Below are 86,592 nucleotides of genomic sequence, written 5' to 3' on the forward strand. Positions count from 1 at the left end.
TCGGTTCATATTCAACTCCTGGAACATCACCAGCTTTTTCACTAATGGTATAATGATAGGTTCCTGCTTTAGTATATTCAAGCTCTTTGAATTGAACCTTACCATCAGCCGCATTTTTTACAGTTTGGAGAACTTGGCCATTTTCTTTTAAGTCAAACTCAAATTCATTTTTTTGAAGTTTGCGACCAATTAATTTCTTAGTTACAGAAAGTTTTGTGCTTGTCTTCTCTGGAAGGTAATAGTTTGTGAACTTATTCTTTTCTTCTCTACCACCTTGGCCATCAATACCTTCATACTTGACAGTTGACACTAACTTACCAGACGCATCTCTTGAAATAACCACTGTCACATAGATATCGTTCGGATCATAATTAATCCCTTTTTCAGGGTTTACTTTGCGTTTTTCAGAAATAATGTACTTATGCGTACCTTCTTCAGTATAGTTAATTGGATCAAATGTTACTTTACCGTTGACATCATTTGTTTTTGTTTGAATTGGATTTTGGTCTCCCTCTTTCTTCAATTCAAATTCAAATTCTCTATCTTTAAGTTTCCGACCAATTAATTCTTTCTCAATTTGTAATTGTGTAGATACTTTTTCAATTTTTTTATTGACGATATCTTTTGTTATGGATTTAGTTGTTCCAAAGTCTTCTGGTTTAACCTTAATTTCTTTGCCTATTAACTGATAACCATCCGGCGCTTTAATTTCTTTAATAGTATAATTGTCTTTCAACAAATTAGGAATCGTGACTTTTCCTGTACTATCCGTAGTGAAGTCTCCTACAACAGCACCATTCCGATCACGTGTTACTCTAAAGACTGCTCCTGCCAAAGGTGATCCAGAGGTCTCATCTTTTTTATGCAAGGTTATAGAATAAACATAGCCTTCTGCACTTCCGCCCGCCTCTAGATACATGTTTGGGCGAATCGTTTCTACAATTTTAGTTTGACTTGACCAAAGAGTCGCAGTATTTTTAATAATTTCACCATTTTGTAATTTATAGTTTGGCTTCGCCTTATAGATAACATGATAGCCTTCACCAGCTTTTATATCACCTAACCTGATAGAAAATGATGAATCAGATAGAAACTCTACTGTAAATTGACTTGTAACCTCAGTTCTGTTTTTCAAAACCCAACGATTGTTTTCAATAACCCATTTCCCTTTGTAAATTTTAAAACTATTTCTAATATAGGAAATTTTCGGTGTTGTTAAAATATCTGTTACTTTTGCATCACGGATTGCTTTCCCTGACGAATTCACGACAAGATCATAGGTGATGGTACTGTCCGATTGAAAATTACCCGATTTTATCAAATTATCTTGTGATGGCGGATTTGGACCTCCAAATTCTGGTTCTCCCACCTTAATCACTTTTCGATTAACTGCAATTTCGATTGGAACTTTTTTCTTTTCCTTTACGATATGATGATTAATATAAGTATAAAAATAAAAGCTACCCTTGATATCTGATTTGTCTTCAACATATTTTGTATAGGTCAACTTTAACGTTCGATTCTCTGCATCAACAGCTGCACGAGCCACAACATTACCGTTTTTATCTACAATATCAAAATCAGAAGATTTTTCAAGAACAAGTTCCTTTGGAAGAGTTATTGTTGTATAGTCACCCTCTTGAACTTCATTATTAGGTAAGGTAAATGTTCCATTTATTTTAAACCGCTCCCATTGTTGCAACGGTTTGTTTAAGGGTTTCCCATCTTTATCTGTAATACTAAATTTCGTAATCGCGTCTATTTCTTTTGCTGCCCTTTTTGTTTTAGGAGCTGCTTGGGTATCTTTAGTATCTTTAGCAGCAGGTGGAGCTCCTGGCTGAGTCTCACTCTTTTCCTCTACCTTACTAGCTTTTTGTGAAGATGTATCTTCTTTTACTTGGCTAGCATCAGAGCTTTCTTCTTTTGAGGTGCTTGGCTTATTTTCCTGCTCATTTGAATTAGCTTCCGCTTTATTCTCAGTAGCAGGCTGCTGCCCCTGACTAGAACTAGTATCTGCTGCCTTTTGCGTTGACTCAGTAGGAGACGTTGGCTGTTCAGTCGTTCCTGTTTTCGGAGATGACTGAGTTGTCACTGTAGAAGATTGATTCGACAATGTCTGAGCAACAGCACTAGCTGGTGATAAGATTGTTGAAGCCAGCAATAATGCAACCCCAACAAGATTCATCGCTTTTTTAATCATGACGATTTCCTTTCTATGGTTTTTCAGGACTTTGTACAAAAGTACAAAACTCCACTAATACCATTATATCAACTACCTTATAGTCCTTTCAATCAAAATGCTCTATATTTTAGTTCTATTTCTTGACAAACTGTAAAGTTTTAAACACCCCATTGATATACAACAGGATAGTGCAGGTGGTTTACAAAACGTAAACTTTTTTCGATGGTTTTGCTAGACTACATATATTTTTTAAATTAGAATATTTATAAGGAGGGAGCAAGATGGTACTTAATACGAGAGAAAAAATTCTAGAGGCTTTTTTTGAGCTTGCTATGGAACATCCAAATAAAATGCATTTTTCTTTAGCAGAAATTGCCAAAAAGGCTGGAATTTCAAGACAAGCCATTTACAAACGTCATTTCAATGGAAATCATGAAATTCTAGACTATATTCATAAAGAACTTGATGCTGAATTTCGAATGATTTTTCAAACTTATGATAAGAAAGTTTATCCTGATCCTTTTGTCTTTTTTGCAGAGGTAGTGATTCCTATCTTATACACCCACCGAAAACAAATCAGCTGTCTTTTTACAACAGCAGCAGATCCATATTGGAGGGAATTTTTACGAAATACCTATGGACAATGGATTGAACAACATATTACGATTGACTATCAAAAATTAAACATTCCAAAAGAAAAGGCTGCTCAAGTTCTTGTTAGAGGAATTTTGATCTTTATTGAAATTTGGATTACCCAACCTGAACCTACCCCTCCTGAACAATTTGCAGAAACCTTTTTAAAGTTGATTCATTTCCCTCTCACAGACTATGTTTGTTTCAAGCAAACTTCCTCTAATGACAAACTAATCGTTACAAACAGTTTGGAAGATAAAGAAAGGGAGTGAAACCGAACTAATCTTGAAAATTCTTAGTTCATAGTCTCATCTCCCGTAGCTCTTCTGAGCTTGAAAAACGGATGAAGAAGTAAGTTGTCACGCTCACTTTTTATGTTATTTTTTTGTGGAGCGGATGATAAGATAGAATAACCACACTAATACCAAGCCTGCTGAGGTTAACAGAAATTTTGCTAAAAACAGCATATCTGGATTGAGGGTTAAAATCCCTCCTGTCAGTAGCAAAGCTAGAAAAACTAGGCTTAGTACAAGACGATTGGTCAAAGATTCGATACGGTGAAAGCGTTGATTGTAGTCAATTAAGTCATGATTGACAACCAAGCGACCATTCACCACCTGCTCCACTAGCTGGTGGAGCCGTCTTGGAATGCTTTTCCCATGCCGCAGCAAATAGAGGAGTTCGATTAAGAAAGAATCATAACTCAAGGTCTGGTGTAAAATATCTGATTTCATATTTTCAAGGAAATATTGCTTGGCTAAGGTCATCAGATTGATATTAGGAGCTAGCTCGCGAAAAAGGCCTTCAATTTGCAAAGCGGCTTTTTCTAAAATTGCCATCTGAGAAGGTACTTGTAAATGATGACGCCTACAAATCGCCACCACATCCTCAAACATATCTGTAATCGACAAGGAGCCCAACTCTAAATTACCGTATTTGGTTAACATGCGCTCAATATCTTGCTCTAATTGCAATTTATTGATTGGTTCACTAGTAGTCGTAATTGTTAGAATAGCCTGTGTCATCGAATCAATGTCTTGTGTCGTAAAACTGGACAGCATGTCGTTTAGAGACACACGAAAACCCGTTTCCAATTCCCCTGTAATTCCAAAATCAATAAAATAAATCTTTCCTTCATAGATTAAAAGATTACCTGGATGTGGATCACCGTGAAAAAAGCCATCTTTAAATACCTGCTTGATAAAGCTCAACATAAGTTTCTGACCAATATCTGCCAAATCGTAGCCAGCTTCTTGTAAAACAGCATATTGATTGATGCGGACACCAGGAATGTATTCTTCCACAATTAAGTGGGGAGTGGTAAAGTCTGGATAGACTTTTGGCACACCAACACAAGGAATCTCTTGATTGTAGCGAGCAAATTCGTCCATGTACTTAGCTTCATTGCGAAAGTCAATTTCGTTCAAGAGAGTGGTCTGTAACTGTTGCAGAATCTTTGGCAAATCCACCATAGGCAGTAAATGCTTAGGAAAATGACGAGCTAGTCGAATCAAGAGCGCAATGTCTTCTGTAATTTGCTCTTGAATATGCGGACGCTGAATTTTCAGCACAACTTCATCGCCATTTAACAAAACAGCACGGTGAGTTTGTGCGACGGAAGCACTTGCTAAATGTTCCTGCGAGACGTCTAAAAAAAGTTGCTCAATTGGGCGTTTTAACTCGTCTTCAATGGCAGCCATGACGGTCTCTTTGTCCAAAGGTTTGACGTCATCTTGTAACTTGCTTAACTCTTTGATATAGATTTCTGGCAATAAGTCACTGCGAGTGGACAAAATTTGACCAATTTTTACAAAACTGGGTCCTAGTTGCTCAAAAGCTTCTCGCAATTGCTTAGGAGCTTTTTTCTCGTCCAGTGGCTTCCTTCGTTCTCTCAGATTGGACCAACCAACAGCACTAAAGGCTGTTAGAATCTCTCGTAAGCGTTTGTTTGCCATAAAGTTATCCTCCTTCTATTTAGAATTGTCAATTTTTCTTTCAAATCCTGCTTTTAGTTTAGCAAAAAACGCAGTCTTTATAAAGTTGTGACTGCGTTATCATGGAAGACTATTCTTCTGTTTTCGAAAGCCCTTTAAGTAATTGGTCTAGTTTGTCTTCTAATCGTTCAATATCTTGCTTGGTTGCATATACATTATCTATGTGTTCAACTTGACTTTCAGCGGTTTGTTCTTTTGCTTTGCGCTTTAATTCTGACTGAAGTTGCTTGCCTTCATCCACCGTTAAGCGACCTTTGGCAATCAATTCTTTGACAAATTCACTAGCTTTATCATAGGTCATGGAAGTCAATCCAATCCCTGCCAGCAAAACTTTTTTCAATTCGTCCATCTTGACACCTCCATATATGAGAATCTTTCCACCTTCATTATAGCGCTTTTGAGCTATTTATTCTAGAGAAAAATGAAGTAATAAATCATTTAGAGCACAAAACGTTAATAGTGATTCACTTAAACTTTTATAAAGGTTAATGCTAGCCTTATTTAAACAATAAAATACTTAAAATAGCTAAAATAGCGGGACCTCCTTGGGTCAGGATGATTTTCTTATTAGCTGTTACTGCGCCGTATCCTGCGATACCAATGACAAACTAAACACAAAGAGTCACAATTTCTAGACGAGGACTGTCTTCATTTTGGACACCTACATGGGGACTCGGTGGATTCTGTAAAAGTTGCTTTTTTACAAGATTCATTACATCTAATCTCTCGTTTATTTTTGGGATTGCGACTTCGTTGAACATAACCACGTTCTTCTAAAAGTTTGAAATGCTGGGTCAATACTGCGCGGGATGATTTTCAAGACTTCTTGCACCGCTGCCTGATTACACGGAATATGATTCATCAAAAATGCCACGTTAAGCTCATTACGCAAAGAATTGCGCGATAGCCTGCTCCGTTGAATGTAGTTGATATAGTAGGTGATGAATGGAACCCTAGTTCTCCTTTTTAGTTTTGGTGATTCGTCAACTATTGACAAGTCAATTGTGGACTATAAAAAAGAAAAGCAACCATTTTGCTTCCCTTTAACGGATTATCTTTTGTATATCTACTAACTGATTGATTTTTTGATTGATCGTTGGTCGGTAATCACAGAAATTGATGGATTGAATACCGCTGTTAAAGGCAACATCTACATCTAGCATTCGGTCACCGATATAGTAAGTCATTTCTTTATTCAACTGATATTTTTCCACCAGATAATCCACCCCTTCTGGATCAGGTTTTCTTGCAAATCCATTAGCCGTCGTCACAATTTCTGTGAAATAATCCAAAATATCTAAATCAGCTAAAACTTGGTAGGCATTTTCCCCCTTGTGGGTATAAACAAACTGCTGAATACCTGCTTCCTGCGCCCAAGCAAGAATTGTCTTAGCACCATCCATAAGCTTAATTTGAGCATTCTTCTCTTGCAAGCTTTGCCCTCTAAATCGATTCATCTCTTCTGCATTCAAGCCTTTTTCTACTGCAACTGTTTCCAGCAATTTTTGAACAGAATGCCGCAAAATATAAGCATGGATACCCTCTCGGTCAAAGTCCAATCCATAGTGAGTATAAGTTTCTTCAATCCCCGCCAAAATAGCGTCATAGGAATCTAGTAATGTTCCATCCAAATCCCAAATAAAAGCTCTTGTCATGTTCGCTCCCTCATTTTCCGTTGGTAGAGTATTTGTAAAAATAGCCAGCGAAAGCTATTGTCCAAAAGAGTAGCCGTCCAAACTCCAGGCAAGGCCAAGCCCAGCGTTACTCCCAGAAAATAGCCTGCTACAATGCGAATGAGCCACATACCAACCGTCGTGGCATAAAAAGGCAACTTAGCATTGCCCAACCCTTGCCAAACAGCTGTATAGATGACTGTTCCTGCTGTCATAGGCACTCCCAAAAGTGAAAACAGAACAACAGACAAACTAGCCTGAACAGCACCACCGTCAGTTGTATAAAATTGTGTTAACGGCTGCCCAAACCCAAAAAGAAACAGAGCTATCGGTAACATGAGGCTTAGAGATAACCAGTACGTCTGCTTTGTCAGCCTCCTAACTGCTTGAAAGTCTGCTTGTCCCACTGCATGAGCTACCAACATGACTGTTGCAGTAGCGACACCAAAGCTCGGCATGTAGTTAAACTGGGTCAGAACCTCTCCAATAGCATTTCCTGCGACGGCATCTGTCCCGAACTTAACAATAATAGCAATCATCACAACATCCCCAGCTCGCATCATCAATCGTTCCCCAGCAGCTGGCAGAGATAAGCGCAACAGTTCCCAATCCAGCTTCCAACTCCAATGCGCCAAAGGTAGCGACAATTCTTTCCATAAAATGAAGACGCCCACCAGACGAGCTAAAATAGTTCCCAATGCCACTCCAACAATTCCCATGTGGAAAATAAAAATTGCAATGCTGGAAAAAAGAACATTAAGTAGATTGCTAAAAAAGCTGACATACATAGGCAGGCGGGGATTACTGGTCGCTCGAACCAAAGCCCCTAGACTTGTCATCATTCCCAAAAGAACAATTGTTCCTCCGATTAAAGCGAGATAGAGACCACCTGCATTAGCGACTGCAGGCTCCGTTCCCAACCAAGCCAATATTTGGCGTCCAAAAGCAAGCGAGAAAAGTCCCAGAAACCCACTCAGCATCAGGGTCAATTTAATGGCCTCACTAGTATGATAAGCTAGATTATCTCGGTCTCCTTCTCCTAAACTCTTAGAAATTAGACTGGATACCGCTGATCCTAGTGCAATAAAAATGGCCTGATAAATGCTAATCATATTGCCAGCAACCGAAACTCCTGAAATAGCCACCAGACCTAGACTAGCTACTAAATACGAATCTACCATTCCCATTAGCATCTGCAAAAAGTTTTCTACCATGGCTGGCAAAGCTATGTTTAAAATCTTTTTATAAGTGGTCATGCATTATGAAACTCCTGCTTTGATTATACTCTTTGCTGTACGAGACTTGCAATAGACTGTTTATATACTTTTACAAGCCGAAAACTCTCAGGTGAGTCCCCTCTGAGTGTTGAAAATGGTTAAAGTCCTAAATCCTTTTCTACTGCCGCCTGCATTTGGTCAGCAGCAACAATCATTTTATGGCGGACTTCAGCCGTTTCGATGCCATCCACTGCTGCTGGAATTGACACACCAGTAAGATCATGTAACTGAGCCAAAGCTTCAAAATCACTCAGTCCGGTTTGTCCAGTCACAGCTTCGACTGCAACAACTGGGAATTTGTAAGGACTGGCAGTTGAAACAACGACTGTCTTCGTGTCGTCACCTGTTTTGGTCCGATATTTTTGATAAACGGCTGATGCTACTGCTGTATGCGGATCTTCAATATAGTTAGATATTTCATAAACCCGTTTGATTTCAGCCGCGGTCTCCACTTCTGTGGCATATTCAGCCGCAAAGAGTGCTAGCATTTCTGAGTCAAAGTTGGTCAACTCATACTGACCATGTTTTTTGAGATTGGTCATCAACTCTGCTGTCTTTTCGGCATTATTTCCTAACAGGTGGAAAATCAAGCGCTCTAGATTTGAAGAAACTAAAATGTCCATAGACGGGCTAGATGTCACCTTGAAACAGCGCTTCTTATCATAGATATGTGTTTTAAAGAAATCTGTCAAGACATTATTTTCGTTGGAAGCACAGATTAACTTGCCAACTGGAAGACCTATTTGTTTAGCATAGTAGGCTGCCAAGATATTACCGAAGTTTCCAGTTGGTACAGAAAAATTGACTGCTTCACCAGCTCGAATCTGATCGGTTTTGACCAATTGTGCATAGGCATAGACATAATAAACAATCTGTGGCACCAAGCGCCCGATATTCATGGAGTTGGCGGAAGAAAATTGCGACTTGTGTTCTGCTAGTTTTTTGCGAAGCACAGCGTTATTAAACATCTGCTTGACATTGGTCTGAGCATCATCAAAATTCCCTTCAATAGCCACTACATGAGTATTGTCCCCTGTCTGAGTCGTCATTTGCAGCTCCTGAACCTTGCTGACACCGTCTTTCGGATAAAAGACGATAATCTCGGTCCCAGGAACGTCTGCAAAGCCTGCCATAGCTGCCTTACCCGTGTCGCCAGAAGTCGCCGTCAGAATGACAATTTTATTTTCTAAGCCATGCTTTTTCGCTGCAGTCGTCAGTAAATGCGGAAGGATGGACAAGGCCATGTCCTTAAAAGCAATGGTCGAACCATGAAAAAGCTCTAAATTGTACTGACCATCTAGCTTGATTAAGGGAGCAATGTTCGGCGTATCAAACTTGTTATCGTAAGCATGGGCAATACAATCATCTAGCTCTTGATCTGTGAAATCATCTAAGAAAGCAGATAAAATTAATTTTGCTACTTCTTGATAGGAAGCGTCTTTTAGTTTTGCAAAATCCAACTCTACCTGAGGATAAGAAATTGGAGTAAAGAGACCGCCATCTGTTGCCAATCCCTGCAAAATAGCTCGGCTAGCTGTCGTTGTATTGTTTGCGTCACGCGTTGATTGATAAACTAAAGTCATAAATTTTTATCCCTTTCGTGTAGTCTGTTCTATTATAACATGACTTATCAGAAAATTCTCGCATTTCTATGGAAAATACTAATGTGCGTAAACTTTTGGTTTATTCTTGCTTGCACGTCTAATCATCGAAAAGAAAAAACAGACGTCAACTCATCAAAGCATCGTCCGTTTTGTTTTTTGATTATCGTTGTCAGCCATAGAACTGAATGTCAGTGACAGTGATTTTAAATATCGAGTATCCCACTACCGACTTATTACACAACATTATTTGGCTACCTCAGTTTTTTGAATACTTTCCCATCATTATTTCACTTTCATAACTCTCACTAGACTAGCTCGTTCAGCTTCTTCTAGCTTCATTTCGATATATTGAATGGTTTCTATGAGATCTGGAATAGTTGCATACTCTAAGCCATTGACCCGGCGGCGAGTTTTTTCAATTTCATCCGCCATCAACTGACAGCTCTTTTCAATCTCTGCTAAGCGCAAAAGATCTGGCAATAGGTTACTCATATCTTCAATCGTCTCATCCATCTGGCTGTTGGATGCCACGTAGCTATAAACTACATCTCCATCATCATCACCGTAAGGATTGGCAATATGGGCATGCATCTTAGGAACTCGCACGCTCATGATATTTTCCTGTTCGATATGGAGATTGATTTCTCGCATAGGGACAGCAAAAATTTCTTCCACCATAAGGTCGCTTTCCAAAGCTTTTGCCAACACAAAGTCCTGCATATGACCAACGAGAGCTTCTTCAACTTTTTGGCGAAGGCGATTATTTTCGCGAACAGCTTCAATAAAACGACGCATCAATTCATCTCGCTTATCCTTGAGAAGTTTATGACCGCGAGTAGCTGTTTTCAGGCGCTCTTTTAGATTGTTGAGTTCCATTCGAGTGGGTTTGATATTCAAACGAGTCATCGGCTCACCTCCTTAAGCTTGCCGCCTACTTTCTGGTAAATATTGGTCGATCATATCATCCTTAATCCGCTTAAGCTCCGTCCGTGGCAAGATAGACAACAATTCCCAACCTAAATCTAGGCTTTCTTCAATCGTTCGATTGGTATAAAATCCTTGATTGATATATTCTTTTTCGAATCGCTCAGTAAATTGTACATAGAGTTTATCCGTATCAGATAATGCAGACTCTCCTAGTACAACTGCTAATTCTTTGGCCTGTTTCCCTTGTGCATAAGCCGCAAAAAGCTGATTCATCGTTGCCGCGTGGTCTCCCCGAGTCTTTCCTTCGCCAGATCCTTTGTCCTTGAGACGTGAAAGGGACGGTAACACATTAATCGGCGGACGATAACCACTATTGTAAAGGTCACGCGACAGGATAATCTGACCCTCAGTAATGTAACCAGTCAAATCAGGAATGGGATGAGTGATATCATCCTCAGGCATGGTAAGAATTGGAATTTGTGTGACCGAGCCTTTCTTCCCTACCAAACGTCCTGCACGCTCATACAGGGTGGATAGGTTGGTATAAAGATAACCCGGATAGCCTCGGCGTCCTGGCACCTCTCGACGAGCAGCGGATACTTCTCGCAAGGCCTCACAGTAGTTCGTCATGTCTGTCATGATGACGAGAACGTGCATGTCCTTTTCATAAGCCAAGTATTCGGCAGCCGTCAAGGCAATTCGTGGTGTTGCAATCCGCTCAATAGCAGGATCATTTGCTAGATTGATAAAGAGGATAGAGCGGTCAATGGCCCCCGTCTCCCGCAAGTCATTCATAAAAAATTCAGCTTCTTCAAAGGTCGTCCCCATAGCTGCAAAAACGACTGCAAAATTTTCTTCTGAATTGAGCACAGTAGCTTGTCGAGCAATCTGAGCGGCCAATTCCTTATGAGGCAGGCCCGATCCAGAAAAGACTGGCAGTTTTTGACCACGTACCAAAGTATTGAGGTGATCAATAGCTGAAATCCCAGTCTGAATGAACTCATCAGGATAATCTCTTGCTACTGGATTGATCGCTTGACCGTCAATGTCCAGGTATTTCTCAGGCAAAATATCTGGACCACCATCAATAGGCTTACCCATCCCATTGAAAATCCTTCCGACCATATCTTCTGATACTGGCAACTCAAGAGGATGACCGGTAAAACGCACCTTAGTTTTCCCTAGATTGATTCCGCTAGAGCCTTCAAACAGCTGCACCATCGCCTTATCTTCTTGCACTTCTAAGACCTGCCCTTGACGCTTCGTTCCATCATGGAGTTGGATTTCCACTAATTCATTGAAATGCACCCCTTCTACTCGATCCACAATCATCAAAGGGCCGACAACTTCACTGACGGTACGGTATTCTTTAATCACGTTCATTGGTTGCTCCTCCTTGGGCAAGAATATCATGCAGTTTTTCCCGAATAGCGGTATCCAAACTGCGAATTGCTTCCAACTGATCCTCTGGGATAAATTTAGAGCGGGCAATCTGATCTCTCAACTCCACAGTACCGTTCATAATCTCAGTAAAATAGGCACCTAAATTCAAAGAACGATTAGCTTCTTCATCAAACGTTAGGATATTAGTAAGAAGAGCCACTTGTTTTTTAAAGGAAGTGTAGGTATCCACTTCGTCAAAAGCATTCTGCTGCAGGTAGTCCTCACGGATCATTTTTGCTGTATTCATGGTAAGACGATCCTTTTCAGACAGCGAATCCAGGCCAACCAACCGTACGATTTCTTGTAGTTCACTCTCTTTTTGAAGAATGTTCATTGCCTTGGTTACCTTTTCTGACCAAGTCAACTGTTCATGTTGATTGATATAGTGCCCTACCTCATCTAGATAAAGTGAGTAAGAACTAAGCCAGTTGATAGCCGGAAAGTGACGACGTTGTGCCAACTGAGCGTCCAATCCCCAGAAGACCTTGACAATCCGTAGAGTATTTTGCGTAACGGGCTCCGAAATATCTCCACCTGGAGGGGAAACGGCACCAATTGCAGTAATACTTCCCTCGCGCTCGTCACTACCTAAGGTTTTCACCCGACCAGCTCGTTCGTAATATTCAGCAATCCGACTGCCGAGATAGGCAGGATAGCCTTCATCGCCCGGCATTTCTTCCAAACGCCCGGACATTTCCCGCAGAGCTTCTGCCCAACGTGAGGTCGAATCTGCCATAATGGCCACAGAGTAGCCCATGTCTCGGAAGTACTCAGCAATTGTAATTCCTGTATAAATAGAAGCCTCACGCGCCGCAACTGGCATGTTGGACGTGTTCGCAATCAGAACGGTTCGTTGCATAATTGACTGACCAGTTACTGGATCGATTAGCTCTGGAAATTCATTTAAGACATCCGTCATTTCATTGCCCCGCTCGCCACAGCCAACATAAATCACGATGTCCACATTAGCAAATTTGGCAACCTGATGCTGAACAACAGTCTTGCCAGCACCAAATGGGCCAGGAACAGCAGCTGCCCCGCCCTTGGTCACAGGGAAAAAGGTGTCAATCACGCGTTGACCCGTCACCAAAGGTTCCTCTGGGATCAGCTTTTGAGCAAATGGACGGCCTCTCCGGACTGGCCACCTCTGCATGAGATTGCCGACAAAGACAGAACCATCCGCACGCTCAATTTCATAGACTGCTTCTTCGACCGTGAAGCTACCAGCTTCAATAGCCGTCAGCCGACCACTAACACCAACTGGTACCAGAATACGATGCACTACCAGCTCGGTTTCTTGAACGGTGCCTAGAATATCTCCAGCTTGGACTTCATCGCCGACAGCTAGACAAGGTACAAAGTCCCACTTAGTCTCACGATTCAGATTAGGTAGCTGAACTCCACGTACCAGAAAATCACTCTGTGTCACCGTTTGAAAGCGTGCCAAAGGACGTTGAATGCCATCAAACATTTGCGAAATCAGACCCGGCCCCAACTCAACCGATAACGGACTCCCTGTTGTTTCTACTGGTTCTCCTGGCCCAAGACCAGAGGTTTCTTCGTATACCTGAATAGAAGCCTCATCTTGACGCATCTCGATGATCTCCCCAATCAAGCCCAAATTGCCTACATGACAAATATCCTGAATGTTCGCTTCTTGCATTCCAGAAGCAACCACCAAAGGACCTGAAACTTTTATAATCTTTCCTTGACTCAAGTCTTGCTCCTTCTAATTTAAAATATTTTGTCCGACTGCTTTTTCTACATTCTCACGAATGCGTCCCCGTCCTAATCCCATTATTCCTTTATGAGTCGGGATTAAAATAATCGCTGGCAATACTTGCTTATCATAGTAAGCCAATGTTTCAGGGATTTCTGCAGCCACATCCTCTGTCAAATAAATAATGGCAAAATCTTCTCGGCTCAGTCGGCGTAAAGCATTCACAGCATCAGCTGCTCCTGTGACTGGAAAAGTCTGAAAACCAATTAGACGAAAAGGTAGAATGGCATCACGATTTCCTACCACACCAATTTTATAAGTTTTACTGGCCATAAATCGGTCTCATCCTTTCTTTAATGATTTCTACTGGAAGCTGATTTGTCAAACCGGTCAAAATAAGTCGAAGATTTTTCACTTCTAGCTCTTTTCCCAATAAATAGCGAGCTAATGGAAGTGGACCACTTGTTTCAAATCGTCCTTGCTCTAAGAGTTTAAACGGAACCAAGTCTGCTAAATATTCCAGTTCAAGATTTGTCAGCTTACCCAAATGCATTTTTTCTTCATAAGAGCGCAATTTTGCATCAAATTCTAATGGGTTTACTTGAGAAAACCAGTCCGTTAGTTGCCCTTTTTCTGCTAACTCAATCCACTCTGCACTTGTTAAAGATCCATCATCAGATAAGAGCTGTGTCATAAAACTATGCGGTTTTTGGTGACGAATGGCACGCTGCACCGTTGTTGCATTGTAAAAATCAATCGTCAACCGTACCAACTGCTTAAGCCGCTCATCTTCAAATTCAGATTCCAACCTTTTTAAGTGCGCAAAATAAGCTAGATCCATTCCGATTTCCAAAACACGCACATCTTGGTAATCCTGATATTCTGCCCAAGTTGCTGCTATTTCATCCACCATCAATTTGGGACAGTATTCCGCAGAAAAAGTTGTAATCAGCTGCTCCAGCATGTCTAACGAATATGACCCGACAGGAATCAACAGATGCCTTAAATTTAAGCCGGTTGCCTTGTGCTTAAGCAACACTTTAAGATTGTGATAGGTATATTTAAGCGTGAAAAACTCCACCAAAGCAGATGTTGGACTGACTTCAAAAGCCCATGTATACTCTGCAAACAAATGCTTCATGAGAAATCTCTCAATCGTATTTAAGTCAGTTAGTTGTTCATGATTCGGATTATATGCTGTCCCTTCCAAAGCTGCTGATCGACTTTCAGAACTTGAAGCTCGCAACAACTGCTCATACTGCGCAGGACTTAAGAAACTACTCTCATGAATACTAATTTCCGTATTAACTTGTGCGAAAGTATTGTCATTCATGAACAGTCTCCTTACTCTTCTTTATCTTGGAAAATAGCCTGAGCGAGCCGATAGCTTTCCTCCTGCCATAAAGAATCCACCAAATAACGGTAGAGATAGTTATCGTCAACATTCCCTCGCGAAAGGAGAAAACCCGCTTCTCCACTCACAGCTGAAGAAGCTAATTTCACTTGTGGATAACGCTCTAACAATTGTTCTAATTGAACGGCTGAATATTTACCAAATGTTCGTGAACCAAATGTCAAAACCAGCTCTTCTTGAGGATACTTTTTTAAGATCTGCTCCAAAAAAGCCTGTTCCTGTTTGAGCGACCAAGCCGCCATCTGCTCATAAGCTCCTGCAAATAATTCTTTCAAAATCCGTTGCTTGGTCGCCAAAGTAGATTGACGTTTTTCATTTTCAAGTTGCTGCACTTCACGCTGTACTTGACGTTTTAGCACTTTTACTTCTTGCTCACGTTGTTGCATTTTTTCTTGTTTCAGCCGTACTTTTTGTTCTTTAGTTTCGCGATCAAGGGTTTCTTGGGCATTAGCTACTAACTGTCGCCCATTTTCATGCGCCTGCTCTAAAACCGAATCCCTCAATTGAGATTCAAATCCCATATCTGCCTCCTTCTATGAAATCAGATGGTTCAAGACCCTAAAAACTGTCTCATTTTCATTTCACATTCAAAACCATTAAAAGAGACACAACAAAGGCAAGGATAGCATAGGTTTCGACCATGGCAGCAAGGATTACTCCTTTCATTACGTCTTCAGGACGTTTTGCCAAAATCTGCATGCCTGCTGTCGCTACATTTCCTTGATATTTAGCAGAATAATAACCAACAATTCCGATTGGAAGTGCGGCAAAAAAGAGTGCCAAGCCTGTTTGGAGAGCCATTTCAGGTTGAACTTTAAAGAAAATTAAAATTCCAATAACAAAACCATACAAACCTTGCGTACCTGGCAATAGCTGCAAAATCAAAGCGCTAACAAATTTCTCGGGCTGTTCTTTTAACAACGCTGCTGCAGCCTGACCGGTCGAGCCGACATTCCGTGCAGAACCAATACCACTAAGAAAAATCGCCAGAACCACACCTAGTGCTGCGAAAAAGGCACCGCCATAAGTTGAAAAATAAGATGAAAAAGCTTGCATAAATAAACTCCATTTCTAATAGTAAATACTATTTGTTTGATTGTTCTAATTGTCAATGGTATAAAATTCTGTCTGAGCAATTAAAACAATTTCGCTGAACTACTTTTTGTAGCGAACATATTTCCCTGCTGGTTTCAAAGGTTTAAAGGCTTTTCCACCACCATCGTAGAATTTTCCAAAAAATTCAACAAAAATTAAACGTGCTCCATGTACATAGCCTGATAAAAAGGAGAGGAACATATTGATACTGTGAAGGGCGATAAATAGCACAATACCAATACTGAAGCGAGCAAAAGGAGGAAAGAGACTAACAATTAAGTTAAAGGCTGAACCAATGCTCGCACCTGCAAGACCCAAAGCCATAAGTCTCGTGAAACTCACCAAATCGCCCACATAACTGCTGATATTGTATAAATTAAACAATGCAGGCCCCAATCCTTTCAAACTCTTAGCGCTGATAATAGAAACGAGTACAATACCCACAGCATTTATAATAGCAAGCCATTGTCCGATCAAACCAGCAATAGCAAGCGATGGGAATAATCGGCCCGCTGCTAATAAAGCCAGCCCGACGAGAATCAGCATCCAAGCAAAGCCTGAATTATAGGCTTCCGCATAGTCTTTCATGCGAATATTCTTTGCACCACTGAGATAAAGCCCTGTCATGACTGTAATAAACCCAATCACGACCGACATAATCAGAATGGTGATCACATCCGTACTGGTATCAACAATCGCAAAAGGCAATTTGAAACCAAAGAATGAACCATAGATGACTCCCCAGAGTGCAACGCCGACTCCTAAAATTCTAAAAAAGCGTAAATTCTTAGCCAGATTTGGCTTGATATGTAGAGCCTTCAAAGCCCAACTTGTTCCACCAAAGAGCAACAAACCATAGCCAATATCAGCTGCCATCATACCAAAAAAGATAAAATAAAACAGCGACACAACGGGTGTTGGATCTTTGTCTTCGTACTTCGGCAGCGAATACATTTCCGTTACCAACTCAAACGGCTCAATCAGCGCATTGTTTTTGAGTTTTGTCGGCACGCGCTGTCGATCAGCTGCCGTCATTTCATGGATTTGAAGCAAGACAGCACCACCAAATTGCTGCGTGAGTCCCATTCTTAAATCTTCTATCTGCTCCTGCTCAATCCAGCCCTCTAAGGCAACCAAATTCTGTGTACTAGCAAGAGCTTCCTTGATTTCTTGACGAGAAGTTAAATTCAATACATAATCCAACTGACACTTGAGTTGTTTTAATTCTTCATTTGAAGACGCCAGTTGTATTTTTGTTGAAGTTATGAGTGCTTCTTGCTCTTTTATCGTCGCTTGTAATGCTACCAAACGCTCCTTTGGCAATTCCTCAAAAGCATATTCAAACAGCTTGAAACCAAGTTCTGTCAAAACTGCTTGGGTTTCTTTAGCAACTTCTGCTTTACATAACACAAGGATTCCTTTTTCTGTACTGCTAGTAAAAACCTCTCGAACTTCCAGATTAGGATAATCCTGCAATCGAATATTGAACTGATTGTTTCCACTGGTTGGAATGGTTCCCACAAACGCACGAAGATGTTTAAATTGCTTAAGTACTACTGGAGTAACGTCTAAACTTGCCCATTTTTCCAACTCCGCCACTTCCGACTGAGCCGTTTCTTTGACTTCTTGTGCTCTTGCCAACACTTGAAATTGTTGCTGAATCGCCGCAAGAAACGCTTCTTCGTCACGCGCTTGTCCCATCTGTTCTAAACTGACAAAGCTTGTTTCCAACGGAGCTTCCTTCAATGATTCCAGCATTTTTTTCTTAGGAACAAATGCTTGCAGGTTTTCAATCATACGTGCGAGTTTTTCCTGCCGCCGAGTCAAAGCTTGAAGATGTTCCGAAAAAGATGTATCAGGATTCCACACTAACTCTTTCTCAAAAGCACCTTTCCAGGTCTCTTTTGCTTGTAAATCCTGAATTTCAACCGATTGGAGATTTTGCAGATAGGAAAGGATTTCATCCAACAATTCTCTTGGCAACAGCAGCGACAATTCCTGCATCTGACTAATTGCCATATTTTTCTACCACCCTGTCTACAATCATTTGCAGTAACGCCTCTTTTTTATTTGACAAAGCTGCTTGGACTTTTTCTTCGTTCTCTTGTTTCGTTTTTTCCAAGTCTTGTGTCAAGCTAGCAATCTCTTTTTCAGATTGTTCCTTTAACTCAATAAGCAACTGTTGTTTTTCTTTATCATAGGCTCGCCCTAGTTGCTTCAAATCGATGGCAGCTTGGTTTTGCAACTCCCGAATCTGATGTTGATAACCAGCTAGCACTTCGTCTGCTGCTCGCTCAATTTCTTGCATTTGCTCAAGAGTAGCGTTCGTCATATCTTGCACCTCCTTTGTATCATACAATGGCTGTAACGTTTACTTGTGTAAATTATAACACATTTTCAAATCATTCGTCATAGAGTTTTATTCCTTTTCTGCGCTTAATTGAAATCATTTCACCCTGTGCTATTTATCAAGCTACTCAGCGTCTTATTTTGTAAAACTATGTTATAATACAAATAGGTTTTTCAAAACATTTGTTCTATATCACTACAAGTAAAGAGAGTACATCTATGAAAAATACGCGACATATTATGGCGAGAATCGAAAGCCATTTTGACAGCATGACCGACTTAGAAAAGCGGATTGCAAACTACTTTTTAAATCCTTCTAGTATCTACGACGACCTTTCTTCGCAAAAAGTTGCGCAAACTCTTTACATCTCCCAGGCGGCACTTACTCGCTTTGCAAAAAAATGTGGATTTAAAGGTTACAGAGAGTTTAATTTTCAATATATTCATCAATTGCAAAGTAATGTAGAAGAAACCAATCACTTACAACACGATGTGTCCCGTAGAGTTTTGCGAAATTATACTCAAATTCGACAACAGACAGAGGAATTGATTGATGAAGAAAAACTGTTGCGTGTGGTGCAGTTTATCGAAGAAGCGGATCGAGTGTATTTTTTTGGTATTGGTAGTTCAGGGTTGGTAGCTCGTGATATGAAACTGCGCTTCATGCGGCTTGGGGTCATCTGCGAAGCTTTGACAGATCAAGACGGCTTTGCTTGGACGACCAGTATTTTAGACAAAAATTGCTTGGTGATTGGTTTCTCTTTATCAGGACAAACCCAATCTATCATCAATAGTCTGATGGATGCCAAAGCAATGGGAGCTAAAACTGTATTGGTAACAGGCCAATCAGACAAAGTTGACCAACAATTTACGGAAATCATTCCTGTTGCCATTCAAAGCAAACCAGAGTATATTTTGCGCATCTCAGCTCAATTTTCTATGTTGCTGGTGATTGACTTACTCTATGCCTTTTTCCTTGAAATTGATCGGGAGAAAAAAGAAAAAATCTTCAACAGCTATTGGGAAAATAAAAAATTAAATGGTTACTACCAACGACATAAATAACAAAAGAGCAAGTTGAGTTCAGATTTTCCTGAGAACCTCGCTTGCTCTTTTTATCTATTGTTGTTTATTTTTAAAATGATAATAGGCACCAAACATTCCTGCTGTATTTTGATAGTAAGCGAAAGCGAGCTTGGTTTTTTTAGCGATACTTGGTACCAAGCAGGCTTTCATAGCAGCCTCAATTCGAGGACGAAGAACGGCCTCTTGCTCCATAATGCCGCCACCTAAAATCACCACTTCTGGATTGACTACATAGCAAATATTCGCAATCCCTTGTCCTAGATAGTTAACCATGCGGTCAATGCCTTGGATACAGCGTGCATTTCCTTCTGTTGCTTCCTTGAAAATGCGCCGTCCATTCCACATAGCAGGATCTTCTCCGTGAAGTTCTGCTACATAATTGACCAAGGCCGTCGTTGAAGCCATATCTTGGAATGCACCATCTGACAGATACACATAACCGACTTCACAGGCTGAATTACTAAAGCCGTGAAAAACCTGACCATCCACCAGCAAACAGCCACCGATACCCGTCCCAATCGTCAAACAAATCGCAATGTTCGCTCCCTTTCCGCTCCCGGACATGACTTCTGCTAAGCCAGCACAATTGACATCGTTTTCAATCTCACAAGGAACGGCAAATGTTTCTTCTACCACTTTCTTGAACTGAGTACCTGCATAGTTCGGAATCTGAGGACCAGCATAAAAGATTTCTCCTTTATCTGGATCGACCATTCCGGCTGAGGAGATACAAACCCCAGCAACTGGAATTTGTTCTAAATAACGTGCTACAATTCCCTTTACCTTGCGCAAAATTTCTGGACCGCCCTTATAAGCCTCTGTTGGGATTTCATGTGCTTCCAGCAAGGTGTCAGTATCATCAATCAGACCATATTTGATATTTGTTCCACCAATATCAATGGCAATATATTTCCCCATAATCCACCTCTTTTTTATTACAAGAACGTTTCCTTAGCTGCACGAATCAAACGAGCTGCTTCTTCTACAATCGGACGATCTGTGCCTGTCACTGGTGTTAACGGAGCACGAACAGAACCAATGTTTAGATTTTCATTGATTTTCAAGACTTCCTTGATGACAGAATACATATTTCCATGAGCAGCAGTTAATTTTCCGATAATAGTGTTGATGGTAAATTGTAATTCTTTTGCTCTCTCCAATTCTTTGTCGGCAATCAATTGATTGAGCTTCAAGAAAAGCTCTGGCATCGCCCCATATGTTCCACCGATACCTGCTCTTGCTCCCATCAGGCGACCACCTAAAAATTGCTCATCTGGCCCATTAAAGACGAGGTGGTCTTCCCCACCAAGTGCTGCAAAGGTTTGAATGTCTTGGACAGGCATGGAAGAATTCTTCACGCCAATCACACGTTCATTTTTGAGCATTTCTGTATATAAACTTGGCGTCAGAGCTACACCTGCCAACTGCGGAATATTGTAGATCACAAAGTCTGTATGTGGGGCAGCTGCGCTAATATCGTTCCAATATTGAGCAATCGAGTATTCTGGCAAACGAAAATAAATCGGTGGTATGGTCGCAATAGCGTCCACTCCCAAGCTTTCTGCATGGCGCGCTAACTCCATACTATCCTTGGTGTTGTTGCAAGCGACGTGCGCAATAATAGTTAATTTCCCTTTTGCCACTGCCATTACTTCTTCCAAAATCAATTTTCTATCAGCAACACTTTGGTAGATACATTCACCAGATGAGCCATTAACATACAAGCCTTGAACTCCTTTTTCAAGAAAATATTCTACCAAAGCTCGCACACGTTGCGGACTAATCTCGCCTTGATCATCATAGCAAGCATAAAAGGCCGGAATGACCCCTTCATATTTTTTTAAATCTCTCATATTTTATTCTCCAAGTTAATTGGTTTTATCGTTTATACTTATTAAAAATAGTTTCCATAATAGGCAATTGTAAAAATCCTAGGGCTGCAAACCCGATTAATACAAAAAGAGTAAAGCCCAGCAGCAATACAAATCCTGAACTAGAGAGGAAAAAGACGATTACAGCTAATAAGGCTATCATCAAAAAGAACCACGGGAAATGCAAACTCACCATGATCAGTCCCGTTTGTAATAGATCTTTTACCGTCATTTCAAATTTAGCTGCCAAAGGATAGATGCATAAAAACAGCAAACTAGTAAAAATGATGACACCGATACAAGTTGCTTTTAGCATTTGAAACAGCATTGTTTCCTGCCTCCAAAAAAGCACGAGGTCAAATAGACTGATTCCTACAAGTAGCAGTTCTAGCAAACCAAGTTTTAAACCGACTTTCCAATTTTTTCTAAATGCTTGTATGTACATCGCTGTGACTTTTACGCGACGCGCACCCTTGATTTCAAACAAAGTTTCATACAAGCTAATTTTGGCAATACCAATCGTAACAAGTGGTAGACAAGACAGCAGAAAAAGAAGATTGACTGTCACTAAATCAAGAATTTTTTCACAAACTCTCATGAATAAATTATCCGTATTAAAAATAGATTTCACTAACTGAGAGCTTCTGTTCTCCATGCTCAATCTCCTTTATTTTTCTAGTTAGTCAAATAGCACTTTTACCACGCATTTCTTGACCGTCAACCCCTTGCCAGCAAAACCATTTGGGTGATGAGCTTCTTCTGGTAAAAACGCCACAAAATTCCGATGATCCAAAACTAGCGGATAGACTTGGTTGCAAGTGTTAAAACCAATATCTTTCTCTGCATCATAAACCTTGCGAAGTTCCGTTTGCTCATAGCCATACTGGATTATTTCTCGCCCTTCCAAGAGAAAATGCAAATCCAAATAACGATGATGAAATTCAAAGCCATCATTCTCTTCTTGATTAAGCTCATTTTCCTGCACAAAGAAGAAAACTTTGTCTCCATTAATCTCATACCGTCCTAACTCATAATTGCTTAAATCGTGAGTTAGGAGATAATCAATAGCACAATCCAAATGCTTATGGATACCTTTGTAATGGGCAAGATTTTCCAATTCATCGAAAATCATTCGTTTTCCCTCCTTATCCTTTCACAGCTCCCATGGTAATACCTTGTGTGAAGGATTTTTGGAAGACAAGAAAGACGGTTACAATCGGAACAGCTGCCATAGCAGCACCAGCCATAATCAAACCATAATTCGTTGCCATTTCAGCTTGCATCGTTGCCACTCCAAGTGAAATCGTTAGATTTTGCCGCGATGTCAGCATGACCAATTGCATAAAGTAATCATTCCATGTGTTGATAAAGGTAAAAATGGCAAGGGCAGCAAAACCTGGTTTTACAATTGGAAAAGCTACATTCCAAAAAGTCCGAATTTCACCACAGCCATCAATCTTAGCAGATTCCAACAATTCCGTTGGGATATTTTCACTAAATTGCTTCATGAGGAAAACCCCAAAAGGCCAACCAACAAGAGGCAAAATAACTGCAGCTAGTGTATCATGAATTCCCATAAAGTTGACAATACGGACCAAAGGAACCAGTACTACTTGTTTAGGCAGAGCCATAGCAGCGATAAAAGTTGCAAAAAGAATCCGCTGCCCATAGAAACGTTTTTTAGCCAGAACATAACCCGCTAAGGCAGAAGTAATGCAGACCAAAAACATGGTCGCTAGCGAGATAAAGACACTATTCCACATCCATTGCAGGGCTGGGTTTTGCACCATCAGCTGTTGGAAATTTTCTAATGTTGGCATCTTAGGCCACCATTGAGGTGGAATGACGATCGTATCTGGCTGCGATTTGAAAGCCCCTGTTAAAATCCAATAGAAAGGAAAAACAAAGAGAACGGTCAACACCAAGAGAATAATCGTTGAAATTACCGTAAAGGCACTCATTTTTTTCTGTTTCATCTTGTCTCTCCTTTCTTTAATATTCGACGTCATTTCCAAGAATCTTGAATTGGGCAAAGCTAATCAAAGCAATCATGACAGCTAAAAATACTCCCATGGTATTAGCATAACCATATTCAGATAACTTGAAGGCTTTTTCATACAGATAATACATCAATGTACTGGTTGAATAGTTTGGCCCTCCGGATGTCAACAGCTGAATCAAGGCAAAACATTGGAAGGAATTGATTGTTGTAATGATCGCAATATACAGAGTTGTTGGCAAAAGACTTGGCCATTTAATCTTCCAGAAAACTTGCAGCTCTGTCGCTCCATCAACACGCGCAGCTTCCACCAATGAATTGTCAATATTTCCCATAGCAGCAATATAGAGAATAATAGGCTGCCCGACAGAAGTTGTCAGCAAAATCACAATAATCGCCATCAACGCCCAATGCTTATCACCCAGCCAAGAAATATTCTGATTGATGACATGACCCGACTTCAGGACGAAATTCAAAATCCCTGACAGTGGGTCGTAAATCCATTTCCATACAACCGTTACAGCTACACTCCCTGTTACCACCGGCAAGAAGAAGACGAACCGATAAAATGACCGTGCAATCGCATTCTGACTATAGGTTTGAGAAGCCACAAACAAAGAGAACAGAACAACAATTGGTACTGAACCAATAACAATAATCACCGTATTAATGAGAGATTTAATAAAGACTGGATCTTTAAACATTCGTGAGTAATTGTCCAATCCAACGAATGAAAAGGATGTCATAGAATAATTAAAGAAACTCGTTACAAATCCCATCACCATCGGTGCCAATACAAAGACAATAAAGAATAATAGAACTGGTGCCAAAAAAGCATAGGAAATCACCGTTTCTCTCATTCTTATTTTATTCACTTTCACATTCAACACCTCATTTAGCTAGAGGAGATACTGACCTCCTCTTTTTGATAAAAAATTCCCTTTTCCTATTTTATGAAACCAACAACAGAAAAAGGGAAATCGTTACATTATTTATTTTTTACTTTTTTTAATGGTTTCATTTGCTTTTTCTGTAAAGGTCTTCAAAGCAGATTCAACTTTTTCATCGCCATTTGAAACAGATTGCAACATTGGGAACCAGAGTGTTCTCATTTCTGCAAATCCATCAATCGTATTGTAATATGGTGAATAATATTTTGTCCAAGTGCTGATTGTTTCCATCCGTTTGTCATTATACAATTTTCCAAATGAGGAACGGACTGGGAAGGCACCTGTACGAACAACATTTTTTGGCCCCCACTTTTTATCATCCGCAATAAATTTGACAAACTTTTTAGCAGCTTCTACTTTCTTTTTATCTTTATTGTTAAAGATACCAAAACCATTTACAAGGTATTCTAAAGCTGGTTTTCCGTTATCTGATGGGAATGGCACTTCCACAACTTCGACGCCACTGGCTTTCAAGAGTTTAGCTTGGATGCCTTTTTGCGCAGGTGCCCAAAGAACAGTATAAGAAGTTTGTCCATTTGCAAAGTTTTGAATATCTGCTCCACCATCGAATTGAGAGCCGTTTGTCATCAAACCATCTTTAATCCAGCTCACTGCTTTGTTCAAACCTTTGACAAAGTTTGGACTGTCCGTTGTATATTTTGTCACTTTATCATCTGTTACAGAACCACCATAAAGATTTGAAATGAAAGCACGTGTACCTTGGTCACCACCTTGACCATTACTGAAGAGTGAGCCAGGAGTATACCCTTTAGCTTTCAATGCTTTTAATACTTTTTCAAAGTCAGCAGTTGTCCAGCCCTCTTTAACAAGGTCTAACACACCAGCTTCTTTCAGCATTTTCTTGTTCAATGCCATGTAAAATGGCGCAGAGCTAATTGGATACATATAGGCTTTGTCACCAGCTTTGCTGGCCTGAATGATTTGATTGTTATTGACATCTTTGACAAAATCATTTGTAAAGAGATCGTTCAATTCTGCCAATTTACCATTTTTACCATATTGAATGATCCGACCCGGTGCGTCAAAGAGGACATCTGGTGCTGTTCCTGCTTCAATCGCCGTTGTGATTTTTTCTGGACCAGATTTGAAATCAATTGTTTCTAGTTTCACTTTAATATCTGGATTGGCTTTTTCAAATGCTTTGATAATTTCTTTTTCATAAGTTCCAACACCATCGTTTGCTTTTTCTTGCGTGAAGACTGGGAAAGCCCACCAAGTAATCTCTGTCTTACCAGAAGAATTACCTGAATCAGCCGACTTGTTTGAACCACCTGAATTTCCACATGCTGCCAAAGATAAAATTGCAGCTCCTGCAACTAACGAACAAAGTATTTTCTTCATCCTCATATTGTTTCTCCTTTTATTGTCATCCTTTTTAGGATAAAATTGTTCCTACTTTTCACTTACTGCTGCAACAAAACGCTCTGTAATTTCTTTTGGACGCGTAATGGCACCACCTACTACAATTCCTCTAACACCTAAGTCATGAATCGTTTTAGCTTCACTTGGATAATGAATTTTTCCTTCCGCGATAACATCCAAACCTGCATCACATAAATTTTTTATCAGATCAAAATCCGGCCCCTCACATTGCAAACTATAAGAAGTGTAGCCCGACAAAGTTGTCCCTACAAAGTCCACACCCGCTTCTACCGCAGCAGCTCCCTCTTCAAAGGTACTCACATCTGCCATGAACAATTGATGAGGATATTTCTCCTTCACTTGCTTGATGAAATCCGCAATCTTTAAACCATCAAAACGCTCCCGCTTTGTACAATCAAAAGCAATCACTTCAATATCCAGAGCTGCTAGTTCATCAATTTCTCGCATCGTTGCGGTAATAAATGGCTCTTGAGGTGGATAATCTCGCTTGATAATACCAATAATGGGTAGCGAAGTGACCTCTTTAATTTCCTTAATATCCCGAACGCTATTCGCTCGAATACCAACAGCGCCTCCTTGTTCAGCCGCTTTCACTAAAAGAGGAATAACCCCACCTGCATCAGTATAAAGCGGTTCATGTGGCAGAGCTTGACAGGAAACAATGATGCCATCTTTTATTTTGGCAATCAGCTCGTCTTTTGTCATTTTTGCCATAGACAGCCTTCTCCTTTACTATTGTAGATCGATTTTTAAAGCGCTTTCAATCTCACAGTGCTATTATAGCTGTTTTTTAAAACGCTTTCAATAACATCCGATATTTAGGTTCTAATTTCTGATAATGCTCACTTTTCTCTTAAATCTTGAAAGTAGTTTCAAGAAAACGATACCCAAAGCATCACAATCATTCACTCTCCTTCAAGGTTTGTAGTATTGAGAAAATCTCAATCATATCTTTTGCGACCATGTCAGCTTGACTCTGGTCAACAGGCATCCTCTTTTCTTCATAAGCAATAATCTTTAACCCTGCACTCTTAGCAGCAGCAATACCACAAAAAGAATTCTCAATAGCTACAGCATTTCCCACATTTATATCCAATTTTTCTAAAATAACTTGATAAATCGCTGGATTAGGCTTGCTTTCCGCAAAATCTTCACCACTGACAATCAAGTCAAAATATTCTTTAATTCCACAAGAAGTCAGAACTTCTATAATATGTTGATATCTAAAAGACGATACAAGTGCTACTTTTATATGATTTTTCCTAGCATATAAGAGAATCTGCACGATAGCTTTCTGAAACAATTCTTGGTAGTTTACCTCTTGATATTTTTCTGCTGCAAACTTGTCTAGTTGATGATCGATTGTTTCCAAAGATAAACTTGTCTAGCTGAGCTGTTTAATACAACGATAAAGAGCCATATAAGATTTTCCAACTAAAATCGAAAAATCTTGCTGAGACAACTCATTTGGACTTGAACTAAACAAGCACACAAATGCTTATTGTAATTGAAAATCTAGATATTCCGTATCCACAATGACACCGTCCATATCAAATACCAATAATTGAAGCATGATTGTCCTCCTTTTTTCACAACTAGATTAAAGGAAAGCGCATATAATAGCAAGCGAAAGCAAAAATACTCCCCAATAGAAAAATCTCCCTGCTTTTACAGAGAGATTGTGACTGATAAACTGATTTATCTTTCAAAACCTGAATATATTGTCTACACAATTGACAAACGATTCAAATCAGAACAAACTTTACCGTCTATTTACGACGTCCTGGACGTTCTGCATAGCCATAGTAAGCGTCAGCCATAATTTCTTCCATGTCAGTAACTATTGGCAAGCGTGGATTTGCTGGTGAACATTGATCTTCATAAGCAAGAACGGCAATATCATGTAAGCTATCTTTCCAAGTTTTTTCATCAATACCTTGATCTTTAAAGTTCATCTTGATACCAACCGCTACACCAAGGTCATAAACAGCTTTAGCATACGCTTCAACCGCTTCTTCTGGTGTTGAGCAAGGAAGACCTAGCATACGAGCAATATCTTGGAATTTTTCATCAGCTTTCCAGTAATTGTACTTAGGCCATGTTGTAGTTTTAGATGGACGAGTTCCATTGTAACGGATAACATAAGGAAGTAAAATAGCATTTGTACGTCCGTGAATGGTGTGATGAACAGCACCAATCTTATGCGCCATTGAGTGACTCATTCCAAGGAAGGCATTTGCAAAGGCCATACCAGCCATTGTAGAGGCATTATGCATCTTTTCACGGGCTTCTGGGTCAGCCGTTTTTACAGATTTTTCCAAGTATTTGAAGACTAACTTGATGGTTTGAAGAGCAATACCATCTGTATAGTCATTGGCAAAGTTTGAAGTATAGGCTTCTGTAACGTGAGTTAGAACATCCATACCTGTATCTGCTGCGATAAATGCTGGAACAGATTCTACCAAAGCTGGGTCAACAATCGCAATGGTTGGCGTCAAAGCATAGTCAGCAAGTGGGTATTTACGATTGTTTGCTTTATCAGAGATAACAGCAAACGGTGTTACTTCTGAACCTGTACCAGATGTTGTTGGGATACCAATGTATTTCGCTTTCTTACCAAGTGATGGGAATTTGAAGGCACGTTTACGAATATCCATGAATTTTTGAACAAGATCGCTGAAGTCAACTTCTGGTTGTTCATAGAACATCCACATTCCTTTAGCCGCATCCATTGGAGAACCACCACCGAGTGCAATGATTGTATCTGGTTCAAATTCACGCATTGCTTCAGTACCGCGGCGGACTGTTGTGATGTCTGGATCTGGTTCAACATCTGAGAAGACTTGAATCGTCACTTTATTTGCACGGAGATTCAATTGATCAATCACACGTTGCACAAAGCCAAGTTTTTCGATAGATTTATCGGTAACAATCATAACACGTTCAATGCCTTCGCAAGTTTGAAGGTATTGGATTGAGTTACGTTCGAAGTAGATTTTTGAAGGAACTTTAAACCATTGCATATTATTTCTACGTTTCCCTACTTTCTTGATGTTGAGAAGGTTGATAGCGGATACGTTATCACCAACTGAGTTACGTCCGTATGAACCACATCCAAGCGTTAATGACGGAATGAAAGCATTATATACATCCCCAATACCACCGAAAGTAGATGGAGAGTTCCAGATGATACGCATTGCTTTTATTTCCGTACCGAAACGTTTTGCAAGAGTTTCGTCTTTTGTATGGATAGCAGCTGAGTGACCAAGACCGTTGAATTCAACCATTTGACGTGCTTTCTTAAGTCCGTCTTCAGTGTCTTCAGATTTCAAGACTGCAATAACTGGTGATAATTTTTCACGAGTCAAAGGTTCTTTTTCACCAACCTCTTTACATTCTGCTGCAAGAATGTTGGTATCTTCTGGAACAGTGAACCCAGCTTGTTCTGCAATCCAAACAGCTGATTTACCAACGATATTTGGATTTAGCTTAGCACCAGCACAGTTTTTGCTGTTCGCTTTAGCACCAAAGCAGAATTCTTCCAGAAGGGCTTTTTCTTTTTTGTTTACAAAATAAGTATGATATGATTTGAATTCTTCTACAAATTCATCATAGATTTCTTTATCAATGATAACTGCTTGTTCAGACGCGCAAACCATTCCGTTATCAAAAGATTTAGACATAACGATGTCATGTGCTGCTTGGCGGATATTAGCTGATTTTTCAACATAAGCTGGCACATTTCCAGCACCAACTCCAAGGGCTGGTTTTCCACATGAATAAGCGGCTTTTACCATAGCATTCCCACCAGTCGCAAGAATGGTTGCAATACCTTCATGATTCATCAAAGCTGTTGTAGCTTCCATAGATGGTTGAGTAATCCATTGCACGCAGTTTTCAGGTGCTCCTGCTGCAATCGCTGCATCACGAACGATTTGTGCTGCATGAGCAGAAGATTCTTGAGCAGATGGGTGGAAAGCAAACACAATTGGATTGCGTGTTTTCAATGAAATCAAAGATTTAAAAATCGCAGTTGAAGTTGGGTTGGTTGTAGGAGTTACACCACAGATAACACCAACCGGTTCAGCAATTTTAGTCAAACCTGTAATTGGATTATCTTCAATAACACCAACAGTTTTAACACCACGCATATTGTTAACAACATGCTCACAGGCAAAGAGGTTCTTCGTTGCTTTGTCTTCAAAGACACCGCGACCTGTTTCTTTAACAGCATGCTCAGCTAAGATACCGTGCGCATCAAGAGCAGCAACTGAAGCTTTTGCAACAATGTAGTCTACTTGTTCTTGATTTAATTTTCTCATTTCTTCTAGAGCAATTAGCCCTTTTTGAACAAGTTCGTCAACATGCTTTTCAGCAGCTAACTTTTTTTCTTCGGGAGTTAATGTTTTTTTATCAGCCATGTGTTCCTCCAATGGTTCTCAGGATTTTTAAAAATCCTTTGTTAATTTTTTCACAAGATTATTATACCTTATTTTCTTTCTCTTGTAAACACTTTCAAGTAAACTTCACAAACTTTTTCTTTTATATTGTGAATTTGTTTCAAAACATGTATTTTCTACTGTGTTCTAAAGCATTGTTTGTGAATTTCAAAACACAAAAAATATATTTCACATACTTGAGCCAAGGTTTTATAGGCGAAAAGATTGTATCAAAGAGCCTTTTTGCTGCCTTATTTACTCCGCTCACATGACACTCACTTCTTACGCTACACAAAAGCCATGAATCGCAATGCAATCCATGACTCCTAATTTATTTACTATTATTTCTTAACGGTTCCTTTTTTCGTTGCCTCTTCAATCGTTTGTTTGACGGTTTGAGCATAAAGTTCTCCACCCTTGGTGATTGTAGTCGACTCTGAACCAAAGTGTACGTAGTCTGTGCCGTACCAAATTTCAGGATGTTCGATAGCTACCTGATACCAATCTGCTACAAAGACATAATCGTATTTTTTAGCCAATTCCAATTCATACTGACGTGTTTTTACAGCGATACTGGTCCCATCATGCGCTGTGCGTCCGTCATAAGGCGTTACCAAGATTAAGCGATGACCTTTCGGTAATTTTGCAATAAATTGATTGAGCAGACTTTCATAGTTGTCAACAGTATTAGCGCCCAACGCTAGCACAACATTTTCCAGAAGCACTTTATTGGAAATATCTGTTTGATAAACCTCCAATCCTGATGCTAAATTACGGCTAACAGCTGCATCTACTTGAGCCTCTGGCATAGCTTGTTTGAGCCATTCACTTGCCCGTAAAGCAACAGAATCTCCGATAACAGTTGTTCCTTTCGTAACATTGTATTGGCTGGCTGTCGCATGATCAACTTGTGTACGAGTGATTTGCATTTTATTATCAGCTTGATTGAGTCCATTGACCAATAAATTTTCTTCAAAGGCACCGATTTTGGGAGCAGTCATCATAATGATCAATGTTATCAAAGTAAAAGGAATCAAACTATAAAATACAGGTATTGTGATCTGCTTAATATTCATTTTCAAGCCAAATATTTTGGGCTCTTTACCTGCTAATGTTGGCTCCAAAAGGTAAAAAGAGCCGGCAGCGAAAGCAAAGGAGAGAATGGTTGTCAAGAGCACAGCTAAACCATTGCTCATCAATTGAGAGAAAATGATATAGAATGGCCAATGGAACAAATAGACACCGTAGCTCGTATCTGCAATGAAAGTGATAATCGGTGGCTCATCAACATGTGGCGTCTTCTCATGGAGCACACGTGTTGCTAAAATCATCACTACTGAAAATACCGTTGCAAGAAGAAAACCAAACAGATAAGTCAATAAATTGTCAAACCTCAGAAGAAAAGTCAACAGTAGCAAAGCTACAAAACTTCCACCAAGTAGATAAAAGGTTTTTTTCAAATCAAGCGCTTGCTCTATTTTACGGAAAGGTGCTCCCAAGTCGCTCACACCTGAAACCGTAGCTAGAACGCTTCCTACAAAAAATGGGAAGATATGAGTAAAACTCGAAAAGTAAATCACAGAAAAGTTTGAAGAGAAAAAACCTCTGACAAACATAGAAAGAAAACTAATGAAGAACAAAGCAGACGAAACAAGAAAGATGACACCACGAAATTGTCCAACATTCTTACTTTTCTTTGCTAAATACCATGTTGCCAACCCCCATAAAATATAGTAGTGCATTTCCAAAGCCAAGCTCCAAGTATGCACAAAAAGGTGCGGGATGAATTGGCTTTCGTAATTTCCACCGGACAAGATTTCATAGAAATTGGTCATAAAGCCGAAGGCAGCAGCGATTTGCGTTCCAATCCCCGCCACAAAATCTCTCCGAATTAAAAGCGTGAAAGGCATAACAACCAAAATCATTAGCACAAGCGGCGGCACAATCCGATAAAATCGCCGTCTCAGAAATTCTTTGATGTCAATTCCCTTGTTTCTGGCAAATTCATCAATCAAGAGAGATGTAATCAAAAAGCCTGAGAAAGTGAAGAAAATATCCACACCAATAAAACCGCCAGGAAAAGCTTTCTGGAAGAAATGGTAGAGCAGGACCAGAAGTAACCCTGTAATCCTCACTAATGAAAACCATTTAACGCGCATTTTGATAAATCCCCTGTTTAAACTTTCCCTTGTAGACAACATTGTCCTCTGTCGTCAATTTTCCTTGACCATCTGCTTGACCATTTACAAAATTTCCTTCATACTTCCAGCCAGCTTTAGCGGTAAAAGTTCCTTGCCCATTAAACGTTCCATTTTTAAAATGCCCTTTATAGACATCGCCATTTTTAAAAGTCAAGGTTCCTTGTCCACTCATTTTCCCACGAACAAGGCTGCCATTGTACTTGATTGCTCCTTTATCCAACGTCAAAGCCCCTTGACTTGGAATCCCTGATGTAAAGGCAACAATCGCTGATATGACAATACCTGTTACTGTTAGCAACTCTAAATTATGCCTTGTAAGATAAATTTTATATTTTTCGTAAAATGCTTTTAGTGTATCCATTTTTTACTTAATCTTCGTTCTTCATCTGCTCCAGCCACTTTTGACAACCTTCCAATACAAGCTGATAGGTTTCATCAAAATCTCCTGTGTACCACGGATCTGGCACACTTTTCTCTTCAAATTGGAAAATTTTACTAGCATATTGCTTTGGCGCCATTTTCTTTAAATCCTGAAGATTGGATTGGTCCATTCCGATAATATAATCAAAACGTTCAAAGTCCTGTATTGATATTTGCTGCGAGGTCTTGCCTTTATCATAAGGAATGGCATATTTCCTGAAAATTGCCTGCGTTCCAGAGTGAATTGGATTCCCATGTTCCCAATCCGAAGTCGCACGACTTTCAACATAAACTTCATCTGTCAAATCTTTCATCACAAATTCTGCCATTGGACTGCGACAGATATTTCCCAAGCAAACAAACACAATTTTTTTCATAGCATAGACCTCTTTACTATTATAACAAAATCTATAAAAATAGGGATTTTAACCCTTGAGATTTTTTCAATTCTTTATAAATCTCAAAAAAGCCGCCGATTGGGCGACTCTTATAGGGAGATTATTATGAAAAAGAAAAGTTTTTAGGAGTTCAAGTTAAGCTTCTCTCAACTTGTAATTATAGTATAACGATGCTGACTTAAATTTTTCTTAAAGATTTTTCTTTTTTCTAAAAAATTTTAAAGAAATTCAATTTGAAGATTGTTCCACTTCTTCTGCCAATCTTTTTTCTGTATTCTCATGTTATAGAGCTGCCTCCTGTCTGCATCTTCTAGGAAATGCGGAGTGGATGCAATTCGGAACTCTAGAATATCGTCTAAACCATAAGGAGCAAACAATTCCAACTGGTCGTTGTCCAATAAGCGAAGCCCAATTGCTGTACAGCGTTCTGGGTACTTGCTCATAGCATCTCTAGAATCTCGATAAGGTTCTGTATTAGGATTGTGAATATGCATATAAACCTGATTTTTCAGTTCCCAGTTATAGTTTGGATAGTTTTCTTTCAGTTTTGTCTCGATTTTAAGGGTTTCTTCATAAGAAATAGCTGGATCAAAGAAAATTACATCAACGTCTGTCTCTTTATCAAATCCCGGTTGATTTGACAAATAATTCCAGATAAAATTTCGTACACTGCCAGCAGCCAACCAACTATCTTTTAGCTGCAAACTGCGAATCATTGTTAAAATCGTCATCAAATCTTTATCTGCAGTAAATTGATTTAAAATATCCTGCTCTGCTATTTTCATAAATCCTACTTTTCAAAATACTCATATCCTAGATGTTCATAAGCCTTGCGGGTCGCCACGCGCCCTGTTCTCGTCCGCATGACAAAGCCTTTTTGGATCAGATAAGGCTCATACATATCTTCAACTGTTTCTCGTTCTTCAGCGATATTAACCGAAAGAGTTCCCAGACCAACCGGGCCACCACCATAAACCTCAATCATGGTTTTAAGAATCTTCTGATCTACATAATCCAGCCCTTCTTGATCCACGTCCAGCATTGATAAAGCCTGATCAGTGATACGAGCATCAATCAAGCCATCTCCCATTATTTGAGCAAAATCTCGTACGCGTTTAAGAAGCCGATTGGCAATCCGAGGCGTACCCCGACTGCGCAGTGCCAATTCCTCAGCTGCTTCATGAGTGATATCCATTTCAAAAATTTCTGCCGTTCGCTCCACAATCTCAGTCAAATCTGCTTCTGCATAATATTCCATGTGACCAGTAATCCCGAAACGTGCGCGTAGAGGATTTGACAGCATACCTGCCCGCGTCGTTGCTCCAATCAGCGTAAAAGGCGGCAACTCCAAGTGAACGCTACGGCTGGTCTCCCCTGCACCGATCATGATGTCAATATAGAAATCCTCCATCGCGCTGTAAAGCACCTCTTCCACAGCCATGGGTAAGCGATGAATTTCATCAATAAAGAGGACATCTCCCGGATCTAGGTCATTTAAAATCGCTACCAAATCACCTGCTTTTTCGATGACTGGACCAGAAGTTTGCTTGAGATTGACTCCTAGTTCATTGGCAATAACAAAGGCCATAGTGGTCTTCCCTAGTCCCGGAGGTCCGAAAAGCAAGGTGTGATCTAGCGCCTCATCTCGCAACTTAGCTGCCTCAATAAAAATCTTTAATTGATTTTTGACCTTATCTTGCCCAATATATTCTTGCAAATACTGGGGACGAAGCGTGCGTTCTACTAACTCTTCGTCTCCCATCAATTCATTATCTAAAATTCTACTCATAACTATTATTATAACAAAAACATTATCAAATCCCAATTATCCGCATAAACACTGGAAACAGTATTCCCTATCAAGAATAAAACCAATCAAATTACTACGAGTTTACTATCTATAAATGAGTTTAAGTATATTGGTGTGGCAAGTATGATTTATGATATGACATAAAAGTTTGTTATTTTAAGATTATATGGTATAATTAGTCATACAAATCATACGAAACATACTTAAGAGGAGACGAGCATGGCGAAAACACCAAAAGGAAAATATGCATGGACAGCTACAGTTGGGGAAAAAGGTCAGATAGTAATACCGAAGCAGGCACGAGAGGTATTTAATATCAAGCCTGGTGATACGCTTCTGCTTCTTGGCGATGAAAAACGAGGTATCGCTATACCGCCTAAAGGAGCATTCGCGCACTTGATGGAAGTGGCTTTTGAAGAGAAAGAAGATGAATAATATGGGATATGTTCTGGAAATAAATAATCTGACAAAAAAATATCCAGCTTTTGAATTAAAACCTGTTAGTTTTCATATTGAAGCCGGTGAAGTTATGGGATTTATAGGTAGAAACGGTGCAGGTAAAACGACAACTCTGAAATCGATTCTAAATCTTATCCATCCTGATGCGGGCAGGGTTCGTATTCTTGGTATGGACTATCTGAATAATGAGGATAAAATTAAACAGCAGATCGGGTATGCAGTAGGTGGAATCAATTATTACAAAAGAGAAAAACTAAAGGATATTGTAGCCATTACTCGTACTTTTTATGAAAATTGGGATAATGAGGCTTACCGTCATTACCTTACCGGATTTAAACTTGATGAAAATAAGAAGATTATGGAACTTTCTGAGGGTATGAAGGTAAAATTTTACCTTACCTTGGCTCTTTCTCATCACGCCAAGCTTTTAATCTTGGATGAGCCGACCAGCGGGCTTGACCCCGTATCCAGAGATGAAATGAATGAAATTTTCCGTAAACTGGCTGAAAAAGGGGTAGCAATCTTATTTTCTACCCATATTACCAGTGATTTGGAGAAATGTGCAGATACGATCACCTACATCAAAAATGGAGAATTGCTTTTATCTGCGAAAAAAGAAGACTTTATCCGCCATTACACGGAGGAAATAGGTGGTGCACCAACACTTGAAGATATTATGGTGCATATCGAAAGAGAAGAGGTGAATCTGTGATGAAAAAACTTCTTTATAAGGAAATGAAACTGTCAGCAAATCCTTTGAGCTATTGGTTTATAGCTTTTTCAACTATGACGATGATTCCAGGATACCCTATTCTTGTCGGTTCCTTTTTTATCTGTCTTGGCATTTTCTATACCTACCAGCAAGTTCGGGAATACGATGATATTACCTACACGGTTATGCTGCCGGTAAGGAAAAAAGATGTGGTTTCAGCTAAGTATCTATTTGTTTTGTTCATCGAATTGATAGCTTTTGTCTTATGCGCATTGCTAACGATTATTAGGATGAAATTTCTAGGTAATGCCGCCCCGTATGTAACAAATCCATTGATGAATGCAAATGCGGCTTATCTTGGCTATTTATTAGCTGTATTCGCGTCCTTTAATGGTATTTTTTTAGCAGGATTTTTTAAGACGGCTTACAAGATTGGGAAGCCTTTCATCTTATTCTGCGTAGTCGGATCTATCATAATATTCATGGGAGAAGTGTTACATCACATTCCCGGCTTGGAAAGCCTAAATGATCCTGCAAATTTAAGCATACTGCAGGTTGCCATATTGGCGATTGGTATCACCGTGTTTATGTTATGTACTTGGTTTTCTTACAAAAAAGCTTTAAAAGATTTTGAAGAAATTAATTTGTAAATTAGAGTATATTAGTTAAACGTTCTTTGCTGATGAAATCAGGGCAAAAAATGATAGACTCATGTAGACTCATATAGATAAAATTGAAATTCTGAGAGGTTGTGAAATGAACATGTGTAAAGAATGTTATGTTGATCAAAATAGAATAACACCACTTTTAAATCCTTTGGATTGTTTAACGAATCATACACAATATATTTGTGGCACTTGTGGTCGGTGTATTTGTATTGAACATGATTCAAGTCGCGGATTGCAACGGTGGAATTTTCCATTTAAATCATTAGAAATTGCAAAGCTGTATTTGAGAACTGCCGATTATACAGAAAAAAAGCCATGTGGTATTTATGAATTGAAAAGTGAAAAGGGCAGATTTTCGTATAAAATTTTTGTAAGCAATAAAGATTTGAAATTATATCTAAAAAAGAATAAAGGAAAAACTTGTGAAAAAATGGCGTCTGTTTTTTCAGTTGAAGAATATCAGGAATTTCCCAATACACAGGTGAGAAAATTGACTGCTGAAGAAGTGGAAACATACATGGCGGAGAGATGCTGATGATACGAGAAGCTGTTAGAGAAGATTTATATGACTTGTTGAACCTATATCTGTTCTTGCATGAAAAAGAGATTCCGAAAGATATTGAAACTTTGAAGGGTACCTGGAATGCAATCATGGAAGATAAAAATCACCATATTATTGTAAAAGAGATAAATGGTCAGATCCTTTCATCCTGCGTTTGTGTCATCATTCCGAATCTAACCAGAAATATACGCCCATATGCCCTTATTGAGAATGTGGTGACGCATGAAGAACATAGAGGAAAAGGATATGCGACAGAATGTCTCTATTATGCTAGGGAAATAGCGATAGAAAACAATTGCTATAAAATAATGCTTTTGACGGGTACAAAGAACAAAAGTACATTAACTTTTTATAAGAATGCCGGCTATAATGCCGAAGATAAAAGAGCATTTATACAATGGATTGAGTAAAATAAATGCCGGACTGTCGGATGAATTTAGGATAAATTTTGCTCACAAGAGGAAAGAATTATGAGAACAGTAGATAAAAATGATATCGTAGCGGACCTGACACAACTGGGCCTGAAACAAGGAGATGTTGTCATTGTCCATACATCGTTAAAAAGTATTGGATATGTATGTGGAGGAGCGCAGACTGTGATAGAAGCTCTAATTGAAGTCGTTACTTCTGAAGGTACCATTGTGATGCCGACACAGTCATGGAAAAATTTAGATCCGGAAACAGGTGTGCACTGGAATGCAGACGAGTCAGACTGGGATAAAATTAGAGAGAATTGGCCAGCATATGATAAACAGATAACGCCAACAAATACAATGGGAGCTGTTGCAGAAATGTTCCGTCAATGGCCGGGGAGCATCAGAACAGATCATCCAGCAAGATCAATTTGTGCATGGGGAAAACAGGCTGAATATATTACAGCGGAACACACCCTTTCAAATATATTTGGGGAGGGATCACCTATCGCAAAACTCTATGAACTTGACGCAAAAGTACTGTTATTAGGGGTTGGATATGATAAAAACACCTCCATACACTTAGCGGATGTCCGTGCAGAGTATCCTGGGAAACATGACTGTATTGAACACAGTGCCATACTTCAAGATGGTGTTCGGATATGGAAAGCGTATAATACCTTATTTGTTGACGGAGAAGATTTTGAGGACATAGGAATCGCGTTTGAGGAAAAGGGTCTTGCAAATATAGGGAAAATCGGCAATGCTGATTCTAGATTGATGCAACAGCGTAATCTAGTAGATTTTTCCGTTTCCTGGATTGAAAAGCATCGTAAATAGGTTGAATTTAATCATTGTGAAGGAAACGATAAACTGGCTAAACTTTAGCAAAAATAAGTCAATAATTCTAAGTTTAACAGATAAACTTAGAATTTATAAAAGGAAATAACTAATGAAATCATATCAGGATATCAATAAAGAAACTATAGATAGATGGGTTGAAGAAAGCTGGGAATGGGGTAAACTAACTTCACATGATGAGTATATTAATGCAAAAAACGGAGAGTGGAATGTTTTTCTTACTCCGACGGTTCCTGTTCCACATGAATGGTTAGGAAATTTAAATGGAAACAAAATCTTAGGTTTAGCATCAGGTGGTGGGCAGCAAATACCTATATTTAACGCATTAGGTGCAGATTGCACTGTGCTTGATAATTCGTCAAAGCAAATAGAAAGTGAATTTTTAATTGCTGAAAGAGAAGGCTATACTATTAAAGCGATTGAAGGCGATATGACAAAAGCTTTGCCTTTTGAGGATGAAGCCTTTGATATAGTATTTCATCCGGTTTCCAACTGTTATGTTGAAGATGTGCAGCCCATTTTTAATGAAGTATATAGAGTTCTGAAAAAGGGTGGAATTTTTCTGGCAGGATTAAACAATGAAATAAATTACATTGTAGATAATGAAGAAAAAGAAATTATTTGGAAAATGCCTTTTAATCCATTAAAAGATAAAACAGCCAAAGATTTTATGATAAAAGAAAATGCTGGCATGCAATTCTCTCACAATATGACAGAGCAAATAGGCGGACAGTTAAAGGCGGGGTTTACTCTGCTTGATATATATGAAGATACAAATGGTTTTGGTAGACTGCATGAACTGAATATTAAAACATATATTGCAACAAAATCAGTTAAATGATAGAAATAGAATTAAAATTTGTAGAGGTGTTAATATGGAAAACTGTGTTTATATTATTTCTGGGCCGCCAGGTGTTGGGAAAAGTAGTGTTAGCAAAGAGTTAGCTTACACATTTGACAAAAGTGCTGTTATAGAAGGAGACAGTATTTATTTAATGATTAAAAGTGGCTTGGTAGCACCATGGGAAGATGATGGCTACTATATGGATTTGTTCTGGGATAATGTCATTAGTATTACCAATAATTTACTTGCTAGAGATATGACAGTAATCATAAACTATGTACTATTTGAAGACCAAATTAAAAAAATGGAAGACTTCTTAAAAACGAAACAAATAAAATTAAAATATTGTGTGTTGCTAGCAGAAGAACAGACTCTTAAAGATAGAGATTCTTCTAGAAAAGAAATAGAAAGAACTGGTGAGTTATCCATTACATCAAGAAATGAATTTCTATCTAGAAATATGAATAAGAATCATTTGCTTTATACGGATCATTTAGATATTAAAGAAACTGTAAATAGAATAAAATCTTCAGATAAGTTTTTTGTTTAAGAGAGATAATATAGATTTTAAAAGGAATAGCATTAAAGGGTGATTACAGTTTTGATGAATTTAAAATAATTTTACACGGCGATTATTTACGGGAGTAACACATCACTATCTATACAAAAGAATCCTCCGTATTCTTATCAAAACCAGCAAAACACATGGACAGAGTGAAATCTGTTTGTGTGTTTTTTTATTTATATGGAATTTTTGGGTTGTTGATGCAACCAATCCCTCTTTCGCATCAATACCAAGAGTGAGAGGAAGCAAAGAGATAAAACTCACTTCCTTTTATTATAAAAAATTAGGTTAGTAAACTGGTTTAACCGTAGATTTTACAAATAGACACTAAAGATTTTTATTTGATGATACTAATATGGAATAAGTATTTTAAACTGGTATTAAATAAAAACGACAGAACAATCAACTGCCGTTTTCAATATTCATTTTCATTTGCTTGTTGCATGATAAATGGTCGTGCTGGTAAAAATCTCACTCGCTTTTAAGATAACATCTGCTTTCAAGTCGCTATGAATGGCATCAGGAAGCGCCTGAGTTTCAAGAGCTAAGCCATTGTGCTGAATCATGGGATGCCCATTTAAAATGACCGTATCATCCACAAAGTTTGCTGAGTAAGTCACCAAACAAGGTGCACTAGTTTTGAAAGTAAGATAACGTCCAGATTCTGGCTCATAAAGAGAGCCAGCATATTCCTGTTTTTTATCCAAAACAAATGGATGATCTAAGCCTGATACAATCTGAATCTGCTCATCTTGATCTGCAAAAATATCCTTCATAGAAACGCCTTGGCAAAGCTGTTTTACAAAGTTATGTTCTGAATCTGGTATTTTAGCAGGTATTCCATCTGGTGCGATAGGATAGACACCAAGAGTATTCAGCTGCAAAATACAATGATCAATTGGCTGACGGAAATCGCCTGTTAAGTTAAAGTAACTGTGATTGGTCGGATTAACTAAAGTGTCCTTGTCCGTTTGAACTTGATACGAAACCTCTAGCTCACCCAATTCTGTTAAAGTATAAGAAACCCAGACCTTCAAATTTCCTGGGAAACCACCTGTTCCGTCTGTGCGTTCAATATAAAAAGTGACACTTTCATTCGTGACCTCTTCCACTTGAAAAATGGCACTATCCCAGCCAGTAGATCCGCTGTGATTACAATTTTCTGCATTATTGACCTCTAACGGATAGATTTCTCCATTCAACTCGAACTCAGCCTTTGCAATCCGTCCTGCAACTGGTCCAACGCTTGCGCCATATTTAGGGCTATTGCCTACATAAGCATCAAAAGAATCAAACCCAACTACGATATTTGTAAATTCATGATTTCTGTCCGGAGTGACATATTCTAAGACAGTCGCTCCATAAGTCATAACTTTCAAACGATAGCCCAAATCATTTTCAAATGTGTAAGAAACAATATCTTGCCCTTGAAATGTTCCGAAAATAGCTTCTTGATAAGATTTCATACAACTTTCCTTGTTTTTATTACCATTTTACATTTTCCTATTTTAAATATCTAACTTCTCCATCCACGAAACAGCTGTTTCACGTAAGACACGATTTAAGCCGTTAATATTTTGACGTCCTGTTTCATCCAACCAAGTTCTAGCTGCATCCGCTCCTTGATCTGCAAAGACCGTAACAGCTTCTTTCCAGGTAGCACGACCACAAAGGACACCATTAAATTGAGAACCTGCCTCATGTGCCACTTTCAGTGTTTCTTGGAAAAGCTCTGCGCTAACTCCAGCACTCAAGAAAATAAATGGCAGATGCGTCGTATCAGATTGTTCCTTAAAGAAAGCCTTGGCTTCTGCGAGACTATAAACTGGTTCTACTCCATCTTTGGCAAAACCTTCTACAAAATGCATATTTACAGGAACTTCGACTTTTAAAACATCTACATTATAACGTGGTTCTGAAAAGAGCTTCATGGCTTCATTGACTTTGTGAGGTTTTACTTTTGCATAATCTGCATCTACTACACTAGTACACTTCGTATCATAAGTCAGAATTTCAAGGAAATAAGGTATATCTTCTGCTAGACATTCACTCCCTACTCGTTCGACCCAAGCTTGTTTGATATCATTGATTTCAGGTTTGTCATCTACATCATAATAAATCAAAACTTTGACTGCATCGGCGCCTAGTTCTTTAATGCGTTTAGCAGACCAATTTGGTAGCAAGTCTGGCAGGCGACCTTCTGTTGTCGCATCATACCCTGTCTTTTCATAAGCAACAATAAGACCGCACTCTGATGCCCGTAATTTAGTAGCAGGGACACCATATTCTGGATCCAAAAGGATAGAAGTTGCATACGGAGTCAACTGACTGGAAATCAATTGTTTAAACTCAATCAGTGCTTCATTGCCCGATACAGTACGTGCACCACTTGCCAGCATTTTTTTCAGCGAACCTCTCTGATCAATCGCCAAAGCTCCAATCATACCATTTTCATCTGACAGCTTCTTTAAATGTGATAACTTTTCGTGACTAATTTTTAATTTTTCCATAGATTCCTTCCTATTCTTTATCAAACGGGTGAATGATGACACCTTGCACAACACGGTTGACCGTTCCTGTCGGAGACGGTGTGTCTGGACGATTTTGAACCTTAAGGGATGTTAATAAGGCAAATAATTGACCACAGACAATATAAGGGAACACGCGATAAACGTCATCTGCTAGTGATTGGCTAGAAAGAATGATCTGTTCAACATTTTCCAAATCTTCCCTCTGATCTGTCAATAAAATCACCTTGCGGGCAATATCATCTCCAGCCACTTCTCGTACTAAATCAAGATCATATAATTTGGTGTATGAGTCTGTCGAACCAAACACCACAATGACCGTTTCTTCATTTACTAATGATTTTGGACCATGGCGGAAACCAACAGGGCTTTCATACATCGTCGCCACTTGTCCGGCAGTCAATTCCAAAATTTTCAGTTGAGCTTCATGTGCCAAGCCAAAGAATGGCCCTGCTCCCAGATAAATGACTCGATTGTAATCCAAGGATACCATCTTTTGAATCATTTCTGCCGAATCTAGCACCTTTTGACTCAAAGCTATTAAAGCAGCAATCTTCCCTTCTTTTACATCTAAATTTGCCTTGTCAAAGACGAGCAAAGCGGTTAACATCATAGACGTAAAGCTTGAGGTCATAGCAAAGCCAGCATCATTTGATAGTGCAGGCTGAAGCAAGAGCAAATTGCGTTCATCACCATGTGCTTGCTGCGCTAACTTCCCTTCTGCTGCACATGTAATTGTAATTTGGTACAGTTCCTCAACCAAGTCCTTTGCCAAATCAACTGTTGCCACACTCTCTGGCGAATTTCCGCTACGGGCAAAAGAAACGAGAACAGTCGGTACTTCCTTGTGTAAATACGCCAAAGGATTGGCTACAATATCCGTTGTTGCAATGGCGTTGAAATTCCACTTGCGTTCATCATACAGCTTTCTAAAATAAGGTAAAAGCGTATCTCCAACATAGGCTGATGTTCCAGCCCCTGTCAAAATAACCTTGATATAGTCATGCTTTTCATCAATACCATTTAGAAACGCTACAATCTCATCAGCTTGTGCTTTATAATTTTCAAAAGCCGTCTGCCAAACCTGTGGCTGTTGATAAATTTCTCTCGTGGTGATTTCCGCACCTAATTCAACTAATTTTTCCTTTGTATAATTGAGCATATTTCTCCTTTCTGCTTTGCAGATGTGATGTTTTCTATTAACCAAAAGAAGGGGGCGGGAAATAAGGATTTCTAAGAAATCCATTTTCTTATCCCCTCCTCCTTATTATACCAAGTATGCGCTTTCTCAGCCACTATTAACTGGATATATTTTTATTCATCTTCCTCATCATTCATTGCTGCCAACATATCATTGACCTTCACAATGTATCTGTTTGCTTTTTCAATATATTTTGCTTCCACACCAGTCAAGGCAGAATTGATAAATTCTATCACCATGGGCATATTCATTCCTGCATAGAGTTCAATTTGAAGCCCTTCCAAAATAAGGCGACTAACGACATTACAAGGTGTTCCTCCAAGCAAATCAGCAAAGACAATGTAATCATCTAGCTCTTTTACAGTCGCTAAAAATTTAGCCGTAAAGTCGTCTATTCCTTCTTCCGGAAGTAAGGGAACTGTATGAACGAATTCCAGAGGCCCCATAATCATTTCGGTACTTTTTTTCAATTCTTCACAAAAGTGACCATGGCTAACTAGTATAAGTTGTTTTATCATTTATAGAAAAGCTCCTTTTAAACACCTAAGATTGGCGTATGAGTAAAGTGTGAAAGTGCAGAAACACCAATTGCAATAATAATGACAATAAAGATTGCTTTGGTTGAATTCATACCTTTCTTACCAAGCAGCCAATAAACAAATCCAGTAAACAATGCCGGAACCAAACGCGGGAAGATTTTATCCAACGTTTCTTGAAGATTGAACTTTACACCACCGAAACTTTGTACATAAGTAAACTTAAAGTTAATCATTGTAGCAATCAAAGCAGCTACCATGAACACACCAAGAACAGTTGCAGCATCTGTGATTGCGGACAATTTATCCTGCATCGTTGTAACTAATTTGACGCCTTCTTTGTGGGCAAATTCTAATTGTTTCCAACGGAAAACGTTAATCGCAATCGTTACTCCTATCCAAAGGAAAATACCAAGAGGATTGCCATCAATGGCAAGACCTGCTGCCAAACCACCCATGATTGCAGGAATAGTTGAACCAAAAATCGCATCACCAATCGCTGCAAATGGACCCATTAACCCAGTTTTAATCCCTGTAACAGTATCTTTAGCCGCAACCCCTTCATTTTCTTCAAGCGCAAGGTCAATCCCTGTCACCAAAGTATGGAAAAAGTTAGACGTGTTGAAAAATTGCGTATGTGTTCGCATCATTTCTTTTAATTCTGGCGTACCATCACCGTATATCTTACGCAACTGCGGCAAAATCATATAGAGATAACCTGATGCTTGCATACGCTCGTAGTTCCAACCCCATTGGAAAGTAAAGAGACTACGACGGTTGATTTGTTTAAAATCTTCTTTTGTTAATTTGTAATTAGAGTTCGTCATCGTCAATTTCCCCACTTTCTGATTGTTCCGCAGCAACAGTCACCACTTGTTTGTTGATAGCATTTTGATAGCTAAGAGCTGCTAAAGCAAAGCCAATAATCGCAATTCCAATCATTGGAAGCCCCTCAAACTTAGCTCCACCGAGAGCCTTTGCAATGGGTTTGACAGCACTTGATGCTGTCGCTAATGTTGAAATATAGTCAAAAACAACTTTCAACATTGCTGTAATGGCAAAGCCTAAACCAAGATAATGAAGGTTTTTCTTTACTGGAAGGTAACGAAGCAAAATTGCAAAACCGACACCAGGAAGCATTTTACCTGCAAGAATCAAACCATCTGCAATCCATTGTGCATTATTGGCAAGCCAATCGGAGAATGCTTTTACAGCATCCCCACCAAGCCACAAAGCTAAAAATACTGGAAGTGCTCGTGAAAGCCCCCATGGAATAGCACCGAGTAAGTAATTGCGTTCAACACCTTTGTAGTCAAATTTTTCAACCGCTGCATCAATACGATGTGCAAAGTAAGTTGTAGAGAAACGTCCAAGAACATCAGTATAAACCAGCAACGCTGCTACCGGAACTGCGATAGCTGAAATCGCCAATTCCGCTTTGATACCTGTAGCTACTGAGAAAGCTGTTGCAAGAACTGCACCAGAGGTTGCATCAATCCGAGAAGCACCGCCGAATGTTCCCACACCGAGTACAACCAGTTGTAAACTACCACCGATAAATAGGCCTGTCTTCAGATCACCCATGACCAGACCCGTAATAAATCCTGCAAAAACAGGAGATCCTGCTGATGAGTTAATCGTCAACTCATCCAAAATTTGATACGCTGAATACAGCGTTAGTAAGAGAATTTGCCACCATTGTATCATAACAATGACCTCCTAAATTTATTTCAATAATTTCATAAAGTCTTCAACTGGATCATTTGGAACCATTTGGGCTGTTAGAACCACACCTTTGTCATGTAATTTGTTAAATACGGCTACATCTTCATCCACCACATTGATCGATCGTGTGACCGAACGCGTTTCAGATGTCTGCGACATATTGCCCACATTGAGCGTTTCGATTGGTACTCCTGCTTCTACTAATCTCAAAAAACGATCTGCCTTTTTCGCAACAATGAGCAGACGCTGGCTATCGTATTTGCCTGCTAGGATATTTTCTGCCGCTTTTGCAACTGGTAACACACTCAATTTTACACCAGCTGGTGTCGCCAACTTCAAGCCACTCTTTTCAATAGTATTTTCTGCTACTTCATCATCTACAACCATAATACGTGAAATATTTAATGTTGTAGTCCAAAGATTGGCTACTTGCCCATGGATCAAACGTCCATCAATCCGATTAGCTATAATTGTCATAGTTTATCCCCCTTTATTGGTTTAAATGTAGGTTTATGAACTAAATCAATGAATTTACTATATTTTCCTTCGGTTTCAAAAATAATAATGCGATTGTTTCCAATCCGTAATAGACCATGTGGAATATAAAGTGATAAGGTTGGTCCAACATCCCAGAAACGGCCAATATTGACACCGTTGACAAAGACAATTCCTTTGCCAAAGTTGGTCAAATCCAGATAAGTATCTTTAAGCATTTTCAATTCCGCATCAAACGCATAGAATGCTGGCTGATCTTCATGCCATTCTTTCGTAAAATCAATCGCTTCTGGATTTTTGAACTCTAATGTATACTGATTCCAATGAAGCATAAAATGGAGATCTTTACAAACTCCTGTGCGAATACCTTTATGCTGCGTATCTGCCAGCAATTTATGTCCGTAGTTGACCCGTCCCATATTTTCCATGAGAATGTCAATTGTGTGATTGGTACCTTTTTCAGCAGCAACAAAGATGTCTTGTCCGATTTCTGTCTGGTATTGGGTCGTAATAAAGTTCCCGTCTACAAAAAGCTGCATCCGATCACGCCCGTCAATGACACGAACCCGTTCCTTATCCGCATCCCATTCTGCTTGTGTACGATAGAGCAGATAACCAACATTTTGGCCCAACTCCTCCATTTTCATAGGATACAGACTCTCGATTGGCTGCGCTATATCTTCTAAAGTCTCAAATAAGCTAACTTTCTCACTGAGCGGAATATTCTTTAACTCAAACGTTTCTTTTACCAAAGGCTCTCTCTGTGGATACTCTGGATAATATTTTTTTAACATTCGCTGAATGGCAAAGTATTTTGGTGTTGGATTTCCTTGTTCATCAAGGAGAGCTTCGTAATCATAAGACGTTACTTGTGGCAGGTCAATGTTTCCTCGCGCTGAACAACCATTCATGAACCCAAAATTTGTTCCTCCATGAAACATATAAAGGTTGATACTGCCTTGTTGTAAGACTTCGTGAACCGCTTCAGCTAATTCTTCTGGATCTCGCGTGACAGTTGGCTCTTTCCAACGATTGAACCAACCGTCCCAAAATTCCATACACATGAGTGGCCACTTTTTGCCATGCTCATCAAAGAATTCCTGCATCTGCGCAAAATTTTCTTTTGCCTTAGAGCCAAAATTCCCCGTTACAAACACATCATCTTCAATCAGCGTTCCTGCTCGCAAAGTAGCTCGCCACGGACCATCTGACGTAAAGAGCGGACAAGTCACACCTCGCTCTAGCATCATGTCTCGAACAGCTCTCAAGTATTCCTTGTCTTCGCCATAAGAGCCATATTCATTTTCTACTTGCATCATGAGAATACTGCCACCATTTTCCAAAAGATGTGGCACTAATCGTGGAAGCAATTCATCATAATAGTTGGCAACTGCAGCAAGATAAGCAGGATCAGAAGACCGAATTCTCATGTTTTCTTCTAAGAGCCAAGCAGGTAAACCGCCAAATTCCCATTCTGCACAGACATAGGGAGAACTCCGAAGAAGAACATACAGTCCCAAATTTTGTGCTGTTTGCAAGAATTTTTCTACATCAAGGATAGCTTCAAAATCAAATTGCCCTTTTATTGGCTCATGCATATTCCAAGGAATATAGGTTTCTACTGTATTAAAGCCCAGAGCTTTTAAATTATAAAGTGAATGGTACCAATCATCTGGCTGGATCCGAAAATAATGAATAGCACCAGATAATATTTTAAAAGGCTGTTGATTCAGATAAAATTCTTCTCTAATCTCAAATCTTGCCAAACCATTTCCCTCTTTCACACAATAATTTTCTTGCAATCGTTTACATAGGTTAATATAATATATTTTGCATGAAATGTCAATAGTTTTTTTAAAATTTAATAAATTTAACCATTTTATTGAAATTTATGGTAAAATTTTTTATGAGAGGGAAGTGAAAGAGAGGTGAACAATATGGCAATCCCTAAGTACCAATACATAAAAGACGAACTCAAAAGTAAGATTATCTCAGGTCAATTTGAAAATGGAGATAAATTTTATACAGAAGCTGAGCTAATCACAATGTACGATGTGAGTTCTATTACCGTTGTCAGAGCTCTAAACGAGTTAGCAAAAGATGGGTACATTATCCGCCAACAAGGAAAAGGAACATTTGTGTCACGCGCCCGCAAGCACAAACTCGTTGAATTTTCTGATGTTGAGATATTCCCTACCCAAACTGATCAAGTGACCGTTTTATCGATCGAACGTGGAAACGACTTAACAATTCTTGACAAGTTAGAGCTAAAGGGACATCAATTTTACTATAAAATTGAGAGGCTCCGTAAAGCGAAAGATATCCCCTACATCTATCATCAAACTTATATTCCAGAGCAATATATCAATGCCAATTATCCAAATCTTGAATATTATAGCTCTATCTATAACCGCTTTAAACAAGATTATCATATCCACATGAATGATGAGCACTTTGAAGAAACAAATGAAATAATCTTCCCGACACCAAAAACTGTTGCAACATTACTGGACATTGACACAAACTTCCCAACGGTCTTCCAAGTAAAAACAACACAGTTAGAAAGCACAGGGCAAATTCTAGAGTATAGCGAAGCCTACAAACGTGGCGACTTCTTTAAAATCAAGTTCGTGTCACGCAGTGGAAATCATTAATTATTTTTACGTAAAGAACATCTGAGCGTCAGTTGTTCTTTTTTATATCTTAAAATTATTATAACCTATCTAGACCAATTTTGAAACAAAAAAGTACTATTTCGAAAAAATATATACTAAACACGAGACAAACTACTGTTCATCTCGCGTTTGTTTTATTTTAGGGAACTATATCGCAGTTTACACCAATCACAATATGTAGTATTTTGAAACAAGATTTTTGTAAATTTAACAATCATACTTTGTGGTTGTGTACAAGTATATAATTCCTTTATTTTAAATATCTTGCCTTTGATATTCTTACATCATGCTTAAAACAAGATTATAAAGCAAAGCCCCTACAACACCACCAACGATTGGACCCAAAACTGGAATCCAAGCATAGGACCAGTCAGAATCTCCTTTATTCGCAATTGGTAAAACAGCATGCATAATACGCGGTCCCAAATCCCTTGCTGGATTGATCGCATAACCTGTCGTTGGACCAAGTGAAAAACCGACTGCAAAAATAACCATTCCTACGATGATAGGTCCTAGACCAGCAGCAACTTTATTAGGTCCAATTGCCATAATCGTAATGACGAGAACAGCCGTTCCCAATGCTTCACCTAAAAAGTTAGAGGCTGTATGGCGAATGGCTGGACCAGTTGAAAAACTAGCTAAAATCAAGCCAGAATCTTTCGTTTCAACCCAGTGAGGATAGTAATGAAGCCATAGAACGAAAGCTGCAACCATTGCACCCAGCATTTGTGCAATAATGAAAGGAAAGACTTGCCCCCAACTAATCGCTCCAATAGAGGCCATTGCGAATGTGACCGCTGGATTCAAGTGAGCTGGACTAAAAAATCCGGATACATAAACCGCTACGGTACAGGCAATCCCCCAGCCTAAAACGATAGCAACCCAGCCGGTTCCTTCTTCTTTCGTCTTGCTCAAAACATTCCCGGCAACAACCCCGTCGCCAAGCAATACTAGGATAAAAGTTCCTAAAAATTCACCGAGATACTGAATCATAATCAAACTCCTTTATTTCTTAATTTCTAACTCTTTCAATTGTTCTTGTATGGTCGCCAAATCTGCACCAGCTTGCAAAAGAGCAGCCGCAGTATAAGCTCCTTCAACAATGGGAACATTGTTAATGATGATGTCTTTATCTGAAAAATCTGCTACTAGCTCCAGATTCATGCGAGCCGATCCAAGATCAAAGAAAGCTAAAATCTTCTCTGCTTCATTGGCTTCTACAATCGTTTGGACTTGCTCAAAACTTGTACCAATACCTCCATCTTCTGTACCACCTACATAGGTCAGTAAGACATCTTTGGCGACTTCTGAAATTAAATCCACAACGCCTTGAGCGATCCATTTTGAATGAGAAACCACGACAATCCCAACTTCTGTCATGTCAGTCTCTCCGCTTCTAGCAAGGCTTCAAAAAGCAAGCCTGATGAATACGAACCTGGATCAATATGCCCAATCGAACGTTCACCCACATAAGAAGCTCGACCTTTCGTTGCTTTCATATCTTTGGTTGATTCAACCAAAGCACGAATGGTTTCTTTGGTCAATTCTTCTCTTCGAATTGCTTCTACCACACCAGCCCAGACATCTACCATCGTTTTTTCACCGACGCTCGCTTTCCCACGCTTTTGAATCATATCAAGTCCTGCTTGAACAGCATCCACCAAGCTAGTGCCTTCCTTCTCAGCCTTCATTATTCCCATAAAGGCTGAGCCGTAAAGGGGGCCAGAGGCCCCGCCAACCTTGCTAAGCAATTGCATGGAGACAACTTGAAAGACTTCTGCTGAATTGGCAAAATCCTTTCCTTCCAAATTTTCAACGACAGCGGCCATACCGCGCGCCATATTTCCTCCGTGATCCCCGTCACCAATAGGGGTGTCTAACTCTGACAGATAGTCTTTATTTGCTTGAATTTTTTCGTTAAAGAGAAGCATCCATTTCTTTGCTAATTCTGCATCCATATCATACCTCCTACCAAGCAATTGTTGTAACAGGACTATTTAATGCGTCTACCCATTCTTTGTGCTCTAGCTTGATAAAAGTCAAAGAAATGCCTGCCATGTCAATAGATGTCATGTAGTTTCCTAATTTCTTATAGATAACTTCCAGACCTGCTGTTGCAAGGATTCCAGCCACATCGTTTGCAAAGACATACTGTTCCATGAGCGGTGTTGCACCCATGCCATTGATAAGGATTCCGATTTTATCGCCTGCTTTGAGTTCAAAAGAGTCTTTCAATTTTTCCACTAATTCTTGTGCCAATTCTTTAGACGGCTGCATTTTTTCTTTGCGATAACCAGGTTCTCCATGAATGCCGATTCCAAATTCAATTTCGTCATCAGCTAAGATAAAGCCGGGTTTCCCAACTTCAGGAACTGTTGCTCCGCTGAGAGCCAACCCAACCGTATGAATCTGAGTAACCAATTCATCAGCCAATGCCTTGATTTCACTCAATGATTTTCCGGCACGCGCCGCATGACCTAAAATCTTATGTACAAAAATCGTACCTGCAACACCGCGTCGACCTTGCGTGTAAAGGCTATTTTCTACAGCAATATCGTCATCGACAACAACACTTGCCACCTCGATTCCTTCCATTTCTGCCATATCTTGTGCCATTTCAAAGTTCATGATGTCACCAGAATAATTCTTGATAACCATGAACACACCTGCGCCCTCGTCTGCTTCTTTGATTGCTTGCAAGACTTGGTCAGGAGTTGGCGAAGTAAAGACCGCTCCGCAAATCGCAGCCGAAAGCATACCGTTGCCCACAAAGCCAGCATGTGCAGGCTCATGACCGCTACCGCCACCTGAGATAATAGCTACTTTGCCAGACTTTTCGCTATTTCGGGCAATGATGTCAAAGCCTTCTACACGATGCACCAAATCACTGTGGATATAAGCCAAACCGTCCAGCATTTCGTCCACAACAGCCGTTGGTTGATTGATAATTTTTTTCATAGGTGTCCTCCATTTCTCGGCGCTTCTCTAAAATGAGCAATTCGCCCTAAAAAGAAAGCGCTATCATTTTGATATTATTTTAACATTTTATCTTACCGAAAGCAAATTCTGCCACATCCTAGAATAGAAGAAAGCATCAAATTAGTTGACAATAAAAAGTAGACAGTGTATACTAAAAATAGATAAGTAGACAGTGTATACTTTAGGAGAAAATGAATGAAACGCAATACTGCCCAGCTGAAAGAACAACTCATTCAAACAGGGATTGACGAAATCGGAAAACACGGAATTGAACAGCTTTCGCTCAGGACTGTTGCCAAGGCCTGCGGTGTAACTCACGGCAGCCCTTACCGCCATTTTGAGAGCAAGGAAGGCTACCTCAAGGTGGTTTTGACTCAGCTTTCGCTGTTTCTCAATCAGGAAATCAATCAGAGTATGGATGCGACAGGTTCTGCGCGTGATCAGCTGACCCAGCTTGGACTTAATTTCATTCTTTTTGCCAAGACCTACCCTCATTTTTTCGAAGCTCTCTTTATCAAATTCCCTTTTAAATATATGAAGGTGACGCAGGATACCATTCTCTTGGAGTCGGACTTGCCTGGATTTGATAAATTTAAGGAGCTTGTTTTAAAGCTTCGCAAGGAGGAAAATTTTAGCAATAGCGAAGCAGAAAGCCTTTTTCACTTTTGGAGCTTTATCACAGGTCTGGCCGTTCTGACCAACAGTCCTATCGGACAAGACCTTGATCCTCAAGCCATCCAAAGCACAATCGAACACATGCTTGACATTTATATCAAAGGAGAACGATCATGAAAACCTTGATTATTTACACCCACCCCAGCCCAACTGGCTTCAATGCTGCTATTCTCAAAGAAGTTCAAAGCAATCTTTCTAAGAAGCACGAAGTGAAAACCTTGGACTTGTATGCTGAAAATTTTGATCCGATTTTGCGCTTTGACCATGAACATAGACGCCGTGACCTGCACAAAGACCCTGAAATGGCAAAATACCGGGATTTGATTACTTGGGCAGACCATCTGATTTTCATTTTCCCTATCTGGTGGAGCGGTATGCCGGCCATTCTCAAAGGCTTTATCGACCGTGTCTTTGCGGCTGACTTTGCCTACTCTTATAAGAAAGTCGGCATGCAAGGTCACCTGCAAGGCAAGTCTGGCTGGATTATCGTCAGCCACAACACACCAGGTTTTGCCCTGCCTTTTGTCCAAGACTACGGCAAGGTACTTAAAAATCAAGTCCTGAAACTTTGTAGTATTTCTCCCGTCAAACTGACAGAGCTCAACGGAGTAGAACGCAAGACAGATCAACAACGCCAAGAAATGCTCAAGAAAATCGGGCAACTGGCTAGTCAAATTTAAGATAAAGAAAATGGGAGCGGGAAAGAACTTCAAACAAGTTAAAAAAGTTCGTCTTCCCGCCCCACACACAGTTGATTAGGTCATCTTTGGAGCTTAAAAAGCGAAGGAAGATGCCAATCAACCACTGGTCATCTATTTTTTCTAATTTAAATTCAAAAGCCTGGACTTTTTGACCAGGCTCGTTTTTATGTCTAATCCAGCCCCACGCGCTTGAAGATTTCATCTACGCGCTTGGTGTAGTAAGTAGGGTTGAAGATTTCATCAATCTCTTCCTGAGTCAAACGAGAAGTGACTTCTGGATCCGCTTCGAGCAGAGGCTTGAAGTCTACTTGATTATCCCAAGACTGGGCAGTCTTTGGCTGCACCAGATCATAAGCTTGCTCTCGCGTCATGCCTTTTTCAATCAGGGTCAACATGGCCCGCTGGCTAAAGATAAGACCAAAGGTCGAGTTCATGTTCCGCTTCATATTTTCAGGGAAGACGGTCAGGTTCTTGACGATATTACCAAAGCGGTTGAGCATGTAGTCGATGAGAATGGTCGTGTCCGGTGCGATAATCCGCTCAGCTGATGAGTGGGAAATGTCGCGCTCATGCCATAGAGAGACATTCTCAAAGGCTGTCACCATGTGACCGCGAATAACACGCGCCAGACCAGTCATATTTTCAGAGCCGATAGGGTTGCGCTTGTGAGGCATGGCAGATGAACCCTTTTGACCCTTGGCAAAGAACTCTTCCACCTCGCGTTGCTCAGACTTTTGCAGACCACGGATTTCCGTCGCCATACGCTCAATAGACGTCGCAATCAAGGCTAAAGCAGAGAAGTATTCAGCGTGAAGGTCACGTGGCAAGACTTGAGTCGAGATCTCCTGCGGACGGATGCCTAATTTCTCACAGACATAGCTCTCCACAAATGGCGGAATGTTGGCGAAGTTCCCAACCGCACCAGATATTTTCCCAGCTTCCACACCCGCAGCCGCAATCTCGAAACGCTCGATGTTGCGCTTCATTTCACTGTACCAAGTCGCTAGCTTGAGACCAAAAGTCGTCGGCTCCGCATGCACCCCATGGGTACGCCCCATCATGATGGTGAACTTGTGCTCCCTAGCCTTGTCAGCGATGATGTTGGTGAAATTTTCAAGGTCACGACGGATAATGTCGTTGGCCTGCTTGTAGAGGTAACCGTAGGCCGTATCCACCACGTCGGTAGAAGTCAAACCATAGTGGACCCACTTGCGCTCCTCACCAAGCGTCTCAGAAACCGCACGTGTGAAAGCCACCACATCGTGGCGAGTCTCCTGCTCAATCTCCAAAATACGGTCGATGTCAAAGTCCGCCTTCTCGCGAATCAAAGTCACATCTTCCTTAGGGATTTCCCCCAACTCAGCCCATGCCTCGTCAGCCAGAATCTCTACCTCCAGCCAAGCCTTGTACTTATTTTCCTCAGTCCAAATGTTCGCCATTTCGGGGCGAGAGTAACGATTTATCATTGTTAGTTTCTCCTATAATTTTATCTGCCTGATAGTAATGATGAAATAACTCCACCTAAAGTTCCTGATATTATATCTTTAATAAATTGTTGATTAAAAAATGATGCATTTTCTTTAACAATTACAGTAAATTCAGACTCGCTATTTTTGTCAGTTGCAGCAAGTAAATCCTTTAAAATTTCGATAGATTGCTCAGATAGAACAGAAGCATTGTTAACAATCTGTTGAAGTTGTTTAGAAAGTTCCGACCACGGAAACTCAACATTCATATTAGATTTTTCTAAAATAGAATCTGTAACAATATTTGAGTTAACATTGTTGTCCCCATTAAATGTGACATTATTACCCGAACCAAAATCATTTCCAACTACATTATCATTACCTGATACAGTTGTTTTATATGAGCCTGTTTCAAAAATATTTTGTTCCCCACCAATTTGTTGATGTTTTATATCAATAAAAGTGATCTGATTTTTATCACCAAAAGATTTTTTAATTACTTCATATACTTTGTCTCGAAATATTTCTTCCTTAAAAAACAAATAAGAATTTTTGCTAGACCCTAAATTGAACTCTATGTAATATTTTGTTTTAAGATATTTCTCATAACGGTTATATACAATATAAATGTACAAAGCCAAAAAAGTAATCGGAATGATATTTGGAATAAAATCTATCGGAAACATTATTAACATAATAGCTACAAAAACTATTTCTTTCAAAGAAATTCTAAACGCCAATGTTGCTTTTGTCATCATAGAAATATTATCTATCTGAATAACATCGTTTTGAGTAGCTATTGCATGCTCCTTTATGCTAAGAGTATCCGTTTCAATAGTATTATTTTCATTATTAAATAAATCTAAAATCATTATCCTTCTCTCTCCTTAAACTCCTCTTTCCCAATCCATACTGATGGGTAGTGATCTAGTGTATTCAAATCAGTATCCAATGGCAAATCATAGATAGCCAAATAGTTATCGGGGTATTGAGCAATTAATTCATCATATTTGGCTTGCACCTTGTCATGGTCAGCGCTAGCAAACAAGACTTCAACAACTGCTCCAGTCTTATCCTTTTCAACAAATGCATTAACGATAATTTGTATCATAGTAATCAACCTAGTTAGTAATCTATATTCAGTTTAGAGAATTTGATACCATCGTTCCTTTCTTTTATATTTATAGACAAATTAAGAAATCTTTACTATGACACATAAGCATATTTATTCTTTCTAGTTTATGCATCACTATCGATTTAATATGCATTATTAAAGATTTTCTCCAACGTTTCATTATTTTCAGCTACTTCGTCTAATTCTCGTTTCGTTGTATATCTTATATTCTGAGGTGGATATGTATTACCCAAATGAATCAAGTGATCATATTTTTGGGGTTCACCATCAAATATTACTTTCCAATATCCAAAAGCATTTTCAGATGGAATTATTTTTTTAACTTTTGCAATATATTGAATACCACTTCTAGGTTTTATTTCATATCCAGCAATATATTTAATTTTACTTCTTCTATTTTTTCCAATACGAATATCATACCATTCATTATCTTTTAAGAAAACTTGTTCAAACCCCTCCTTCTGTGCTGGAACAATGATAGTTAAGTCATCCTCTGACATTTCTTCTTTTGGAATTCCAATGTCAATTGAATTTTTTTGTTCTAAAATTTTCGTTTCATTTATAATTTCCTCATCAGTCTTTTCATTTAAATGAGCATAAAACTCAACATGAGAATCAAAGTCATCGTTGCTAAAATCTATTAAATTTGTAACTTGTCGGTCTTTTTTTAATTGTTGGTATTCTTTAAAGTATGCTCGTTTTATTTCACTATCCTCCGACTGAAGGGAATTACTTATTCTTTCAGCCTCTCCTATAAGTGGTTCCGTATTTCTTCTATCCGTTATACTTTCATTCTCGATCGAAGAGATTACTTCTTCAAGCTTATCATTTAATTCATCAACCTTCAATTTACAATTCTCATATTCTTTTTGTGAGAACTTTTTACAATGAGCAATTGTATTACGAGTCTTACGAATTTCTTCAAGTAGTTCATTTATCTCTGTCCCTTCCTTCTGACTACCTGTTAATAGCGAACTGTCCCAAAAACTTTTAGGGAAAAGAGTAGGACTAGGGACACTTTGTTCTTCAATACAATACTTTATGTGATCTATAAATTCTTCAGTTATAGCCCCTCTATCAAATATTTCTTTAATTAACTTACTAAATGTAAAATCATTTTTTTCCATATTTTTCAGGGTTGTTTGAAATTTGTCAAGTTTACCACTTTCATCAGAAATATAGAATAACTCTTTTAAAAATTCTTGAGTTTTTCTTTCAATATCGTGTAATTTTGAATATATTTTTTTAGAGTAGTAGCTACTTATTCCATCAAAAATACACCTAAACTCATTAAATTTATGTTCGTTCTTAGTTATTTCAGTAATAATAGAGTCAAAATGTTCTAAAGATTCAACATCCTCACTACTAACCGTTATAATACCCGTTGGTTTTTTTGAACTATTCTCATAAATTATATTAATATCCAACGTTTTATCATCTATTTCAGCCTTACCATTTTTTATATCTAATTTTTCTGGATTTTGCGTCAAATTCCGAATTAAAACCTCTTTGTTAGAGATAATATTATTTCCAGTTATTTTAAAAATATATTTCTGATACATTACCAATCAATCCCTTCCCCAAACTCTCTCACTTCATCAGGCTTATCACTAAAGAGGGTCACATGCCCCATCTTTCGGTTGTGCTTCGCTTCTATTTTACCATACATGTGGAGATGGGCGCTAGAGTTTTTGGAGACATATTCTTGAGCTTGTTGAATGTGCTGACCGAGGACGTTGAGCATGACGGCTGGGGCATGGAGTTTGATGGCTGGGAGAGGTTGCCCGAGGACGCCTAGGATATGGGTGTCAAATTGTGAGAAGTCGCAGGCTTCGATCGAGTAGTGTCCTGAGTTGTGGGGGCGTGGGGCGATCTCATTGACGATGATATCATCAGCTGTCGCAAACATCTCCACGCAAAGAGTTCCAGACAGATTAAGCTGTTCTGCGATTCGTACCGCCATGGTTTTAGCTTTCTCAGTTAGACTATCAGAAATACGAGCTGGGACAATAGTCTTAGACAGGATATTGTTGCGATGGATGTTTTCCTGAACGGGGAAGACCGTCACGTCCTTGCCATTACCTGAGACAATGACCGAGATTTCAAGGTCAAAGTCCACAAATTCTTCCAAGACGCACTCAGCAGAATTGGCTAATTGATTCGCGGCAGCTAAATCGTCGGGTGATTTAATGACGACTTGACCGTGTCCATCATAACCGCCTGTGGCCGTTTTCAAGAAGTAAGTCTTGCCCAAATCCAAATCCTCCAAGTCCAAACTAGAGGTCACCACCTTATATGGAGCGATCGTCACGCTAGCCTTGTTGGCGAGGAAGTTCTTTTCAAAAATACGGTTTTGCGAAATGCGTAGTAGATCAGTACCCTGCGGCAGCTGACCGCCTCCTACGATCGCATCAAGACCGTCAGCGTCGACATTTTCAAACTCATAGGTCAGTACGTCGCAACGCTCCGCCAATTGACGCAAAGCATCCACATCATCGTAAGGCGCCACAATCATCTCAGACACGCGCGAGGCAGGACAGTCCGCCGTTGGATCCAGCGTCACCACCTTGTGCCCCATGTAGATAGCAGAAATAGCCATCATCTGACCCAGCTGACCGCCACCGATGATTCCGATTGTTTTAGATGAGCTCATTCGTAGACTCCTCAGCGATTTTTCCTTGTTCTTCAGCAAAATCCGCTAGCGCTGCTGCTAGGTCTTGGTCTTCAATCGCCAAGATCCGAAGGGCAGTCAGGGCAGCGTTGGTTGCTCCCGCGTCACCAATGGCCATAGTTGCCACAGGCACACCGCCTGGCATCTGCACAATAGAGTAAAGCGAGTCCAGACCGCTGAGTGCGCGTGATTTGACAGGTACGCCGATGACAGGCAGAGTGGTTTTGGCCGCTACCATACCTGGCAAATGAGCTGCGCCACCAGCACCAGCGATGATGACCTTGATACCGCGACTGCGGGCTTCTTCTGCATGCTGAAACATGAGGTCAGGCGTGCGGTGGGCAGAAACGACTTTCTTTTCGTAGGCAACACCGAAGCGATCTAAAACTTCAGCAGTTTTTTGCATGGTAGCCCAGTCAGATTTGGAGCCCATGATGATAGAAATAATTGGTTTCATTGTTAATATCCTTTTTCTTTTTGATAATGGTCTTAGGTGGTGGGTCGGAAGCAAACCTTCGGTTTCATTCCTAAAATTTGAGCCTGAAGTCGCAAATTTCCCCTAGACCAGAACATACACTGTTCTGGTCTTTTCACCACTGCGACCATTATCGTATTTGGCGACTGCGTCGCCTAAGCTAGCGCTAGTATTGAAAATGCTCGAATAAATTCTCAGAATGACAGGGCAAAACGATGAAGTTCGAACTAAAGTTCATCAAAGAGCTTTAATACAGTCAATCGTAGATTCTCGAAGTGTTTTATTTAACCGCTTTACTTCCGATATCTTGCCGATAAAAGAGGCCTGTTGTTTCTTGTTCTGCAAGTTTCTTATAGATTTTGTCCTGCGCAGCCTTGACGCTGTCGGCTGTAGTAACCAGCATGTAGACGCGGCCGCCGTTTGACAAGAGCAGCTGGCTATTGCCATCAAACTTAGCCCCTGCATAATAGGTGATTATGTCGCCACCGGTCTTTTCTGGCAGAAGCACCCTTTTTTCGTAGGCGAGCGGATAGCCATTTGAAGCAACCACCACGCCTAGGGTCACGCCCGAATCCAGCCAAGTGATGTCAGGGTTCCTGCCAGCCAAAATGTCCGTGATATTCTGTGCAAAGTCAGAAGTCAGGCGCGGCAAGATAACTTGGGTCTCGGGATCGCCAAAGCGAGAGTTGAACTCAATAACCTTAGGACCGTCCTTAGTCAAGATAAGCCCCGCGTAGAGCACGCCAAGATAAGGGCGACCCTCAGCAATCATACCCTCAAGCACTGGCTTGATAATAGCATCAATCGACTGGTCAATCACGCTTTGCGGCAGGTGAGGAACAGGAGCGTAGGCACCCATACCGCCTGTATTTGGTCCCTTATCACCATCATAGGCCCGCTTGTGATCCTGCGCCGCAGGCATAATGTAAAACTTGTCCCCATTGACAAAGGCAAAGAGAGAGAATTCCTCGCCATCAAGGAACTCCTCAATAACCACGCGCGCACCCGAGTCGCCGAACTTATTGTCCAGCAGCATTTCATGCGCCGCCTCGACCGCCTGCTCCACGGTTTCAGCCACGACTACTCCCTTACCCAATGCCAAGCCATCCGCCTTGACCACGATTGGAGCGCCCTGCTCTTCGATGTAGGCTTTAGCTTTCTCAAAGTCGGAAAATGTGCCATAGGCTGCTGTCAGAACGCCGTATTTGACCATGATTTCCTTAGCAAAATCCTTAGACCACTCCAGCTCCGCTGCTAACTTAGTTGGACCAAAAGCCTCAAGCCCAGCTTGGTTAAAATCATCAACGATACCAGCCGCTAGCGCATCATCAGGACCAATAAAGGTCCAAGCAATAGCATTTGCTTTGGCAAACTCAATCAACTTGGAATGTTCGGAAATTCTGATATTCACCAAATCCAAACCATCCAGAGTCATCCCGTCATTTCCAGGTGCGACAAAAACCTGCTCAACATACCGAGATGCCAACAACTTCTTGGCAATCGCATGCTCACGACCACCAGAACCAACAACCAAAAGTTTCATGATGCAAGATACCTCAATATAAAACAATCACAGGGGCATATGCCCAAAACCAAATATTTTCGCAAAAACTAACAACTTTTCACGAATTATACAGGACTATTATAACATATTTGTTCGGGAGTTTGAATTTCTAATCCCATTTATTCGGAAAAGAAAAGCACCACTGATGTGGTGATGGGGGAATAAAAATAATATCTTTGATAAAATGTTGAAATTACCTATTTCTACAATGTTAAATTACTTTGTCGAGTATAATTATCATTAATAAAATCCAAAATTTCTGTAATACTATTTATCAACTCTAAGTTAATTTTATCTGATTGTCTTAACCTTCTTTTGATAATATTAAGAGATGTTTGCACATAGTCTAACTTATATAGCTCTTTCGATAAACCAAGAATTTTAATATATTGTTGTGATAGAGCCTTTTTACGATCTTCAATATCATTATTCGTTACAATTGCTCCTCTATTATTTCTATAGAATAAATTTTTATAATCTTCACCTAAAGGATCTAAATCAGAAGGAAGAGCTTTTTTATTTTTTGTAGTATTACATATTGGGCAAGATAAAGCTAAATTGCTATATTCATCTATCAAATCTTTATTATCATTTTGACTTTTTATATGTTCAATATGAAAACTAGCTCCACCGTACCTTTTACAATTCCATCCACAATATATGCACATTCCGTCAAAATCCTCTACTAGATACTCTTTTAACAAATCTCTTTGACTTTTGACAGAATATTTTTCACTAACATTTTTTCTTCTGATCGGTGGAGATTCAAAACCTCTATAATCTTGTTTGAATAGTTGCCTAATATAATTCACTACATCTCTCCTGCCTCATCAATAATTTGATACGCTTTCGCAATTAAATCGTCTAATTGATCAGCAATATCATCATTTAAAAGTCGAGGTTGTTTAATAGAAAACTGATATTCTATTTTAGTTTCGTTAATTGCTACTTCTGTAGAAAAAGTATCAAATTTCTTTAAACCTTGATTTACTCTCTCCAGCGTATTGATATTTTCTATTCCTAACTTAACTTGCTCATCAATATATTTTAACATACTATCAATTTCATCTTCCTTAGTAAATATCTGTCCACCCAGTGAGTATTCATTTTTAGAAAATTTCTTCTCTACTGAAGAGTCAATTTGAACATCATTACTGTGAGAAGTATAAATACAAACAGGAAAGAAAGGATTTTGTTTCTTAATAGTTTGCCATAGTTCAATTGCATCCCCATAAATTTCACTCATAGATAAATCATAGTCTAAAATAATTCCGTATTTTTCTTTTGAATATAATTTTGTTAAAAATTCTTCCTTTGATGCTTCATTTTTTATTCCTAGAAACTGGACATCATATCCTTTGCTTAAAAAAATTTCTTTCAGATCTTTTAATGTATAAATAGCATCTTCATCATCATCAATATAATAGATTACTTTTTTTTCAGACATTTTATTCAACTCCACCTTTTAAAGTCATTCTAATTTTAAATCCCGACTCACCAGGATTAGATAACAATTCCTTATCACCTCTTAAATTAGATATAACTGAAGCTAGGATTGTCATCCCTAGACCAGTCCCACCTTTAGTATACGACTTGTAAGCTTCAAAAATTATATCTGAATTTTTTATGTTCTTATTTAGACCATTACCGTTATCTTCATAAGTTATCTTAATCAAGTCACAATCTACAACTTCTAGCTCAATGTTAATTATTCTGTGTTTAATTTTTTTTGGATATTTAAAATTTTTATAAGAATTAGTTATTAAGTTTAGAAAAATGCTATCTAATTGAGTTTCGCTGGCATAAATATAAATATTTTTAATCTGCTCAGGTAAAGATTCTCTAGATGATTTACCATTAACTAAATAATCATATGAATAAAAATTATCTTTAACCGAATTATCCCACCAAGAATAAATTTTAAATAAATATGATGATAAATTAATTTTCTCTTTTTTATCTCTTATTGGATTATTAACGCTACTCTCCAAAAATCCAAGTATATTAGTTGTTTTTCTTCCAACCGCTTTTGCAAAATCATATAAATTGTACGGTTGTTCAATTTCATGAAAATCCGAATTAAAATGCTCCGAATAATAATCCCCAGTATCTATTAGATTTTGGGGTATCTGCTGAAAGAATTTCTTATCATTTTTTATTTGATGAGCAAAAGTTGACATAACTATACCTTGAGTAGCCATTGTTCGTAACGTATCACTTTCAGTAACAAGAGAACTATTTTCTTCCTCTGTTATATCCTGTAATGAATACATTTCAAATAAAGATTGTGGATTAGAAACTAATGCTTGGTACTCTGGATCTTTATAGAGCTCTTGTAAATTCCCTTTGTTCTTATTAATAAGACTATAAATCATTTTCTTTGTTTTCTTGCCCTTTTCGCTAAAATATGGGACATCAGCTGTCTCTTTCAAAAATTCATTATATAAAATAATAATTTCTGAACGTATAAAAGAAAAATCTTTTATAATTCTAAGAATAACACTCTGAAGATATTCAAATTCTACACTATTTTTTAAACCTTCACGATTGGATTGATCTTCAAAAACTCTGTTGTTTTTTTTGGTTATATTCACATAACCGCTCAATTGATTAGCTTGCATCATGTAGCCACTCCGACCAACACCGGCAGGGTTCTTAGATCTTTCTTTTTCAATTCCCAACCAATCAAAACCTATAGTGTCTATTTCACCATAGGGTCTAATTCTAAAGCCGTCTCGGTACAATAAAATCCCAGGATCAATATCAACAGTATTTGTTCCCATTGCTGGTCTCTTTAAAAAAGGATACTTATTAGATCCAGTTTTCTTTGTAAAATAGAGAACTCCATCAAAATCTCCTATCGGATTATTAGGCATTTTATCAGGAATATACTCTGAAATTTTATACTCTAGCTCAAAATGGTATCTACTTCTTTTTTCACCATTATTATCTTGAATATAATCTTTTAGTTTATCAAATTTCGCATTTACAAAATCCGGAGGTAATTGACTAATATCAATTTCATCAAAATAACCGTCTAAGATTAGCATATCACTGTCGTGTGAAAAAGCAAACGAAATTTCTGCATCTGTTGAAACATCAGCCAAAGAAGGCTCTATTTCTTCTTTTTCTTCAAAATAATCTAATATAATTTTAAATTCGCCTGACTTCTCTAATTTAAGAGGATTTTTTAATTTATTTAAAGTAAGCTTCAATAGTGAATAATTTGTTCCTGACTGCCCCTTATCTGATAGCAACCATTCATCTTTCAAATCACTGGCTATTAAAATTGTTCCTGAAGCATTTGGATTTTCTAAACCTCTATTGGTATACTCTGAAGTGAACTCACTCAATGATAATTGTTCAATATTTACTTTTACAGTATCTAAAGCTCCTCCTGTTGTAAAGCTATTCCAATCTATACTAAATCTATATGCTTCTCTACCATCTGAAGTAATAACACGACTGATATTCCCTAGTCTCCCCAGTGATAATCTACCGATTCCCATAGAACCATTCATTACACGTTCAGATTTTTGGTATTTTATTGAAGTAGTATGAGTTTTATCATCCGTTCCTAATGTAAAAAAGACATTAATGATTTTATCCAAACTCATTCCTTGTCCGTAATCAATTATTTCTATAGAAGTAGCTTTTTTGTCTTTTTTTTTGTTAACAGTTATATCTTCTCCTATTATTCGAATATTTACTTGATTCGAAAATGCATCGTAACTATTTTTTACTAATTCTAATATCGCACTTCTATAATCTAGTATATTATCTCTCCCTAAAAGGTTTACCGTTCTTGTTGTTGATTTAAAACTTACTTCTTTCACTTTTTCAGCCATTGTTCGCCCCTCATACTCTTATTGGATAATTTTTTACATCATTCACGGATATACGAATTGATTTTCCACTCGCATTAATTGCTCTAGTTTCTATATAATTATAGAAATCTTCTGATTCAAGAATTTTTTTTGCATAATCAAGACCTTTTTCTGCTAATGGAATAATATAAAATCCCGAATATGGTATTGTTTGAGAATCTAACTCGTATACATTTACTTTCTCAGTAATTACCGATGAAATCATTAATTTTTCCTGATTCATAAATTTCAAACCTTGTGAACGACCATACTCAAACCATTCCCCATCAGATTTTCTGTTATCTAAAACCTCTTTCCATTCTCGAAGATATCTAGTTGCCTTAGGAAAAATCCTTTCAAACTCTTCTCTGGAATATCTTATAAGTTCATTATTTACAAATTTATATGGGAAAATAATTTTATCTACAATATTTTTCGATAACTTTCTTGGACTAGCCGCAGGTTTTAAAATTTCATCTTCTAAGTCCAAATCTTCTTGCTCAGGGATTATAAATACCTTATTAGATAATGTAGCTACGCTATTTGAGACTTTAAATAACCCTCCAAAGGTTAACTGATTAGCTTTAAATTCGATATTTTCAGTAAAATACCATTTGGACCCCAAATCTTCTTTTCTTATAAAAAAAGACTTGTTAAAATCACTATCAATATATTCTAAGTAATTACATATTCTAGAATTATCAATGACTATAATTGCTGATGATGTTAGAATTCTCCCAAAAATATGCGTATGTCTGTAATCAATTAATTGTAGAATATTTTTTTTAAAGATTTCTCTTAGATTTTCAGCAAAAACATTTTTAAATATGCTATTAGGGATTAGATAACACATTTTTCCTGTCGTTTTTTTCAAATCTAGTAAACTCTTTTCGATGAAAGCATAACAATAATCAAACTTCCCTTTACGACAAGATATAAAATTTTCTTTTAAATATACTCTATCCACTTCTTTTAATTCTTGATACGTAATATATGGTGGATTTCCAACAATATAGTCTGCCCGAATTTCAATGGATGATTTTAAATAATCCTCTTTTCTAATATTCCACTTAACACCTTTTATTTCATATTCTGCAACCAACTGATTTAATCTTTTTATACATGTATTCAATACAATTTCATCTACTTCAAATCCCACAAAATACTTTTCTAAATCGGACTTAATTTCCTTCCATGAATATTTTTCTTGCTTTGCAACAACTATATAGCGCTTAACCGCTGTTAATAAAATGTTACCTTCACCAACTGAATTTTCCAGAAACGTTTTCTTCAAAATTTCTGAACCTTGGTAACCAACTTCATCTAGCATCTGCTCAACATATTGAGAAGGAGTGAATACTTGAAATTTTTTCATATTTCTACATTTCTACTATATTTTTTACTTTATTATACCAAAAAACAAGCTTTCTAGCTCACCTCCTGTCTATTTATTTCTTCAAGACAGCTTCCCAATCATAAAGCCTAAGTGATGTAGATGAATACTGGATTGGTATTTAGCAAATAAGCCTCTTAAACGTGGGATAAAATTAAAGAAAAATAGTTTTTTAATTTTTAATTTCTTTCCCGAATAATCTAAATGGAACTATCCAAATTATTTATTCAAAGGAGATTTATGAAAAAATATAGTCAATTGTTTTTACTATCCAGCGCCCTTTTGAGTGTTTTTTCAGCTCAACTAACAGTTCAAGCCTCGGAAGCAAATAATGCTTCAAAAAGCTCAAATCCAACAACTCTTGCTAGCGATGTTACTGTCAATGTTTCTGGCAATAGCATTTCTATCAACTACATACGTTCACAAGCCCAAAACCCCTACACCATTTCCCATGCTGTTTGGTCTGATGAAAATGGGCAAGATGACCTTAAATGGTATTCCGCATCTCAAACATCAACAACTGTTGATTTGAGCCAACATTCTGGGTACGGTACTTTCCATGTCCATACATATATCAACATCAATGGAAAAATGATCGGTTTAAATGGAACGACTTTCACTCTGAATAAACCTACTAGTCAAACAAAAATTACGACAGCTGGACAGATTGGGCAAATTCATTTTACACGCAATAAAGATCAAAAAAATTCTAAAATTGTTCATGCCATTTGGTCTGAAGAAAATGGTAGTGATGATCTCAACTGGTACGATGCTGAACAGGAAATAACTAAATTTGACTTTTCCAAACACAAGGGTTATGGGAGATATTTTGTAGATACTTATGAAAATAAAAATGGTAAAATGATTTATCAGTCAGGTACCACTTTTAACCTTGAAAAACCAAATCCTACTATCCAAACTAGTTTTCCAGAACCTGGCATCATGGATATTCAGATCAAAAATGTCCCTGAAACAATCTATAAACTAACTGTTCCAACTTGGTCTGATAAAAACGGACAAGATGATCTTCAATGGTATGCAGCTACTAAAAATCCTGATGGAAGCTACAATGTTAGAGTTGAGCTAAAAAAACATAACTATGACACAGGAACTTATCACATTCATCTTTACGGAGAAAGCTATGTCAAACCAGAGTTTACTGGCTTAGCTGGAACTACGGTACAAGTTCGTCCCGATCAATTACCTTCGGAAGAAGAGCAAAAGCCATTATTCTCTGTTGAAAATATCAATCAAGAACAAGGAACATATACGGTCAAAATTAAGGAAACTTCAAAATCCAAATCCATTCAATCCGTTCGCATTCCTATTTGGAGTACTACAAATCAGAGTAATATTAGATGGTACACAGCCACTGACAATGGAGACGGAACTTTTTCAACAACCTTTAATATCCGCAATCATCAGGTCTTATCTGGAACCTATATCAATCATATTTATGTAAAATATAAAGACGGTAGTGAGCATAGTTATGCAACAGATTCAGTTAGCATGTCCGCAGAACAGATAAAAACGAAAGTAGCTGTCACGAAACGCTCGATCTACAATTATGAAGTAACGGTGACAGATGCTTATGGAGATGGAAATATCATCCTGCCTACCTGGTCTGAAGTCAACGGGCAAGATGATATCCAGTGGTACACAGCTACTAAAACTGGAAATGGTATCTACAAGTTCACTATTGATACGCAAAAACACACTGGTAGCGGGCTTTTCCACACACATGTCTACCGCAATCTCAACGGTCAAATGATTGGACTAACAGGTACGAGCTATCAAGTAGAGAAACCTGTTAATTCTTTCCAACCCAATTATGCCGCTGCAACGACTTATCCAAAAGGGCAATGCACTTGGGGCGCTAAAGCTCTAGCACCTTGGGCTGGCAACTACTGGGGCAATGGTGGCGATTGGGCTACTAGTGCCAGACGTGCTGGTTTTAAAACAGGAACAACTCCACAAGTCGGAGCTATTATTTGTTGGACAGATGGTAGTTACGGGCACGTTGGAGTCGTCACTCACGTCGCCTCAAACACCCGTATTCAGATTCAAGAGGCAAACTACGCTGGGAAACAGTACATTGGGAACTTTCGTGGCTGGTTTAATCCCCATACAGCAGGACAAGGTGCAGTTAGCTATATTTATCCAAAATAACTCTCTCTAAAAAACTTTAAAACCTTGGAAATCAATCCAAGGTTTTTTCTGTTCTCAATGTCTAAAATGTCTCACACCCGTAAATACCATAGCAATGCCGTATTTATCAGCCATATCGATAGACTCTTGGTCACGGACGGAACCGCCGGGTTGGATGATAGCTTTGATACCAGCAGCTGCAATTTCTTCAACGTTATCAGCAAACGGGAAGAAAGCGTCAGAAGCAAGAACAGCCCCGTCAAGGCGATCTTTAGCTTGGTCAATGGCGATGCGAACAGAAGCGACACGATTGGTCTGACCTGGGCCGACACCAAGTGTCATGTGATCATTGGTCACGATAATGCCATTAGACTTGACATACTTGATGGCTTTCCAAGCAAACTCAAGAGCAGTTTCTTCCGTTTTAGTTGGCTGGCGCTTGGTAACGACCTGCCAATCGGCTGGACTTTCCTTGACCACGTCTTGATTTTGCACAAGGAGGCCACTAACCACGCCAGTATACTCTTTTTCAGCCTCGCTAGCTTCTTGAGCGTCAAAGGGAAGTTGCAGAATACGCAGATTTTTCTTTTTGGTTGTGAGAATAGCTAGCGCTTCGTCTGTATAAGATGGCGCAATGATGATTTCTAGGAAGATAGCGTGCATCTTCTCAGCTGTCGCTGCATCAACCTCACGGTTTAGGACAACAATGCCGCCGAAGATCGAAACTGAATCAGCCTCATAAGCGTAATCCCAAGCTGTTTCAATGTCATCAGCCTGACCGATACCACATGGATTCATGTGCTTGAGCGCCACAACGGTTGGACGGTCTTTAAAGTCACGAATGACACGGATAGCCGCATCAGCATCGCGAATATTGTTGAAGGATAATTCCTTACCGTTGAGCTGCTTAGCAGAGGCAATAGAATAAGCAGTTGGCAAGGCTTTTTGGTAGAAATCCGCATCCTGCTGTGGATTTTCACCATAACGCATTGGCTGCTTGAGGTCATAAGTCAAGTTGAGTTTTTCAGGTTTTTCTTCACCCACTTGAGCAGTGAAATATTCAGCGATGAGGGCATCGTAAGCTGCGGTGTGACGGAAAACTTTAGCTGCCAGACGCTTACGAGTTTCATAAGTTGTTTCTCCGTTCGCTGACAATTCGTCAATAATCTCAGCGTAGTCAGCAGGGTCAACCACAACCGTCACACTGGCATGGTTTTTAGCTGCTGAGCGCAGCATAGATGGTCCGCCGATATCAATATTTTCAACCGCATCCGCATAGGTTGCATCTGGTTTAAGAATAGTCTCCTTGAATGGGTAAAGGTTGACAACGACCAAATCAATCGGTGTGATGCCATGTTCTTTCATAGCATTAACATGACTATCAAGGTCGCGACGCGCTAAGAGACCGCCATGAATTTTAGGGTGAAGAGTCTTGACACGACCATCCATCATTTCAGGAAAGCCAGTCACGTTGTCAATCGCGATGGTTGCAACTCCTGCTTTATCAAGGGCAACCTTGGTTCCGCCGGTTGAGACGATTTCCCAACCCAAGTTTTTCAATTCTCGGGCAAATTCAACAATGCCCGCTTTGTCTGAGACGCTGATAAGTGCGCGTTTAGTCATGTTTTTTCCTTTCATTTTATCAATAGATTCCTTCAAATTATCTAAACTAAAGACTGGCGATTATAGTCTGTAATCTGATTTCCAAGCTCTTGCAACAATTTCCTTACCTCAAGCTTACTTGTTTCACTTTCATAAACACTTCGCAGTTCTGCATCTGTCGCACCAATCAGAGTGACAAATTCTACTTTTCCATGAGGAGTATCTAGAGGCTTAGCTAGATTGTCACTAGCGGTCAGAAAACCTGTCAGTTTAGATTTCTGCTGGATATCGATTCCTACCGTTTGCTTCATATAAATATATTCTTCTGGTAAAACTACTTTATCTGTTTTAAAAATATATCTTGCAACATACTGCAATAAACCACAGCCATTTTTGATTTCTTCTTCGTCATTAGTAGATTTCTTTAACTTAAAAGTCAATTCAATCCCATAACCACTGTATTCTGAGTCGGTGCTTTCTTTTGTATATAACTCCGACAAGCCATAGCTGACAAAATGCCAAAAATCTCCCGCATCGTAGACACTTATACCGTCAAGCGGATCTGGACCCCCAAACATATACTTGACAACCGTCCCATAATGAAGAGGATTGGGCTGATCAGGATATAAACGATCAAATTCTGCATCAATCGCTTCCCATCCTGGAGCGCTATCATCTGTATCTTCAGATTTAACAACAGTCTTATCTCCATCTTCAATTGGTGTCTCTTCACTGGAAAATTTCTTCTTAAAAAAATCAAATAGACCCATAAAATTCTCCTTAGCTAACGCCCCTACTCATGATTTACCAACCCTGATAGAGATAGTTTATGAACAGGTCCTTACCTTTACCATAAAATCATCTCTCACTACCTTCTTATCTTCTCTCGGCCCCTAAACTCTCCAGCACTTGAGGATAGAGCTGATACTCAGCAGCATGGATGCGTTCTTCAAAACTTTCAATCGTGTCATGAACTAGCCGTGGGATACGGACTTGTTTAATGACCTTGCCAGTATCCACACCTGAGTCCACCCAGTGAATGGTCACTCCGCTCTCAGTGACACCGGCATTCCAGGCATCTTCGATACCATGAGCACCTGGAAATTCTGGCAAATAGGCTGGATGGATATTGATAATGCGACCTTGATAGGCAGTCAGCAAGGTTGGGCCAACGATTTTCATGTAACCAGCTAGGCAAACAAGATCAATAGCATATTTTTCCAAGAGGTCAATGATAGCCTGCTCATAGGCAATTTTGTTGTCAAATTCCTTGAGTTCAAAGGTGTAACTTTTGATACCGAGATTTTTAGCACGCTCCAAGACATAGGCATCACGATGGTCAGAGAAAACAAATTCTACTGGGAATTGCTCGCCGATGACCTGAAAATTTGACCCATTCCCAGAAGCGAAAACAGCAATTTTTTTGCTCATTATTTGATCACCACACTTGCGTCAGCTTTTTTCACGATACGCCCAAGCTCATAAACAGGCTCATCAAGGACTTCCTTGACACGGTCAACCTTTTCAGGACTGACAGCCAGCATGAGCCCGATACCCATGTTGAAGATTTCAAACATTTCGTCGTGCTTCAGCTCACCATATTTTTCAAGCGCCTTGAAGATTGGCAGAACTGGCACCTTGTCTTCTTCGATTTCGGCTGCCAAATCGTCCCCAAACATACGTGGGACATTTTCGATAAAGCCGCCACCTGTGATGTGGGCAATACCGTTGACTAATTCTTCCTTAATCAATGGCAGAGCTGCTTTGACATAGATACGAGTAGGTTCAAGTAAGACATCTTTGAGTTTTTTACCTTCCAATTCTGGCAGTTCTTCTTCACCAGTATAGTCTGCAAAGACACGGCGGACAAGCGAATAACCGTTTGAATGGATACCGCTGGAAGCCAGACCTAAAAGCACATCACCTTCTTTGACTTTTGAGCCGTCGATGATTTGTGATTTTTCTGCCACACCGACCGCAAAACCGGCCAAGTCGTAATCGTCTTCGCCATACATACCGGGCATTTCGGCTGTTTCGCCGCCAATCAGACCAGCACCAGCTTGGACACAGCCTTCAGCCACACCAGCAACTACCTGCTCCAGTTTAGCAGGTTCATTCTTACCCGTTGCAATGTAGTCTAGGAAATAAAGAGGTTCAGCACCCGCAGCAATGATGTCGTTGACACACATGGCCACACAGTCCTGACCAATAGTGTCGTGCTTGTCATATTTAATCGCAAGCATGAGCTTAGTTCCGACACCGTCCGTTCCTGAAATCAAGACAGGCTCTTTGACGTCCAGCCGGGACAAATCAAACATCCCACCGAAGCCACCGAGAGCTCCCATGACCCCAAGACGCTCCGTACGCGCCACGTGTTTCTTAATCCGAGCAACAACCTCGTATCCCGCCTCAACATCAACACCAGATTGAGCGTAAGCATTTTTTGTCATAATAATTTTCCTTCTCTTTTTTGTCAAAAAACCATATTGAAGATTGCGACGTTTTTTCAGTCAAACCATAATTTTGACTGAAAAAACTAGTCAGGTCTTTAGCTTTGGCCCTATAGGACAAAGCGTCCACTGACAAATGCTTTAGCCTTTAGTCAGTGGTAAGACGTGGAGCGTAAGCATTTTTTTCTGTCATAATATTTTTCCTTCTTTTTTTCTTTGGAAATAGCAGAGCTGCTATTGAGTTCGGTCTATCAATAAAAACTAACCTTCTCATCCAAGCTTCTACGATAATCTTTCTCGTAATCGTAAATCGGTGTTGGGTACTCTCCATCAAAGTAAGCAACACAGAGACCGCCGTTTGGGGCATTTGTTTCAAGTCCGATAGAGTCAATCAAGCCGTCAATAGACAAGTAAGTTAGGCTATCTGCACCGATAATCTGGCGTGTTTCTTCAACAGAATGATTAGCCGCAATCAATTCACGCCGTGTTTGAATATCAATTCCATAGAAACATGGATATTTTAGAGGTGGGCTAGCAATTGCCACGTGAACTTCTGTAGCTCCAGCTTCTTTCAAGAGCTGAACGATACGACGTGAAGTTGTCCCACGCACGATGGAGTCATCAATCATGACGACACGTTTGCCCTTAACCACTCCAGATACGGCAGAAAGTTTCATGCGAACCCCTTGCTCACGCAGTTCTTGCGTCGGCTGGATAAAGGTTCGCTGAGTGTATTGATTTTTGATGAGACCCATTTCATTTGGCAGTCCTGATTCTTCGGCGAAGCCCATAGCTGCGCTGAGTGAGGAATTAGGTACACCAACCACAATGTCTGCCTCATGTTTGAACTCACGCGCCAACTGTGCTCCCATACGTTTACGAGCAGTATGGACATTGACCCCGTGAATATTTGAGTCAGGACGGGCAAAGTAGATGTATTCCATTGAACAAATAGCCAGCTGTGTATCTGTCGTGTAAGTGTCGTACTGGATACCACTGTTATCAATGATAACCACTTCACCCGGCTTGACATCACGAATCCACTCGGCACCCACCACTTCAAAGGCACAGGTTTCGCTGGAAACAACGATGGCACCATTTGCCATTTTACCAATAGAAAGCGGACGAAAACCGTTTGGATCAAGAGCTGCAATCAGCTTATCTTCCATCATCAGAAGATAGGCAAAACCACCTTTGACCGTATTGAGCGCTTCCTTAACCTTGCCCATAAAGCTTGGATTATGGCTGCAGCGAATAAGATGAGCCAGAATTTCCGTATCAGATGAAGAAGAGAAAATAGCGCCGTTATGTTCTAATTCTTTCTTCAGGGTTTTCGTATTGGTCAGGTTACCGTTATGTGCCAGACCAAATTCCATATCGTAAAACTTAAAATGGAAAGGCTGGATATTATCAATAGAGGCTTCTCCAGCCGTTGCATAACGGACATGCCCAATAGCAGCCTGACCTGTTAATTTTTCCAAATTAGCTGGATTTTTGAAGACTTCTGAAATTAATCCTGTATCACGATGTCGTATCAATTTGCCAGCATCATTTGTCAGAATGCCAGCACCTTCTTGACCACGGTGTTGCAGACTATGCAGTCCAAAATAAGTGACTTGAGCTGCTTGAGGATGTCCCCAGATACCGAAGACCCCACATTCTTCGTTGAGAGATTTTACTTCGTATGTCATTTTATATACCTTTTGTACTTAAATTCTAGGCATCAATAAATTTACTTGCCAATTTATAAACTTGGTTAATTTCTTTACTTTCTAATTTCCAATTTTTCAACTCAATTTTAACTAAATCTGGAAATTTTTTACTAATGTCTCTTAAAGCATTCCCTACTGATTTTCTAACATATTCGCTTACATCCTCTTTTAAGTCAGCTATTCTTCTGATAGCTTCATTTGGGTTCTCTTTAAAGTATGGTCTATTTGTCCATATTCTTAACCCTTCTGTAACAGCTCTCCTCGTATGGAGATTGCTACTTTTTAACCATTCATCAATAATTGGAAGTGCTTTTTTATATCCTGTTTTCTTACAAAATTCATCAAACGCCTTTGCCAACACTTCTTGAACTCTCCAGTTACTATCTTTAGAAACTTCATCTCTCATAAATATTAAAATTTCTTTATCTTTTGATAAGTATCCGAAAAGGAATACAGCGTACATTCTTACTTGGTAAACATCAGATTGATAAGCTAAAAATGCTAATTTCTTGATATACTCACCATCGTTGGATTTATAATCAGTTAAGGCTCTTTGTTCTTCCTCTTTAAATCCGTGTTCTATAAGTGAAAAATCTTTTTCTAGCCTTGCAACATACTGTTTCATAATATCCCTTCTGCAAATAGGCTATTTCCCAGTAAAGTATTTCACTGCACTTTCAAATAGGCCTTGGTCTTTGTTACCTGGGATGTTTTGGAAGAGGCCATTTTCATAGCGTTCCGAGTGTCCCATCTTACCAATGATTTGACCGTTCTTACTCGTAATCCCTTCAATAGCGTTGAGTGAACCATTTGGATTGTATTTAGAATCCATAGAAGGCTTGCCATCAAAGTCCACGTACTGACTCCAGATTTGACCATTGTCACGCAGTTCCGCAAATTCTTCAGCTGTCACGACAAATTTCCCTTCACCGTGAGAGACTGGAATCGCATGAATATCACCAACCTTAACACCTGCCAACCATGGAGAGTTGGTATTAGCGATACGGGTTTCCACCATCTTAGCCACGTGCTGGTTGGCATCATTGTAGAAGAGGGTTGGGCTTGTCTCACCAACTTCTTCAAAGTCACCATAAGGCAGAAGACCGGATTTGACAAGAGCTTGGAACCCATTACAGATACCGATGATGAGGCCACCCTTTTCAATGAAGCTGTCAATAGCAGAGCGAACTTTTTCATTAAGTAAGATATTGACGATAAACTTAGCCGAACCATCTGGCTCATCTGCTGCTGAGAAACCACCGACAAAGAAGATAATATTGGCTTTAGCAATGTTGTCAACCATGGTGTCAACAGAAGCCTCAATTGCTGCTTCATTAAGAGTCACGAATGGCACCAAGTTGACTTTGGCACCAGCTTGTTCAAAGGCCTTAGCTGAATCGTACTCTGAATTGGAACCAGGGAAAACTGGGATATAAACCAGAGGCTGTGCAATTCTTTCTTTAGATTTAATAACAGCATCAGATACCACAACAGGCACTTCTTCAAGAACTGTTGACTGTTCAAACTCAGTTGGATAAACATCTTCCAACTTGCCTTCAAAGGCTGCAAGCAATTTCGCAGCGGACAAGTTGACACCGTTGACAGTTACTGCAAAGTCTGCCACAGTTTGACCAATTTTCATTGCGTCAGCAATGACTTCATCAGATGTAAAAACAAAACCACCAAGCTGAGCTGTCAAGCTGCTGTCAAGCTCAGCTATTTCTACAGTTGCACCAATACGGTTACCAAAGCTCATAAGTGCTAAACTTTCAAGAACACCACCGTATTTAACAGCTGAGGCTGCTGTTACTTTATGCTTAGTCTGAATAGCTTCAAATTGTGCAAAGTTAGCCTTGATATAATCAAAATCAATGTCTTCTGAAATAGCCTGTCCTGGTATGTAGTAAATATTCTCCCCAGCAGTCTTAAACTCAGGAGAAAGCACCTGGCGACTATCTACTGTTGTCACACCAAAGGCAACCAAGGTTGGCGGTACCGTCAATTCTTCAAAGGTCCCTGACATGGAGTCCTTACCACCGATTGATGGTAGCCCAAGCTGGATTTGTGCCTCGATCGAACCAAGCAGAGCAGCTACTGGCTGACCAAAGCGATCCGCTTGTTTATCCATGCGTTCAAAGTATTCTTGGTAAGAGAAACGCGCACGAGACCAATCAGCACCTGTTGCTACCAAGCGAGCTGTTGCTTCAATAACAGCGTAAGCTGCACCATGATAAGGTGACCACTCCGCAATATAAGGATTGAATCCCTGTGCTATGACAGAAGCCGTTGTTGTTACACCATTTTGTACTGGCAATTTTTGCACAGAGCTTTCAGTAGGTGTGATTTGATAACGACCACCGATTGGATGATTAACTGTCGAACGTCCAACCGAGCTGTCAAAGATGGTTTGCAACCCTTTTTGACTAGCGTGGTTAAGATCAGACAGAACTTTCACTGTGTCTGCTTCAAGTGTTGCTGCTGATGTTGTACGCACCTCAGGAAGGGCAACATCCTTATCCACAACGTTTGCATCAACAACCACACGCACACCATTGGTATCAAGGAAGGCACGTTCCAAGTCAACGATGGTTTCACCCTTCCAAGTCATGACAAGGTTTGGTTTTTCAGTAACAGTCGCGACAACAACTGCATCAATGTTCTCTTTATGACATTCTGCAATAAAGGTGTCCACATCACTTGGACGAACAACAACAGACATGCGTTCTTGCGACTCAGAAATGGCAATTTCGGTACCGTTAAGACCTTGGTATTTTAGTGGCACTTTGTCCAAGTCAATTTCAAGACCATCTGCCAATTCACCAATAGCCACACAGACGCCGCCAGCACCAAAGTCATTTGATTTCTTGATGAGACGAGTGACATTGCCATTGCGGAAAAGACGTTGAATCTTACGTTCTTCAATAGCATTCCCTTTTTGCACTTCAGCACCTGCTGTCTCAACCGATTCAACCGTTTGAACCTTAGATGAGCCTGTAGCACCACCGACACCGTCACGGCCTGTTTTCCCACCAAGAAGGATGACCACATCACCAGCTTCTGGCTTTTTACGCACGACATTTTCTTTTGGTGCTGCACCGACAACAGCACCTAGCTCCATACGCTTAGCAACGAAGCCTGGATGGAAGTACTCTTTGACATAGGTAGTCGCAAGTCCTATTTGGTTCCCGTATGACGAATAGCCGTGCGCCGCCGTTTTAGAGATGACTTGTTGTGGCAATTTACCGGCGCGTGTTTCTGCTATTGGTGCGGTAATATCACCTGCACCTGATATACGCATAGCTTGGTAAACATAAGAACGACCTGACAACGGATCCCGAATAGCACCACCAATACAAGTTGCAGCTCCACCGAAAGGTTCAATTTCCGTTGGGTGATTGTGGGTTTCATTTTTGAACATGAGCAGCCAAGGTTCTTTGATGCCATCTACATCTACCTCAATTTCAACCGAGCAGGCATTGATTTCGTCCGACACTTCCATGTCGTTCAAACGACCATTAGCACGCTCATAACGACCAAAGATTGTCGCCATATCCATAAGCGTCTGTGGCTTTTCAGAACGTCCCAATTCGTCACGCATGGCAATATATTTATCGTAAGTTGCCTGCAATTGTTTTTGGAACTTAGAAGCTGAAAAGTTAATATTTTTCAATTCTGTCTCAAAAGTCGTGTGACGGCAATGGTCAGACCAGTAGGTATCCAAAACTTTCAATTCTGTTTCTGTTGGCACACGCCCAATTGATTTAAAATAATCTTGAATAAAAACAAGATCATCCACTTCCATAGCCAAACCTTGTTCCGTCTTGTAAGCCGCAAAATCTTCAGCTGTATAAGTCTTGAAGAAATCCAAATTTGGAATTGTTTCGTCAGAAGTTGAAAATTCCTGCGGACGAATAGACAAGGTAATATCTTTGAAACGCGAATCAACTGGATTCAAAAGATAATGCTTCACCGCTTCCAACTCAGTTGCATCAATATCCTTATTAACCAAATAAAGCTGGGCAGTATTAACCGTTACGTTGCTGTCACTGCCAAGTAAGAGCAAAGCCTCTTGTGAACTTGCTGCCCGCTGGTCAAACTGACCCGGCAAAGCTTCAATAGCAAAAAAAGCATGGCTGTTAAGATCCGCCTGCACAGTTGCTTCATCTAAAATTGTATCTGTCACCTGCTCAGAAAAGACATGTTTCTGCGCACGCGCAAACAGGCTTTCTTCTAAATTAAAGATATCATAAACCTGCACAATACGTAAAATTTTTAAGGAGGTTAACTGCAAATTATGTGTTAGTTCTTTGACCAGTGACTCCGATTTAATGCTAAAGTTAGCTTTTTTCTCAACAAAAATACGTCTATCCATGTTCAATCCTTACTTAAGTTCTTGCAATTTTTCCCATACCACTTCGTAAACATCTGTTAATTCTCCTAACCCTCTTCGGAAGACATCTTTATCCATGTGATGCCCTTGCGCATCCCAAAGACGACAGTTATCTGGTGAAAACTCATCTGCTAGGATAATTTTACCATCTTTATCAAAACCGAATTCCAATTTAAAATCAATTAATTTAAGTCCGATTTGATGGAACCAATCTGACAAGAGTTTGTTTATCCGACGTGTTTCAGCTTTAATATAGGCAATATCTTCATCGTTAGCAAGCTTTAAAAATTTCACATGTTCATCATTAATGAAGGGATCATCCAACTTATCATTTTTATAATAAAATTCGACAATTGGCTCTTCCAGTTCGATTCCTTCTTCCAACCCAAAACGTTTAGAAAAAGAACCTGCTGTCACATTACGCAGAACAACTTCAATCGGAATAATGCTGACCTTTTTATTCAGTTGTTCTGTTTCTGATATTTTTTCAATGAAATGCGTTGCAACCCCAGCTGCATTTAATTTTCTAAAAATGAGAGATGAGATTTGATTATTAAGAACACCCTTCCCTTTAATCGTCTCTTTACGAGCGCCATTAAGCATTGTCGCTTGGTCTTTGTAACGTGCAACAATGATATTTTCATCATCTGTCAAAAATAAATCTTTAGCTTTTCCCGAATATAATAAATCACTCATCATTTTAATATTCGCCTTTCGTCTTTTTCTGACTTAAGTCTATCATATTGGAAATAGTTTTTCAAGAAAATAACGTACAATAATGATAAACAACAAAAAAAACAACTGGTTTTTTAGTTGTTTTCTTACAATTGATTTCTTATAGAGATAAAATGTTCGCTTTTATCCTTTGTTCAAGTTTTTCTGTACGCAAGCGACGACATCGCTCACATTATTCAAACTATCTATATCTTCGTCTGAAATTTCAATGTTAAATTCATCTTCTACAGTTAGAATAAATTCCATCAAATCCACCGAATCCGCTTTTAAATCATCTTTTAAACTCAATTCTTTAGTGACAACAAAATGTTCACCCTGACTTTCCTGAATAATTTCTATAATTTTTTGATAAATTTCTTGTTCTGTCATTTTACTTCTCCTGAAAATTCTTGTACCGCTTTTCCAACAACATCTGTTTCTAACATTGTACGAATTTGGCGAATCGTGCTGTAAACTGCTTTCGCATCACTCGCCCCATGTGTTTTAACAACAGGTGCCTGCACTCCAAACAAAACAGCACCGCCTACCTCAGAATAATTTAAACTACTCTTCAAAGACTTTAGACTGTCTTTCAGCAACACTGCACCTAGTTTTGCTTTCCAGCCACTATCTAAAATAGATTTTTTAAGCTGGCTCATAATTCCCATGGCGGTTCCCTCCATAGCTTTCAATACTGCATTACCTGTAAACCCATCTGCTACAACAACATCCGCTACATGATCCATTAAATCACGCGCTTCCACATTTCCAATAAAATTCAATGAGGCATCCGACACTAACAAATCATACACTTCCTTACGAAGCGAATCTCCCTTACTGCTTTCAGTTCCGTTATTTAACAGCCCAACACGCGGTTGCTTGACTCCTCGTACATTTTCAGCATAAAATGACCCTAAAATAGCATACTGATGCAAATGATGAGCCGTATTTTCTGCATTAGCTCCCAAGTCCAACATATCAAATCCTTTTCCATCTGTCGTTGGTAATGTGGACATCAAACCCGGACGGTCAATATTCTTGATACGACCGACGATGAAGAATCCAGCAGCCAAAAGCGCTCCAGTATTCCCCGCAGAAAGAATGGCATCAGCTTCTCCAGTCTTTACCGCTTTGGCTGCTAACACCATACTGGCATTTTTCTTCTTACGAATAGCTTTAGTCGGCTCATCATCTGAATTGATTTTTTCATCTGTATGAACAATACGAACCCGCTCAGTTGCCTTTAAATACTGCTTGATTTTTGCTTCATCTCCATAAAGGATGACTTCAACATCCGAAAAATCGTTCAGGGCTTGATTAACCCCCTCTACAATAGATTGTGGGGCATAATCACCACCCATGGCATCAATTGCTATTTTTTTCATTTCGACTCCTTGTTCTTTAAGATTTCTCCCCAGTCTCCCAGAGAATCAATAAATTTTTTGGACTTTAGATGAATCCCAACATATTCTTCATAAATTTGATCAATCACTTTTCGCAATTGTTTTTTCAATTCAGATTTCAAAGAAATTGTCTCCAGTTCACTAAATTGAACAGCCTGAAATTGGTCTAATAAGTAAGGAATATTGGGCTCCAAATGACTCCGTCGCTCGTCCTTGTCGTAATGCTCCGGACATAAAACGCCACTATAAGTAAAAGAAAAATCAAACGGCAGTCCTACTCGATGGCAAAAACAACACTCATGAAAATTCAAAGAAACACCAAAACGCAATAAAATTTGAATTTCAAAAATATTTGTCAAGACTTCATAGTCCAAACCTTGCTCCATCAATTCTAATGTTTTTTGCAAAAAAACAAAGAGAGCAGAATCTATTTCATTATCCTGAATACTGGCATCCGCCAGAGCTACCACATAAGTCGCATAAGCCATTGTAAAAAGATCATGATTGATATGCTGAAAAGTTCTAATTTCTTGATAATCATCAATATAACTTAAACCGTCATCATTTATTTTCATCAAAAAATCTGCCACTACTAGTGGTTGGATAACCGGATTCAACTTAGAATTTCTAGCATGTTTCACGAAAAACATTCGCTTACCCGCTTGCTCTGTGAAAATTTTGACCAACTTATCATTTTCTCGGAAATTACGATTATAGAGAACCAAACCTTTACTTGTGATAGATTTCAGCATATCCCTCCATATATTCCTTAAGTCGCTTCATTGCTTCCTTTATCGTATCCATGCTGGTCGCATAAGAAATACGTACATATCCTTCTCCATACCGCCCAAAAGCAGCACCAGGAATGAAAGCAACTGCTTTTTTATGTGCAAAATCCTTCAAAAAAGCAAAAGAATCTTGATTATAGTCAGCTGGAATTTTAGCAAAAATGTAAAATGCACCATCTGGCTTGATAATCGTAAAGCCCAATTCTGTCATTTTTTCGATAATGTAATCGCGACGCTCAATATATTCCCTTTTCATCGGCTCTGCATCATCTTTACCTACTGTCAATGCTTCCACTCCTGCAAATTGAGCCATCGTGTTTGCAGCTGTTACCAAGTACTGATGACTCTTAATCAACTGAGCAGTAAATGCTGCTGGAGCAAAGGTAAAACCCAAACGCCATCCTGTCATCGCATGCGATTTAGACAAACCATTGATAACAATCGTTTGCTCTGGTAAAAATTCTGCAATAGATACATGTGGCTGCTCGGTATAAGTCAGCTCAGAATACACTTCGTCGCAAACAACAAAGACATCATACTTTTTCAAGACATCGGCTAAATCAGCTATTTGTTCACGAGAATAGGTAATGCCCGTAGGATTAGCTGGGTAATTTAAAATAACAGCTTTTAATTTATCTCCTTGCTCCAAAATCGCTTTTTCCAACATATCAGGTGTTAAAACAAAATCATTTTCTGTCGTATCAATCTCAACAACTTCTGCCCCAATAAGATTAACAATCGGCTCATATCCTGGATAAGCAGGTGCGGGCAAAAGCACCTTATCTCTTTCTTCTAAAATAGCCGTCAACGTAGCAGACAAAGCTTCAGTTGCCCCAATTGTCACTAAAATTTCTGTTTCAGGATCATAAGAAAGATTGTATTTTTCTTTTACAAATTGACTGGCTGCCTGACGCAATTCTAACAGCCCACTCATGCCTGTATAATGACTCTTGTTTGCATCAATTGCCGCTTTTGCAGCTTCTTTTACATGATCTGGAGTTGTAAAATCAGGCTCTCCTAATGTCAAACGAAGAACTCCAGGAATGCTCGAAATAGATTGATCAAATTGCCGAATCAAAGAAACTTCAATTTTATCTAAATTTTTGTTAAAACGTTTCGTCAAATCCATATCTTACCTCCAAAATCTGATAGAACTATTATACTATAAAATCAAAAACTTGTTAAATCAATACTTTAGCGAGAGTATCTCCGCTATTTCTGCAACCTATCTGGACAAAGTCTTTTTTATTATTCAAAAAAAATAGCATAATATTGAGGAAAATTCATCACTTATCGTCTAATTGAAACAAAAGAATCACTCCAGCTATCAGAGTGATTCCTATCTAGATTTCTTATGAAAGAGCCGTTAAAGTTTCAAATAGTGGCGAAAGAGGACGTTTTTCATGAATACGTACGATAGCCTCTGCCAAAAGATGTGCAATCGAAATTTGTTCAATTTTATCAATTAAACGTTCTTCTGGTAAATAAATTGTATCTAATACGATCAATTTTTTAATTGCTGATTTTTGAATATTATCCATAGCAGGACCTGAAAGTACTGGGTGAGTACAGCTTGCATAAACCTCTACCGCCCCTGCCTCAGCAAGCGCATCAGCAGCATGGCAAATTGTCCCAGCCGTATCAATCATATCATCAATCAAGATACAAGTCTTGCCTTCTACCTTACCAATGATATTCATCACTTCACTCGTATTCATCTTATCCACGCTACGTCGCTTATCAATAATCGCAATCGGTGTTTTCAAAAACTCAGCTAATTTACGAGCGCGCGTCACACCACCGTGATCAGGGCTGACAACCACATAGTCAGTACCTGTCATTCCACGACGTTCAAAATAATCCGCAATGAGAGGAGCACCCATGAGATGATCTACTGGAATATCAAAAAATCCTTGAATTTGAGCCGCATGCAAATCAATTGTCAACAAACGATCCACACCTGCCACTTGCAACATATTTGCAACTAATTTTGAAGTGATCGGTTCACGAGCGCGTGCCTTTCGATCTTGACGAGCATAACCATAATAAGGCATGACAACATTGATAGACTCGGCGCTTGCACGTTTCAATGCATCCACCATAATCAAAATTTCCATCAAATTATCATTGACAGGAGAACTCGTTGATTGCAAAATAAAAACATGTTTCCCGCGGATAGATTCTTCAATATTAACCTGAATTTCCCCATCGGAAAATTGACGCACAGTTGACTTTCCAAGCTCTATGCCAATCTCTTGAGCAACACGTTTAGCCAATTCTTGGTTGGACGAAAGAGCAAAGAGCTTTAAATCAGAAAACGACATAATTTCCTCCAGTATGTATTCGTTTCTTTGTAAACCAGTTACAAATATTCTCCAATTAACATTGTAACCCTTTTTAGTTAATTTTTCAATCAAAAATAAAAAACGCATCATGCGCTTTTTATCTCTTTATTCTTTATCCATTAATTTGGATAGATGTAAGTAAATGAGCCTTGTCCTGCAGCAGCTGGATTGAACCAACCACGGTAATTTCCAATAGCTTGATTACCTGCATAGTTTGCTTCAGATACTTGAATACGTGTAGGTGATTCTACAGCTGTCACCACGGCGACATGACCATAACCACCATCATTCCACGAAATGATTGCACCAACTTGAGGTGTTGAACCTGTACGGAAACCAGCCGCAGCTGCACTTGCTGCCCATTGAGCACCATTACCCCAATAATCCCCAGCCCACGGAGCTAATGTTTTCGCTCCCCAAGTACATTGACCAACTGGATAAGTTGAAGCTGAAGAACTATAAGTAGGACGACTAACAGTTGATGTAGTTGATGTAGAACGAGGCGTCACATTTGTTTGAGTTGGAGTAGCTGCTGAAGCGCTATTATTCACCGCTTGCACCTGTGCCTCAAAGTTTGTATTTGCTGAAGAAACGACTGCTTGTGCTTGTGCTGCTTGTTGTGCTTTATAAGCTGCTTCTTGTGCTGCTGCTTCTTCCGCAGCCTTTTGTGCTGCTGCTTTTTGAGCTAACAATGAATTCTTTTCACCTTCAGCAGTTGCTTTTTCTGCAGCAAGATTTAACTGAGCTGCTTTTAATTCAGCTTGTTTAGTAGATAATGTTTTTGCATCATTTTCAAGCGTTTGTTGATTTGCAATAACGGTATTTATCGCTTCATTATTAGCCATTTGTTTTTCAGAAATTGCTTTTTTATCTTGCTTTTGTTGCTCTAACATTTTATTGTTTGCTGAAACAATTTCATTCATCGCAGAAACACGTGAAATGGCTTCTGTGATAGATTTTGAATTTACAATTGTATTGATATAACTTGTAGCCGTACCACTCGTTTGGGCACTACGTGCTTGATTAGCCAATGATTCGTTGCGCGCTACAATATTTTTAGACAAAGCTTCAATTTCAGCTGATAATTTTTTTGACTCAGCTTGGAGTTTATCATTTTCAGCTTTCAATTTTTCTTGTTGAGCTTGGATGGATGAGACTTGACTTTGAATTTGATCTACCTGAGCTTGAGCTGATTTTTGTTGATCAGTCAAACTATTAATTTTGCTATCTTGTGCGGCGATTTTATCATCAGTGGAATCTGCATGTACATTTACAAGAGATGCTCCTTGTGCAAGAACCATTGTACTTAATAAGATTGACGTAAGTAATTTTTTCTTCATAAACAATTATACTCCTATTCGATAAGACATTTATAAGTATAACAAAAAAAGGCATTGAGTATGTTACGCCTTTATTACATTTCTATTTCCAATTTATCATAAATTTTTATCATAAATATATCTTTTCCAAAATTGGTCGAATCAATAAAAAGAATAGTAAATTGAACACCATCGTCGGAGCCATTGTATAAACGACAAAATCTGTAAAAGACATTCGAGTCAACTGAGTAACATTTGCCAAAGCAAACGTAGCTATTTCAAAGAAAAATACCAAAATAGCAACTGACAAAAAGCGACTAACTCGATTAGTCATCAAAACAGAATTGTATTTACTAACAACAATCCCACTTAAAGGCAATAATAATGTCGAAAGACCAATAATATGAAAATAATAAGCGTCATACAATAGACCGATTAACAATAAAATAACAAAATTAATATTTTCCGAGAAATCTATAGAAACGTACAAAATTAAAATAAGTAAAAGATGACTGAGTAAGTGAATATCATTCGAAAAAAGATTAGTCAAAAGATTTGAAAGATGACCATCTATTAACATCACAACAAATAAAACCAAAAAAGGTAAAACGTAGTTTTTAAAAAATTTCATATCAATTTCCTACCAATGTTACCACACGAATATCTGACAAATCTGCACTCGGTTTTACAAATACCTCTTTTGTTAAATGATCAGATTTTTCAGTAACAGAAAGAACTGTTCCGACTGGAATATTGGGAATGTTATACGTTCCTAAACCGCTTGTCACAACTTTCTCACCTTTTTTAATTGTATCCGAACTGTTTAACTGACTGATAATGAAAGCAGATTTTTCTTTACTGTAGCCAACAATCACTCCATAAATAGTGCTTGTCTCCGTTTGAATTCTTACTGAAATATTGTCAACATTTTTATTGTTTGTTAAAAGATTTACTCGACTAGAATGAGCAGCAACATCTTTCACACTACCAATCAAGCCACCATTTGCCACTGCTAACATTGTATTTTGAATCCCATTTTGACGACCAGCATTGACAGTTAATTCAGATAACCAAGAAACAGGCATACGCGTGATAACATCAGATGAAACCGTCTTTTTTGACTCATAGATATTTTTCATTTCTAATAGTTGTCTTAATTGAGCATTTTCATCTTTTAATGAATCTAAATCAGCCGATTGTTCTTCTACTTTAAATAAAGTCTTTTTTAATTGCTTATTTTCCTTATATGTTCGCGATAAATCAGTCAAATCTGATTTAACATCCGCTAAAAAACTAAATGGTTTTGAAACAATATTATCCAAAATAGAAACAACATTAGAAACTTCATTCACCACACCTAAAGAACGAGTAGTAACCAAAAGTACAGAAGTTATTATTATCAAAACAGCAGTCATAATAAGAAATTTGGATTTTTTCATATGATTCACTCTACTCCAAAATAGATACAATATCTATCACACAAGATTCACAGATAACAGAAAAGGAGATAGCTATCGCTACACTCCTTAAATACGGAGAATGGGGGATTCGAACCCCCGCGCCAGTTACCCGACCTAACGATTTAGCAAACCGTCCTCTTCAGCCTCTTGAGTAATTCTCCAAAAATATTATGGGCACGAGTGGACTCGAACCACCGACCTCA

84 protein-coding genes, 1 tRNA gene and 2 pseudogenes are annotated in these 86,592 nt (G+C 39.1%); 14 read left to right on the forward strand and 73 right to left on the reverse strand.

The annotated features are described in order from the left end of the window. On the reverse strand, nucleotides 1–2,200 hold a 2,200-nt coding region (locus HMPREF2963_RS03085), incomplete at its 3' end, for an Ig-like domain-containing protein (RefSeq protein ID WP_261786484.1). A 263-nt stretch (nucleotides 2,201–2,463) separates the two neighbouring features. Here HMPREF2963_RS03085 and HMPREF2963_RS03090 point away from each other — a divergent pair. Further along, nucleotides 2,464–3,087, forward strand: coding sequence for a TetR/AcrR family transcriptional regulator (locus HMPREF2963_RS03090; RefSeq protein ID WP_003032003.1), 624 nt, complete (start codon nucleotides 2,464–2,466; stop codon nucleotides 3,085–3,087). 105 nt (nucleotides 3,088–3,192) lie between these two features. On the opposite strand, the gene HMPREF2963_RS03095 is transcribed toward HMPREF2963_RS03090, so the two are convergent. From HMPREF2963_RS03095 to HMPREF2963_RS03160, 16 genes and pseudogenes are all read right to left on the reverse strand, one after another. Then, nucleotides 3,193–4,770, reverse strand: coding sequence for an ABC1 kinase family protein (locus HMPREF2963_RS03095; protein WP_070668596.1), 1,578 nt, complete (start codon nucleotides 4,768–4,770; stop codon nucleotides 3,193–3,195). A 109-nt stretch (nucleotides 4,771–4,879) separates the two neighbouring features. Beyond that, nucleotides 4,880–5,158 (reverse strand): phasin family protein, encoded by a 279-nt coding sequence (locus tag HMPREF2963_RS03100; RefSeq protein ID WP_003036975.1) that lies wholly within the window; start codon nucleotides 5,156–5,158, stop codon nucleotides 4,880–4,882. Between the two features lie 148 nt (nucleotides 5,159–5,306). Beyond that, nucleotides 5,307–5,453, reverse strand: a pseudogene (locus tag HMPREF2963_RS09530) (DUF1304 family protein); the annotation flags it as partial. Nucleotides 5,454–5,457: 4 nt separating this feature from the next. Next, nucleotides 5,458–5,607 carry a helix-turn-helix domain-containing protein gene (locus tag HMPREF2963_RS09535; RefSeq protein WP_225908972.1) on the reverse strand — a complete coding sequence of 50 codons (150 nt, stop codon included), beginning with the start codon at nucleotides 5,605–5,607 and terminating at the stop codon, nucleotides 5,458–5,460. Nucleotides 5,608–5,852: 245 nt separating this feature from the next. Next, a complete protein-coding gene (locus HMPREF2963_RS03105; protein WP_070668599.1) occupies nucleotides 5,853–6,464 on the reverse strand; it encodes an HAD-IA family hydrolase in 612 nt (203 codons plus the stop codon). Continuing rightward, complete coding sequence (locus HMPREF2963_RS03110) at nucleotides 6,461–7,738, reverse strand: MATE family efflux transporter (protein WP_003071140.1); 1,278 nt, start codon at nucleotides 7,736–7,738, stop codon at nucleotides 6,461–6,463. The genes HMPREF2963_RS03105 and HMPREF2963_RS03110 overlap by 4 nt, the downstream gene beginning before the upstream one ends. A 119-nt stretch (nucleotides 7,739–7,857) precedes the next feature. After that, a complete protein-coding gene (gene thrC, locus HMPREF2963_RS03115) occupies nucleotides 7,858–9,342 on the reverse strand; it encodes a threonine synthase (RefSeq protein WP_037596382.1) in 1,485 nt (494 codons plus the stop codon). 303 nt (nucleotides 9,343–9,645) lie between these two features. After that, complete coding sequence (locus HMPREF2963_RS03120) at nucleotides 9,646–10,269, reverse strand: V-type ATP synthase subunit D (protein WP_003071144.1); 624 nt, start codon at nucleotides 10,267–10,269, stop codon at nucleotides 9,646–9,648. A 12-nt stretch (nucleotides 10,270–10,281) separates the two neighbouring features. Beyond that, nucleotides 10,282–11,673: a V-type ATP synthase subunit B gene (locus HMPREF2963_RS03125; RefSeq protein ID WP_003071147.1), complete on the reverse strand. Its 1,392-nt coding sequence runs from the start codon at nucleotides 11,671–11,673 to the stop codon at nucleotides 10,282–10,284. Beyond that, the gene (locus HMPREF2963_RS03130) at nucleotides 11,660–13,450 is read right to left on the reverse strand and encodes a V-type ATP synthase subunit A (protein ID WP_003071149.1); all 1,791 of its coding nucleotides are present in this window, start codon (nucleotides 13,448–13,450) and stop codon (nucleotides 11,660–11,662) included. Before HMPREF2963_RS03130 ends, HMPREF2963_RS03125 begins: the two co-directional genes overlap by 14 nt. Before the next feature lie 12 nt (nucleotides 13,451–13,462). Next, the gene (locus tag HMPREF2963_RS03135) at nucleotides 13,463–13,786 is read right to left on the reverse strand and encodes a V-type ATP synthase subunit F (RefSeq protein ID WP_003071151.1); all 324 of its coding nucleotides are present in this window, start codon (nucleotides 13,784–13,786) and stop codon (nucleotides 13,463–13,465) included. Beyond that, complete coding sequence (locus HMPREF2963_RS03140; protein WP_070668602.1) at nucleotides 13,776–14,786, reverse strand: V-type ATPase subunit; 1,011 nt, start codon at nucleotides 14,784–14,786, stop codon at nucleotides 13,776–13,778. Before HMPREF2963_RS03140 ends, HMPREF2963_RS03135 begins: the two co-directional genes overlap by 11 nt. 11 nt (nucleotides 14,787–14,797) lie before the next feature. Then, complete coding sequence (locus HMPREF2963_RS03145; RefSeq protein ID WP_070668605.1) at nucleotides 14,798–15,388, reverse strand: hypothetical protein; 591 nt, start codon at nucleotides 15,386–15,388, stop codon at nucleotides 14,798–14,800. Between the two features lie 55 nt (nucleotides 15,389–15,443). Next, on the reverse strand, nucleotides 15,444–15,923 hold the full coding sequence (locus tag HMPREF2963_RS03150) for a V-type ATP synthase subunit K (protein ID WP_003071156.1): 480 nt from the start codon (nucleotides 15,921–15,923) through the stop codon (nucleotides 15,444–15,446). A 99-nt stretch (nucleotides 15,924–16,022) separates the two neighbouring features. Next, a complete protein-coding gene (locus tag HMPREF2963_RS03155; protein ID WP_070668608.1) occupies nucleotides 16,023–17,981 on the reverse strand; it encodes a V-type ATP synthase subunit I in 1,959 nt (652 codons plus the stop codon). After that, complete coding sequence (locus HMPREF2963_RS03160) at nucleotides 17,971–18,294, reverse strand: hypothetical protein (protein ID WP_070668610.1); 324 nt, start codon at nucleotides 18,292–18,294, stop codon at nucleotides 17,971–17,973. The genes HMPREF2963_RS03155 and HMPREF2963_RS03160 overlap by 11 nt, the downstream gene beginning before the upstream one ends. 236 nt (nucleotides 18,295–18,530) lie before the next feature. Here HMPREF2963_RS03160 and HMPREF2963_RS03165 point away from each other — a divergent pair, with 236 nt between their 5' ends. Then, nucleotides 18,531–19,376, forward strand: a complete 846-nt coding sequence (locus HMPREF2963_RS03165) for a MurR/RpiR family transcriptional regulator (protein ID WP_003071160.1) — start codon at nucleotides 18,531–18,533, stop codon at nucleotides 19,374–19,376. A gap of 54 nt (nucleotides 19,377–19,430) precedes the next feature. On the opposite strand, the gene HMPREF2963_RS03170 is transcribed toward HMPREF2963_RS03165, so the two are convergent. The 15 genes from HMPREF2963_RS03170 to ruvB form a co-directional block, all read right to left on the reverse strand. Then, nucleotides 19,431–20,315, reverse strand: a complete 885-nt coding sequence (locus HMPREF2963_RS03170) for an ROK family protein (RefSeq protein ID WP_070668613.1) — start codon at nucleotides 20,313–20,315, stop codon at nucleotides 19,431–19,433. A gap of 17 nt (nucleotides 20,316–20,332) precedes the next feature. Further along, nucleotides 20,333–21,250, reverse strand: a complete 918-nt coding sequence (locus tag HMPREF2963_RS03175; protein ID WP_070668616.1) for a dihydrodipicolinate synthase family protein — start codon at nucleotides 21,248–21,250, stop codon at nucleotides 20,333–20,335. Between the two features lie 25 nt (nucleotides 21,251–21,275). Next, nucleotides 21,276–21,923 (reverse strand): DUF624 domain-containing protein, encoded by a 648-nt coding sequence (locus HMPREF2963_RS03180; protein WP_070668619.1) that lies wholly within the window; start codon nucleotides 21,921–21,923, stop codon nucleotides 21,276–21,278. A 24-nt stretch (nucleotides 21,924–21,947) separates the two neighbouring features. Further along, the gene (locus HMPREF2963_RS03185; protein ID WP_070668622.1) at nucleotides 21,948–22,400 is read right to left on the reverse strand and encodes a NanQ anomerase/TabA/YiaL family protein; all 453 of its coding nucleotides are present in this window, start codon (nucleotides 22,398–22,400) and stop codon (nucleotides 21,948–21,950) included. 13 nt (nucleotides 22,401–22,413) lie between these two features. Continuing rightward, nucleotides 22,414–23,244: a carbohydrate ABC transporter permease gene (locus tag HMPREF2963_RS03190; RefSeq protein WP_020997532.1), complete on the reverse strand. Its 831-nt coding sequence runs from the start codon at nucleotides 23,242–23,244 to the stop codon at nucleotides 22,414–22,416. A gap of 16 nt (nucleotides 23,245–23,260) precedes the next feature. Beyond that, a complete protein-coding gene (locus HMPREF2963_RS03195) occupies nucleotides 23,261–24,148 on the reverse strand; it encodes a carbohydrate ABC transporter permease (protein ID WP_003074939.1) in 888 nt (295 codons plus the stop codon). Between the two features lie 111 nt (nucleotides 24,149–24,259). Then, on the reverse strand, nucleotides 24,260–25,585 hold the full coding sequence (locus HMPREF2963_RS03200) for an ABC transporter substrate-binding protein (protein WP_037596356.1): 1,326 nt from the start codon (nucleotides 25,583–25,585) through the stop codon (nucleotides 24,260–24,262). 45 nt (nucleotides 25,586–25,630) lie between these two features. Continuing rightward, the gene (locus HMPREF2963_RS03205) at nucleotides 25,631–26,335 is read right to left on the reverse strand and encodes an N-acetylmannosamine-6-phosphate 2-epimerase (RefSeq protein ID WP_006269249.1); all 705 of its coding nucleotides are present in this window, start codon (nucleotides 26,333–26,335) and stop codon (nucleotides 25,631–25,633) included. A gap of 187 nt (nucleotides 26,336–26,522) precedes the next feature. After that, entirely contained in the window at nucleotides 26,523–26,993 is a 471-nt protein-coding gene (locus HMPREF2963_RS03210) for an HAD family hydrolase (protein ID WP_261786485.1), read from the reverse strand. 397 nt (nucleotides 26,994–27,390) lie between these two features. Then, nucleotides 27,391–30,042, reverse strand: a complete 2,652-nt coding sequence (adhE, locus tag HMPREF2963_RS03215; protein WP_049476195.1) for a bifunctional acetaldehyde-CoA/alcohol dehydrogenase — start codon at nucleotides 30,040–30,042, stop codon at nucleotides 27,391–27,393. 359 nt (nucleotides 30,043–30,401) lie between these two features. Beyond that, on the reverse strand, nucleotides 30,402–32,219 hold the full coding sequence (locus tag HMPREF2963_RS03220) for an acyltransferase family protein (RefSeq protein WP_070668625.1): 1,818 nt from the start codon (nucleotides 32,217–32,219) through the stop codon (nucleotides 30,402–30,404). Next, nucleotides 32,209–32,622 (reverse strand): MORN repeat-containing protein, encoded by a 414-nt coding sequence (locus tag HMPREF2963_RS03225; protein WP_070668628.1) that lies wholly within the window; start codon nucleotides 32,620–32,622, stop codon nucleotides 32,209–32,211. Before HMPREF2963_RS03225 ends, HMPREF2963_RS03220 begins: the two co-directional genes overlap by 11 nt. A gap of 7 nt (nucleotides 32,623–32,629) precedes the next feature. Next, nucleotides 32,630–33,058, reverse strand: a complete 429-nt coding sequence (locus HMPREF2963_RS03230) for a low molecular weight protein-tyrosine-phosphatase (RefSeq protein ID WP_003027217.1) — start codon at nucleotides 33,056–33,058, stop codon at nucleotides 32,630–32,632. A 239-nt stretch (nucleotides 33,059–33,297) separates the two neighbouring features. Then, the gene (locus HMPREF2963_RS03235; RefSeq protein WP_048800200.1) at nucleotides 33,298–33,864 is read right to left on the reverse strand and encodes a nucleotidyltransferase family protein; all 567 of its coding nucleotides are present in this window, start codon (nucleotides 33,862–33,864) and stop codon (nucleotides 33,298–33,300) included. A 5-nt stretch (nucleotides 33,865–33,869) separates the two neighbouring features. Further along, a complete protein-coding gene (ruvB, locus tag HMPREF2963_RS03240; RefSeq protein WP_070668631.1) occupies nucleotides 33,870–34,868 on the reverse strand; it encodes a Holliday junction branch migration DNA helicase RuvB in 999 nt (332 codons plus the stop codon). Between the two features lie 240 nt (nucleotides 34,869–35,108). Here ruvB and HMPREF2963_RS03245 point away from each other — a divergent pair, with 240 nt between their 5' ends. The 8 genes from HMPREF2963_RS03245 to HMPREF2963_RS03280 all read left to right on the forward strand — a co-directional run bounded on the left by HMPREF2963_RS03245 (nucleotide 35,109) and on the right by HMPREF2963_RS03280 (nucleotide 39,958). Next, entirely contained in the window at nucleotides 35,109–35,324 is a 216-nt protein-coding gene (locus HMPREF2963_RS03245) for an AbrB/MazE/SpoVT family DNA-binding domain-containing protein (RefSeq protein ID WP_006269106.1), read from the forward strand. Nucleotide 35,325: 1 nt separating this feature from the next. Continuing rightward, nucleotides 35,326–36,060 (forward strand): ABC transporter ATP-binding protein, encoded by a 735-nt coding sequence (locus HMPREF2963_RS03250; RefSeq protein ID WP_222609647.1) that lies wholly within the window; start codon nucleotides 35,326–35,328, stop codon nucleotides 36,058–36,060. Further along, the gene (locus HMPREF2963_RS03255; protein WP_070668637.1) at nucleotides 36,060–36,710 is read left to right on the forward strand and encodes an ABC-2 transporter permease; all 651 of its coding nucleotides are present in this window, start codon (nucleotides 36,060–36,062) and stop codon (nucleotides 36,708–36,710) included. Before HMPREF2963_RS03250 ends, HMPREF2963_RS03255 begins: the two co-directional genes overlap by 1 nt. A 112-nt stretch (nucleotides 36,711–36,822) precedes the next feature. Next, nucleotides 36,823–37,263 carry a hypothetical protein gene (locus HMPREF2963_RS03260; protein WP_070668741.1) on the forward strand — a complete coding sequence of 147 codons (441 nt, stop codon included), beginning with the start codon at nucleotides 36,823–36,825 and terminating at the stop codon, nucleotides 37,261–37,263. Further along, on the forward strand, nucleotides 37,263–37,700 hold the full coding sequence (locus HMPREF2963_RS03265; RefSeq protein ID WP_003071204.1) for a GNAT family N-acetyltransferase: 438 nt from the start codon (nucleotides 37,263–37,265) through the stop codon (nucleotides 37,698–37,700). Before HMPREF2963_RS03260 ends, HMPREF2963_RS03265 begins: the two co-directional genes overlap by 1 nt. A gap of 60 nt (nucleotides 37,701–37,760) precedes the next feature. Further along, entirely contained in the window at nucleotides 37,761–38,543 is a 783-nt protein-coding gene (locus HMPREF2963_RS03270; protein ID WP_037596329.1) for an AAC(3) family N-acetyltransferase, read from the forward strand. A gap of 112 nt (nucleotides 38,544–38,655) precedes the next feature. After that, entirely contained in the window at nucleotides 38,656–39,405 is a 750-nt protein-coding gene (locus tag HMPREF2963_RS03275; RefSeq protein WP_070668640.1) for a class I SAM-dependent methyltransferase, read from the forward strand. Nucleotides 39,406–39,439: 34 nt separating this feature from the next. Beyond that, nucleotides 39,440–39,958 carry a DEAD/DEAH box helicase family protein gene (locus tag HMPREF2963_RS03280; protein ID WP_070668643.1) on the forward strand — a complete coding sequence of 173 codons (519 nt, stop codon included), beginning with the start codon at nucleotides 39,440–39,442 and terminating at the stop codon, nucleotides 39,956–39,958. 443 nt (nucleotides 39,959–40,401) lie between these two features. On the opposite strand, the gene HMPREF2963_RS03285 is transcribed toward HMPREF2963_RS03280, so the two are convergent. From HMPREF2963_RS03285 to HMPREF2963_RS03320, 8 genes are all read right to left on the reverse strand, one after another. Beyond that, nucleotides 40,402–41,439 (reverse strand): aldose epimerase family protein, encoded by a 1,038-nt coding sequence (locus HMPREF2963_RS03285; RefSeq protein ID WP_070668646.1) that lies wholly within the window; start codon nucleotides 41,437–41,439, stop codon nucleotides 40,402–40,404. Between the two features lie 42 nt (nucleotides 41,440–41,481). After that, nucleotides 41,482–42,483 (reverse strand): tagatose-bisphosphate aldolase, encoded by a 1,002-nt coding sequence (gene lacD, locus HMPREF2963_RS03290; protein WP_070668649.1) that lies wholly within the window; start codon nucleotides 42,481–42,483, stop codon nucleotides 41,482–41,484. Nucleotides 42,484–42,493: 10 nt separating this feature from the next. Continuing rightward, nucleotides 42,494–43,663: an SIS domain-containing protein gene (locus HMPREF2963_RS03295; protein ID WP_070668652.1), complete on the reverse strand. Its 1,170-nt coding sequence runs from the start codon at nucleotides 43,661–43,663 to the stop codon at nucleotides 42,494–42,496. Nucleotides 43,664–43,815: 152 nt separating this feature from the next. Further along, nucleotides 43,816–44,220 (reverse strand): PTS sugar transporter subunit IIA, encoded by a 405-nt coding sequence (locus HMPREF2963_RS03300; protein ID WP_070668654.1) that lies wholly within the window; start codon nucleotides 44,218–44,220, stop codon nucleotides 43,816–43,818. Nucleotides 44,221–44,237: 17 nt separating this feature from the next. Then, nucleotides 44,238–45,065: a PTS system mannose/fructose/sorbose family transporter subunit IID gene (locus tag HMPREF2963_RS03305; protein WP_003075051.1), complete on the reverse strand. Its 828-nt coding sequence runs from the start codon at nucleotides 45,063–45,065 to the stop codon at nucleotides 44,238–44,240. Further along, nucleotides 45,052–45,945 (reverse strand): PTS mannose/fructose/sorbose/N-acetylgalactosamine transporter subunit IIC, encoded by an 894-nt coding sequence (locus tag HMPREF2963_RS03310; protein ID WP_003071226.1) that lies wholly within the window; start codon nucleotides 45,943–45,945, stop codon nucleotides 45,052–45,054. The genes HMPREF2963_RS03305 and HMPREF2963_RS03310 overlap by 14 nt, the downstream gene beginning before the upstream one ends. Before the next feature lie 18 nt (nucleotides 45,946–45,963). Then, the gene (locus HMPREF2963_RS03315; protein ID WP_070668657.1) at nucleotides 45,964–46,440 is read right to left on the reverse strand and encodes a PTS sugar transporter subunit IIB; all 477 of its coding nucleotides are present in this window, start codon (nucleotides 46,438–46,440) and stop codon (nucleotides 45,964–45,966) included. Continuing rightward, nucleotides 46,437–48,224 (reverse strand): glycoside hydrolase family 35 protein, encoded by a 1,788-nt coding sequence (locus HMPREF2963_RS03320; protein WP_070668744.1) that lies wholly within the window; start codon nucleotides 48,222–48,224, stop codon nucleotides 46,437–46,439. Before HMPREF2963_RS03320 ends, HMPREF2963_RS03315 begins: the two co-directional genes overlap by 4 nt. Before the next feature lie 171 nt (nucleotides 48,225–48,395). On the opposite strand from HMPREF2963_RS03320, the gene HMPREF2963_RS03325 reads away from it, so the two are divergent. Further along, on the forward strand, nucleotides 48,396–49,112 hold the full coding sequence (locus HMPREF2963_RS03325; protein ID WP_003071231.1) for a GntR family transcriptional regulator: 717 nt from the start codon (nucleotides 48,396–48,398) through the stop codon (nucleotides 49,110–49,112). Between the two features lie 300 nt (nucleotides 49,113–49,412). Here HMPREF2963_RS03325 and HMPREF2963_RS03330 read toward each other — a convergent pair whose 3' ends face one another. From HMPREF2963_RS03330 to dhaK, 4 genes are read right to left on the reverse strand one after another with little or no spacing between them, the layout of a single operon-like run. Beyond that, nucleotides 49,413–50,126, reverse strand: a complete 714-nt coding sequence (locus tag HMPREF2963_RS03330; protein WP_070668660.1) for an MIP/aquaporin family protein — start codon at nucleotides 50,124–50,126, stop codon at nucleotides 49,413–49,415. A 12-nt stretch (nucleotides 50,127–50,138) separates the two neighbouring features. Further along, nucleotides 50,139–50,513: a dihydroxyacetone kinase phosphoryl donor subunit DhaM gene (gene dhaM, locus HMPREF2963_RS03335; RefSeq protein WP_003071235.1), complete on the reverse strand. Its 375-nt coding sequence runs from the start codon at nucleotides 50,511–50,513 to the stop codon at nucleotides 50,139–50,141. Next, nucleotides 50,510–51,091 (reverse strand): dihydroxyacetone kinase subunit DhaL, encoded by a 582-nt coding sequence (dhaL, locus tag HMPREF2963_RS03340; protein ID WP_070668662.1) that lies wholly within the window; start codon nucleotides 51,089–51,091, stop codon nucleotides 50,510–50,512. The genes dhaM and dhaL overlap by 4 nt, the downstream gene beginning before the upstream one ends. 10 nt (nucleotides 51,092–51,101) lie before the next feature. Next, nucleotides 51,102–52,091 (reverse strand): dihydroxyacetone kinase subunit DhaK, encoded by a 990-nt coding sequence (gene dhaK / locus HMPREF2963_RS03345; protein WP_070668665.1) that lies wholly within the window; start codon nucleotides 52,089–52,091, stop codon nucleotides 51,102–51,104. Nucleotides 52,092–52,307: 216 nt separating this feature from the next. Here dhaK and HMPREF2963_RS03350 point away from each other — a divergent pair, with 216 nt between their 5' ends. Next, a complete protein-coding gene (locus tag HMPREF2963_RS03350; RefSeq protein WP_037596303.1) occupies nucleotides 52,308–52,904 on the forward strand; it encodes a TetR/AcrR family transcriptional regulator in 597 nt (198 codons plus the stop codon). Beyond that, nucleotides 52,901–53,467 carry an NAD(P)H-dependent oxidoreductase gene (locus HMPREF2963_RS03355; protein WP_048800216.1) on the forward strand — a complete coding sequence of 189 codons (567 nt, stop codon included), beginning with the start codon at nucleotides 52,901–52,903 and terminating at the stop codon, nucleotides 53,465–53,467. The genes HMPREF2963_RS03350 and HMPREF2963_RS03355 overlap by 4 nt, the downstream gene beginning before the upstream one ends. A 191-nt stretch (nucleotides 53,468–53,658) precedes the next feature. Here the strand turns inward: HMPREF2963_RS03355 and purB are convergent, their stop codons facing one another. From purB to HMPREF2963_RS09215, 12 genes and pseudogenes are all read right to left on the reverse strand, one after another. Further along, nucleotides 53,659–54,954: an adenylosuccinate lyase gene (gene purB / locus HMPREF2963_RS03360; protein WP_070668668.1), complete on the reverse strand. Its 1,296-nt coding sequence runs from the start codon at nucleotides 54,952–54,954 to the stop codon at nucleotides 53,659–53,661. A 20-nt stretch (nucleotides 54,955–54,974) separates the two neighbouring features. Next, nucleotides 54,975–55,826 (reverse strand): hypothetical protein, encoded by an 852-nt coding sequence (locus HMPREF2963_RS03365; RefSeq protein WP_049476180.1) that lies wholly within the window; start codon nucleotides 55,824–55,826, stop codon nucleotides 54,975–54,977. Next, nucleotides 55,826–56,065: a hypothetical protein gene (locus HMPREF2963_RS03370; protein ID WP_049476179.1), complete on the reverse strand. Its 240-nt coding sequence runs from the start codon at nucleotides 56,063–56,065 to the stop codon at nucleotides 55,826–55,828. Before HMPREF2963_RS03370 ends, HMPREF2963_RS03365 begins: the two co-directional genes overlap by 1 nt. Before the next feature lie 146 nt (nucleotides 56,066–56,211). Further along, nucleotides 56,212–57,651, reverse strand: a complete 1,440-nt coding sequence (locus HMPREF2963_RS03375; protein ID WP_070668671.1) for a hypothetical protein — start codon at nucleotides 57,649–57,651, stop codon at nucleotides 56,212–56,214. Then, the gene (gene purK / locus HMPREF2963_RS03380) at nucleotides 57,651–58,742 is read right to left on the reverse strand and encodes a 5-(carboxyamino)imidazole ribonucleotide synthase (RefSeq protein WP_070668674.1); all 1,092 of its coding nucleotides are present in this window, start codon (nucleotides 58,740–58,742) and stop codon (nucleotides 57,651–57,653) included. The genes HMPREF2963_RS03375 and purK overlap by 1 nt, the downstream gene beginning before the upstream one ends. Next, a complete protein-coding gene (gene purE / locus HMPREF2963_RS03385; RefSeq protein ID WP_070668678.1) occupies nucleotides 58,729–59,217 on the reverse strand; it encodes a 5-(carboxyamino)imidazole ribonucleotide mutase in 489 nt (162 codons plus the stop codon). Before purE ends, purK begins: the two co-directional genes overlap by 14 nt. A 298-nt stretch (nucleotides 59,218–59,515) precedes the next feature. Continuing rightward, the gene (gene purD, locus HMPREF2963_RS03390) at nucleotides 59,516–60,778 is read right to left on the reverse strand and encodes a phosphoribosylamine--glycine ligase (protein ID WP_070668680.1); all 1,263 of its coding nucleotides are present in this window, start codon (nucleotides 60,776–60,778) and stop codon (nucleotides 59,516–59,518) included. A 224-nt stretch (nucleotides 60,779–61,002) separates the two neighbouring features. Continuing rightward, on the reverse strand, nucleotides 61,003–61,611 hold the full coding sequence (locus HMPREF2963_RS03395; protein WP_070668682.1) for an HNH endonuclease: 609 nt from the start codon (nucleotides 61,609–61,611) through the stop codon (nucleotides 61,003–61,005). Then, nucleotides 61,611–62,246, reverse strand: a complete 636-nt coding sequence (locus HMPREF2963_RS03400) for a DNA-binding transcriptional response regulator (RefSeq protein WP_070668685.1) — start codon at nucleotides 62,244–62,246, stop codon at nucleotides 61,611–61,613. The genes HMPREF2963_RS03395 and HMPREF2963_RS03400 overlap by 1 nt, the downstream gene beginning before the upstream one ends. Nucleotide 62,247: 1 nt before the next feature. Then, entirely contained in the window at nucleotides 62,248–64,647 is a 2,400-nt protein-coding gene (locus HMPREF2963_RS03405; protein ID WP_070668688.1) for an ATP-binding protein, read from the reverse strand. Nucleotides 64,648–64,657: 10 nt separating this feature from the next. Continuing rightward, nucleotides 64,658–66,040 (reverse strand): Eco57I restriction-modification methylase domain-containing protein, encoded by a 1,383-nt coding sequence (locus tag HMPREF2963_RS03410; RefSeq protein WP_070668692.1) that lies wholly within the window; start codon nucleotides 66,038–66,040, stop codon nucleotides 64,658–64,660. A gap of 73 nt (nucleotides 66,041–66,113) precedes the next feature. Further along, nucleotides 66,114–66,214 (reverse strand): annotated as a pseudogene (locus HMPREF2963_RS09215) (Abi family protein); the annotation flags it as partial. Between the two features lie 84 nt (nucleotides 66,215–66,298). Between HMPREF2963_RS09215 and HMPREF2963_RS03415 the strand changes: the two are divergent. Beyond that, nucleotides 66,299–68,227 carry a GBS Bsp-like repeat-containing protein gene (locus HMPREF2963_RS03415; protein WP_070668695.1) on the forward strand — a complete coding sequence of 643 codons (1,929 nt, stop codon included), beginning with the start codon at nucleotides 66,299–66,301 and terminating at the stop codon, nucleotides 68,225–68,227. Nucleotides 68,228–68,281: 54 nt separating this feature from the next. Here the strand turns inward: HMPREF2963_RS03415 and purH are convergent, their stop codons facing one another. From purH to HMPREF2963_RS03500, 17 genes are all read right to left on the reverse strand, one after another. Next, entirely contained in the window at nucleotides 68,282–69,829 is a 1,548-nt protein-coding gene (gene purH / locus HMPREF2963_RS03420; protein WP_070668698.1) for a bifunctional phosphoribosylaminoimidazolecarboxamide formyltransferase/IMP cyclohydrolase, read from the reverse strand. A gap of 41 nt (nucleotides 69,830–69,870) precedes the next feature. Then, nucleotides 69,871–70,578 carry a suppressor of fused domain protein gene (locus tag HMPREF2963_RS03425; protein WP_070668700.1) on the reverse strand — a complete coding sequence of 236 codons (708 nt, stop codon included), beginning with the start codon at nucleotides 70,576–70,578 and terminating at the stop codon, nucleotides 69,871–69,873. A gap of 106 nt (nucleotides 70,579–70,684) precedes the next feature. Continuing rightward, nucleotides 70,685–71,239, reverse strand: coding sequence for a phosphoribosylglycinamide formyltransferase (gene purN, locus HMPREF2963_RS03430; RefSeq protein ID WP_049493905.1), 555 nt, complete (start codon nucleotides 71,237–71,239; stop codon nucleotides 70,685–70,687). Continuing rightward, complete coding sequence (gene purM, locus HMPREF2963_RS03435) at nucleotides 71,239–72,261, reverse strand: phosphoribosylformylglycinamidine cyclo-ligase (RefSeq protein WP_148132057.1); 1,023 nt, start codon at nucleotides 72,259–72,261, stop codon at nucleotides 71,239–71,241. The genes purN and purM overlap by 1 nt, the downstream gene beginning before the upstream one ends. A gap of 248 nt (nucleotides 72,262–72,509) precedes the next feature. Next, nucleotides 72,510–73,949 (reverse strand): amidophosphoribosyltransferase, encoded by a 1,440-nt coding sequence (gene purF, locus HMPREF2963_RS03440; protein WP_048800328.1) that lies wholly within the window; start codon nucleotides 73,947–73,949, stop codon nucleotides 72,510–72,512. Between the two features lie 25 nt (nucleotides 73,950–73,974). Then, nucleotides 73,975–74,595: a DNA alkylation repair protein gene (locus tag HMPREF2963_RS03445; protein WP_003071279.1), complete on the reverse strand. Its 621-nt coding sequence runs from the start codon at nucleotides 74,593–74,595 to the stop codon at nucleotides 73,975–73,977. Between the two features lie 21 nt (nucleotides 74,596–74,616). Next, nucleotides 74,617–78,342, reverse strand: a complete 3,726-nt coding sequence (locus HMPREF2963_RS03450) for a phosphoribosylformylglycinamidine synthase (RefSeq protein WP_070668706.1) — start codon at nucleotides 78,340–78,342, stop codon at nucleotides 74,617–74,619. 9 nt (nucleotides 78,343–78,351) lie between these two features. Further along, nucleotides 78,352–79,059, reverse strand: coding sequence for a phosphoribosylaminoimidazolesuccinocarboxamide synthase (gene purC / locus HMPREF2963_RS03455; protein ID WP_070668709.1), 708 nt, complete (start codon nucleotides 79,057–79,059; stop codon nucleotides 78,352–78,354). A gap of 159 nt (nucleotides 79,060–79,218) precedes the next feature. Then, on the reverse strand, nucleotides 79,219–79,464 hold the full coding sequence (locus HMPREF2963_RS03460) for an acyl carrier protein (protein ID WP_006270090.1): 246 nt from the start codon (nucleotides 79,462–79,464) through the stop codon (nucleotides 79,219–79,221). Further along, nucleotides 79,461–80,459, reverse strand: a complete 999-nt coding sequence (gene plsX / locus HMPREF2963_RS03465; RefSeq protein ID WP_006270084.1) for a phosphate acyltransferase PlsX — start codon at nucleotides 80,457–80,459, stop codon at nucleotides 79,461–79,463. The genes HMPREF2963_RS03460 and plsX overlap by 4 nt, the downstream gene beginning before the upstream one ends. Further along, nucleotides 80,456–81,229: a DNA repair protein RecO gene (recO, locus tag HMPREF2963_RS03470; RefSeq protein WP_070668712.1), complete on the reverse strand. Its 774-nt coding sequence runs from the start codon at nucleotides 81,227–81,229 to the stop codon at nucleotides 80,456–80,458. The genes plsX and recO overlap by 4 nt, the downstream gene beginning before the upstream one ends. Continuing rightward, nucleotides 81,207–82,394, reverse strand: a complete 1,188-nt coding sequence (locus HMPREF2963_RS03475) for a pyridoxal phosphate-dependent aminotransferase (RefSeq protein WP_070668715.1) — start codon at nucleotides 82,392–82,394, stop codon at nucleotides 81,207–81,209. Before HMPREF2963_RS03475 ends, recO begins: the two co-directional genes overlap by 23 nt. Before the next feature lie 223 nt (nucleotides 82,395–82,617). Then, nucleotides 82,618–83,589 (reverse strand): ribose-phosphate diphosphokinase, encoded by a 972-nt coding sequence (locus HMPREF2963_RS03480; RefSeq protein WP_020997513.1) that lies wholly within the window; start codon nucleotides 83,587–83,589, stop codon nucleotides 82,618–82,620. A 140-nt stretch (nucleotides 83,590–83,729) separates the two neighbouring features. Beyond that, complete coding sequence (pcsB, locus tag HMPREF2963_RS03485; protein ID WP_070668718.1) at nucleotides 83,730–84,950, reverse strand: peptidoglycan hydrolase PcsB; 1,221 nt, start codon at nucleotides 84,948–84,950, stop codon at nucleotides 83,730–83,732. A gap of 109 nt (nucleotides 84,951–85,059) precedes the next feature. Next, nucleotides 85,060–85,560: a rod shape-determining protein MreD gene (mreD, locus tag HMPREF2963_RS03490; RefSeq protein WP_006270094.1), complete on the reverse strand. Its 501-nt coding sequence runs from the start codon at nucleotides 85,558–85,560 to the stop codon at nucleotides 85,060–85,062. A 1-nt stretch (nucleotide 85,561) separates the two neighbouring features. Then, a complete protein-coding gene (mreC, locus tag HMPREF2963_RS03495; RefSeq protein WP_070668720.1) occupies nucleotides 85,562–86,368 on the reverse strand; it encodes a rod shape-determining protein MreC in 807 nt (268 codons plus the stop codon). Between the two features lie 94 nt (nucleotides 86,369–86,462). Continuing rightward, a tRNA-Ser gene (locus HMPREF2963_RS03500) sits at nucleotides 86,463–86,550 on the reverse strand. Nucleotides 86,551–86,592 lie beyond the last annotated feature (42 nt).

The sequence above is a fragment of the Streptococcus sp. HMSC067A03 genome (assembly GCF_001814295.1).
Classification (GTDB): Bacteria; Bacillota; Bacilli; order Lactobacillales; family Streptococcaceae; genus Streptococcus; species Streptococcus constellatus.

What these genes read in the sequence shown, in the direction of transcription:
- HMPREF2963_RS03365 (WP_049476180.1), bottom strand. Translation starts at nt 55,826, where the DNA reads ATGATTTTAGATTTATTTAATAATGAAAATAATACTATTGAAACGGAT.
- HMPREF2963_RS03160 (WP_070668610.1), bottom strand. Translation starts at nt 18,294, where the DNA reads ATGACGAACGCTACTCTTGAGCAAATGCAAGAAATTGAGCGAGCAGCA.
- purK (WP_070668674.1), bottom strand. Translation starts at nt 58,742, where the DNA reads ATGAGCTCATCTAAAACAATCGGAATCATCGGTGGCGGTCAGCTGGGT.
- purC (WP_070668709.1), bottom strand. Translation starts at nt 79,059, where the DNA reads ATGATGAGTGATTTATTATATTCGGGAAAAGCTAAAGATTTATTTTTG.
- dhaM (WP_003071235.1), bottom strand. Translation starts at nt 50,513, where the DNA reads ATGACAGAAGTTGGGATTGTCGTGGTTTCTCATTCAAAATGGATCGCT.
- HMPREF2963_RS03135 (WP_003071151.1), bottom strand. Translation starts at nt 13,786, where the DNA reads ATGGCCAGTAAAACTTATAAAATTGGTGTGGTAGGAAATCGTGATGCC.
- HMPREF2963_RS03220 (WP_070668625.1), bottom strand. Translation starts at nt 32,219, where the DNA reads ATGCGCGTTAAATGGTTTTCATTAGTGAGGATTACAGGGTTACTTCTG.
- HMPREF2963_RS03370 (WP_049476179.1), bottom strand. Translation starts at nt 56,065, where the DNA reads ATGATACAAATTATCGTTAATGCATTTGTTGAAAAGGATAAGACTGGA.
- HMPREF2963_RS03170 (WP_070668613.1), bottom strand. Translation starts at nt 20,315, where the DNA reads ATGGGGAAATATATTGCCATTGATATTGGTGGAACAAATATCAAATAT.
- HMPREF2963_RS03175 (WP_070668616.1), bottom strand. Translation starts at nt 21,250, where the DNA reads ATGAGAGATTTAAAAAAATATGAAGGGGTCATTCCGGCCTTTTATGCT.
- HMPREF2963_RS03125 (WP_003071147.1), bottom strand. Translation starts at nt 11,673, where the DNA reads ATGAACGTGATTAAAGAATACCGTACCGTCAGTGAAGTTGTCGGCCCT.
- HMPREF2963_RS03280 (WP_070668643.1), top strand. Translation starts at nt 39,440, where the DNA reads ATGGAAAACTGTGTTTATATTATTTCTGGGCCGCCAGGTGTTGGGAAA.
- HMPREF2963_RS03415 (WP_070668695.1), top strand. Translation starts at nt 66,299, where the DNA reads ATGAAAAAATATAGTCAATTGTTTTTACTATCCAGCGCCCTTTTGAGT.
- HMPREF2963_RS03300 (WP_070668654.1), bottom strand. Translation starts at nt 44,220, where the DNA reads ATGATAAAACAACTTATACTAGTTAGCCATGGTCACTTTTGTGAAGAA.
- purB (WP_070668668.1), bottom strand. Translation starts at nt 54,954, where the DNA reads ATGATAAATCGTTACTCTCGCCCCGAAATGGCGAACATTTGGACTGAG.
- HMPREF2963_RS03480 (WP_020997513.1), bottom strand. Translation starts at nt 83,589, where the DNA reads ATGTCGTTTTCTGATTTAAAGCTCTTTGCTCTTTCGTCCAACCAAGAA.
- HMPREF2963_RS03270 (WP_037596329.1), top strand. Translation starts at nt 37,761, where the DNA reads ATGAGAACAGTAGATAAAAATGATATCGTAGCGGACCTGACACAACTG.
- HMPREF2963_RS03475 (WP_070668715.1), bottom strand. Translation starts at nt 82,394, where the DNA reads ATGGATTTGACGAAACGTTTTAACAAAAATTTAGATAAAATTGAAGTT.
- HMPREF2963_RS03110 (WP_003071140.1), bottom strand. Translation starts at nt 7,738, where the DNA reads ATGACCACTTATAAAAAGATTTTAAACATAGCTTTGCCAGCCATGGTA.
- HMPREF2963_RS03200 (WP_037596356.1), bottom strand. Translation starts at nt 25,585, where the DNA reads ATGAGGATGAAGAAAATACTTTGTTCGTTAGTTGCAGGAGCTGCAATT.
- HMPREF2963_RS03250 (WP_222609647.1), top strand. Translation starts at nt 35,326, where the DNA reads ATGGGATATGTTCTGGAAATAAATAATCTGACAAAAAAATATCCAGCT.
- HMPREF2963_RS03150 (WP_003071156.1), bottom strand. Translation starts at nt 15,923, where the DNA reads ATGCAAGCTTTTTCATCTTATTTTTCAACTTATGGCGGTGCCTTTTTC.
- HMPREF2963_RS03185 (WP_070668622.1), bottom strand. Translation starts at nt 22,400, where the DNA reads ATGATTTTCGATGAATTGGAAAATCTTGCCCATTACAAAGGTATCCAT.
- HMPREF2963_RS03120 (WP_003071144.1), bottom strand. Translation starts at nt 10,269, where the DNA reads ATGACTCGTTTGAATATCAAACCCACTCGAATGGAACTCAACAATCTA.
- HMPREF2963_RS03260 (WP_070668741.1), top strand. Translation starts at nt 36,823, where the DNA reads ATGTGTAAAGAATGTTATGTTGATCAAAATAGAATAACACCACTTTTA.
- HMPREF2963_RS03285 (WP_070668646.1), bottom strand. Translation starts at nt 41,439, where the DNA reads ATGAAATCTTATCAAGAAGCTATTTTCGGAACATTTCAAGGGCAAGAT.
- dhaK (WP_070668665.1), bottom strand. Translation starts at nt 52,091, where the DNA reads ATGAAAAAAATTATCAATCAACCAACGGCTGTTGTGGACGAAATGCTG.
- HMPREF2963_RS03450 (WP_070668706.1), bottom strand. Translation starts at nt 78,342, where the DNA reads ATGGATAGACGTATTTTTGTTGAGAAAAAAGCTAACTTTAGCATTAAA.
- HMPREF2963_RS03225 (WP_070668628.1), bottom strand. Translation starts at nt 32,622, where the DNA reads ATGGATACACTAAAAGCATTTTACGAAAAATATAAAATTTATCTTACA.
- pcsB (WP_070668718.1), bottom strand. Translation starts at nt 84,950, where the DNA reads ATGAAGAAAAAATTACTTACGTCAATCTTATTAAGTACAATGGTTCTT.
- HMPREF2963_RS03410 (WP_070668692.1), bottom strand. Translation starts at nt 66,040, where the DNA reads ATGAAAAAATTTCAAGTATTCACTCCTTCTCAATATGTTGAGCAGATG.
- HMPREF2963_RS03405 (WP_070668688.1), bottom strand. Translation starts at nt 64,647, where the DNA reads ATGGCTGAAAAAGTGAAAGAAGTAAGTTTTAAATCAACAACAAGAACG.
- HMPREF2963_RS03165 (WP_003071160.1), top strand. Translation starts at nt 18,531, where the DNA reads ATGAAAAATACGCGACATATTATGGCGAGAATCGAAAGCCATTTTGAC.
- HMPREF2963_RS03305 (WP_003075051.1), bottom strand. Translation starts at nt 45,065, where the DNA reads ATGACGAACTCTAATTACAAATTAACAAAAGAAGATTTTAAACAAATC.
- HMPREF2963_RS03445 (WP_003071279.1), bottom strand. Translation starts at nt 74,595, where the DNA reads ATGAAACAGTATGTTGCAAGGCTAGAAAAAGATTTTTCACTTATAGAA.
- HMPREF2963_RS03100 (WP_003036975.1), bottom strand. Translation starts at nt 5,158, where the DNA reads ATGGACGAATTGAAAAAAGTTTTGCTGGCAGGGATTGGATTGACTTCC.
- HMPREF2963_RS03460 (WP_006270090.1), bottom strand. Translation starts at nt 79,464, where the DNA reads ATGACAGAACAAGAAATTTATCAAAAAATTATAGAAATTATTCAGGAA.
- lacD (WP_070668649.1), bottom strand. Translation starts at nt 42,483, where the DNA reads ATGGAAAAATTAAAAATTAGTCACGAAAAGTTATCACATTTAAAGAAG.
- HMPREF2963_RS03140 (WP_070668602.1), bottom strand. Translation starts at nt 14,786, where the DNA reads ATGAATGACAATACTTTCGCACAAGTTAATACGGAAATTAGTATTCAT.
- HMPREF2963_RS03205 (WP_006269249.1), bottom strand. Translation starts at nt 26,335, where the DNA reads ATGGCAAAAATGACAAAAGACGAGCTGATTGCCAAAATAAAAGATGGC.
- HMPREF2963_RS03350 (WP_037596303.1), top strand. Translation starts at nt 52,308, where the DNA reads ATGAAACGCAATACTGCCCAGCTGAAAGAACAACTCATTCAAACAGGG.
- HMPREF2963_RS03090 (WP_003032003.1), top strand. Translation starts at nt 2,464, where the DNA reads ATGGTACTTAATACGAGAGAAAAAATTCTAGAGGCTTTTTTTGAGCTT.
- mreC (WP_070668720.1), bottom strand. Translation starts at nt 86,368, where the DNA reads ATGAAAAAATCCAAATTTCTTATTATGACTGCTGTTTTGATAATAATA.
- HMPREF2963_RS03145 (WP_070668605.1), bottom strand. Translation starts at nt 15,388, where the DNA reads ATGGGATTTGAATCTCAATTGAGGGATTCGGTTTTAGAGCAGGCGCAT.
- HMPREF2963_RS03425 (WP_070668700.1), bottom strand. Translation starts at nt 70,578, where the DNA reads ATGGGTCTATTTGATTTTTTTAAGAAGAAATTTTCCAGTGAAGAGACA.
- HMPREF2963_RS03235 (WP_048800200.1), bottom strand. Translation starts at nt 33,864, where the DNA reads ATGAAAATAGCAGAGCAGGATATTTTAAATCAATTTACTGCAGATAAA.
- HMPREF2963_RS03095 (WP_070668596.1), bottom strand. Translation starts at nt 4,770, where the DNA reads ATGGCAAACAAACGCTTACGAGAGATTCTAACAGCCTTTAGTGCTGTT.
- HMPREF2963_RS03315 (WP_070668657.1), bottom strand. Translation starts at nt 46,440, where the DNA reads ATGACAATTATAGCTAATCGGATTGATGGACGTTTGATCCATGGGCAA.
- dhaL (WP_070668662.1), bottom strand. Translation starts at nt 51,091, where the DNA reads ATGGATGCAGAATTAGCAAAGAAATGGATGCTTCTCTTTAACGAAAAA.
- purN (WP_049493905.1), bottom strand. Translation starts at nt 71,239, where the DNA reads ATGAGCAAAAAAATTGCTGTTTTCGCTTCTGGGAATGGGTCAAATTTT.
- HMPREF2963_RS03375 (WP_070668671.1), bottom strand. Translation starts at nt 57,651, where the DNA reads ATGTATCAGAAATATATTTTTAAAATAACTGGAAATAATATTATCTCT.
- HMPREF2963_RS03105 (WP_070668599.1), bottom strand. Translation starts at nt 6,464, where the DNA reads ATGACAAGAGCTTTTATTTGGGATTTGGATGGAACATTACTAGATTCC.
- HMPREF2963_RS03400 (WP_070668685.1), bottom strand. Translation starts at nt 62,246, where the DNA reads ATGTCTGAAAAAAAAGTAATCTATTATATTGATGATGATGAAGATGCT.
- HMPREF2963_RS03155 (WP_070668608.1), bottom strand. Translation starts at nt 17,981, where the DNA reads ATGGCAATTAGTCAGATGCAGGAATTGTCGCTGCTGTTGCCAAGAGAA.
- HMPREF2963_RS03310 (WP_003071226.1), bottom strand. Translation starts at nt 45,945, where the DNA reads ATGATACAATGGTGGCAAATTCTCTTACTAACGCTGTATTCAGCGTAT.
- HMPREF2963_RS03230 (WP_003027217.1), bottom strand. Translation starts at nt 33,058, where the DNA reads ATGAAAAAAATTGTGTTTGTTTGCTTGGGAAATATCTGTCGCAGTCCA.
- purH (WP_070668698.1), bottom strand. Translation starts at nt 69,829, where the DNA reads ATGACTAAACGCGCACTTATCAGCGTCTCAGACAAAGCGGGCATTGTT.
- purE (WP_070668678.1), bottom strand. Translation starts at nt 59,217, where the DNA reads ATGAAACCAATTATTTCTATCATCATGGGCTCCAAATCTGACTGGGCT.
- HMPREF2963_RS03265 (WP_003071204.1), top strand. Translation starts at nt 37,263, where the DNA reads ATGATACGAGAAGCTGTTAGAGAAGATTTATATGACTTGTTGAACCTA.
- plsX (WP_006270084.1), bottom strand. Translation starts at nt 80,459, where the DNA reads ATGAAAAAAATAGCAATTGATGCCATGGGTGGTGATTATGCCCCACAA.
- HMPREF2963_RS03355 (WP_048800216.1), top strand. Translation starts at nt 52,901, where the DNA reads ATGAAAACCTTGATTATTTACACCCACCCCAGCCCAACTGGCTTCAAT.
- HMPREF2963_RS03255 (WP_070668637.1), top strand. Translation starts at nt 36,060, where the DNA reads ATGAAAAAACTTCTTTATAAGGAAATGAAACTGTCAGCAAATCCTTTG.
- HMPREF2963_RS03295 (WP_070668652.1), bottom strand. Translation starts at nt 43,663, where the DNA reads ATGCTCAATTATACAAAGGAAAAATTAGTTGAATTAGGTGCGGAAATC.
- purF (WP_048800328.1), bottom strand. Translation starts at nt 73,949, where the DNA reads ATGACATACGAAGTAAAATCTCTCAACGAAGAATGTGGGGTCTTCGGT.
- HMPREF2963_RS03325 (WP_003071231.1), top strand. Translation starts at nt 48,396, where the DNA reads ATGGCAATCCCTAAGTACCAATACATAAAAGACGAACTCAAAAGTAAG.
- HMPREF2963_RS03190 (WP_020997532.1), bottom strand. Translation starts at nt 23,244, where the DNA reads ATGAAACAGAAAAAAATGAGTGCCTTTACGGTAATTTCAACGATTATT.
- mreD (WP_006270094.1), bottom strand. Translation starts at nt 85,560, where the DNA reads ATGAAATTTTTTAAAAACTACGTTTTACCTTTTTTGGTTTTATTTGTT.
- HMPREF2963_RS03245 (WP_006269106.1), top strand. Translation starts at nt 35,109, where the DNA reads ATGGCGAAAACACCAAAAGGAAAATATGCATGGACAGCTACAGTTGGG.
- purD (WP_070668680.1), bottom strand. Translation starts at nt 60,778, where the DNA reads ATGAAACTTTTGGTTGTTGGTTCTGGTGGTCGTGAGCATGCGATTGCC.
- HMPREF2963_RS03330 (WP_070668660.1), bottom strand. Translation starts at nt 50,126, where the DNA reads ATGATTCAGTATCTCGGTGAATTTTTAGGAACTTTTATCCTAGTATTG.
- HMPREF2963_RS03180 (WP_070668619.1), bottom strand. Translation starts at nt 21,923, where the DNA reads ATGGAGAACAGAAGCTCTCAGTTAGTGAAATCTATTTTTAATACGGAT.
- HMPREF2963_RS03275 (WP_070668640.1), top strand. Translation starts at nt 38,656, where the DNA reads ATGAAATCATATCAGGATATCAATAAAGAAACTATAGATAGATGGGTT.
- recO (WP_070668712.1), bottom strand. Translation starts at nt 81,229, where the DNA reads ATGCTGAAATCTATCACAAGTAAAGGTTTGGTTCTCTATAATCGTAAT.
- ruvB (WP_070668631.1), bottom strand. Translation starts at nt 34,868, where the DNA reads ATGAGTAGAATTTTAGATAATGAATTGATGGGAGACGAAGAGTTAGTA.
- thrC (WP_037596382.1), bottom strand. Translation starts at nt 9,342, where the DNA reads ATGACTTTAGTTTATCAATCAACGCGTGACGCAAACAATACAACGACA.
- adhE (WP_049476195.1), bottom strand. Translation starts at nt 30,042, where the DNA reads ATGGCTGATAAAAAAACATTAACTCCCGAAGAAAAAAAGTTAGCTGCT.